Source organism: Actinoplanes sp. NPDC051851 (genome assembly GCF_040681165.1).
GTDB lineage: Bacteria > Actinomycetota > Actinomycetes > Mycobacteriales > Micromonosporaceae > Actinoplanes.
On record NZ_JBFAYF010000016.1, the window covers coordinates 57,672 to 156,719 of the forward strand.

General features: G+C 71.4%; 81 protein-coding genes and 4 pseudogenes (1 of these 85 cut by a window edge). 57 read left to right on the forward strand and 28 right to left on the reverse strand.

Annotated features, from left to right (window positions below):
* Nucleotides 1-59: the final stretch of an LD-carboxypeptidase gene (locus AB0M08_RS17745; protein WP_364493889.1), read on the forward strand. The gene continues 910 nt to the left of window position 1, outside the view; 59 of the gene's 969 nt are visible here — the last part of the coding sequence; its start codon lies beyond the left edge, outside the window; it ends in the stop codon at nt 57-59.
* A gap of 39 nt (nt 60-98) precedes the next feature.
* The gene (gene add, locus AB0M08_RS17750) at nt 99-1,076 is read left to right on the forward strand and encodes an adenosine deaminase (protein WP_364493892.1); all 978 of its coding nucleotides are present in this window, start codon (nt 99-101) and stop codon (nt 1,074-1,076) included.
* A gap of 9 nt (nt 1,077-1,085) precedes the next feature.
* Here add and AB0M08_RS17755 read toward each other — a convergent pair whose 3' ends face one another.
* From AB0M08_RS17755 to AB0M08_RS17770, 4 genes are read right to left on the reverse strand one after another with little or no spacing between them, the layout of a single operon-like run.
* Nucleotides 1,086-1,778, reverse strand: coding sequence for a GntR family transcriptional regulator (locus AB0M08_RS17755; protein WP_364493895.1), 693 nt, complete (start codon nt 1,776-1,778; stop codon nt 1,086-1,088).
* Complete coding sequence (locus AB0M08_RS17760; RefSeq protein WP_364493898.1) at nt 1,763-2,515, reverse strand: rhodanese-like domain-containing protein; 753 nt, start codon at nt 2,513-2,515, stop codon at nt 1,763-1,765. The genes AB0M08_RS17755 and AB0M08_RS17760 overlap by 16 nt, the downstream gene beginning before the upstream one ends.
* Nucleotides 2,512-3,837: an LLM class flavin-dependent oxidoreductase gene (locus AB0M08_RS17765; protein WP_364493900.1), complete on the reverse strand. Its 1,326-nt coding sequence runs from the start codon at nt 3,835-3,837 to the stop codon at nt 2,512-2,514. Before AB0M08_RS17765 ends, AB0M08_RS17760 begins: the two co-directional genes overlap by 4 nt.
* Nucleotides 3,834-4,607: a hydroxyethylthiazole kinase gene (locus tag AB0M08_RS17770; RefSeq protein WP_364493903.1), complete on the reverse strand. Its 774-nt coding sequence runs from the start codon at nt 4,605-4,607 to the stop codon at nt 3,834-3,836. Before AB0M08_RS17770 ends, AB0M08_RS17765 begins: the two co-directional genes overlap by 4 nt.
* Nucleotides 4,608-4,804: 197 nt before the next feature.
* Between AB0M08_RS17770 and AB0M08_RS17775 the strand changes: the two genes are divergently transcribed.
* Genes AB0M08_RS17775 through AB0M08_RS17785 form a run of 3 tightly spaced genes read left to right on the forward strand, consistent with a single transcriptional unit; the run spans nt 4,805 to nt 7,360 of the window.
* Entirely contained in the window at nt 4,805-5,719 is a 915-nt protein-coding gene (locus AB0M08_RS17775) for a MetQ/NlpA family ABC transporter substrate-binding protein (protein ID WP_364493906.1), read from the forward strand.
* Nucleotides 5,716-6,699: a methionine ABC transporter ATP-binding protein gene (locus tag AB0M08_RS17780; RefSeq protein WP_364493909.1), complete on the forward strand. Its 984-nt coding sequence runs from the start codon at nt 5,716-5,718 to the stop codon at nt 6,697-6,699. The genes AB0M08_RS17775 and AB0M08_RS17780 overlap by 4 nt, the downstream gene beginning before the upstream one ends.
* Nucleotide 6,700: 1 nt before the next feature.
* Nucleotides 6,701-7,360: an ABC transporter permease subunit gene (locus tag AB0M08_RS17785; RefSeq protein ID WP_364493912.1), complete on the forward strand. Its 660-nt coding sequence runs from the start codon at nt 6,701-6,703 to the stop codon at nt 7,358-7,360.
* A gap of 503 nt (nt 7,361-7,863) precedes the next feature.
* Here AB0M08_RS17785 and AB0M08_RS17790 read toward each other — a convergent pair.
* The 6 genes from AB0M08_RS17790 to AB0M08_RS17815 form a co-directional block, all read right to left on the reverse strand.
* On the reverse strand, nt 7,864-8,475 hold the full coding sequence (locus tag AB0M08_RS17790; protein ID WP_364493915.1) for a GNAT family protein: 612 nt from the start codon (nt 8,473-8,475) through the stop codon (nt 7,864-7,866).
* A gap of 159 nt (nt 8,476-8,634) precedes the next feature.
* Nucleotides 8,635-9,639, reverse strand: a complete 1,005-nt coding sequence (locus AB0M08_RS17795) for a hypothetical protein (protein WP_364493917.1) — start codon at nt 9,637-9,639, stop codon at nt 8,635-8,637.
* Between the two features lie 35 nt (nt 9,640-9,674).
* Complete coding sequence (locus AB0M08_RS17800) at nt 9,675-10,766, reverse strand: ATP-grasp domain-containing protein (protein WP_364493920.1); 1,092 nt, start codon at nt 10,764-10,766, stop codon at nt 9,675-9,677.
* A complete protein-coding gene (locus AB0M08_RS17805) occupies nt 10,693-12,045 on the reverse strand; it encodes an MFS transporter (RefSeq protein ID WP_364493923.1) in 1,353 nt (450 codons plus the stop codon). Before AB0M08_RS17805 ends, AB0M08_RS17800 begins: the two co-directional genes overlap by 74 nt.
* Nucleotides 12,042-13,223, reverse strand: a complete 1,182-nt coding sequence (locus AB0M08_RS17810; RefSeq protein ID WP_364493925.1) for a hypothetical protein — start codon at nt 13,221-13,223, stop codon at nt 12,042-12,044. Before AB0M08_RS17810 ends, AB0M08_RS17805 begins: the two co-directional genes overlap by 4 nt.
* A complete protein-coding gene (locus tag AB0M08_RS17815; RefSeq protein ID WP_364493927.1) occupies nt 13,220-14,335 on the reverse strand; it encodes a pyridoxal-phosphate dependent enzyme in 1,116 nt (371 codons plus the stop codon). The genes AB0M08_RS17810 and AB0M08_RS17815 overlap by 4 nt, the downstream gene beginning before the upstream one ends.
* A gap of 138 nt (nt 14,336-14,473) precedes the next feature.
* Here AB0M08_RS17815 and AB0M08_RS17820 point away from each other — a divergent pair, with 138 nt between their 5' ends.
* From AB0M08_RS17820 to AB0M08_RS17835, 4 genes are all read left to right on the forward strand, one after another.
* A complete protein-coding gene (locus AB0M08_RS17820) occupies nt 14,474-16,246 on the forward strand; it encodes a non-ribosomal peptide synthetase (RefSeq protein WP_364493929.1) in 1,773 nt (590 codons plus the stop codon).
* On the forward strand, nt 16,243-17,004 hold the full coding sequence (locus AB0M08_RS17825) for an alpha/beta fold hydrolase (RefSeq protein ID WP_364493932.1): 762 nt from the start codon (nt 16,243-16,245) through the stop codon (nt 17,002-17,004). The genes AB0M08_RS17820 and AB0M08_RS17825 overlap by 4 nt, the downstream gene beginning before the upstream one ends.
* Nucleotides 17,001-18,209: a cytochrome P450 gene (locus tag AB0M08_RS17830; protein WP_364493935.1), complete on the forward strand. Its 1,209-nt coding sequence runs from the start codon at nt 17,001-17,003 to the stop codon at nt 18,207-18,209. The genes AB0M08_RS17825 and AB0M08_RS17830 overlap by 4 nt, the downstream gene beginning before the upstream one ends.
* A 136-nt stretch (nt 18,210-18,345) precedes the next feature.
* Nucleotides 18,346-18,495 (forward strand): hypothetical protein, encoded by a 150-nt coding sequence (locus AB0M08_RS17835; RefSeq protein ID WP_364493938.1) that lies wholly within the window; start codon nt 18,346-18,348, stop codon nt 18,493-18,495.
* 57 nt (nt 18,496-18,552) lie between these two features.
* On the opposite strand, the gene AB0M08_RS17840 is transcribed toward AB0M08_RS17835, so the two are convergent.
* Entirely contained in the window at nt 18,553-21,546 is a 2,994-nt protein-coding gene (locus tag AB0M08_RS17840) for a BTAD domain-containing putative transcriptional regulator (protein WP_364493941.1), read from the reverse strand.
* A gap of 211 nt (nt 21,547-21,757) precedes the next feature.
* Between AB0M08_RS17840 and AB0M08_RS17845 the strand changes: the two genes are divergently transcribed.
* Entirely contained in the window at nt 21,758-22,564 is an 807-nt protein-coding gene (locus AB0M08_RS17845; RefSeq protein ID WP_364493944.1) for an SAM-dependent methyltransferase, read from the forward strand.
* 62 nt (nt 22,565-22,626) lie between these two features.
* Nucleotides 22,627-23,403 carry an SDR family NAD(P)-dependent oxidoreductase gene (locus AB0M08_RS17850; RefSeq protein WP_364493947.1) on the forward strand — a complete coding sequence of 259 codons (777 nt, stop codon included), beginning with the start codon at nt 22,627-22,629 and terminating at the stop codon, nt 23,401-23,403.
* Between the two features lie 16 nt (nt 23,404-23,419).
* Here AB0M08_RS17850 and AB0M08_RS17855 read toward each other — a convergent pair whose 3' ends face one another.
* Nucleotides 23,420-24,154 (reverse strand): hypothetical protein, encoded by a 735-nt coding sequence (locus AB0M08_RS17855; protein ID WP_364493949.1) that lies wholly within the window; start codon nt 24,152-24,154, stop codon nt 23,420-23,422.
* A 241-nt stretch (nt 24,155-24,395) separates the two neighbouring features.
* On the opposite strand from AB0M08_RS17855, the gene AB0M08_RS17860 reads away from it, so the two are divergent.
* The 14 genes from AB0M08_RS17860 to AB0M08_RS17925 all read left to right on the forward strand — a co-directional run bounded on the left by AB0M08_RS17860 (nt 24,396) and on the right by AB0M08_RS17925 (nt 57,256).
* Complete coding sequence (locus AB0M08_RS17860) at nt 24,396-25,340, forward strand: helix-turn-helix transcriptional regulator (RefSeq protein ID WP_364493952.1); 945 nt, start codon at nt 24,396-24,398, stop codon at nt 25,338-25,340.
* 76 nt (nt 25,341-25,416) lie between these two features.
* Nucleotides 25,417-26,187 carry an ATP-binding protein gene (locus AB0M08_RS17865; protein ID WP_364493954.1) on the forward strand — a complete coding sequence of 257 codons (771 nt, stop codon included), beginning with the start codon at nt 25,417-25,419 and terminating at the stop codon, nt 26,185-26,187.
* On the forward strand, nt 26,184-26,522 hold the full coding sequence (locus AB0M08_RS17870; protein WP_364493957.1) for an STAS domain-containing protein: 339 nt from the start codon (nt 26,184-26,186) through the stop codon (nt 26,520-26,522). Before AB0M08_RS17865 ends, AB0M08_RS17870 begins: the two co-directional genes overlap by 4 nt.
* A 52-nt stretch (nt 26,523-26,574) precedes the next feature.
* Nucleotides 26,575-27,099: a PadR family transcriptional regulator gene (locus tag AB0M08_RS17875; RefSeq protein WP_364493960.1), complete on the forward strand. Its 525-nt coding sequence runs from the start codon at nt 26,575-26,577 to the stop codon at nt 27,097-27,099.
* A gap of 38 nt (nt 27,100-27,137) precedes the next feature.
* Entirely contained in the window at nt 27,138-27,878 is a 741-nt protein-coding gene (locus tag AB0M08_RS17880) for an ABC transporter ATP-binding protein (protein WP_364494090.1), read from the forward strand.
* Entirely contained in the window at nt 27,875-30,103 is a 2,229-nt protein-coding gene (locus AB0M08_RS17885; protein ID WP_364493962.1) for an FtsX-like permease family protein, read from the forward strand. The genes AB0M08_RS17880 and AB0M08_RS17885 overlap by 4 nt, the downstream gene beginning before the upstream one ends.
* A 659-nt stretch (nt 30,104-30,762) precedes the next feature.
* A complete protein-coding gene (locus AB0M08_RS17890; protein ID WP_364493965.1) occupies nt 30,763-30,978 on the forward strand; it encodes an MbtH family protein in 216 nt (71 codons plus the stop codon).
* Nucleotides 30,975-38,729: an amino acid adenylation domain-containing protein gene (locus AB0M08_RS17895; protein ID WP_364493968.1), complete on the forward strand. Its 7,755-nt coding sequence runs from the start codon at nt 30,975-30,977 to the stop codon at nt 38,727-38,729. Before AB0M08_RS17890 ends, AB0M08_RS17895 begins: the two co-directional genes overlap by 4 nt.
* 34 nt (nt 38,730-38,763) lie before the next feature.
* Nucleotides 38,764-39,738, forward strand: a complete 975-nt coding sequence (locus AB0M08_RS17900; RefSeq protein ID WP_364493970.1) for a TauD/TfdA family dioxygenase — start codon at nt 38,764-38,766, stop codon at nt 39,736-39,738.
* On the forward strand, nt 39,735-40,289 hold the full coding sequence (locus AB0M08_RS17905; RefSeq protein WP_364493973.1) for a DUF6817 domain-containing protein: 555 nt from the start codon (nt 39,735-39,737) through the stop codon (nt 40,287-40,289). The genes AB0M08_RS17900 and AB0M08_RS17905 overlap by 4 nt, the downstream gene beginning before the upstream one ends.
* A 25-nt stretch (nt 40,290-40,314) precedes the next feature.
* Nucleotides 40,315-43,950 (forward strand): ATP-binding cassette domain-containing protein, encoded by a 3,636-nt coding sequence (locus tag AB0M08_RS17910; protein WP_364493976.1) that lies wholly within the window; start codon nt 40,315-40,317, stop codon nt 43,948-43,950.
* Complete coding sequence (locus AB0M08_RS17915) at nt 43,950-49,478, forward strand: amino acid adenylation domain-containing protein (protein WP_364493978.1); 5,529 nt, start codon at nt 43,950-43,952, stop codon at nt 49,476-49,478. The genes AB0M08_RS17910 and AB0M08_RS17915 overlap by 1 nt, the downstream gene beginning before the upstream one ends.
* Entirely contained in the window at nt 49,471-56,466 is a 6,996-nt protein-coding gene (locus AB0M08_RS17920) for an amino acid adenylation domain-containing protein (protein WP_364493981.1), read from the forward strand. The genes AB0M08_RS17915 and AB0M08_RS17920 overlap by 8 nt, the downstream gene beginning before the upstream one ends.
* 19 nt (nt 56,467-56,485) lie before the next feature.
* The gene (locus AB0M08_RS17925; protein ID WP_364493984.1) at nt 56,486-57,256 is read left to right on the forward strand and encodes an alpha/beta fold hydrolase; all 771 of its coding nucleotides are present in this window, start codon (nt 56,486-56,488) and stop codon (nt 57,254-57,256) included.
* Between the two features lie 12 nt (nt 57,257-57,268).
* Here the strand turns inward: AB0M08_RS17925 and AB0M08_RS17930 are convergent, their stop codons facing one another.
* A complete protein-coding gene (locus AB0M08_RS17930) occupies nt 57,269-58,048 on the reverse strand; it encodes a hypothetical protein (protein WP_364493987.1) in 780 nt (259 codons plus the stop codon).
* Nucleotides 58,049-58,563: 515 nt separating this feature from the next.
* On the opposite strand from AB0M08_RS17930, the gene AB0M08_RS17935 reads away from it, so the two are divergent.
* The 3 genes from AB0M08_RS17935 (at nt 58,564) to AB0M08_RS17945 (ending at nt 61,315) form a co-directional block, all read left to right on the forward strand.
* Nucleotides 58,564-59,058 carry a GAF domain-containing protein gene (locus AB0M08_RS17935; protein ID WP_364493990.1) on the forward strand — a complete coding sequence of 165 codons (495 nt, stop codon included), beginning with the start codon at nt 58,564-58,566 and terminating at the stop codon, nt 59,056-59,058.
* A gap of 232 nt (nt 59,059-59,290) precedes the next feature.
* Nucleotides 59,291-60,370, forward strand: coding sequence for a neprosin family prolyl endopeptidase (locus tag AB0M08_RS17940; RefSeq protein WP_364493993.1), 1,080 nt, complete (start codon nt 59,291-59,293; stop codon nt 60,368-60,370).
* A gap of 321 nt (nt 60,371-60,691) precedes the next feature.
* A complete protein-coding gene (locus tag AB0M08_RS17945; protein WP_364493995.1) occupies nt 60,692-61,315 on the forward strand; it encodes a hypothetical protein in 624 nt (207 codons plus the stop codon).
* Nucleotides 61,316-61,358: 43 nt separating this feature from the next.
* On the opposite strand, the gene AB0M08_RS17950 is transcribed toward AB0M08_RS17945, so the two are convergent.
* The 3 genes from AB0M08_RS17950 to AB0M08_RS17960 all read right to left on the reverse strand — a co-directional run bounded on the left by AB0M08_RS17950 (nt 61,359) and on the right by AB0M08_RS17960 (nt 63,278).
* Nucleotides 61,359-61,913, reverse strand: a complete 555-nt coding sequence (locus AB0M08_RS17950) for a hypothetical protein (RefSeq protein ID WP_364493998.1) — start codon at nt 61,911-61,913, stop codon at nt 61,359-61,361.
* Between the two features lie 288 nt (nt 61,914-62,201).
* Nucleotides 62,202-62,840 carry a DUF4360 domain-containing protein gene (locus AB0M08_RS17955; protein WP_364494000.1) on the reverse strand — a complete coding sequence of 213 codons (639 nt, stop codon included), beginning with the start codon at nt 62,838-62,840 and terminating at the stop codon, nt 62,202-62,204.
* 267 nt (nt 62,841-63,107) lie between these two features.
* Complete coding sequence (locus AB0M08_RS17960; RefSeq protein WP_364494002.1) at nt 63,108-63,278, reverse strand: hypothetical protein; 171 nt, start codon at nt 63,276-63,278, stop codon at nt 63,108-63,110.
* Here AB0M08_RS17960 and AB0M08_RS17965 point away from each other — a divergent pair.
* The 8 genes and pseudogenes from AB0M08_RS17965 to AB0M08_RS18000 form a co-directional block, all read left to right on the forward strand.
* Nucleotides 63,268-63,516 (forward strand): annotated as a pseudogene (locus AB0M08_RS17965) (nitrate- and nitrite sensing domain-containing protein); the annotation flags it as partial. The gene AB0M08_RS17960 and the pseudogene AB0M08_RS17965 overlap by 11 nt on opposite strands.
* 56 nt (nt 63,517-63,572) lie before the next feature.
* Nucleotides 63,573-63,644, forward strand: a pseudogene (locus tag AB0M08_RS17970) (dynein regulation protein LC7); the annotation flags it as partial.
* Between the two features lie 254 nt (nt 63,645-63,898).
* A pseudogene (locus AB0M08_RS17975) lies at nt 63,899-64,039 on the forward strand (hypothetical protein); the annotation flags it as partial.
* 11 nt (nt 64,040-64,050) lie between these two features.
* On the forward strand, nt 64,051-64,317 hold the full coding sequence (locus AB0M08_RS17980; protein ID WP_364494005.1) for a transposase family protein: 267 nt from the start codon (nt 64,051-64,053) through the stop codon (nt 64,315-64,317).
* 484 nt (nt 64,318-64,801) lie between these two features.
* Nucleotides 64,802-64,972, forward strand: a complete 171-nt coding sequence (locus tag AB0M08_RS17985) for a CopG family transcriptional regulator (protein WP_364494008.1) — start codon at nt 64,802-64,804, stop codon at nt 64,970-64,972.
* Nucleotides 64,973-64,985: 13 nt separating this feature from the next.
* The gene (locus AB0M08_RS17990; RefSeq protein ID WP_364494011.1) at nt 64,986-65,330 is read left to right on the forward strand and encodes a VOC family protein; all 345 of its coding nucleotides are present in this window, start codon (nt 64,986-64,988) and stop codon (nt 65,328-65,330) included.
* Nucleotides 65,331-65,636: 306 nt separating this feature from the next.
* On the forward strand, nt 65,637-67,010 hold the full coding sequence (locus AB0M08_RS17995; protein ID WP_364494014.1) for an MFS transporter: 1,374 nt from the start codon (nt 65,637-65,639) through the stop codon (nt 67,008-67,010).
* A 62-nt stretch (nt 67,011-67,072) separates the two neighbouring features.
* Nucleotides 67,073-67,225: a hypothetical protein gene (locus AB0M08_RS18000; RefSeq protein WP_364494016.1), complete on the forward strand. Its 153-nt coding sequence runs from the start codon at nt 67,073-67,075 to the stop codon at nt 67,223-67,225.
* 50 nt (nt 67,226-67,275) lie between these two features.
* Here the strand turns inward: AB0M08_RS18000 and AB0M08_RS18005 are convergent, their stop codons facing one another.
* Nucleotides 67,276-68,235, reverse strand: coding sequence for a tocopherol cyclase family protein (locus AB0M08_RS18005; protein ID WP_364494017.1), 960 nt, complete (start codon nt 68,233-68,235; stop codon nt 67,276-67,278).
* A gap of 23 nt (nt 68,236-68,258) precedes the next feature.
* Nucleotides 68,259-68,858, reverse strand: a complete 600-nt coding sequence (locus AB0M08_RS18010) for a class I SAM-dependent methyltransferase (protein WP_364494019.1) — start codon at nt 68,856-68,858, stop codon at nt 68,259-68,261.
* Between the two features lie 42 nt (nt 68,859-68,900).
* Here AB0M08_RS18010 and AB0M08_RS18015 point away from each other — a divergent pair, with 42 nt between their 5' ends.
* Entirely contained in the window at nt 68,901-69,200 is a 300-nt protein-coding gene (locus AB0M08_RS18015) for a hypothetical protein (RefSeq protein WP_364494022.1), read from the forward strand.
* 82 nt (nt 69,201-69,282) lie between these two features.
* On the forward strand, nt 69,283-70,668 hold the full coding sequence (locus AB0M08_RS18020) for a BTAD domain-containing putative transcriptional regulator (protein WP_364494024.1): 1,386 nt from the start codon (nt 69,283-69,285) through the stop codon (nt 70,666-70,668).
* Nucleotides 70,669-70,774: 106 nt separating this feature from the next.
* Here the strand turns inward: AB0M08_RS18020 and AB0M08_RS18025 are convergent, their stop codons facing one another.
* Both AB0M08_RS18025 and AB0M08_RS18030 read right to left on the reverse strand, forming a co-directional pair.
* The gene (locus tag AB0M08_RS18025; protein ID WP_364494027.1) at nt 70,775-71,440 is read right to left on the reverse strand and encodes a hypothetical protein; all 666 of its coding nucleotides are present in this window, start codon (nt 71,438-71,440) and stop codon (nt 70,775-70,777) included.
* A gap of 207 nt (nt 71,441-71,647) precedes the next feature.
* Nucleotides 71,648-72,400 carry an IclR family transcriptional regulator gene (locus AB0M08_RS18030; protein ID WP_364494029.1) on the reverse strand — a complete coding sequence of 251 codons (753 nt, stop codon included), beginning with the start codon at nt 72,398-72,400 and terminating at the stop codon, nt 71,648-71,650.
* An 85-nt stretch (nt 72,401-72,485) separates the two neighbouring features.
* On the opposite strand from AB0M08_RS18030, the gene AB0M08_RS18035 reads away from it, so the two are divergent.
* Both AB0M08_RS18035 and AB0M08_RS18040 read left to right on the forward strand, forming a co-directional pair.
* Nucleotides 72,486-73,238: a CoA transferase subunit A gene (locus AB0M08_RS18035; RefSeq protein WP_364494032.1), complete on the forward strand. Its 753-nt coding sequence runs from the start codon at nt 72,486-72,488 to the stop codon at nt 73,236-73,238.
* A complete protein-coding gene (locus AB0M08_RS18040) occupies nt 73,238-73,864 on the forward strand; it encodes a CoA transferase subunit B (RefSeq protein WP_364494035.1) in 627 nt (208 codons plus the stop codon). Before AB0M08_RS18035 ends, AB0M08_RS18040 begins: the two co-directional genes overlap by 1 nt.
* 18 nt (nt 73,865-73,882) lie before the next feature.
* On the opposite strand, the gene AB0M08_RS18045 is transcribed toward AB0M08_RS18040, so the two are convergent.
* On the reverse strand, nt 73,883-74,041 hold the full coding sequence (locus tag AB0M08_RS18045) for a hypothetical protein (protein ID WP_364494038.1): 159 nt from the start codon (nt 74,039-74,041) through the stop codon (nt 73,883-73,885).
* A 125-nt stretch (nt 74,042-74,166) separates the two neighbouring features.
* On the opposite strand from AB0M08_RS18045, the gene AB0M08_RS18050 reads away from it, so the two are divergent.
* Genes AB0M08_RS18050 through AB0M08_RS18065 form a run of 4 tightly spaced genes read left to right on the forward strand, consistent with a single transcriptional unit; the run spans nt 74,167 to nt 78,444 of the window.
* Nucleotides 74,167-75,405, forward strand: a complete 1,239-nt coding sequence (locus AB0M08_RS18050; protein WP_364494040.1) for a site-2 protease family protein — start codon at nt 74,167-74,169, stop codon at nt 75,403-75,405.
* A 39-nt stretch (nt 75,406-75,444) separates the two neighbouring features.
* Nucleotides 75,445-76,980, forward strand: a complete 1,536-nt coding sequence (locus AB0M08_RS18055; RefSeq protein WP_364494043.1) for a diguanylate cyclase — start codon at nt 75,445-75,447, stop codon at nt 76,978-76,980.
* Nucleotides 76,981-77,039: 59 nt separating this feature from the next.
* Nucleotides 77,040-77,639, forward strand: coding sequence for a helix-turn-helix domain-containing protein (locus tag AB0M08_RS18060; RefSeq protein WP_364494045.1), 600 nt, complete (start codon nt 77,040-77,042; stop codon nt 77,637-77,639).
* A gap of 28 nt (nt 77,640-77,667) precedes the next feature.
* Nucleotides 77,668-78,444: a glucose 1-dehydrogenase gene (locus AB0M08_RS18065; RefSeq protein WP_364494047.1), complete on the forward strand. Its 777-nt coding sequence runs from the start codon at nt 77,668-77,670 to the stop codon at nt 78,442-78,444.
* A gap of 78 nt (nt 78,445-78,522) precedes the next feature.
* Here the strand turns inward: AB0M08_RS18065 and AB0M08_RS18070 are convergent, their stop codons facing one another.
* The 5 genes from AB0M08_RS18070 to AB0M08_RS18090 are packed head-to-tail and all read right to left on the reverse strand — an operon-like array spanning nt 78,523 to nt 81,400.
* Complete coding sequence (locus AB0M08_RS18070) at nt 78,523-79,449, reverse strand: hypothetical protein (RefSeq protein ID WP_364494050.1); 927 nt, start codon at nt 79,447-79,449, stop codon at nt 78,523-78,525.
* Nucleotides 79,446-80,075, reverse strand: coding sequence for a hypothetical protein (locus AB0M08_RS18075; protein ID WP_364494052.1), 630 nt, complete (start codon nt 80,073-80,075; stop codon nt 79,446-79,448). The genes AB0M08_RS18070 and AB0M08_RS18075 overlap by 4 nt, the downstream gene beginning before the upstream one ends.
* Before the next feature lies 1 nt (nt 80,076).
* On the reverse strand, nt 80,077-80,268 hold the full coding sequence (locus AB0M08_RS18080) for a hypothetical protein (RefSeq protein WP_364494055.1): 192 nt from the start codon (nt 80,266-80,268) through the stop codon (nt 80,077-80,079).
* The gene (locus AB0M08_RS18085; protein WP_364494056.1) at nt 80,265-80,639 is read right to left on the reverse strand and encodes a hypothetical protein; all 375 of its coding nucleotides are present in this window, start codon (nt 80,637-80,639) and stop codon (nt 80,265-80,267) included. Before AB0M08_RS18085 ends, AB0M08_RS18080 begins: the two co-directional genes overlap by 4 nt.
* Nucleotides 80,636-81,400, reverse strand: coding sequence for a YbaB/EbfC family nucleoid-associated protein (locus AB0M08_RS18090; RefSeq protein ID WP_364494057.1), 765 nt, complete (start codon nt 81,398-81,400; stop codon nt 80,636-80,638). The genes AB0M08_RS18085 and AB0M08_RS18090 overlap by 4 nt, the downstream gene beginning before the upstream one ends.
* 180 nt (nt 81,401-81,580) lie before the next feature.
* On the opposite strand from AB0M08_RS18090, the gene AB0M08_RS18095 reads away from it, so the two are divergent.
* Entirely contained in the window at nt 81,581-82,735 is a 1,155-nt protein-coding gene (locus AB0M08_RS18095; RefSeq protein WP_364494059.1) for a ring-hydroxylating oxygenase subunit alpha, read from the forward strand.
* 68 nt (nt 82,736-82,803) lie between these two features.
* Here AB0M08_RS18095 and AB0M08_RS18100 read toward each other — a convergent pair.
* Nucleotides 82,804-84,696: pseudogene (locus tag AB0M08_RS18100) on the reverse strand (glycoside hydrolase family 48 protein); the annotation flags it as partial.
* Between the two features lie 413 nt (nt 84,697-85,109).
* Here AB0M08_RS18100 and AB0M08_RS18105 point away from each other — a divergent pair.
* The 3 genes from AB0M08_RS18105 to sbnB all read left to right on the forward strand — a co-directional run bounded on the left by AB0M08_RS18105 (nt 85,110) and on the right by sbnB (nt 89,454).
* On the forward strand, nt 85,110-85,937 hold the full coding sequence (locus AB0M08_RS18105) for a hypothetical protein (protein WP_364494060.1): 828 nt from the start codon (nt 85,110-85,112) through the stop codon (nt 85,935-85,937).
* Between the two features lie 279 nt (nt 85,938-86,216).
* Nucleotides 86,217-86,981 (forward strand): rod shape-determining protein, encoded by a 765-nt coding sequence (locus AB0M08_RS18110; RefSeq protein WP_364494062.1) that lies wholly within the window; start codon nt 86,217-86,219, stop codon nt 86,979-86,981.
* A gap of 1,480 nt (nt 86,982-88,461) precedes the next feature.
* Nucleotides 88,462-89,454 carry a 2,3-diaminopropionate biosynthesis protein SbnB gene (sbnB, locus tag AB0M08_RS18115; protein ID WP_364494064.1) on the forward strand — a complete coding sequence of 331 codons (993 nt, stop codon included), beginning with the start codon at nt 88,462-88,464 and terminating at the stop codon, nt 89,452-89,454.
* A gap of 3 nt (nt 89,455-89,457) precedes the next feature.
* Here the strand turns inward: sbnB and AB0M08_RS18120 are convergent, their stop codons facing one another.
* Complete coding sequence (locus tag AB0M08_RS18120) at nt 89,458-90,123, reverse strand: LysE family translocator (RefSeq protein ID WP_364494066.1); 666 nt, start codon at nt 90,121-90,123, stop codon at nt 89,458-89,460.
* 120 nt (nt 90,124-90,243) lie between these two features.
* Here AB0M08_RS18120 and AB0M08_RS18125 point away from each other — a divergent pair, with 120 nt between their 5' ends.
* The 9 genes from AB0M08_RS18125 to AB0M08_RS18165 form a co-directional block, all read left to right on the forward strand.
* Entirely contained in the window at nt 90,244-91,602 is a 1,359-nt protein-coding gene (locus AB0M08_RS18125; protein WP_364494068.1) for a M20/M25/M40 family metallo-hydrolase, read from the forward strand.
* A complete protein-coding gene (locus AB0M08_RS18130; protein WP_364494070.1) occupies nt 91,599-92,627 on the forward strand; it encodes a class I SAM-dependent methyltransferase in 1,029 nt (342 codons plus the stop codon). Before AB0M08_RS18125 ends, AB0M08_RS18130 begins: the two co-directional genes overlap by 4 nt.
* Entirely contained in the window at nt 92,608-93,423 is an 816-nt protein-coding gene (locus AB0M08_RS18135; protein WP_364494072.1) for a hypothetical protein, read from the forward strand. The genes AB0M08_RS18130 and AB0M08_RS18135 overlap by 20 nt, the downstream gene beginning before the upstream one ends.
* Nucleotides 93,416-93,943, forward strand: a complete 528-nt coding sequence (locus AB0M08_RS18140; RefSeq protein WP_364494074.1) for an N-acetyltransferase family protein — start codon at nt 93,416-93,418, stop codon at nt 93,941-93,943. Before AB0M08_RS18135 ends, AB0M08_RS18140 begins: the two co-directional genes overlap by 8 nt.
* Nucleotides 93,944-93,946: 3 nt before the next feature.
* Nucleotides 93,947-94,966, forward strand: coding sequence for a pyridoxal-phosphate dependent enzyme (locus AB0M08_RS18145; RefSeq protein WP_364494076.1), 1,020 nt, complete (start codon nt 93,947-93,949; stop codon nt 94,964-94,966).
* Nucleotides 94,967-94,975: 9 nt separating this feature from the next.
* Entirely contained in the window at nt 94,976-96,166 is a 1,191-nt protein-coding gene (gene metK / locus AB0M08_RS18150) for a methionine adenosyltransferase (protein ID WP_364494078.1), read from the forward strand.
* Between the two features lie 16 nt (nt 96,167-96,182).
* A complete protein-coding gene (gene ahcY, locus AB0M08_RS18155) occupies nt 96,183-97,658 on the forward strand; it encodes an adenosylhomocysteinase (protein WP_364494080.1) in 1,476 nt (491 codons plus the stop codon).
* A gap of 14 nt (nt 97,659-97,672) precedes the next feature.
* Complete coding sequence (locus AB0M08_RS18160) at nt 97,673-98,608, forward strand: carbohydrate kinase family protein (protein ID WP_364494082.1); 936 nt, start codon at nt 97,673-97,675, stop codon at nt 98,606-98,608.
* A 51-nt stretch (nt 98,609-98,659) separates the two neighbouring features.
* Nucleotides 98,660-99,048 (forward strand): homocysteine S-methyltransferase family protein (locus AB0M08_RS18165; protein ID WP_364494093.1); only part of this gene is annotated, 389 nt, incomplete at its 3' end.

Below are 99,048 nucleotides of genomic sequence, written 5' to 3' on the forward strand. Positions count from 1 at the left end.
GGGCGGCGATCGACACGGTGGCCGGGACTCTCACCGTCGCGGCGGGTGTCGCCGGTTAGACTCCTGGATCCTTCACTGACCAGGAGAAACACGGAACCATGCGTGACCTCGCGACGCTGCCCAAGGCGCACCTGCACATCCACCTCGAGGGCGCGATGCGTCCGGCCACCCTCGCCGAGCTCGCCGCCGAGGCCGGTGAGCTCGCCCCGCCGACGCGGGGGTTCGCCAGCTTCCCGGAGTTCGTCGCGATGTACGACGGTGCGGTGGCGTTCGTCCGGACCCGGGAGCACCTGGCCCGGGTGATCCGCGAGGTGGTGCAGGATGCCGCCGCGTCCGGGGCGGTGTGGATCGAGGCGCAGGTCAACCCGATGTTCTACGTGCCGCAGTTCGGCACGCCGGCCGAGGTGACCACGTTCATGCTGGAGACCGGCCGGGCCGAGGCGGCGCGGCTCGGGATCGGGTTCGGGCTGCTGTTCTGCGCGATCCGGAACCTGCCGCCGGCGGACGCGGAGGCGCTCGCGCTGCTGGGCGCGGAGTTCGCCGGTCGCGGGGTGGTCTCGTTCGGGCTCGCCGCCGACGAGGCGCTCTTCCCGCCGGCGCCGTTCGAGAAGGCGTTCCTGATCGCCCGGGAGGCGGGCCTGAAGGCGGCCCCGCACGCCGGTGAGCTGCGCGGCCCGGAGAGCGTCATCGACGCCCTGGACCGGCTCGGCGCGCAGCGCATCCAGCACGGCGTCCGGGCCGTCGAGGACCCCGAGCTGATCCGCCGGCTCGCCGCCGAGGGCATCGTGCTGGACGTCTGCCCGACGTCGAACGTGGCGCTCTGGGTGGTCCCGGAGATCGGCGCGCACCCGCTGCCGGCGCTGCTGGAGGCGGGCGTCCGCTGCTCGCTCAACGGCGACGACCCGCTGCTGTTCGGCGCGGGCCTCCTCGAGGAGTACGAGATCGCCCGCACCTCCCTCGGGCTCAGCGACGGTGACCTGGCCGGGATCGCGAAGGCCTCCCTGGAGGGCTCCGCCGCCCCGGCCGAGTTCGTGGCCGCGCAGGTGGCGAAGATCGACGCCTGGCTGGCTTCTTAACAAAAGCGGCTAAAAGGGCCCGGCGGCCGTGGAGTCGGGGGCTGTCAGGTCCTCGGCCATTCGGATGATCAGCTGACTCACCCGGGTGTCCCGGTCGTGGGCGCTGTGCGTCAGGCTCGCGGTCCGCGCGCCTGGCGCGTCGCCGCCCCGGATCGCCGTCAGGATCGCGGCGTGCTCGGCGATGCTCGGGCCGAACTCGCGGGGCCCGCCGGGCGTGGTCCACGGCGCGGCCACCTTCACCTGGGCCTCGATGGTGCGCAGCAGGCCGGTGATGGTCCGGTTGTGCGCCGCGTTGCGCAGCGCGTCGTGGAAGTGGTTGAACAGGCGCCGGACCTCGGCCGGGTCGTCGGTGGCCTGCGAGCGGTCGTGCAGGTCCTGGAGCCGGGCCAGGTCGATCGGCGTGGCCCGGGTGGCGGCGGCGTAGACGGCCGACGACTCCAGGACCGCCCGCGCCTCGAAGATCTCCAGGATCTCCTCGTCGCTCCGGTGCCGGATCTCGAAGCCGCGTCGGCCGGAGACCAGCAGGCCGTCCTGTTCGAGCAGGGCCAGGGCCTCGCGGACCGGCGTCCGGGAGACCGCGAACTCCTCGCTCAGCGTCTGCGGGATCAGCGGCGTCCCGGCCGGGTAGAAGCCGTGCGTCAGCCGCTCCAGCAGCGTGCGGTAGATGGTGTCCCGCGCGTTCCCGGTCACCGGGCGCGCCATGCGTTGAGCGAGCCGTCGAAGAGCCGCGGCGCGGGCAGCCCGGCCGCGACCAGGGCGAGGATGAGCCCGGCCGCGTTGATCCCGCCGCCGCAGTAGACGATCGACGAGGCCTCCACCGCGGAGGAGCGGGCCCGGTCGAGGTCGATGGTGCCGTCGTCCCGGAGCAGCGCGAGGTAGGGGACGTTCACGCTGCCCGGGATGTGCTCGGCCGCGAACTGCTCCGCACGCAGCGCGCAGACCAGCGTCCCGGGCTCGGCCCGTGCCACCTCGTCGAGGTCCGCGGTGGCCTGCTCGGAAGGCGAATGCAGGGTCAGCTCGCCGACCTCGGAAAGAGGCGCGGGAATGCCGGTCTCGACGGGCCCGGTCCATGCCCGGAAACCGCCGTCGAGCACGCTCACCGAGGCGAATCCGTGGACCCGGAGCAGCCACCAGATGCGAGCCGCCCAGGCGCCTCCGTTGCGGTCATAGACGATCACCCTCTTCCTATTGCGTACGCCGGAAAGAAGCGCAACCGAACGCAGCCGCTCGACCGACGGCAGGGTGAAGGGGAACGGCGCATCCGGGTCGGAGAAGTCCGTGACGAGGTCCGCGAAGCGGGCCGAGGGAATGTGCCCGGCCGCGAACGCCTCGCGACCGGGCGCGAATCCCGTCGCGGTGCGGTGAATGGAGGCGTCCAGCACGGTCACCTCGCCGAGATGATCGGCCAGCCATGCCGCGGAGACGAGCGGCCCGGTCACTTCCGGCGCGCCTTCCACTCACCGCGCTCCGGCCGGGCGAGCCCGAGGTTCTCCCGCAGTGTGGCGCCCTCGTACTCGGTGCGGAATCGTCCCCGGCGCTGCAGTTCCGGAACGACCTCGCCGACGAACCCGTCGAACGCGCCGGGCACGTGGGTGGCCTGGATGACGAATCCGTCGGCGGCCCCGGAATCGACCCAGCGCTCGATGATGTCGGCGACCTCGGTCCCGGTGCCGACCATGCTGCCCTCGGTGCGCGCGCCGTACCAGCGCCCGATCTGCCCGACGGTCAGATCGTTCTTCTCGGCGTATTCGACGACCTCGCGGTAATGGCCCTCGACGCCGACCTCTTCGAGAGTCGGCAACGGGCCGTCCAGGTCGTATCGCGTCAGGTCCACGTTCACGTGATAGGCGAGCCGGGAGAGCCCCGCCTCGATCGAGACCAGGTCGGCGAAGGCCTCGTGCCTGGCCTTCGCGTCCACCCCGACCACCGGCGTCGCGGCGGGCAGGATCTTCACCTGGTCCGGGTCGCGGCCGTGCGCGGCGGCCCGCGCTTTCACGTCGGCGTAGAACGCGATCGCGGATTCCAGCGACGCGTGGCTGCAGAAGATGACATCGGCCCAGCGGGCGGCGAAATCGCGACCGGAATCGCTGGCGCCGGCCTGAATGACGACCGGATAGCCCTGCGGCGGGCGCGGCACGCTCAACGGCCCCTGCACCCGGAAATGCTCGCCGTCGTGGTCGATCGCCTCGACTCGCTCCGGGTGCCCGAAGACGCCGGATTCCCGGTCGGCGACGATCGCGTCGTCGTCCCAGCTGTCCCAGAGCCGGGTGACGACTTCGAGGAACTCCTCGGCACGCGCATAGCGTTTCCCTCGCGGCGGCAGCGTGGCCTGCCCGAAGTTCTGCGCCTCGGCGTCCTGGAAACTGGTCACCACGTTCCAGCCGGACCGGCCGCCGGTGAGATGGTCGATGGTCGCGAATTCCCGGGCCACGTTGTAGGGCTCGTGATAGCCGGTGGAAACGGTCGCCGCCACGCCGAGATGCGTGGTCGCTCCGGCCATCAGCGTGACCACCGGAACCGGATCCAGGCGCGGCGTTCCGGAGCCCCACTTCACGGCCGGATCGAACGAGCCGCCGAGGCTGCGCGGCACGCTGAGCGCGTCCGGAACGAACGCGAAATCGAATCGCCCCGCCTCCAGGGTCTGCGCGATCCGGACGTAGTGCGCGGCGGTGAGAAAGGCGGGCGACGCGTCCGGGTGCCGCCATCCCGCGGTCCCCTGAACACCCGCGTTGAGAAAGGCGCCGAGGTGGATCTGCTTCACTCGGTGACCTCATTCAAAAGCGACAGCTCGTCGACCAGGGCAACGGCGAAAGAGCCGGTTCCCTTGGTACGCGCTCCGGCCCGCTCAGCGGCGAGCGCGTAGGCGGAATGCGCCACGACCGCGCCCTGGAGCGCGTCCCCGGTCGCGAAGATCGCCGCGGCGGTGAGGGCGCCGAGCGCGCACCCGGCGCCGGTGACCCGGGTCAGCCGGACGTCGCCGCCGGGCACCTCGACGATCCGCGAACCGTCCGAGAGGTAGTCGACCGGCCCGCTGACCGCGACGACCGTGCCGATCCGGGCGGCGAACTCGCCGACGGCGGTGATCGCGGCCGACGAGTCGACGGTGGTCTCCACGCCCTTGCCGGTCGCGGCGCCCCCGGCGAGCGCGATCAGTTCGCTGGCGTTGCCGCGGATCGCGGTGGGCCGGAACTCCAGCAGCGAGCGGACGAAGTCGTCGTACTTGGCGGCGCCCGCGCCGACCGCGACCGGGTCGAGCACCCACGGCGTGCCGGCCTGGTGCGCCGTCCGGGCGACCGTGCGCAGCGAGTCCTCGTCGCTGCTCATCAGCGCGGCCGTGTTGATCCAGACCGCGTTCGCGCCCGCCGGGAACGTGGTGGTCCAGTCCGACGCGGCGCCGATGGCGGGCCCGGCGCCGGCGGCGAGCAGCACGTTGGCGCTCAGGTTGGCCGCGATGTAGTTGGTCAGGCCGTAGACGAACGGGCCGCGCTCGGCGATCCGCGCGTAGCCCTGCTTCCAGTCGTACGTGGTCATGATCCTCGCTCCGTCTTTTGTATATCGCTGCATACAGTGCGGTCGAGTCTAGGGCTGGCCAGCGCTTTCGTACCGGTGATGCGGGTCTCAATCTCGTCATCGCCTGCATGTGAGGTGGGATATAGAGACCACCCCTATAACCCATAGAACTAGTAGGTTACTGTGAAGATCCTTCCGATTACCCCTGGAGCATCGCCATGTCTGAACCGCAGCTGCCCGCCCGCCGTCGTAGCCGCTGGCCCTGGATCGCGGCCGCCGTCGCCGTCGTCGTCGCGGCAGGCGCCACGGCCACGGTTCTCTTACGCGGGGAAGAGGACTCCACGACCGTCCGGATCGGTGTTGCCGACGCGTCCGAGCCGTACTGGAAAACCTATTCTGATCTGGCCAAGCAGAGGCTGAACGTGACCGTGAAGCTGGTCAACTTCAGTGACTACAGCCAGCCGAACCCGGCGCTGAAGGAGAAGCAGCTGGAGCTCAACCAGTTCCAGCACATCCAGTACCTGGCGAACTACAACGTCACGTCCGGCGACGACCTGCAGCCGATCGGATCCACCGCGGTCTACCCGCTGCCGCTCTACTCGCTGAAGTACAGGGCCGCCACCGACCTGCCGTCCGGCGCCAAGGTGGCCATCCCGAACGACGCGATCAACCAGGCCCGTGGGCTGCTCGTCCTCCAGTCCGCCGGGCTTCTCACGCTCAAGAACGGCGGAAGTGCCTTCTCCAGTACGGCCGACGTGGAGACCACGAAGGTCGAGGTCGTCACGCTGGACGCCTCGCAGACCGCCGGTGCGCTGCAGAGCGGATCGGTGGCCGGGGCGATCGTCAACATCAACTATGCGACCAGCGCCAAGCTGCCGCACACCGCGGCCGTCTTCGAGGACGACCCGGCCAGCAGCAGCGCCGCGCCGTACGTGAACATCTTCGTGGCCCGCGCCGAGGACAAGGACGACCCGACCTACCTCAAGCTGGCCGAGCTCTACCACGACCTGTCCGTGGAGAAGGGCCTCCAGGAGGCCAACGGCGGCGTCGCCGTGCTGCGGACCGTCTCCGCCGCCGACCTGCAGACGCTGCTCACGACGGTGCAGGACCAGGCCGTCGCGGCGGGCAAGTGACGGCGCACGTCCGGCTGGAGGGGGTCACCAAGTCCTTCGCGGACCTGGTGGCCCTCGACGGCGTCAGCCTGGAGATCGCCGAGGGCGAGGTCTTCGGCGTGATCGGCCAGTCCGGCGCGGGCAAGAGCACGCTGATCCGCCTGATCAACGGCCTCGAGACGCCGACCAGCGGCCGGGTCTTCGTCGGGGAGCGGGAGATCACCGGGCTGCCCGAGCGCGATCTGCGGGCCGTCCGGCGCGACATCGGCATGATCTTTCAAAGCTTCAACCTCTTCCGATCCCGTACGGTGGCCGGAAACGTGGCGTACCCGCTGAAGGTCGCCGGCGTGGCCCGCGAGGAACGGGACCGGCGGGTGGCCCGGCTCCTCGACTTCGTCGGACTGCTCGACCGCGCCCACGACCACCCCGAGAAGCTCTCCGGCGGGCAGAAGCAGCGCGTCGGCATCGCCCGGGCGCTCGCCACCGAGCCGTCGCTGCTGCTCGCCGACGAGGCGACCAGCGCGCTCGATCCGCGTACCACGGCCGAGGTCCTGGCCCTGCTCCGCCGGGTCAACCGGGAGCTCGGTGTCACCATCGTGCTGATCACCCACGAGCTGGACGTGATCCGTACGGTCGCCGACCGGGTCGCCGTGATGGAGGCCGGCCGGGTGATCGAAACCGGTCCGGTCTACGACATCTTCGCCGACCCGCAGACCGATTTCGTCCGCGGCGCCCTGCACGGCCGGCCGAGTTCCGAAACCCTCGCGCGGCTGCGGCTGACGCATCCCGGCCGCATCGTCAGCATCGCCGTTCGCGATCACGCGAGTTTCGCCGGGACCTTCGCCGCGCACGGGGTGACCGCCGAGCTCATCTTCGGCGGCATCGGCGAGCTGCAGGGCCGCTCGCTCGGCAGCGTGACGTTCTCGCTGACCGGCGGCGACATCGACGCCGCGCTGGCCGCCCTGCGCGACTCCGGCGCCGCCGTGACCGAGGAGGGCTGACGTGGACGAGTTCCTGACCAACCTGCCGGTGTTCCGCGAGGCGATCGGCCAGACGTTCTACATCGTCATCATCTCGGTCGTCGTCGGCGGGCTGCTGGGCCTCGCGCTGGGCCTTGTCCTGTACGCCACCCGCCCCGGCAACCTGCTCGCCAACCGCCCGGTCTTCTACGCCGTCAACATCCTGGTCAACATCATCCGCCCGATCCCGTTCGTGATCTTCCTGACCGCCATCCAGCCGCTCATGCTGGTCACGATCGGCACCACCATCGGCACCGACGCGGTCACGTTCGCGCTCTCGCTGGCGGCGGCGTTCGCGGTCAGCCGCATCATCGAACAGAACCTCCTCGCCGTCGAGCCGGGCGTGATCGAGGCGGCGCGTGCGGCGGGCGCCCGTCCGCTGAGCATCCTGCTCACGGTGGTCGTCCCGGAGGCGCTCGGCCCGGTCATCCTGGGCTACACGTTCATCTTCGTCGGCGTCGTCGACATGTCCGCCCAGGCGGGCCTCTTCGGCGGCGGCGGCCTCGGCGACTTCGCGGTGACCTACGGTTCCCAGCGCTACAACTGGCCCGTCGTCTACATCACGGTCGCCACGATCATCATCATCGTCCAGGCCGCTCAGTTCCTCGGCAACGCCCTGGCCCGCCGGGCACTCCGCCGATGAAGACCTTCCTCCGGTACGCCGTGACCACGGCCTCAGCCGCCCCGCTCGACGATCCGGCTGGTGCTGACGGGTGCCTCGCGGCCCTCGACACACCCTTCAGCGCCAGCTGTGTGCTTCTGGCTGTGCTGACAGGTGACCCTGCTGGTCACATCTGGACCACCTGGTTGGGACGCCGGACCCCGTGACCGGGGTGCCCGCCCGAACGCTCGCCGTCCGCGGATCGTCGGCTCCGCCTGCCCGGGTTCGTTCGTGGACCCGGTCGGGCGGTACCCCGCGGGCGGTGAGCCGGCAGTCCAGGGCGCCTCGACCGGTCGGCTGGCGATCCGGGGTGCGTCAGGCCGGTCCGGCTGGCGATCCGGGGTGTCTCAGGCCCTCCGAGAGACCCCTGACCACCAGCCGCGCCGGGAAAGCTGGCACCCAGAGGTCACTCAAGCCCGCCGGTGACGATCCCGCCGGAATCGACCAGCAAAGTCACAGGTGTCTCGCGGTGACCGACACACCCGTCAGCGCTGGCCGGGAGAGGCCGGCTGGTGGTCGGAGGGGTGTCCTGGGGGTTGGCGGCGGAGTGCGTGCCACTCGTGGGACAGGACGGCGAAGACCAGCTGGTCGGTCCACTCGCCGCGGAATCGGTAGGCGGCGACGTGGTGGGCCTCCCGGCGCATACCGAGGCGGGTCATCAGGCGGGCGGACGGCTCGTTGCGGGCGTGGCACCGGGCGTAGACCCGGTGCAGTCCGAACTCGCCGAATCCCCAGTCCAGCAGGGCCGCGGCGGCCTCGGTGGCCAGACCACGGCCGCCGTGGCCGGGATGGAAGACGTACCCCAGCTCGGCCGTCTGGTCGGACTCGCTGCGCCAGACCAACTCCACGGTGCCGATGACCGTCCCTGCGCTGACCGCGGCCAGGGTCAGGCAGTCGCCCTCGGCGTGGAGCGCGTCCTCGCCGGCCATCGCGGTCACCGAGGCCTCGGTGAGCGAGCGGGCGCGCGGCTCGCCGCCGAGCGCCCAACGGGCCACCTCGGGATGGCTTTGGAACGCGTGCACGTCGTCGAGGTCGGCCGGCGTGACCGGGCGCAGGGCGAGCCGGGCGGTGTGGATCGGGTAGGTGGGCCGGGACATCAGTCCGCCTTCCAGACCTGGCGGGGAGCGCACCCCTCGCGGCGGAGCCGGTGTTCGGTATAGACGATGGTGACGTCCAGGAGGCGGAAGCGTACCCGCGCCGCGGGTGTGCCCCGAGCGCCGGGGGTGGCTCGCCAGCAGCCCCCGGCGCTCGGGTGGTCAGAGCTTGCCGGCGGTGCGCAGCGCGGCGAGGACGGTGTTGACCGCGGTGGACGAGAGGTCCTCGCCGGTGGCCCGCTTGTGGTAGCTCAGACCGGCCGGGTTCACCATGTTGATCTCGATGACGTAGGGGAACGCGAGGTCGACGCCGGAGTAGAAGATGCCCAGGTCCATCAGCTTCTTGCCCAGTGCGCCGGCGAAGTCGGCCTCCTCCGTCGTCAGGTCGAGCGCGGAGAAGCGGGCGCCGAGGGTGGCGTTGGAGCGGTGGTCGTGCTCCGGGTGGTGGCGGTTGTAGCCGGTGACCGGTGTGCTGCCGGCGATGACGACGCGCTTCTCGTTCTCCCGGACGTTGGGGATGTACTCCTGCACCGCGGCGTGCCGCTTGGTCATGCCGATGACGGTGCGGCCGTAGCGGCCCTCCCGGGAGAGGACGTTGCCGGTGGCCGACCCGAGGATGGCGGTGCGGTTGCCGTCGGTGCGGTTCACCACGTACACGTCGGCGCCGCACCCGTCGTCGGTCGGCTTGACCACCCAGGACCGGGAACCGCCGGACTCCACCAGGTCGTTCAGGAAGTCGAAGTCGTTGGAGACGTACGAGGCCGGCAGGTTCTCCGGCGGGACGATCGCGCCCAGGTTGATCTTGTTGTTCAGGAAGTAGAGCGCCGCGGCGTCGTTGACGAACGGAACCCGCTGGTTGAGCAGCCACAGCAGGCGGAACGAGTCGTCGCCGGACTCCGGGTGGGTGCCGGCGAGGACCCAGACCAGGTCGAACTCCTCCGCCGAGGCGTACGGCCGGCGCAGGGTCGGGAAGTCACCGCCGACGGCGAACTCCTCGGAGACCCTGATCTGGTCGCAGACCACGACGGACCGGTGCAGGTTGAGGGTGTCGATGTCGCCGATGTGCACCTCGTGGCCCTCCCGGAGGAGGGCGCTGGGGATGATCGAGTGGTTGTTCAGCTCGGTGGTGGACGTGGTGGGTACCAGAATCAGGATCTTGTACGACATGCTCTTCTCCCCGGAGGACGGTCGGATCGGTCGGGTCACGCCCGGGCGGTCATCGTGCGGATGGCCGTGTCGAGCCGGGCTTCCAGTTCATCGCGGGTGTCACCCACGGCCAGTACGAAGGCGTGCCGGTCGGCGGACTTCGCGACGGGTGCGGGGACCTGGCCCGCGGGGACGCTGATGTGCACCTCGGCCACGCCCGGCAGCGAGACGACCAGCGCCGTGCTGATCTCCGGCATCGGGGTGGTGTGGTCGAAGGTGACGTAGCGGATGCCGGCCACCCGGGGCCGCGCGGCGGCCGGTGGCGGCAGCTCGAAGACCGCCGCCATGGCGTGACCGAAGACGTCCTCGCCGAGGGCGAGGGCGAGCATGTCGCTGATCCGGTCCCCGCCGGGACGGCCGTGCGACTCGATGAGCCGTGGTCCGGTCGCGGTCAGCATGACCTCGGTGTGCGAGGGGCCGTTGCGGTAGCCGGCCGCGTCCAGCGTCGCGGCCACCAGCGCCGTGATGGCCGCGGCGTGCTGCTCGGGAAGGTGTACCGGCAGCGTGTGGCCGGTCTCGACGAAGGACGGCGCGCCGGTGGTGAGCTTCTCGGTGATCGCCAGGACACGATGTCGGCCGGCGCTGCTGGTCGCCTCCACGCTGTACTCGGTGCCGGTGAGGTACTCCTCGACCAGGTACGGGGTGCCGGCGGTGAGCTCTCGTGCGGCGAGTTCGGCCTCCGCCGGGTTCGTCAGCAGCCGTACCCCGGCACTGCCGCTGCCGTCCACCGGCTTGGCCACGACCGGATACCCGATCCGCGCGGCGGCGGCCGGCAGGTCCGCCGGGCTCCGGCAGACGGTGTACGCGACCGGGGCGCCGGCCCGGTCGCCGACCAGGGAACGCAGCGCCGCCTTGTCCTTGAACGCCAGCTGCGTCGCGGGCGGGGTGCCGGGCCAGCCGAGTTCCTGGTTCACGGCCGCCGCGGTCACCGCACTCAGCTCGCCGAAGCCGAAGCAGCTCACCGGAGCGGGCAGATTCAGTTCCCGCAGCCGGCGCACCATGTCGTCCCGGGACTCAGTCCAGTTCGTCTGGATCACCGGCCAGTCGCCGGCCGGTGGCTCCGGCGCGGGCTGATCCGTGACGATCACCAGATTCAGGCCGAGTTTCCGGGCCGCGTCGATGACGGTCTCCCGGGGACGGATCAGCACGGCGGTGGGGACGCTGGGCGGTCGCATGCTGGACGGGCCCTTTCGGTAGAAGGTGGGAGGCGGCGGCCGCTACGACGGCGACGCCGCTGATGGTGATCCAGAGGGCCGGCCCCCCGTGCAGCACCTGCAGGAGATAGCCGCCGCCGCTGGAACCGAGCAGGCTGCCCACCGCGGCGGCGGCACCCATCGCACCGAGCGTGAGCCCGGTGCGGCGCGACGAGCCGGCGCGGACCGCCTGGTCGTCGAGGCTCGGCGAGATCAGCATCTCGGCCAGCGTCACCGGCAGCACGAAGAGCAGCAGGGCCGGCCAGCCGGTGAGCGGGAGGAAGACGGCGTACGCCAGGGCGAAGGCGAGGAAACCGATGCGGAGCAGGGTGCGGCTGGTGGCGTGGTGGAAGACCCGCCGGATGAGCACGTACTGGAACAGCACGCACAGGACGCCGTTGACGGTGAAGACGACCGAGATCGCCGCGGTGCTCCCGGTCAGTCGCTGAGCGGTCAGCGGCATGACCACGTTCAGCTGGCTGTAGACCGTCCAGTACGCCGTCCCGAGCAGGAAGAGCAGGACCCAGTGCCGGCGCGCCCACGGCTTCCCGGGCTCGGCCGGTCCGGCGGCACCCGGTCCGGCGGCGGCCGGTGTCCCCGGGGCGGCGGGCCGCGGGGTGCGGGCGGTGAGCAGGAGGCCGAGGATCAGGTGCGAGCAGACACAGGCGGCGAGGATGTACGGGAAACCGAAGGGGTAGGCCAGCGCGCCCAGCGCCGGGCCCGCCACCACGCCCACGTTCACGAAGGTCGAGCGGAGCGCGAGCATCCCACGGGGATCGTCGCCGCTCTCCTGGACCAGGCGGGTCTTGATGGAGAGGCCGAGCAGTGATCCGCCGATGCCGATGCCGAGGATTCCGGGCACCAGCAGCCCGAGGCCGGGACGTCCGGTGATGCCGAGGCCGAGCAGGACGTAGCCGGCGATGCGCAGGCCGAAACCGGCGGCCAGGACCGTACGGGCCGGGAAGCGGTCCACGATGAGGCCGCTGATCAGCGAGAAGGTCTGCCCGCTGAAGGAGAGCAGCCCGACCAGGAGCCCGACCCGGCCGGCCGGCATCCCCACCGCGCTGAGCTGGATCGCCAGCAGGGGGAGGAACATGAACGTGGTCAGGCCGGTGAGCAGGACCGTCAGGAGCAGGGTGCGCCCGTTGGCCGACGTGTGGCGCCAGGCGTTCAACGGGCGGTGTCCTCCGTGAGGTTCGCCATCAGCCAGGTCTCGGTCTCCCGGACCCGCTGTTCCACCTCGGTGAGATCCGCGCCGCGGACGATGGCGAAGCAGAGGTGCGAGGCGCTGTGCTGGACGACCGCACCGGGCTGGAGCGCCGGGTTCACCTCGTACTGGTCGATCCAGTCGAAGGGCGGACGGCCGGGCGGTGTCACCGGGCGGCCCTGCGGGAGGATCGAGATCGAACCGCGGACCTCCGCCGGGGCCCCGGCGGGTGGCGGGGCGACCGGTAGCCCGACGGACCGGCGCAGCCACACGCCGTGCAGATCGACGCCGTAGGTGGCCTTGGTCAGCGCCGGGATCCGGTTGCCGCCGACACGGGAGGCGATCTCGCAGAACACCAGCTCGTCGTCGGGGGTGTGGAACACCTCCAGGTGATAGGCGCCGACCTCGGGCAGCGCGAAGGCGCCGAGCACCCGGTCGAGGAAGTCGTCGAGCCGGGCGGCGAGCTTGTCGTCCGGGTGGAGCTGGAGGGAGCCGTTGTTCTCCCCGGAGAAGACGCCGAGGCAGCTGCGCAGGTACCGCGAGGCGGCGGCGAAGCGGTAGCCGGGGGCGACGACCGCGTCGACGTGGTACATCGGACCCTCGACGAACTCCTCGGCCATCAGGTCGTCGCGCCAGTGCCGGCGGCTGAACGCCATCAGGTCGTCCTCGTCGCGCAGCACCGCGATGTCCCGCGAGCCACCCTGCTTGACGGGTTTGACCACCACCGGGTAGCCGTTGGTCTCGATGAACGCGGTCAGGTCGGTGATCGCGTGCAGCCGGGTGAACCGCGCCGTGCGGACGGCCCGGCCCGCGACCTCCTTCATCACCGCCTTGTCCCGGAAGGAGAGTGCGCTGGCCGCGGACTGTCCGGGGATGCCGAGGTCCTCGCGGATCCGGGCGACCCGCTCCAGGTCGTACTCGTTGTCGGTGATCAGATGGGTGAACGGCTCCTCCCGGTGGAGCTGCCGGATCCGCAGTTCGGGGTAGGGCACGAACTCGCAGTCCTCGACGTGCTCGTAGGAGCCGAGCCCCTCGGTGGCGGTGAGCGCGTTGTGGCTGTAGACGTGCACGTTCCCGGCCACCTCCGCGAGCATGGCGGGGTAGTCGCGCCCGGGGCCGTAATTGATCACGGCGACCTTGGTCATCGAGCTCTCTCCTCAGTGGATTGACGAACGGTCAGCTTATCCGCGACGTTCGGCTCGTCCGGGATGCCGGAACGGGTGGCCGGCCGGTAGGGCGGGAGATCGTCCACCACGGCGTACGGGCGCCGCGCCCAGTGCATCGTGCTCCACGGGCCGGTCAGGTCGGCGAGATCGGTGATGACGTCCGGGGTGTACTCCGGGTCCCGCTCCGCGGGGCCGTCCGGCGGGAAGACGCGCTCGACGTAGCGATGTCCCGGATCGGCGGAGAGGAAGACGATCGGACCGCCCTGCGGGAGGAGCGAGCGGACGTACCGGGAGACCTGCCAGCCCGCTCCGGAGGAGAGGCCGGCGAAGACGCCGGTGGTGGAGAGCAGGCCCCGGCACCCGGCCGCGGAGACGTCGAAGTTGATCCAGTGGATGTCGTCGTACGCGGAGTAGTCGATGTTGTCGAACCGGATGCCGCTGCCGATCCCGGCGACGATGAACCCGTCCAGCGGGATGGCCTCGGAGCCGAAGGAGCGGCTGCCGAACGGCTGGATGCCGACGATGCGTACGTCATCGGTGGCGTCTCGCAGGTAGCGGCTCATGGCGCTGGTCGACGCGCCGGTGCCGACCCCACCGACCACGGTGACGTCCGAGGAGCCCAGCTCCTTGAGGATCGTCTCGGCGACGCTCTGGTAGCCGACGTAGTGCACGTCGTCGTGGTACTGCTGCATCCAGTACGCGTCCGGGTGTTCCCGCATGTAGTCGTGCACCAGGCGGACCCGGGTCTCCTGGTCGTGCTGCAGGCCGTCGTCCCCGGAGGAGGGGACCTGGGTGTAGGTGGCGCCGAGGTACTTGAGCTGCGTCCGGATCGCCGCGTCCACGGCGATCGAGGCGAAGATGTGGCACTTGAGGCCGAAGGTGCGGCAGACGAGCGCGAGGGCGTGCCCGTAGATGCCACTGGAGCTGTCCACCAGGGTCTGGCCCGGGTGGATCACCCCCCGTTTGAGGAGGTCCTCGACGGCCGCGTAGACCGAGGTCACCTTCATGACCTCGAACCGGAGGACGAACACCCCGTCGCCCAGGTCGATCAGATCAGGTTCGGACAGCTTCTCCGCGAATGACTTGTACACCGCATGCCTTTCCTCGGGCTCGAACGTCCTGCCACCGGCACGAGGAGTTCTATGCGCCGCGGATCCCGCCCGGATCCCGCCGGGTTCCCGGAGCGCGATGGGAGCCCTCGGGGAAGCCGGTACCGACGATGTATCCGTATGAAGACCATCCAGTCCACTGTGATCGCCGTCGGAGCGGAGCTTCCGGAACCGGCGGATCGGGTCTGCGACGTGGTGATGCGCCAGGCCCGGCGTGATCCCGACCATCCCGCGGTCGTCTGCGGGGACGTGCGTCATACGTACGGCGAGCTCGCCGCGGCCGCGGTGGAGGTCGCCCGCCGGATCGAGGCCGACGGGTACGGTGCCCGCTCGAAACGGATCGCGGTGCCGGCCGTCCGTGCCGTCACCACGGTCGCCCACCTGCTCGGGATCTCGTACAGCGGCCGCTCCTTCGTCCCGGTCGACCCCCAGGCGCCGTCCGGCACCGCCGACCACGTCCGCGCCGCGGCGGGCCTGTTCGTCTCGCTCGACCCGGAGACCGGCGGCGTGCTCCGGCACGGCGAGCCCGGCGACGCGGCGCACGCCGCCGACTCCTCCCTGTCGGGGGAGGCCTACGTCCTGTTCACCTCGGGAAGCACCGGGCTCCCCAAGGGCGTCGCGGTGTCCCAGTACAACCTCGCGACCTCGACCGAGGCCCGGCTGGCCGTGTACCGGCCCTCCCCGGCCTCGGTCTTCCTGCTGCTCTCCCCGTTCCACTTCGACTCGGCGATGGCCGGCCTCTGGGGCACCCTGTCCGCGGGCGGCACCCTCGTGGTGGCCCGGGAGAGCGAGCGGCGCGACCCGGACGCGCTCCTGCGGCTGATCGCCGAGCACGGGGTGACCGACCTGCTCACCGTGCCGAGCTTCTACCGGGAGATGCTCGCGGTCTGGGGCCGGGACGCCGCGGGGTCCGCCGCGCTCGCCTCGCTGCGGACCGTGATCTGCGCCGGGGAGGCCCTCGGGCAGCACGTCATCGACCGGCACTTCGCGATGCTGCCGGAGGTGCGGCTGGCCAACGAGTACGGCCCGACCGAGTGCACCGTCTGGTCGACCTACCGGATCTACGACAGGCCGGGCCGGCCGACGATCGGGCATCCCATACCCGGCAGCACGCTGCATCTGCTGGACGACCGGCGGCGTCCCGTCCCGCCCGGTGCGGCCGGGCAGATCGCCGTCTCGGGTCCCGGGGTGGCCGCCGGATACGTCGCGGACCGGCAGCGGACCGAGGCCCGCTTCGTGGTCCTGGCGGAGGGTCCCACCGGGGCGACCCGGTGTTACCTCACCGGCGACGTCGGCCGCTGGTCGCCCGAGGAGGGGCTGGAGTTCGCCGGGCGGCTCGACAACGAGATCAAGATCCGTGGGGTACGGATCGCCGCCGAGGCCGTCGAGGAGGCGCTGGCCGCGCACCCCGGTGTCCAGGCGGTCGCGGTCGCGTACGACGCCGAGGCCGCGACCTCCTACGCGTTCGTGGTCGCCGCGCCGGACCGGACTCCGGACCCCGCCGCGATCCGGAGTACCGGCCGCGCGGCGCTCGGTGCCGCCGCCGTACCGGATCGGGTGATCCTCGTCGAGGCGTTCCCGCGTACCGCCCACGACAAGATCGACCGGGCGGCACTGCTGGCCGCGGCGCGCCGCCCGGCGGCCGCGACGGCCGATCGGGACCGTGGCCTCGCGGAGCGGGTGGCACAGGCGTGGGCGGAGACCCTCGGCGTCGAGGTCCGCGACGACACCGCCGAGACGTTCTTCGAGCTCGGTGGCAACTCGCTCACCGTCCTGCGGCTCACCCGCGCGCTGGGGGCGATCGCCGGGCGGCGCATCGGTGTCAAGGACGTCTACCACGCCGGAACCATCGCGCTGCAGACGGAGCTGCTCACGGCGGGCGGCGGCAGGTGAGCGGGATCGGTCTGCGGACCCCGGTGACCGGATCCCTCCGGGAGATCGCCCCGGGCCCGGCGGGCGGGCCGGCCGTCCTCTGTTTCCCGCACGCCGGCGGCTGCGCGTCCTTCTTCCACCCGTGGCGATCCGCGCTGGCCGGGGTCCGGGTGGACGCCGTGCAGTATCCCGGCCGTGAGGAGCGGATCGCGCACCCGCCCGCGCCCAGCCTGGTGGCCCTCGCTGCGTCCATCGCCGGGGAGATCCGGGCGGGCGCCCGGCGGTACGCGGTCCTCTTCGGTCACAGCATGGGCGCCTACCTCGCCTTTGAGGTCGCGCACCTGCTGGAACAGGCCGGTGCGCCGGTCCCCACGGTGGTCGTCTCGTCGGCCGCGGCGCCCGCACACCGGCCGCCGGTGCCGTTCCGGCGCAACGACGAGGTCCTCGCCTACCTGGAGAGCTACGAGCCGGTCGACGCCGAGGTCCGGCAGGACGAGGAACTGCTCGACCTCATCCTCGGCTACCTCAAGGACGATCTGCGGCTCGTCGCCCGGTACACCCAGCACACCGGCAAACGGATCAGCGGCCGCATGGTGGCCGTCGCCGGCGCCGCGGACGTGCCCGGCATCCGCGGCGGTGTCGCGCGGTGGCGTGACCACGCGGCGGGCGGGTTCACCGTCCGGACGGTCCCGGGCGGCCACTTCTACCTTCGTGACGACCCGCCGCTGGCGCTGCTGGCCGACGAGCTCGCGGGTGCGATCGGCGGGTGTGCGGCATGACACACCCGGCGGACGACATCCTCGACGGCGCGGTCTACCGGACCGGGGTTCCGTACGAGACCTTCCGGCGGATGCGCGAGCAGCAGCCGGTGCGGTGGCACGAGCCCGGCGTCTTCCCCGGGTTCTGGTCGTTGACCGGGTACGACGAGATCAGGGAGGTGCTCCGGGACGCCGGGACGTTCAGCTCCACCGCGGGCATCCTGTTGCGGCCGCTCGCGCAGGGCGACGACCCGGGTGGTGACCGGACGCTGGCCCTCTCCGCACCGGCCCGGCACGCGGCGCTCCGTGGCGCGATCGCCGACTGGTTCGTGCCGCGCAACCTCCGCCGGCTCGGCCGCTTCCTGGACGACGCGGCGCGGTCGGCCGTCGGCGCGGCGGTGGCGGCCGGGCGCGTCGACTTCGTCACCGACATCGCTGCCAGGCTGCCGGTGGACGTGGTCTGCGCGTTCCTCGCCATCCCCGACGCGGATCGCCCGGAGATCGTCGACTGGACGACCGACGCGTTCTGCGCCGGCACCGCGGAGGAGCGGAGCCTCGCCCACCTGCAGATCCTGGAGTACTTCGGCGCCCTGGTGGAGGAGCGCCGGGCCAGGCCGGGCGACGATCTGGTCAGCGTGCTGGCGCGCGTCCGGTACGAGGGCGCCCTGCTCCCGCCGGAGGACGTCGTCCTGAACTGCGACAACCTGCTGGTCGGCGGTACGGAGAACGTCCGCCTGGCGATGTCGGGCGGGATGCTGACGATGCTGGAGCATCCGGACCAGTGGTCGATGCTGCGCGACGACGTCGACGGCGGAGAATCCGACGGCACCCTGGGTACGGCCGTCGACGAGATCCTCCGCTGGACCTCCAGCGCGACACATCTCATGCGCCGGGCCGTGCACGACGTCACCCTCGGCGGTCAGCGGATCCGGGCCGGGGACCGGGTGGTCTGCTGGCTCGTCGCTGCCAACCGGGATCCGGCGCACTTCGCCGATCCCGACCGGTTCGACCTGCGCCGGACCCCGAACCGCCACCTGGCCCTGGGCGCGGGCTCGCACTACTGCGTCGGGAGCCGGCTGGCGAGGCTGGAGATCAGCACGGTGCTGCGGGAGTTCATCGCGCAGGTCGGGGAGGCCGTACCGGACGGATCTCCGGAGTTCCTCGACTCCATCGTCGTCAACGGGCTGCGCCGCCTGCCGCTGAAACTCACGCCGAGGGCGGTCTGACGTGCCGGTGCGACGTCGTATCCGCCGGTCCAGGCGCTGGTATCGAGCGGGGAAGCGAACGGGAACGAGATCCGTGAACATGAGTACACGTTGGACATCGGATGACGAACGACGGAGCGGGGACAGGACCATGGACATGAAGGCTTCGACATTCACCGGATTGGTGGCGGCGCTGGCCGTGGCGATCGGGTTCTGGGCCGCGCCGGTGCCGGGCAGCCGGACGCTCGCCTCGGACGCCGGCCCGGCCGTCATCGTGGAGACGCCCGGCGGTACGGCCGCTCCCTGACGCCGGGCCCGTTCCCGGTCCCGATGCCCACCGGGACCGGGAGCGGGCGCCGCGCGGTCAGGCGGCCGCCTTCCGGGCGGACGGTTCGGCCATCGTGGCGTACAGGCTGTCGGCGCGGTCACGCTTCGCCTGCGCCGCCTGGTGCTGACCGAGCGCCGCCTGGACGTCGGCCATCCCGGTCAGTGCCCTGGCGACCTCGATCCGGTAGCCGATGGTGTCCGCGTGCGCGTAGGCGCTCTCGTACAGCTGCAGCGCCTGCCGGAGGTCTCCCGCCTGGAACCGGACCGACCCGACGATGTTCTCCACGGTCGCCCGGCGGATCGTGGTGCCCATCGCGGCGAGGAGTTCGAGGGAGCGCACCGCATAGGCGTCGGCGCGATCCGCCCGCCGCAGCCGCTGATACACCTTCGACGCCACGGCGAAGGTCAGGGCGAGATTCTCCGGTACGTATCGCTCGTCACCCAGGGTCAACGCCTGGTCGATGGTGAGCCGGGCCGACTCGAGGTCGTCGCCCGCGAGCTGGGCTATCGCGAGATCGGTGAGCGCGGTGATCTCCTCGCCGTAGGGGCCGAACCCGCGGCTGAGCAGGATCGCCCGCTCGGCGGCCGCGCAGGCCTCCCGGTACCGGCCCCGCCAGGAGTACACCGTGCTCAGGTTGGAGCAGGCGTAGCCCTCCTGCCGTCCGGCGGTCAGCTCGCCGTACAACGTCACCGCCTGCTGCAGACGCCACTCCGCCTCGTCGAGGAATCCCAGACAGCTGAGCATCAGGCCGAGCATGTTCAGGCAGCTGGCCTCGCCGTCCCGGTCGTCCAGCGTCAGGGCGATGTCGAGTGCCTCGGAGGTCGTGACGATGCCCTCCGCGAACCGGCCGAGTTTCCACTGCACCACGGAGAGGTTCGACAGGCTCAGGCGCAGGGTACGTGGTTCGTCGAGCCGCCGGGCCGCCGCCACCGCGAGCGACGCGACGTGCTGGTACTCCGGGAATCTGCTCCGGGTGTTGAGGAAGAAGAGCAGATTGCGTGCCAGGTGTACGGCCTGCCGGTACAGGCCCTGTTCCAGCGCCCTCTCCACCGCGGCGAGCAGGGTGCCGTGCTCCCGTTCGAAGAACGCCTCCGCCTGTTCGGGGTCGGCGAAGACGGGCAGTTCCACCTCGGGGCTCTGCCAGCCGTCGGTCGCCTCGCGGCCCGGGTAGCGGATGCGGCACGCCCACTCCGACACGGCCAGGTAGTAGTCGAGCAGTTGCCGGAACGCCGCCGGTTCGGCGGTCCGCGCCGGGAGCCGCCGGATGAACCGGCGCACCAGGTCGTGGAAGGTGTAGCGGCCGATCTCCCGGGTCTCGATCAGGTGCACGTCGACCAGGTGCTCGAGGACGTCCTCCGCCTCGTGTACGCCGATCCCCAGGAGCGCCGCGGTCGCGGCCGTGTCGAACTCGTCGCCGGGGTGCAGCCCGAGCAGGCGGATCGCGTCCCGATGACTCTCGTCCATCGCCAGGTAGGACAGCTGGAGCGTGGCCTCGATGCCCCGTTCGCCGGAGCGCAGCTCGTCCAGCCGTCGGGCCTCGTTGCGTAACCGGTCGACCAGGTAGCGGGTGCTCCAATGCGGCCGGCTCCGCAGCCGGCCGACGGCGATGCGCAGCGCCAGCGGCAGATGGCCGCAGAGGGCGACCAGTTCGCGGATCTCCTGGGACTCGTTCGCGCTGCGCTGCCGGCCGAGGGCGGCGGTCGTCAGCGCGATGCTCTCCGCGCTGGACAGCAGTCCGAGGGCCATCGACTGCGAGCCGTCCAGGCCGGTCATCCGGTGCCGGCTGGTGATCAGCACCGAACAGCCCGCGGCTCCGGGCAGCAGCGGCCGGACCTGTGCGGCGTGTGCCGCGTTGTCCAGCAGGAGCAGCATGCGCTGTCCGGCGAGGGTGGACCGCCACAGCGCGGCCACGGCCTCCAGGTCCTCGGGGATCTGCTCACCGCGCAGGCCGAGGGTGCGCAGGAGCGTGGCCAGCACCGTCACCGGCTGGCGTGGCTGCTCGCCGGGGGTGAATCCGCGCAGGTCGACGTAGAGCTGCCCGTCCGGGAAGAGCGGTGCCAGCCGGTGTGCCGCGCGTATCGCGAGGGCGGTCTTCCCGCTGCCGCCCATGCCCTCGATCGAGATGATCCTGACGATGTCGTCACCGGGTGGGTGCGCGGCCATCATCAGGCCGGTCAACTCGGACTCCCGCCCGGCGAAATCCTGCAGATCGTGCGGGAGCGTGCAGGGGGCCGGGCCGGTGAGCGCGGCCGGCGCCGGTGCCCCGATCGGCTCGGTGGGCTCCGGCGGGGCGGCCTCCGGACTGCCGCGGAGGATCATCTCGTGCACCCTGTTCAACTGCTGGCCCGGCCCGACGCCGAGCTCCTCGACCAGCAGCCGGCGGGTGCCGGCGTACTCGGCCAGCGCCTCGGCGCGGCGCCCGGACCGGTGCAGGGCCAGCATCAGGTAGCCGCGGAAGGTCTCCCGGAGGGGATGGTCGACGATCAACTGCCGGAGCTCCTCCACCAGCTCGCTCGACTCGCCCAGGGCGAGTCTGATCTCGATCAGTTGCCCCACGGCCGCCAGCCGTCGCTCCTCGAGTACGGCCGAGGCCGCCGAGATGAGCGGACCGCCGCTCTCGGACATCACCGCACCGCGCCACAGGGCCAGCGCCTCGCGGAGTGACCGGGCCGCGTCCGGGAGCGCACCGGCGTCGGACGACTCGCGGGCCTGCTGCAGCCGGTCGGTGAAGAGCGTCAGGTCCAGCTGGTCGACTGTGACGTCGGCCCGGTAGCCCGGCCCGTCGGTGGCTATCAGCGAGTGTCCCTGCGGGATCCGCTGGCGCAGATCCGCGATCGCCTTCCGGACCTGGTGGGTCGCGGTGGGCGGGGGATCCTCGTCCCAGGCGGCCTCGACGAGCCGGGCGACCGGCACCACTTTCCCCGAGGAGAGCAGCAGCGTGGTCAGGATCCGCGCGGAGATGAGCCCGCTCAGTTGCAGCCTGACTCCGGCGATCTCCACTAGTAGGGGGCCGAGGATGGCGAAATGCACCTGTTCAGAAGTTTGACGCTTCATCCAACCTCGCCCGTGTTACAAATGTTGCCCCGCAAAGTATCTCTGTGTTACATCGAAACTAGTTGAGATGTTACCCATAAGATCCGCCCCGCGGCAGTGAACGGGCGCCGTCGCGATCATCGGACGACTTGCCCGGGGCGCTACAGTGCCCACACCGGCATCGGCAGTCGACTATGGAGTGTGGGCCGTGAGTGATCGTGCGGTGGACCTCGACCCGACGGTGGCGCACCCGGCACGGCGGTACGACTACTGGCTCGGCGGGAAGGACAACTTCGCCGCGGACCGGGCGTCCGGCGACGCGATCGAGGCGCGGTTTCCGGACGTACGCAAGGCGGTCCTGGCCAATCGCGCGGTGCTCGGGCGGATGACGCGGTTCCTGGCGGGCGAGGCGGGGATCCGGCAGTTCCTGGACATCGGGACCGGGCTGCCCACCGCGGACAACACGCACGAGGTTGCCCAGCGGGTCGCCCCGGAGAGCCGGGTGCTCTACATCGACAACGATCCGCTGGTGATGACGCATGCCCGGGCCCTGCTGACCGGCAGCGCCGCGGGGCGGACCGACTACATCGAGGCCGACCTGCGTGACCCGGGGAGCATCCTGGCCGACCCGCGCCTGCGGAACACCCTCGACCTGGGACGGCCGGTCGCGCTGATGCTGATCGCGGTGCTGCACTTCCTGCCGGACCGGGAGCGGGAACGCGCGATCGTCCGGGAGCTGGTCGCCGCGCTTCCGGCGGGTAGCTACCTGGCCGTCACCCACGCGACGATGGACTACCTGGACGAGGCGGGCCGGGCGGCCGCGACGCGGATGCTGGAGTCCGGGGTGGCGGACACCTGGCCGAGCACGCGCGACGAGTTCCGCGAGCTCTTCGACGGGCTGGAGCTGGTCGAACCCGGCGTGGTGCTGCTGCCCGAGTGGCGCCCGGACGGCGCGGTGGCCCCCTACGACCCGGCGGCGATCAACATGTGGGCTGGTCTTGCCCGGAAGCCGTGACAGCGCCGCGGATTCGGGTGTACTAAAGATCGCGTAGCCCGATCCACCCGAGGAGAGCAGCGATGAGCGGCGGACGTCTGGCCGGGAAGGTCGCGTTGATCTCCGGCACCGCGCAGGGGCAGGGGCGGGCCGCCGCGCTGCGGTTCTCCGCCGAGGGTGCGCTCGTGGTCGGCGGCGACGTCAACGTCGAGGCCGCGGCGGAGACCTGCGAGCTGGTCCGGGGGGTCGGCGGGACGATGATCAGTCCCGGTCGGCTGGACGTCACCGATGAGGCGTCGGTGAACGCCTGGGCCGAGCACGCGGTGGAGGCCTTCGGGCGCATCGACATCGCGTACGCCAACGCCGGAGCGGTCCGGTTCGGCCCGGTCGACGAACAGTCGTACGCGGACTGGAGCTTCACGGTGAAGGCCGAGCTGGACTCGGTCTTCCTGACCGTCCGCGCCGCCTGGCCGCACCTGATCGCCTCCCAGGGCTGCATCATCACGGTCGGCTCCACCGCCGGGCTGACCGGCTCGGTGACCAACCAGCGCACCGCGCACGCGGCCACCAAGGGCGGGGTGATCGCGCTGACCCGGCAGCTCGCGGCGGAGGGCGCCCGGTACGGCATCCGCGCCAACTGCGTCAGCCCCGGCATGATCGAGACCGAGGGGACCCGGAGGAACCTGCTCGCGCCGGACCACCCGATGCGCACGATCGCGAACGCCATCCCGCTGGGCCGGCTCGGTACCCCGGCCGACGTCATCCCGGCGGCGGTCTTCCTCGCCAGCGACGAGGCCGCGTACATCACCGGCACCAACCTGGTGATCGACGGCGGCTGGTCGATGGTCCTGCCCGGCTGACGAGGGTGGCCGCGGGTCAGCGGTCCGCGTGCAGCAGCGACCAGACGATCTTGCCGCCCGGGATCAGGGTCGTGCCCCAGTGGCTGCTGGCGGCGGCGACCGCGCGCAGCCCCAGCCCACCGGCCCGCAGCGGGGACGAGCCGTTCGCGGCGGCGGCCCGCGGGTGGGGGATCAGCGGGCTGCCGTCCTGGGCGGCGATGCGCAGGAAACGGCCGGTGTACGCGGCGGTGACGTCGAACTCGGTGCCGGCGTGCGTGATCGCGTTGGCGGCCAGCTCGGTGGCGATCAGCCGGGCCCGCTCGTACAGGTGGGCCAGGCCCCACCCGCGGCACGCGTCACCGAGCAGGACCCGGGCGGCCCGGGCGCTGCCGGCCGCGGGGGCGAGACGGCGGCGTACCCAGTGCGGGACGTCGGCGTACACCGCGGTCCGGGCCAGCTCGTGGTCGTCGTAGAGCGCCACCAGCGGGCGGATCTCGGCGAACGCGGCCCTGAGCTCCGCCGTGGGCGCGCAGAGCAGGACCGGTACGCCCCACACGTGCCGCGCCTGGTGGGTGACCGCGCCGAAGACGCTCATGTGGTCCGGGGCCGCCGGTGCCATCGCGGTGAGGTCGACGACCACGGCCGTCGGGCACTCCGCGGCGGCCTTGCCCACCACGGCACGGACCGTGGCGATCGTCTCCCCGGTCAGGTCGCCGATGAGCCTGACCGTGGTTATCCCGGTCTCCAGACATCGGCCCGTCGTCGTTCTCATCAGTCCGGGATCCTTCGCGGTCAGGTGCCGTGCGCGGCCGGCGTATGTAACGGTCGCCGGTGGCTGGACGGTCGACTACGTGGAAAGCGAAGGTCCACCGCCGGTGCTGTCGCGGGAGCGAAACCTGGTCACCCGTTCAGGGATTGCCCTATCGTGGGCGGGAGGCGGACCCTGGCGTAGGTGGCCCGTATGCCGGAGGTGGCCTTCTGAGGATCTCGCGAGCCCGCACGCTGACGGCGCCGTGACCGAGGTGTTCGAGACCGATGACCTCGGCGAGGCGCACGCCCTGCTGGAGCGGACGTACACCCGGATGCGGCTGAACGTGACCGGCGACCGGCACCACCTGCGGATCGCCCGGACCGAGGTGGGCCCGGTCTCGCTGCACCACGTCACGCTCAGCATGGACTTCGTCGCGGAGCTCCAGCCGATCCACCTGATCCCGATCAGCAGGGTCCGCGCCGGTCAGGCCCGGCACGACCTCGGAGCGGGCATCGTCGAGAGCGGCCCCGGCGACGTCTTCGTCCCGGCGCTGCCCGGCCGCGAGTTCCGGGTCCAGGTCAAGGACTACGACGTCGAGCACGCCTGGTTCCCGCCCGCGATCTTCGCGCAGGTCGCCGCCGGTGAACCGGGCCGGGCACCACGGCCGATCCGGTTCACCGGGCACCGGCCGCACTCCTCGCGGGCCGCCACGACCTGGGAGAACTGCTTCGACTACGTACGCACCACGGTCGCCGGGATCCCCGCCGACGAGGAGCCGCTGCTGGTCGGGTCCACGGCGCGGATGCTCGCCGCGGTCGCCCTGTCGACGTTCCCCAACACCGCGCTCGTCGAACCGACCGTCGCCGACCAGCACGACGCCCACCCGGCGACCCTGCGGCGGGCCATCGCGTTCATCGACGAGAACGCGCACGGTGACATCACCCCGGCCGAGATCGCCCTCGCCGCCCGGGTCACCATCCGGTCGCTGCAACTGGCCTTCCGGCGCCATCTCGGTACGACACCGACGGCGTACCTGCGCGATGTGCGGCTGCAGCGGGCCCACCGGCACCTGCTGGAGGCGGACCCGGCCACCACCACGGTCTCCGCCGTCGCCATGCGCTGGGGTTTCGCCAGCCACAGCAGCTTCACCGCCGCCTATCACGCCGCCTTCGGGGTGCTCCCGTCCGAGACGCTGCGCCGTCGATGACCCCGCCGGGGCGTGCGCATCGTGCACCAACGGAGGAACGCCCGCTCCGTATCGCCTCCCGGATGGTTGAGTGGTTGTGGAACCCCCGTATCTGTTCGAGCCGTACGACCCGGCCCAGGGCGACGGCGTCGACGTCGGTCTGGACGTGGAGACCAGTGTGCTCACCCTCGCCGTGCACGGCCGATGGGGACGGCGGCTCGGCCGGGCGACCGGCTCCGCGATCCGCCAGTGCCTGAGCGAGCACCCGGCCACCCTGCTCATCGACCTGAACCCGCTGACCGACCCGCGGGCGGGCAGCGTGCCGACGTGGACCGCGGCCGGCCGGCTGGGTGCTCCGATGTGGCCGCCGGTGTCGGTGCTGGTCTGCGTGTCACCCGGCACCGCGCTCGCCGAACGGCTGTCCCGTCCCGGCGCCGTGCCGTCGTACCCCAGCGTGCCGCGGGCCCGGGCGGCCGCCGCCGAGCAGTCGCCGCTGACCGGCCGGTTCGAGCTGGACCTGCCTCCGGAGAGCGGGGCCGCCGCGGCGGTCCGGGGTGCGGTCGCCAACGCGTGCGGGGCGTGGGGGATGGCGGGCCTGCGGGACCGGGCCCGGCTGGTCGCCTCGGAGCTGGTGCTCAACGCCGTGGAACACGCGGCGACCCCGATCACGGTGATGCTGTCCCGGCGGGGGAGCGGGCTGCACGTCGCGGTGCGTGACGAGGATCCGCGGGTGCCGCGCCTGGCCGGAGGGTCCGGCTCCGGCCTGCACGTGGTGCACGCGGCGGCGACGTCGTGGGGCGCGATGCCGTGCGGTACGGGCAAGGTCGTCTGGGCGACGATCCACCCCCGGTCCGGTGGTGCGCGGTGAGCGGCGCTGCGGGTGGTGACCGGGTCGGTCCGATCGCGGCGATCACGGCGGGGACCGGTGCCCTGGTCATCCGGCTGGCGGGGGAGTTGGACGGGGCGACCACACCGGTGCTGCACGACCGTCTCCGGGCTGTGATCACTACCGGGCACTCCCACGAGATCATGGTCGATCTGACGGACGTGGACTTCTGCGATGCGGCGACGGTTCGCCTCTTCGTGGTACTGGCTACCGAGGCCGCGGATCAGGGGCATTCGCTGCGGTTGTGGAAGGCGCGCCCGCACATCGTCTGGCTCTTTCGCCAGTTGGGCGCGGAGTTCCTCTTCACCGACGGGTGAGGCGCGGCCGCATTGATCGAGTGACTATATATCTATGTGTATAGTGCCGCGCATGACGATCGCTACGGCGTTTCTGGTGTTGCTGGAGGGGCAGCCGAGACACGGCTATGACCTCAAGCGCGCCTACGACCAGCACTTCGGTGCCGACCGGCCGCTGCACTACGCGCAGGTCTACACGACACTGGCGAAGCTGCTCAAGAACGGGATGGTGACCGCGGACGCCGAGGGCGGCGACGGCGGGCCGGACCGGAAGCGGTACACGATCACCGAGTCGGGCGTGACCGATGTGGCGCGCTGGCTCGGCGAGCCGGAGAAGCCCGAGCAGTACCTGCAGAGCAACCTCTACGCCAAGGTGATCGGCGCGCTGCTCACCGGGCGCTCGGCCGCCGCGGTGCTGGACGTGCAGCGCGAGGAGCACCTCACCGCGATGCGCGAACTGACCCGGCGCAAGCGTGGCGGCGACCTCGCGGACCGGCTGATCTGCGACCACGCGCTCTTCCACCTCGAGGCGGACCTGCGCTGGCTGGAGCACACCGCGACGAAGCTGGACGAGCTGGCGAAGCAGGTGCGCGGATGAACGGCGCGGGCGTGACGACCGGCGAGCAGGGTGCGGCGATGAACGGTGACGGCGTGCTGCTGGTGGCCGAGGGGCTGCGCAAGAGCTACGGGCCGACCACGGCGCTCGACGGTGCCGATCTCATGGTCGCCGCCGGGGAGGTCGTCTCGGTGATGGGGCCGTCCGGCTCGGGCAAGTCCACCCTGCTGCACTGCGCGGCCGGCCTGACCGTCCCCGACGAGGGCCGGGTCGCGTACGCCGGGCGCGAACTCTCCGAACTCGGCGACGCCGAGCGCAGCCGGATCCGGCGACGGGATTTCGGCTTCGTGTTCCAATTCGGTCAGCTGGTCCCGGAGTTGACCGCCCGGCAGAACGTCGCGCTGCCGCTGCGCCTGGACGGCGTCTCCCGGCGGCAGGCCGAGCGCCGCGCCGCCGACCTGATGGACCGGCTCGGCCTGGCCGAGAAGGCGGACGCCCGCCCCGGCGAGCTCTCCGGCGGTCAGCAGCAGCGCGTCGCGGTGGCCCGCGCGCTGATCACCGGACCGAAAGTGATCTTCGCCGACGAGCCGACCGGCGCGCTCGACTCGGTCGCGGGCGAGCAGGTGATGGAGATGCTCACCGACGCGGCCCGGGAGGCGGGCGCGGCGGTCGTGCTGGTCACCCACGACGCGCGGGTGGCGGCGTACGCCGACCGCGGCATCGTGGTGCGCGACGGCCGCAGCACCGATCGACTGGGCAGTACCGATCGACTGGGCAGCACTGAGCGACTGGGCAGTACCGAGCGACTGGGCGTCCGATGAGGCGGGTGCTGGCCGAGCTCGGGCTCGGTGTCCGGCTGGCGCTCTCCGGTGGCCGCCGTGGCTGGGGCCGGACCGCGATGGCCGCGACCGGTGTGGCGATCGGCGCGGCCGCCCTGCTGCTCGGCGCGTCCGTGCCGGTCATGCTCGACGCCCGGCAGGCACGGACGGCGGCCCGGCTGGACGACTACACCGAGGACGCCCCCGCCGGGCGTACGGTGGTCACCGCCTGGGTGGAGTCGCAGTGGGGCGAGAACGCCGTCCGCGGCCGGCTGATCTGGCCCGACACGGCGGACTCCCCGCTGCCCCCGGGGCTCCCGGCCTTCCCGGGCGAGCACCAGATGTACGCGTCGCCCGCCCTGCAGGCCGCGCTCGCCGGGCCGGACGGCGCCGATCTGCGACGTCAGATGCCGTACGACATCGTCGGGACGATCGCGCCGGCCGGGCTCTCCGGGCCGCACGAGTTCGCGTACTACGCCGGCTATCACCGGGTGGTGGACCTGATCGACCACGGTTCCTGGCGGGTGGCCCGCTACGGCGTGGTGAGCGAGGACGATCCCAGTCCCCGGACGTACGTGATAGTGGTTTCGATCCTGGCGACCGTGCTCCTGCCGGTGGCGATCTTCATCGGGGCGGCCCTGCGTTTCGGCGCGGAGGCCCGTGACCGGCGGCTCGCCGCGATCCGGCTGATCGGCGCGGACCGGCGTGCCGTGCTGCGTGTCGCGGTGGGCGAGAGTCTGGTCCCGGCGGGCGTGGGGATGTCGGCCGGGGTGCTGCTCTACCTGATCGCCCGCGTGCTGGCCGACCGTTTCTGGCTCTTCGACGTCAGCGTCTACCCGTCGGACGTCCGGCCGGTCCCCGCCCTGGCCGCGCTCGTGGTGCTGGCCGTCTTCGGGCTCGCGGTGGTGATGAACCTGCTCGGATTCCGCGGCGTCACCGTCGAGCCGCTCGGCGTCCTGCGCAGCGCGGCGACCTGGCACGGACGCCTCTGGTGGCGGCTGATCCCCCTGGCCATGGCTCTCCTCCTCCTCTTTCCGGCCTTCTCCGGTACGCCCGACCTGAACGAGGACCGCACCGGCCTCGGCGTGGTGCTGCTGGTCGTGGCGGTCGTCCCGCTGCTGCCGTACCTGGTGCCGCTCGTCGCCCGGCTCTTCCCGGGCGCCGCGGTCTCCTGGCAGCTCGCCGCCGAGCAGCTGCGCCGGAATCCGGCCGGCTCCACGCGCGCCGTCACCGGCATCGTGGTGGCGGTCGCCGGCGTGATCGCGTTGCAGAGCTTCTTCGCCGCGGACGCCGCACGCCGGGAGGCCCCGGACGACGCCGCGGACCCGGCGTTCATCCTGCAGGCGCCGGGGAAGCAGACCGCGGACCAGATGCGGCGGCGCACCGCGATGTTCGAGCAGGTCGACGGGATCACCGCGGGCACCGTCGCGATGTACCCGCTCACCGAGGTCGGTGGGATCTTCGGCTACGTGGCGGTCGGCGACTGCGTGGCGCTGCGGCAGATCGCCCGGGTGGACTCGTGCGCGGACGGCGACGCGTTCACGTCCGGCGACCCGGGCCCGTCCGTCGAGGTGGAGGGCTGGGAGGTGGCCGTACCGGAGAACGCCCGGACCGCCCGCCCGGTCGGCAGTGACGCGCAGAACGTGAACACCGCCCTGCTGCTGACCCCCGCCGCGGCACCGGACGGGCTGGCCGACGTCGAGCCGTGGTTCGTCGAGACCCGGATGTTCACCACGGAGACGCCCGCGAGCGTGGTCGGCACGGTGCGCGGCGTCGCGGCCGAGATCGACCCGCTCGCGCTGTTCACCTCGCTCGCCCCGGAGGGGGATAAGTACAGCGGCTTGCGTACGGCGCTGAACGTCGGATCCGTGCTGGTCCTCGCGATGATGGCGCTCGGGCTGCTGCTGGACGTGGGCGCTCGGCTGCACGAGCGCAGACGGCTGCTCGGGGTGCTGAGCGCGGTCGGTGCCCGCCGCACGACGGTGGTCTGGTCGGTGCTCTGGCAGGCGATCGTGCCGGTGGCGAGCGGGCTGGCCCTCGCCGTCGCGGTGGGCACCGGGCTCGGCGTGCTGCTGATGCGGACGGAGCGGGTGCCGGTGGCGTTCCGCGCCGCGACCATCCTGGAACCCGCCCTGGTCGGTGGCCTCCTCGTGCTGGGTACGACCGTGGCGGTGCTGCTGCCCGCGGTCCGTCGGGTGACGCGTACCGGGGAACTGCGTCACGAGTGAGCGGAGCGACGTTGTGATCTGTTTCACCGGCGGGGGAACGGGTCGCGGCGGGTGTCTCGTGTTCGGAGGGTGACCCCTGGCGGGCGGGACGTGGTGGGGCGTGGCGGGACGTGCCGGATCGGGTGGCGGTCCACTGGGGATCGGCCGGCGCGTCAGCCACGTGCAAAAATCGATATGAAACTATGAATGTGAACGGGCGCGTTGACGTTTGTAAACGGGTGTTTGATGGGATGGCAATCGTCTGAATATCACTCTGGGTGCTGGGGAAGTGCTGGCTTCGATCGGCCGGTGTCGACTTCTTGCGTGCCTGATGGGCCGCTGCTAGTGTCCAGCCGTGATGTTCAACGGGGGCTTTATCGGAGCGCGGGGAAGACCTTGCGCATTTGTTTCTCTCAAGGGTGCACTGCACGGTCCTCCCGGTCGCTGAGGCTGGACCTGCCGTCGCCCGGCCGGGTGTACTGACCCTGCTGCCGGGATGTGCTCCGAACATTAAAAAGTAGCTGCTCAGAGGCGCTTCATGCGGCCGTGACGACTGTCGTCGGCACTGTTTCGCGCCGGGCTGAGGGCTGCCCTTGCCGTGCGCGGCGAAATCTCATGCCGCCCGCAATCGGCGACGAGAACGAACGCATAATCAAGCACCAAAATGGGGGCACGGGGCGATGAATAATCCGTTTGACGATCCAGACGGCCAGTTCTTTGTGATTGTCAACAATGAGGGTCAGCATTCGCTGTGGCCAGATTTCGCCGTGGTTCCCGCGGGATGGACCGTGGTCCACGGCGCGGACACGCGTTCCGCCTGTCTGGATTACGTGAATGTTAACTGGACGGACATGCGACCGGCCAGCCTCGTGGCGCAGCTCGGGGACGCCCGATGAGCGCGGAGACCGGTACCCCGCGACAGTCGCCGAGCGCGGCCCGGCTCGACGCGATGTCAGGGGCCAAGCGGGCGCTGCTGGAGAAGCGGCTGGCCGGCCGGCAGACCGCGCCGAGCGACGCGATCACCCCCGTCCCGCGCGACGGCGACCTGCCGCTCTCCGCGGCCCAGCGCCGACTGTGGTTCATGGATCAGCTCGACCCGGACGGCTTCGTCTTCAACGTGCCCACCGCGTTGCGGCTGACCGGCCCGCTGCGCACCGAGGCGCTGGCCGCCGCCGTCAACCGTCTGGTGGCCCGGCACGAAGCGCTGCGCACGCTCTTCGTCCCGCGCGACGGCGATCCGGTCCTGCACATCCTGCCGCGGGTCACCATCGATCTCCCCCTGGCCGAGGTGCCCGAGGACGGGCTGGACGCCGCGCTCGCCACGGAGTCGCGGCGGCCCTTCGCCCTGGCGCACGGGCCCCTGGTGCGGGCCGCGCTGTTCCGGACCGGTGTGGACGACCACGTCCTGCTGCTGACCGTCCACCACAGCGTCAGTGACGGCTGGTCGACGAGCCTGCTCATCGACGACCTGCTGGCGCTGTACCGGGCCGCGGTGACCGGCGGCCCCGAGCCCGCGGCACCGGCCCTGCAGTACGTGGACTACGCGGCCTGGGAGGGCCGCCCCGAGCGCGCCGCCGAGCTGGCCGCCGACGTCGCGTACTGGCAGAACCGGCTGGCCGGCGCGAACCCGGCGCTGGAGATCCCGGCCGACCGGACCCGGCCCGCGGTGCAGACCTTCCGCGGGCAGCGGTACCGCTTCGTCCTGCCCGCCGGGATCTGGCCGGCGGTGCGCGACCTCGCGTCGCGGGAGCGGGCGACGCCGTTCATGGTGCTGCTCGCCGGGTTCACCGCGCTGCTCTCCCGGTACTCGGGCCAGGACGACATCTCGGTGATCACACCGGTGGCCAACCGCCCGCGGGCCGAGCTGGAGTCGATCGTTGGCTTCTTCGTCAACTCGGTGGTGCTCCGGCTGGACACGTCCGGCACGCCGAGCTTCCGGGAGTTGATCGGTCGGGTCCGCGACGTGGCCCAGGAGGGCATGACGCACGGCGGGGCACCGTTCGACCGGGTGGTGGAGGTCGTCGACCCGGAGCGCAGCCTCAGCCGTACGCCACTGGCCCAGGTGATGTTCGCGCTGGTGGAGGACCCCACACTGGCCGTCGACGTGGACGGGCTGCGCGTCTCCTCGGTCGAGCACCACCTGCCGATCTCCAAGTACGACCTGACCCTCGACCTGTGGCCGGGCGCGGACGGCTCGCTGCACGGCAGCATCGAGTACTCCACCGACCTGTTCGACGTGGCGACCGTCGAGCGCCTGGCGACCCACCTGGGCCGGTTGTTGAGCGAGCTGACCGCCGCGCCGCTGGTAACGGTCGGGAACGCCGCCCTGCTCTCCGCCGACGAGGTGCACCGCGACGTCGTCGACGGGAACCGGACCACCGATGTGGAACTGGCCGACCTCTGCGCGATCGAGCTGTTCGAGCGGCAGGCCGTACGCACCCCACACCGCCCGGCGCTGCTCGCCGGTCCGGCGGTGGTGACCTTCGCCGAGCTCGACGCGCTCGCCGACCGGCTCGCCGTCCGGCTGCGGTCGGCCGGCGTCGGCACCGAGTCCCGGGTGGGCCTGCTGCTGGAACGCGGCGTCGACCTGGTGGTCGCCGTGCTGGCCACGCTGAAGGCCGGCGGCGCGTACGTCCCGCTGGACGTGCGCGACCCGGCCGACCGGGTCGGCTTCATGGTCACCGACGCGGGCGCCGGGGTGGTACTCACCAGCGCCCGGTACGCGGATCGGGCGGCGGCGACCGGAGCCCGGGTGCTGCGCGCAGACCAGGACACCGCCGGCGACCCGGCCGAACCGCTCACCCGGTCCCGGCCGCATCCGGACAGCGCCTGCTATCTGATCTACACGTCCGGCTCCACCGGGCGCCCCAAGGGCGTCACGGTCACCCACCGCGGGCTGGGCAACTACCTGGGCTGGGCGGTGCGGGCGTACCGGGTGGCCGACGGCGGCGGTGCGCCGCTGGTCTCGTCGCTGCGCTTCGACCTGTCGGTGACCACCCTGTTCGCGCCGCTGCTGGCCGGCCGCCCGGTGCTGCTGGTCGCCGAGGGCGAGGAGTTGCCGGCGCTCGCCGAGACGCTGTGCCAGAAGCTCGATCACGGTCTGGTCAAGCTGACCCCGGCGCACCTGGAGACGCTGGACAAGGCGATGCCGTCGGCCACCGTCGAGGCCGACGGCTATCTGGTGGTCGGTGGCGAGTCACTGCACGGCGGCACCGTGGCGGCCTGGCGCCGGAGGATCCCCGGCCTGCGGGTGGTCAACGAATACGGCCCGACCGAGACCGTCGTCGGGTGCTGCGTGTACGAGGTGGACGAGCAGACCGATCTGAGCGGGACCGTGCCGATCGGCCGGCCCATCGCGAACACCCGGCTGTACGTCCTGGACCGCTACCTGCAGCCGGTGCCGCGCGGCACGATCGGCGAGCTGTACGTGGCCGGCACCGGCGTCGCCCGCGGCTACTGGAACCGCCCCGGGCTGACCGCCGAACGGTTCGTCGCGGACCCGTTCGCGACCACGCCGGGGGAGCGGATGTACCGCACCGGCGACCTGGCCCGGAGGCGTCCCGACGGCGAGCTGGACTGCCTGGGCCGGGTCGACACCCAGGTCAAGGTCCGCGGGTACCGGGTGGAGCTGGCGGAGATCGAGGCGGCGCTGACCCGGCTGCCGCGGGTCCGCGAGGCGATCGTGCTCCTGCGCGAGGACCGGCCCGGCGAGACCGCGCTGGTCGGCTACGTGGCCGGGGCCGGCGTGGCCGGTACCGAGGTCCGCGAGGCGCTGCGCCGGGAACTGCCGGAGTACATGGTCCCCGACGTCGTGGTCGTGCTCGACGAGCTGCCGCTGGCCGGCAGCGGCAAGGTGGACCGGGCGGCGCTGCCCGCGCCGCTGCCCGAGGCGGCCGTCGAGGCGAGCACCGATCTGCCGGCCACCCCGCTGGAGAAGGTCGTCGCCCGGGTCTGGGCCGACGTGCTGAAGGTGCCGGTGGAGACGATCGGCCGCGACGCCGGGTTCCTGGAGCTGGGCGGGCACTCGCTGCTGGCCGTGCAGGCGATGGCCCGGCTCCGCAAGATCCTCGAGATGGACCTGCCGCTGGCGACGTTCCTCGAGGCCACCACGCTGGCCGAGCTGGCGGTACGGATCGACGGGCTGGGCGGCCGGGCACCGCGCCCCGGACTCGTGGTGGTGCCGCGCTCCGGCGGGGCCCCGCTGTCGTACGCGCAGGGCCGTCTCTACTTCCTGAACCGTCTCGCCGAGGAGAGCTCCTTCTACAACGTGCCGGTCGCGTTGCGGTTCACCGGAGCCCTCGACACCGCGGCGATGCGTGCCGCGGTCGCCGGGCTGTGGGCCCGCCACGAGGGGCTGCGCGCGTACTTCCCGGCCCCGGACGGCGAACCCGAGCAGCGCGTCCTCCCGGCCGGCGACGTGCCGTTCACCGAGGTGGACCTGAGCGGTGCCGGCGACCCGCGGCAGCGACTGGCGGCGCTCGCCGGTCATGAGGCGGTGCGCCCGTTCGACCTGGCCTCCGGGCCGCTGCTGCGGGCGGTGCTGGTCCGGTCCGGGCCCGCCGAGCACGTGCTGCTGCTGACCCTGCACCACGTGGTCTCCGACGGCTGGTCGCTCTCGATCGTCCTGGACGACCTGATGGCGTTGTACCGGGCCGCCGCGACCGGGCAGCCGGCCGGACTGCCCGAGCTGGAGTTCGGCTACCTGGACTACACGTACTGGCAGCGCTCCTGGCTCACCGGCGCGGAGCTCGACGGCCAGCTGGACTACTGGAAGCGGCACCTGGCCGGCCTGCCCACCCTGGACCTGCCGACCGACCGGCCGCGGCCGGTCGCGCAGACCTATCGGGGCGCGCGCCACGAGGTGCAGTGGTCACCCGAGCTGTCCGAGGCGGTCGCCGGCCTGGCCCGCCGTCGCGGTGTCTCGCTGTTCATGCTGCTGCTGGCCGGCTTCGACGTACTCATGGCGCAGCTCAGCGGGGAGCGTGACGTGGTGGTCGGCACGCCGATCGCCAACCGGACGGTAACCGAGCTGGAGAACCTGGTCGGCTTCTTCGCCAACACCCTCGCGCTGCGGGTGGATCTCTCCGGTGACCCGACCTTCACCGAACTGCTCGGCCGGGTCCGCGAGGTCGCGCACAGTGCGTACGCGAACCAGGACGTGCCCTTCGAGATGGTCGTCGACGCGGTCGCCCCGGTGCGTGACCTGAGCTACGCGCCGCTGTTCCAGGTGCGGTTCGCGTTGCAGAACATGGCGCGGGCGCTGCCGGAGCCCGGTCCCGGCCTGGTCCTGGAGGAGATCGACGCGGAGCAGGTGACGGCCCGCTTCGACCTGGTCGTCGACCTGTGGGAGACCGAGAACGGCCTGGCCGGGCACGCCGAGTACAGCACCGACCTGTTCGACGCCGCCACCGTGGCACGCCTGATGGACCGCTTCGAGCGGCTGCTCGGGCGGCTGGTCGCGGAGCCGGACGCGCCGGTCTTCGGGGCCGGCGTCCTGCTGCCCGGAGAACGGGAGAGCATCGAAGCGCTGGGCCGCGGCGAGCCGCTGCCGCGGGACGCGACCGAGCACACCTTCCCGCAGCGCTTCGCCGAGCAGGCCGCGCGGCGCCCGGACGCGGTGGCGGTGGTCTGCGGGCAGACCTCGGTGACCTACGGCGAGCTGCGACGCCGCTCGGTGGAGCTCGCCCGGGTGCTGGCCGCCCGCGGGGTGCGCCCCGGTGTCCTGGTCGGGATCTACCTGGAACGGGGCGCCGACCTGGTCACGGCGGTACTGGCGGTGCTGGAGGCGGGCGGCGCCTACGTGCCGTTCGACCCGGCGTACCCGGCGCAGCGGCTGGCGGCGACGGCGGCGCAGACCGCGTCCCCGCTGGTGATCACCTCGGCGGCGCTGGCCGGCACGCTTCCGGCCGGATCCGGCGAGCCGCTCGTGCTGGACCGGCTGGGGGAGGAGGCGGTAGCCGATCCGGTGCCGGCCGGGCCGGACGATCCCGCGTACGTCGTGTTCACCTCCGGCAGCCAGGGAGTGCCCAAGGGTGTGGTGGTCGGGCATCGTGGCCTGGCCGGGTACCTGTCCGGTCTGCCGGCCGCGCTGGACCTGCCGGCCGCACCGGTCTACCTGCACACCGCGTCGTTCGCGTTCTCGTCCTCGGTCCGGCAGCTGACCGTCCCGCTCGCCCTCGGCGGCCGGGTCGTGATCGCCACCGCCGACCAGCTGGCCGCGCCGGGCGACCTGCTCGCCGAGGCGCGCCGGCACGGCGTCCAGGTGCTCGACCTGGTGCCGTCCTACCTGCGGGTGGTGCTGCCGGCACTGGCCGCGGTCGCCGACTACTGGCGGCCACAGGTCATCCTGACCGCCAGCGAGCCGCTGCTCTACGACCTGCCCGAGACGGTCCGCGCGCTCGGTGCCGCGGCGCCGCGCCTGATCAACATGTACGGCCAGACCGAGACGACCGGCATCGTGGCGGTCGCCGAGGTACCCACCGAGCGGCGCGGCCGCGGCGCGGTGGCACCGCTGGGCCGCCCGATCCCGGGTGCCCGCCTGGCCGTGGTGGACGACCGGCTCCGCCCGGTGCCGCTGGGCCAGCCGGGCGAGATCGTGGTGGCCGGGGCCGGCCTGGCCCGTGAGTACCTCGGCGATCCGGTACTGACCGCCGAGCGCTTCGTCACCGGCCCGGACGGCGGGCGCTGGTACCGCACCGGCGACCGCGGCCGGTTCCTGGCCGATGGCGAGCTGGAGTTCCTCGGCCGCGCCGGCGACCAGGTGAAGATCCGCGGGCACCGGGTCGAGCTCGGCGAGGTGGCCGCGGCGCTGGCCGCCGTCGGCGAGGTGGCCGACAGCGTCGTCGACATCGCCGAGGACGGGCCCGACCAGCGGCGCCTGATCGGCTACGCGGTGGTGCGCCCCGGGGTGGCCGCCGACCCGGCCCGGCTGCGGGCCGCGCTCAAGCAGCGCCTGCCCGACTACATGGTTCCCACGCTGGTCCTGGTCGACGTGGTGCCGTACCTGCCCAACGGCAAGGTGGACCGGGCCGCGCTGGCGGCTGCCGCCCGGCCCGCCGCGAGCGGTGCCGCGCCGGTGACCGGCGGGGACACGGTGGCGCAGCGGCTGGCGGGGATCTGGCGTGCGGTCCTGCGGGTGGACGAGGTCGGCCCGGACGACGACTTCTTCGCGCTGGGTGGTGACTCGCTGCACGTGATCCGGGTGGTGGACCGGGCGCGTAAGGCGGGTATCACGATCACGCCGGCGCAGTTCATCGCGAACCCGACCGTCGCCGCACTCGCCGCGCTCGCCGCCACCGAGGCCCCCGGCGCCGGGCCGGCCGAGACCGCCGGGCCGATCCCGCTGGTCCCCTCGCACCGGGCCTTCCAGGAGCGCGACTTCGCCGACAAGGTGAACTACACGCACATCTTCATGTTCGACACGCTGCGGTCGCTGGACCCGAAGCTGATCGAGCAGGCGCTGGCCGTCGTCCTGGAGCACCACGAGTCGCTGCGGATCAGCTTCCCGGACGAGGGCGGCCGCTACCGGGTCGAGGTCGCCGGGCGATTCGACCGCCCGGCGTTCACCAGCGTCGACCTGTCGGCCCTCGCCGCACCGGCGCAGGAGGTGGCGTTCCGCAGGCTGGACCGGACCCTGCACGGCAAGCTCGACTTCGCCCACGGCCCGCTGATCCACCTGGCCCTGGTCCACTTCGGGGGCGACCGCCCGGACCGGCTGATCGCCATCGTGCACCACCAGCTGATGGACAACAGCTCGTGGGACGTACTGATGGACGACCTGCAGACCGCCTACCTGGACCTGGAGGCCGGCCGCCGGCCGCGACCGGCGGCGACCACCGGCTCGTTCGCGCAGTGGGCGCGCAATCTGGACGAGCTGGCCCGCTCCCCGCAGTTGGCCGAGGACGCCGCCTACTGGACCGGCCTCGCCCGGCGACCGCTGCCGGTGTGGCCGCTCGACCACCCGAACGGCGAGGACTGGATGTCCTCGGAGGAGACGGTGACCGTCGCCCTCGACGCGGACCAGACCACCCGGCTGCGGCGACTGCTGCCCGGCGAGTACGGCCTGACCGTCAACGAGGGCATCCTCGCCGCCGTGCTGCAGGGCTTCACCGAGTGGAGCGGTCAGGACTCGGTCCTGCTCGACCTGGTGGTGCGGGGCCGGGAGATGGGCGGCGACGAACTGGACCTGTCGCGGGCGATCGGCCGGTTCTCGATGACCTCGCCGCGGCTGCTGCGGCGCCCGGCCGCACCGGGACCGGATGCACTGCTGCGTTCGATCGCCGAGCAGATGCGTGCGGTGCCCCGCCGGGGCCTGGCCTACGGTCTGCTGCGCTACCTCGGCGCGCAGCCGGAGGTGGCGCGGGACCTGGCACCCCTGGGCAGACCGCCGATCCTGGTCAACAACTGGGGCGAGTTCGAGTACGAGCCGGAGAAGTCGCCGCTGCTCGGGCCCTCGATCGAGGACCCGTGGCCGATGCCGAGGCTGACCCGGATGCACCAGATGCAGGTCAACGGCCGGTTCGCCGACGGCTGCCTGCTGCTGATGCTCAAGTTCAGCACCAACCTCAACGACCGCGAGAACATCGAGCGTCTCGCGGACCTCATCCGGCGGGCCCTGAGCTCCTTCGTGCCCGCCGGAGACTCCTGAAGTGGTCGACGAGACGAAACGGACGGTCCACACCATGGATGACGTCAAGCAATCCTGCCTCTTCCCGGCTACGGACCGGGTCGCGCTCTTCGAGGCCACCGCGTCCGGGATGGACCCGGTGGCCTGGGCCGAGCACCACACCGAACTCCTGACCCGGGCGACGATCGACTTCGGGGCCACCGTGCTGCGCGGCTTCGACGTACCGGACGACACGGTGTTCGCCCGGTTCGTGCGGGTGTTCGGCGAGGAGATGGCCGAGTACACGTACCGGTCCACCCCGCGGAGCAAGGTCGGTGACGTGTACACGTCCACCGAGTACCCGGCCACCGAGGTCATCCCGCAGCACAACGAGATGGCGTATACCAGCGTCTGGCCGCGCACGCTGTACTTCTATTCGCAGATCGCGGCGCGCAGCGGCGGTGAGACACCGCTGGCCGACAGCCACGCCGTCTACCAGCGCATCCCGGCCGGCGTACGGGAGCGCTTCGAGCGGCACGGCGTGCGGTACGTCCGCAACTACCGGCCCGGTCTGGGCGTGTCCTGGCAGGAGACGTTCACCGGGATGGACAAGCCGGCGGTCGAGGCGTTCTGCGCCGAACGGGGCATCGTCTTCGAATGGCTGCCCGATGGGGCGCTGCGCACCAGCGAGACCTGCCAGGCGACCACCGTGCACCCGGTGACCGGCCGGGTCGGCTGGATGAACCAGGCGCACCTGTTCCACGTCTCCAGTCTCAACGAGGCGACCAGGGAGGCGTTGATGGAGCTGATGGCCGAGGAGGACCTGCCGCGCAACGCGTACCTGGGCGACGGCAGCCGCATCGACGACGCGGACCTGGCCGCGGTCCGCGCCGCCTACGACGCCGAGCTGCTGAAGTTCCCGTGGCAGCCCGGTGACCTGATGATGGTCGACAACCTGGCGATGTCGCACGGCCGGTCGAGCTTCGAGGGGCCGCGCAAGGTCCTGGTCGCGATGACCGGTTCGCTCGGCAGCCATCCGGAGGCGTCGTGACCGCGGGGCACGCCGAGAAGATCGCCTTTCTGGAACGGCACGGGGTGGGCGAGCTGGCGCACTCCGACGCGGCATTGCTGGATCACCTGCGTGGCGTGCACGATCTGCTGCGGCGGTGGGGATGCCGGCCGGCGCTGTGCGACGCCGGGCTGTTCCACTCGGCGTACGGCACCGAGATCTTCCCGACCGGTGCGGTGCCCCGGGAACTGCGCCCGGCGGTGCGTGAGCTGATCGGCGACGAGGCCGAGACACTGGCGTACCTGTTCGGTGCGGTGACCCGCACCAGCCTGTTCGACGCGGCGTTCGAGGGCGCCCCGTTCCTGCTGGAGACGCGCGAGGGCGAGTTCATCGGGGTCACCGACGAGCAGTACACCGACCTCGCGGCGCTGACCGTGGCGAACTGGCTGGAGCAGCGGCCCCGGTTCCCGGCCGGGAACCGGTTCAGCCGGGCCCGCGAGTTCGACGCGATGCGCCCCTATCTGCCGGTCACCGTCCGCGGTGCCCTGGAACAGGCGTACGGCTACACCCCGTTCACCGCCCCGGTGAGCTGAAGAACCGAAACGAGACGACGACGTGGTGAGCACCCAGATTCCCAGCCGGCCCAGTGCCGAGGAGCGCGCGAACGTGTTCTCGCGCGTCTTCATCCAGTGGCCGTCGACGCTCGTGACGGTCGCCCGGACGCGGCCGCTCGAGCTCTCCGACAACCTGGTCCCGCCCCGATACGACCATCTGGACCGGGTCGGGCCGGTGTTCGACGAGGCCTGGGCCCGCCACCAGGGCGAGCCGGACGGCCTGCGGCGCGCCCTCTACGAGACGTACCGCCGGCGCTTCTGGCTCGCCGCGCTGATCTTCCTGGCGTACGAGGTGTGCGCGGTGGCCGGCCCGCTGTTCATCCGCCAGATGGTCGGCTGGTTCGAAGGGGCGGCGCGCGGGACGGTCGGGCAGGGCCTGCTGATCGCGGCCGCGCTGGGGTTGTTCCACGCCGTCGACTCGCTCGCGCACAAGCACCAGTGGTCGGAGACGTGGAAGAGCACCCACTCGATCACCGCGCTGCTGCGCACCCGGGTGCTGGGCCGGTACCTGCGGATGGACCGCGGCGCCCGGCTCGACCACCCGACCGGTGAGGTGATCACCCTCGCCTCCTCGGATGCCACCCGGGTCGGCAAGGTGTCGTTCATCCACATGGCGTGGGCGGTGCCGCTGGGCATCGCCGGCTCCTGCGCCGTGCTGCTGTTCCTGCTCGGCTGGTCCGGGCTGGTCGGCGTCGCGCTGATGATCGGCGGGATGTGGCTCTCCCACCGGACCAACGACCGGGTGTACGACCTGGTCCCGCAGATCCGCGAGGCGAACGGCCGCCGGATCGGACTGATCAGCGAGTTCGTCGCGGCGATCCGTACCCTGCGCGCCCACGGCTGGGAGCGGATGGCCGAGGCGGCGGTCGGCCGGGAGCGGGCCGTGCTCAACGAGCTGCTGGTGCGCCGCCAGCGCAGGCTCGCCATGCTCTACCTGGTCAACGCCGCGGCCCCGGTGCTGATGATCACGGTCACCCTGGTCACGTACGCGGCGCTGGGCAACCGGCTGCGCGCCGCGGACGTGTTCGCCGCGATCGCGGTGCTCACCGTGCTGCGCTCGCAGCTGCCCGAGCTGGTGCGTTACCTCGACATGCGCAACGAGTGGCGGGTCGCCTTCGGCAAGATGACCGCGTTCCTGACCGCGCCGGTCGCGGTGCCGGCGGAGGACCCGGCCGGCGGCGCACCGGCGGGTGCCGTCACGCTCACCGGCGCGTCGATCGCCTGGCCGGGTGCCGACACGCCGGTGCTCACCGGCGTGGACCTGGCGGTGGCGCCCGGTGAGCTGGTCTGCGTGCTGGGCCGCGTCGGCAGTGGCAAGTCGGCGCTGCTCGGTGCCCTGGCGGGCCGGATGCGCGGCACCGCCGGCGCGATGCGGGTCGGCGGCGGCGTGGTCTACCTGCCGCAGCAGGCCTGGATCATGCAGGGCACCGTCGCCGAGAACATCCGCTGCTTCTCCCCCGAGGACGAGCAGCGGTACGCCGAGGTGCTGCGCGCCACCGCGCTCGATGCCGACCTGGACGCGATGCCGGACGGGGACCGGACCCCGATCGGCGAGCGCGGCACCACCCTCTCCGGCGGTCAGCGCCAGCGGGTCGCGCTGGCCCGGGCCGGCTACGAGGACGCCGACGTGTACCTGGCCGACGACCCGACCAGCGCGGTCGACGACGCGGTCGCGGCGACCATCATGGATGACCTGTTCGGTACGGTGCTGGCCGGGCGTACCCGGATCGTGGCCACCCACCGGCTGGACTTCGCCCGCCGTGCCGACCGGGTGATCGTTCTCGATGGTGGCCGGATCGTCGCGGACGGCCCGTTCGAGCAGGCCGTCCCGTCCCTCCCGGAGCTGCTGCCGGAGAGCACCGCCACGCCGGTGTCCGCCCGCACGCCCGGCGACGCCGCCCCGGTGGGCGAGGCCGCTGGCGACGAGCCGGAGGACGACGAACCGGAGCCGCCGGTCCGCACCGGCCGGGTGCTGCTGACCACGTACCGGGACTACCTGCGGGTGCTGACCCCCGGCGCCCTCGCCCTGGTGCTGGTCGGGCTGGCGGTGCTCGGGCAGGGCGCGGTCGGCGCCTCCTCCTTCTGGCTGGGCCGGTGGACCGAGCGGCCCGGTGAGGACACCGTCTTCTACGCCGCCGTCTTCGCCCTGATCGGCCTGACCGGGCTGGCCCTGGACCGTGGCCTGTTCACCTTCGCCTTCTCCCGCGGCGTACGGGCGGGCGGCCGGCTGCACGACGGGATGCTGCGCAGCGTCCTGCGCGCGCCGCTCTCCTTCTTCGACCGCACCCCGTCCGGCCGGGTGATCACCCGCTTCTCCGCGGACATGGAGACCGTCGACCTGGAGTTGCCGGAGAGCACCGTCGACACGCTGACCATCTACGTCGGCCTGGTCGTGCCCTGGGCGCTGCTGGCGCTGACCAACCCGTTCGCGCTGCTGCTGACCCTGCCGGTGCTGGTGCTCTACGGCCGGTGGCAGGGCCGGACCCGGTCCAGCACGGTGGCGGTGTCCCGGCTGGCCCGGCAGGCCACCGAGCCGGTGCTGGCCCTGCTCGGCGAGGTGGTCGAGGGGGTCGGCTCGATCGAGGGCCGGCCGGCCCGGATGCGCGGCTTCGAGCGGGAGTTCGCCGCCCGGGCCCGTACGGCGCACGAGGCGAACTACACGGTGAACTCGCTGTCCCGGCACTTCAACCTGCGCCTGGACATGCTCGGCGCGGGTGTGCTGTTCGGCTACGCCACGCTGCTGGTGATCGCGAACGACGTCGGCGCCGGATTCGCCGGAGCGGGACTGAGCTTCGCGTACATGCTGATCGAGACGCTGGCGATGAGCCTGATGACGGTGCAGATGATGGACCTGTCGCTGGCCGGTTTCGAACGGGTGCACGACTACACGAAGCTGCCGGCCGAGCCGGCCGGCGGGGACGCCGCACCGGCCGGGTGGCCGTCCACCGGCGACATCCGGTTCGAGGACGTCACCCTGCGCTATGCCGGTAGTGGTACCCCCGCACTCGACCGGATCAGCCTGCACGTGCCGGGCGGCCGCACGATCGGCATCGCCGGGCGTACCGGCAGTGGCAAGTCGAGTCTCTTCGCCGGCCTGCTGCGCTTCGTCGAGGTGGACGGCGGCCGGATCGTCGTCGACGGCGTCGACGTCTCCACCCTGCGGCTGGCGGACCTGCGGGCGGCCATCGAGGTGATCCCGCAGGACCCGGTGCTGCTCCCCGGTACGGTCCGGGAGAACCTCGACCCGTTCGGCGCGCACACCCCCGAACAGGCCCGTCAGGCGCTGGCCGAGGTCGGCCTGGCCGAACGGCTGGCCTCGCTCCCCGAGGGCCTGGACCATCCGCTGGCCACCGGCGACGCCCGGTTCAGCGCTGGCGAGCGGCAGCTGTTCTGCCTGGCCCGCGCGCTGCTCAACGGCTCCCGGATCGTGCTGATCGACGAGGCCACGGCGAGCCTCGACGCGGAGACCGACGCGCACATCCGGCAGGTGCTGCGTACCCGGCTGGCCGGCGCCACCGTCCTGGTGATCGCGCATCGCCGGCAGACGCTGGCGGACGCCGATCTGGTCGTCACCCTGGACGCGGGGCGGGTCGTCCGGGACGACGACGCCGCGCTGATCGAGACGGGACGGCCGGCGTAGTGGAGACCGCGGCCCTCGAACTGGTCACCGACCGGCCCCGGGTGCCGAGCCCGGCGCAGGCCGGTGCCGCGGTCCCGCTCCGTCTGCCCCCGGCGACCGTGCGGCGCCTGGCGCAGGCCGGGGAGCGGCTCGGGACCGGCCCGCGGCGGCTGCTGCTGGTCGCCTATCAGCTGATGCTGGGCCGGCAGGCGGGCGTCACCGACGTCGGCGTGCACGCCGACGGGCCGGCCCGGCTGTGCTGGACCGGCCGGGAGAACCTGGCCGGGCTGCTGCGCGCCGCGGACCCCGACCCGCGGGTCGCGCCACAGGACCCGCGCATGATCTTCGCCGCCGAGGCGCCCGAGCCGGTCGAGGCGCCCATCGCCGACCTCACCCTCCGCTGGCGGCCGGGCCCGGCCGCGGACGGTTCGTGGCCCGGCCGGCTGGAGTACGACCCGCGGCTGTTCGACCCGGCCACCGTGCGCTGGCTGGCCACCCACCTGATCACCCTGCTCGACGCCCTGCTCGCCGAGCCGCACCGCCCGGTCGGGGAGCTGGCGCACACCACCGCCGGGGAGCTGGCGCAGCTGGCCCGCTGGGGCACCGCCGGCGGGCCGGACCGGGCGGAGAGCATCGTGACGATGTTCCGCCGCCAGGTCGCGGACCGCCCGCAGGAGGTGGCGCTGGAGTTCGCCGACGCCACCCTGACCTACGCGCAGCTGTGGGACCGGGCGCAGCGGGTGGCGGCCACCCTGCTGGCGCGCGGTGTCACCACGGAGACCGTGGTGGGACTGGCGATGGCCCCCTCGGCGCGCCTGGTGATCGCCGTGCTCGGTGTGCTCGCCGCCGGCGGCACGTACCTGCCGCTGGATCCCGGGCATCCGGCGCCGCGGCTGGACCACATGGTCCGCGACAGCGGTGCCGCGCTGCTCATCACCGACCGGGACCCGGGATTCGCGGCCGGCCCGCCGGTCCTGCGATGGGCCGACGCCGAGCAGCCCGTCCCGTCGTCGGCCGTCCTGCCGCAGCCGCACCCCGGCCGGCGGGCCTGCGTCTTCTACACCTCCGGGTCGACGGGGCAACCCAAGGGCACCGAGATCATCCACCGGGCGGTGGTGGGGCTCGTGCACGACAGCGCCTGGGCCGGTTTCACCGCCACCGACCGGGTGGCCCAGGTCGCCAACGTGTCGTTCGACGCGGCGACCATCGAGATCTGGGGTGCCCTGCTCAACGGGGGCCGGCTGGTCGGCATCGGCCGGGACGAGTCGCTGGACCCGGTGGCGCTCGGACGGCGCGTCGCGCGGCACGGCATCACCGCGATGTTCCTGACCACCGCCCTGTTCAACCGGTGCGTGGACACCGACCCGGCGATGTTCGCCCCACTGCGGGTGATCCTCTTCGGCGGCGAGGCCGCCGACCCGCGACGGGCCGCGGCGCTGCGGCGGGCGGTGCCCGGGTTGCGCGTCGCGAACGTGTACGGGCCGACCGAGGTCACCTCGATCGCCACCTGCTACGACGTACCCGGCGACTGGCCGGTCGAGGTGCGGGTGCCGATCGGGCGGCCGATCGCGGAGACGACCGCCGCGGTGCTCGACCCGTGGGGGCGCCCTACCGGGATCGGCGTGCCCGGCGAGCTGCACCTGGGCGGCCCGCGCCTGGCCCGAGGCTATCTGGGCCGTCCCGGCCTGACCGCGCAGCGGTTCGTCGCCGGTGTGGCGGGCTCGGGTGCGCGGCTCTACCGCACCGGCGACGTCGCCCGGTGGCGGCCGGACGGCCAGATCGAGTTCCTGGGCCGGACCGACGACCAGGTGAAGATCCGCGGCGTGCGCATCGAGCCGGACGAGATCGCGGCGGTGCTGACCACGGCCCCCGGCATCGGTGCCGCCGCGGTCACCGTGGGCGGCGAGGGCGACGGCCGGCATCTGGTCGCCCACGTGGTGGCCGGGTCCGGCATCGACCGGCACGAGCTGCGCTCCTGGCTGGCCGCCCGGCTGCCCGAGGCGATGGTCCCGGCCTTCTACGTGGTGCTGCCCGAGTTGCCGGTCACCCCGAATGGCAAGCTCGACCGCCGGGCCCTGCCGGCGCCGGGCCCGGACGACGGCGTGCGGGCCGCGGTCTTCGTGCCGCCGGCCGGCCCGGTTCAGCAGCTGATCGCCGGCATCTGGGCGGAGCTGCTCGGCGTGCCGCGGATCTCGGCGACCGACGACTTCTTCGCCCTGGGCGGTCACTCGCTGCTGGCCGCCCAGGTCGTCTCCCGGATCGCCGCACGGCTCGGCGTCGAGCTCGGGGTCCGCGCCGCGTTCGCCGCGCCGACCGTCGAGGCCCTGGCCGGGCAGGTCGCCACCGCGGCCTGCGGGGACGTCCCGGCCCCGGTGGCCGGCGACGGCGACGGCCCGCTGCCGGTGTCGCCCGCCCAGCACCGGCTCTGGTTCCTCGACCGGCTGACGCCGGGCCGGGCGCTGTACAACGTGCCGCTGCTGCTGACCATCGACGGGCCGCTGGACGTCGCGGCCCTGACCGGTGCGCTGAGCGCACTGGTCCGCCGGCATGCGGCGCTGCGTACCAGGATCGTCGCCGGCGACGGCGAGCCGCGGCAGGTGATCGACGCGCCCGCCGACCTCGAGCTGCCCGTCACCGACCTACGGCCGCTGCCCGGCCCCGGCCGTGACGAGGCGGCGGCCGCCCTCGTGCACCGGCTGGCCGCCGCGCCGTTCGACCTGGCCGCCGGCCCGCTGCTGCGCGCCGCGCTGGTCCGGGTGACCGACGAACGGCACCTGCTGACCGTCGCCGTGCACCACATCGTCTCGGACGGCTGGTCGATCGGCGTACTCCTGCGCGAGCTGGGCGTCCTGTACACCGGCGGATCCCTGCCACCGCCCGCGTTCCGGTACGCCGACTACGTGACCTGGCAACACGGGCTGCTCGACGGGCCGTTGCGGGAGCGGCAGCTGGCCCACTGGCGGCAGGCGCTGCACGGTGCCCCGCCGCTGCTGGACCTGCCGGTCGACCGGCCACGTCCGGAGCAGCCGCGCAACGTGGGCGAGCGGTTCGAGATCCGGCTGGCACCCGAGCTGGCGGCCCGGCTGCGTGAGACCGGGCGGGCGTACGGCGTCACCCCGTTCATGATCCTGCTGACGGCGTTCCAGCTGACCCTCGGCCGGTACGCGGGCGTCACCGACGTCAGCGTCGGCATCCCGGTCTCCGGGCGTACCCACCCCGCGTTCGAGCAGCTGATCGGCTTCTTCGTGAACACGGTCGTGGTCCGGGCGAGGTGGACGCCGCGGTTGAGCTTCGCCGGCCTGCTGCACCGGGTGCGCGAGGCGACCCTCGGCGCGTACGAACACCAGGACGTGCCGTTCGAGCAGGTGGTGGCGGCGGTACGGCCACCTCGCGAGCCGGGCCGTACCCCGCTGTTCCAGGTGATGATGTCGATGCAGAACGTGCCGGAGACCACCGGTGCCCTGCCCGGACTGCGGGTCGGGGTCAGCGAACCGGACGTCGGTATCGCCAAGTTCGACCTGACCGTCGGCTGGGACGAGGCGCCGCTGGACTCCGGCGCGTGGCGCGGCCACGTCGAGTACGACCTCGACCTGTTCGACCGGGCCACCGCGGAGCGGCTGGCCGGGCACTACCTGGCGCAGCTGGACGCCGCCCTGCGCAGCCCGGAGTCGCCGCTGGGCCGGCTGCCGATGCTCGCCGCCCCGAACCCGGACGGCACCACGGCGCCCGCCGCGGCGACCGTGCCGCAGCTGTTCGCCGCGGCGGTGGCCGCGGGACCGCGGGCGGTCGCGGTACGCCAGGACGGCGACGAACTGACCTACGCCGACCTGGCCGGGGCGGCCGAGCGGGTCGCGGCCGCCCTGCACGCGCGGGGGATCGGGCCGGGTGACACCGTCGCGGTGGCCACCGGCCGCAGTCTGCTGTGGCCGGTCGCGCTGCTGGGTGTGCTGCGCGCCGGGGCGGCGTACGTGCCGATCGACCCGCTCGCCCCACGGCAGCGCCGCGACCACCTGGTGGGTGACTCGGGCGCCCGGCTCGTCCTGGACGCGCCCGGGGTACGGGAGCTGGCCGGCACGCCGGCGCGGGACCTGCCGCCGATGCCGGATCCGGGCTGGCCGGCGTACGTGCTCTACACCTCCGGCAGCACCGGCGCCCCCAAGGGGGTGGTGGTCGGCCACGGCAACCTGGCGCACACCGTGCAGGCGGTCGCCGGCCGGTACGACCTGCGCCCGGCCGATCGCGCGCTGCAGTTCGCCGCGCTGACCTTCGACGTGGCCGCCGAGGAACTGTTCACCACCCTGATCCGGGGCGCCACCGTGGTGCTGCTGCCGGACGGGCCGGTGCCCGGCATCCCGGAGATGACCGCGCTGGCCGCCCGGGAACGGCTCACCGTGCTGAACCTGCCCGCCTCGTACTGGCACGAGTGGGTGCCGCAGCTCGGGCAGTGCCCGGTCACCGCGGATCTGCGGCTGGTGGTGGTGGGCAGCGAACGGGTCGACGGCACCCGCCTGGAGCAGTGGCGCGCGGCGGTGCCGGACCGGGTGCGGTGGCTCAACGCGTACGGCCCGACCGAGGCGACGATCACCGCGACGGTGTACGAACCCGGAGCTCGGCACGTCACCGCCGGCACCGTGCCGATCGGGCAGCCGCTGCCGGGAGTGCGGGCGTACGTCCTGGACGGGTCCCTGCACCCGGTGCCGCCGGGCGTGCCCGGCGAGCTGTACCTGGCCGGCCCGGGCGTCGCCCAGGGATACACGGGCGATCCGGCGAAGACCGGGGCCGCGTTCCTGGCCGACCCGTGGGGCCCGCCCGGCTCCCGGATGTACGCCACCCGGGACCGGGCGCGGCGCACCGTCACCGGCGTGCTGGAGTTCCTCGGCCGCACCGACGACCAGGTCAAGCTGCGCGGCTTCCGGATCGAGCCGGGCGAGATCGAGGCGGCGCTGACCAGCCACCCCCGGGTGCGCGAAGCCGCCGTGCTGTTGCGCGAGGACCGGCCGGGACATCCGGCGCTGACCGGGTACGTGGTCGCCGACGGCCCGCTGTCGGCGGCCGACCTGCGCGCCCACCTCGACCAGCGGCTGCCCGGCTACCTGGTGCCCGCCGCCTTTCTGTTGCTGGACCGGCTGCCGCGCGGCGAGCGCGGCAAGATCGATCGGGCGTCGCTGCCGGCACCCGAGGGCCCCGCCACGGCCCCGGCGGCCGAGCAGCCCACCGGGGCGCTGGAGCGCACGGTCGCCGGCGTCTGGTGCGAGGTCCTGTCGGTCGACCGGGTCGGCATGGACGACAACTTCTTCGACCTGGGCGGCCATTCGCTGCTGCTGGTCCGGGTTCAGGGCCGGCTGGTGGAGCGGCTGGGCCGCCCGGTCGCGGTGGTCGATCTGCTGCGCCACCCCACGGTGCGCTCGCTGGCCCGGCGGCTGGCCACCGGCGACGAGCAGCCCGGCGGCGCCGCGGGCCGGCGTCGCGCCGAGACACGAGTGAGTCAGAGCGGACGAGCGGCGCGGCTGCGCGCGCGGTCCGGAAACGGGGACGGAAGAGATGACTGACGCGGACACCGAAGGCATCGCGATCGTCGGGATGGCCCTGCGCGTACCGGGGGCGGACACCCCGGCGGCGTTCTGGGGCAATCTGCGCGACGGGGTGGAGTCGATCTCCACGCTGACCGACGAGCAACTGCTGGCAGACGGGGCCGACCCGGGGGAGATCGCCGATCCCGGGTACGTCCGGGCCGTCGGCCTGCTCGACGACGTGGCCGGTTTCGATCACCGGTTCTTCGGCTTCTCCGCCCGCGAGGCGCAACTGCTCGATCCGCAGCACCGGATCATGCTGGAGTGCGCGTGGGAGGCGCTGGAGCACGCCGGGCACCCCGCCGACCGCGGTGACACGGTCACCGGCGTCTACGCCGGGGTGGGGGAGAGCTCGTATCTGATGCACAACCTGCTGCCGAACCGGGAACTGGTCCAGCGCGTCGGCGCGTTCCAGACGGCGCTCGGCAACGACAAGGACTTCGTGCCGACCCGAGTGTCGTACAAGCTCGACCTGCACGGGCCCAGCGTCAGCGTGCAGACCGGCTGCTCGACGTCGCTGGTCGCGGTGCACATGGCCGCGCAGGCACTGCTCGCCGGCGAGTGCGACATCGCGCTGGCCGGTGGGGCGACGGTGATCGCCGCGCGGCGCGGATACCGGCACGAGGCCGGCGGGATCCTGTCGGCCGACGGGCACTGCCGCGCCTTCGACAGCGAGGCGACCGGCGCGGTCCCGTCCTCCGGTGCCGGCGTGGTCGTGCTGCGGCGGCTGGCCGACGCGATCGCCGACGGCGACGTGATCCACGCGGTGATCCGCGGCTCGGCGATCAACAACGACGGCTCGCGCAAGGTCGGCTTCACCGCGCCCAGCGTGGACGGTCAGGCCGACGTGATCGCCGAGGCGCTCGGGGTGTCCGGCGTCGCACCGGAGACGATCTCGTACGTGGAGGCGCACGGCACCGGCACCCCGCTCGGCGACCCGATCGAGGTGGCCGCCCTGCGGGCCGTGTTCGGTACGGCCGGCGCCGGGCGGATCGCGCTGGGCTCGGTGAAGTCGAACGTCGGGCACCTGGACACCGCGGCCGGTGTGGTCGGCCTGATCAAGACGGTGCTGGCGATGACCGCCCGGCAGCTGCCGCCGTCGCTGCACGTGCGTACCCCGAACCCCCGGCTGGAGCTGGACGGCAGCCCGCTGCGGGTCAACACCGCGCTGACCGATTGGACCGGGGACGTGCTGCGGGCCGGGGTCAGCTCGTTCGGCATCGGCGGCACCAACGCGCACGTGGTGCTGGAATCGGCGCCGCCGAGCCCGGCCACCGCCGGCCCGGACCGGCCCCAGCTGCTGCCGCTGTCGGCGGCCACCCCGGCCGCGCTGGAGGCCACCGCCGCCCGGCTCGCCGCCCATCTGCGGTCCGGCGGGTCACCGGCGCTGGCCGACGTCGCGTTCACCCTGCAGCAGGGCCGGTGGCGGCTGCCGTACCGGCGGTTCGTGGTCGCCATCGACCTCGCCGGTGCCGTGGACGCGCTGGGCACCGCGACGCCCGAGCACCGGCCGGCGCAGGACGACGCCGGTGACCGCCGGGTGGTGTTCGGCTTCCCCGGCCAGGGCACCCAGCGCGTCGGCATGGGCCACGCCCTGTACCGGGGCGAGCCGGTCTTCCGGGCCGCGCTCGACGAGATCGCCGGCGCGCTGGCCCCGGAGTTCGGCGAGGATCTGCGTGACCTGCTCTACCCGGCCGACGGGCAGAGCGACGCCGCGCGGGAGCGGATCACCCTGACTCGGTACGCCCAGCCGGCCCTGTTCGCGGTGCAGTACGCCCTGGCCACCCTCTGGCAGTCGTGGGGCGTACGCCCGTCGGCGATGCTCGGGCACAGCGTCGGCGAGCTCGTCGCGGCCTGTGTCGCCGGGGTGCTCTCCCCGGCCGACGCGTCGCGCCTGGTCGCGGCCCGTGGCCGACTCATGCAGGCCGCCGAGCCGGGCGCGATGGTGGCCGTCCCGCTCGCCGAGGACGAGGTGCTGCCGATGCTGGGCGAGCACCTGGCGGTCGCCGCGGTGAACGGGCCGCGCCAGTGCGTGGTCTCCGGCCCGCACGCGGCCGTCGAGGCCCTCGAGGCGGCGCTCGCCGACCGGGCGGTGACGTTCACCCGGCTGCGTACCTCGCACGCCTTCCACTCGCCGAGCATGGACGCCGCCGCGGCCGCGTTCACCGCCGAGGCGGCCCGGCTGCCGCTGGCCGCGCCGCGGATCCCGTTCGTGTCGAACGTGACCGGCACCTGGATCACCGACGCGCAGGCGACCGACCCGGCCTACTGGGGACGGCAGCTGCGCGCCCCGGTGCGCTTCGCCGACGGGCTGGCGGCCTGCGCCGACCCGGACGCGCTCTGGCTGGAGGCCGGCGTCGGCGGCGCGCTCACCGGGCTGGCCGCGAGCTCCGGCGCCTTCCGCGCGACCGTCGCCGGGCTGGACCCGGAGAGCGACGCCCACCGGGAGGCCCTCACCGCCGCCGGGCGGTTGTGGTGCCACGGCGCCGCGGTGGACTTCCCGGCGATGCACGGCGCGCACCGGCCGCGGCGGGTCCCGCTGCCGACCTATCCGTTCCAGCGGGAACGGCACTGGGTACGGCCGCCCGCCACCCGGCCGGCCGAGGCGACGAGCCTGCTGTCGGCACACACCTTCCGCCGGACCGCGCCGCTGCCGCTGCCGCTGGCGTCGCCCGCCGCCTGGCAGGTGGTGGGTGAGCCGGCCGAACTGCTCGCCGGGGTGAACGTCACCGGCGGGCGGCCGGGCGCGGGCGTGCTCCACACCGCGCTGCTCGACCCGGAGGCACCGCTGAGCATTCCGGCGGACCCGCCCGAGGGCCGCACGGTGCTGCTGACCACCGGGGTCCTCGACGTGACCGGTGAGGAAGACCTGATCCCGCAGCGATCCGTGCTGCTGGACTGGGCCCGTTCCGGCCGGCCCGGCAGCCGCACCCTGATCGACGTGCCGGCCGGTGCGCCGCCGGTGACGCGCCGCCAGGTGGCCGCGGAGCTGACCGCGGCCCGGCCCGAGCCGGTCGTGGCGATGCGCGGTACCCACCGCTTCGTGCCGTCGCTCGAACCGTTGCCGGTGACCGGCGGAGGCCTCGCCGGCCGGCAGGTCCGGGTGGTGGGCGACGAGCCGGCCGCGACCCGGTTCGCCCGGGCGCTGGCCCGCGCCGGTGCCGGTGTCACCGGGGCGGGCACGCCCGAGCACGTGCTGGTGGTGCTCACCGGCGTGCCGCGGGGCGACACCGCCGAGATGCTGACCGCCGCGATCGGCGCGGCGCACGTGGTCGAGGCGCACGTCGTCGGCGACCCGGCCGCGGCCGACGCGGTGCGGGCGCGGTTCGCGCGAAGCGCCGACGCGACGGGGGCGTCGTTCACCACGTACGCCTGGCCCGGTCTCGACCTGGACCGTCTGGAGGCGCTGGTGCCGCGGATCGCCGGCACCGCACCCGGTTCGTGCCTGGTCACCGTCGATCCGGGCGTCGATCCGGGCACCCCGCCGAGTGGCGAGACGGACGCGGCCGAGCCGGACGACGGGGACCCGGTCCAGCAACGGATCGCGGCGGTCTTCGCCGACCTGCTGGGCGTGCCGGCCATCGCGCCGGACACCGACTTCTTCGCCCTCGGCGGGCATTCGCTGCTGGCCGCCCAGGTGACGGTCCGGGTCCGGCAGGACTGCGGGGTCGAGGTGCCGCTGCGGGTGTTCGTCGAGGATCCCACGGTCCGCGGCCTGGCCGCCGCGGTGCGTGCCGCCGATGCCACCGCCGGCGAGCCGGAACCGCTGATCGTGGCGGTACCGGACCCGGCCGCGGCCGGCGAGCCGTTCCCGCTTACCGACGTGCAGCAGGCCTACTGGATCGGCCGCAGCGGCGTCTTCGAGCTCGGCGCCGGCATGCACGGTTACGAGGAGTTCGACGTCGAGGACCTGGACGTCGCCCGGCTGCAGGCGGCGTTGCGGCGCACCATCGCCCGGCACGGCATGCTGCGTGCGATCGTGCTGCCCCACGGCGAGCAGCAGATCCTCGCCGACGTGCCGGACTACGTGATCGTGACCGAGGACGTCCGCGGGCGCGGCGCGGATGCCGAGACCGCCGCCCTGCGGGCCACCCGCGCGGCGATGTCGCACCAGATCTTCGCCCCGGAACGGTGGCCGCTGTTCGAGATGCGGGCCACCCTGATGGACGGCGGCCGCGGCCGGGTGCACTTCAGCATCGACGGCCTGATCACCGACGCGTGGGCGTCGGTGATCTGGATGCGGGAGCTGACCCGGCTCTACCACGAGCCGGACGCCGGCCTGCCCGAGCTGGAGCTGTCGTTCCGCGACTACGTGCTGGCCACCCGGCAGATCGAGCGGACCGCGCGGTACGACCGGGCGGCCCGGTACTGGCTCGACCGGGTGCCGGATCTGCCCCCGGCGCCGGATCTGCCGTTGGCCGCCGATCCGCAGACCATGACCGAGGTACGGTTCAGCAGGCTCACCGGCCGGCTGGGCGCGGCGCCGTGGGCACGGCTGCGGGCACAGGCCGCCCGGCGTGGCATCACGCCGACCGCGGTGCTGCTGACCGCGTACGGTGAAGTGCTCGGAAGTTGGTCGAAGAGCCGCCGCTTCACGCTGAACCTGCCGATGGCCAACCGGCTGCCGCTGCACCCGCAGGTCGACGCGATCGTCGGCGATTTCACCTCGGTGACCCTGCTGGAGATGGACGCGAGCGGCACCGGCACCTTCCGGGCGCGGGCCGAGGCGGTCCGGGCCCGGCTCGCCGCCGACCTGGATCACCGGCTGTTCGGCGGGGTCCGGGTGCTGCGCGAGGTCAAACGCCGGCGCGGGGACGCCGCGGCGGCCATGCCGGTCGTGTTCACCAGCCTCTTCCAGGCCATCGGCGAGCACCCGCAGATCGGCGAGGTCACGTACAGCATCTCGCAGACGCCGCAGATCTGGATCGACACCCAGGTCTACGAGCTCGACGGTGAGCTGGTGCTGGACATCGACGCGGTCGACGGGCTGTTCCCGGACGGCATGGTGGCCGACATCCGCACCGCCACCCTGGGACTGCTCGACTGGCTCGCCCGGGACGAGGACCGCTGGGACGAGCCGATGCCGTCGCTGCTGCCGGCCGGTCAGGTCGAGGCGCGGCAGGCGTACAACCGGACCGCGGGGCCGGTGCCGGACGGTCTGCTGCACGAGCCGTTCTTCGCCGTCGCGGCCCGTGATCCACGGCGCACCGCGGTCGTCACCGCCGGCCGCACCCTCAGCTACGGCGAACTGGCGGGCCGGGCGTACACGATCGCCGGCCGGCTGCGCCCGCTGCGGGTCCGCCCCAGCGAGCTGATCGCGGTGATCATGGAGAAGGGCTGGGAGCAGTGCGCCGCGGTGCTGGGCGTCCTGGCCGCCGGCGGCGCGTATCTGCCGATCGACCCGGACCTGCCGCCGGAGCGGGTGCGCCTGCTCCTGGAGCACAGCCGGGCACGTGCGGTGCTGACCCAGAGCCGGATCGGCGCCGCCCGTTTCGCCGGCATCGGTGCGGTCGAGGCGGCGTACGAGGTGGACACGCTGCCGGCCGACGGCGTGCCGTCCGGCGACACCGGCGAGGTGACCCCGGGCGACCTGGCCTACGTCATCTTCACCTCCGGCTCCACCGGCCTGCCCAAGGGCGTGATGATCGACCACCGGGGTGCGCTGAACACGGTCGCCGACGTCAACGACCGGTTCGCGATCGGGGCCGACGACCGGGTGCTGGCCGTCTCGTCGCTCAGTTTCGACCTGTCGGTCTACGACATCTTCGGTCCGCTCGCCGTCGGCGGCGCGATCGTCGTACCGGAGGCCGACGCGCAGCGTGACCCGGCCGCCTGGCTGGCCCTGCTCACCGGCGCCGGGGTGACCGTGTGGAACTCGGTGCCCGCCCTGATGGAGCTGCTGGTCGAGCACCTGACGGTGAGCGGCGCGGCGGCGCGGCTGCGACTGGTCATGCTCAGCGGCGACTGGATCCCGGTGACCCTGCCGGAACGGATCCGCCGGGCGCTCGGCGGCCCCGAGGTGATCAGCCTCGGCGGGGCGACCGAGGCGTCGATCTGGTCGATCCTCTACCCGGTCGGGGCCGTGCCGATGACCTGGACCAGCATCCCGTACGGGCATCCGATGCGGAACCAGAGTTTCCACGTGCTCGACGACGACCTGCGCCCGTGCCCGGACTGGGTGCCCGGTCAGCTGTACATCGGCGGGGTCGGGCTGGCACAGGGTTACCTGCTCGACGAGGCGAAGACCGCGGCGGCGTTCATCGTGCACCCCGGCACCGGCGAGCGGCTCTACCGCACCGGAGATCTGGGCCGCTTCCTGCCGGGCGGGGAGATCGAGTTCCTCGGCCGGGAGGACTTCCAGGTCAAGGTGCAGGGCTACCGCATCGAGCTGGGCGAGATCGAGGCGGCGCTGACCCAGCATCCGGGTGTGCGGGCCGCGGTGGCCGTGGCGCACGGCGACCCGCGCGGCGCGAAACGGCTGGTCGCGTTCGTGGTCGCGCAGGCCGGTGAGCCGCTCCCCGGCGACCTGCTCGACTTCCTCGCCACCACGCTGCCCGGCTACATGATCCCCGGGGTCCTGTACGAGCTGGACGAACTGCCGCTGACCGCCAACGGCAAGGTCGACCGCAGGGCCCTGGTGGTGCCGGACGAGGTCGACGAGGCGGACCTGGTCCCGTACGAGGCGCCGGGCACCGCTGTGGAGCAGGCCGTCGCCGAGGTGTGGGCGTCGATGCTCGGGGTGGCGCGGGTCGGCGTTCACGACGACTTCTTCGCCCTGGGCGGCGACTCGCTGATGGCCATGCGCGTCGTGGTGCACCTGCGCCAGCAGCTGGAGCTCGATGTGCCGATCCGGGTGCTGTTCGACAGTCCCACGCTGGCGGAGACCGCTCTGGTGATCGAGGAACTGCTCCTCACCGAGCTGGAGAGCCTGTCCGACGACGAAGCCCAGTCCCTGCTGGCGAACTGACGACGACGGAGACTGTCACGTGAATTCGATCACGAACGCCCGGGCGGTACGCGCGAACGGCTGGGTGGTGGACCGGCCGCGGCGCACCCCACCGGCCCACCGCCTGTTCTGCCTGCCGTGGGCCGGCGGGAACTCCACCGCGTACACGTCCTGGCAGGACGCGTTCGGCGGCACCGTCGAGGTGTGCCCGATCGAGCTGCCCGGTCGCCGGCGACGCTGGGCGCAGGACCCGTTCGATCGGCTCGACCCGCTGGTGAACGCCCTGGCCACGGCCGTGTCCGGGGAGTTGGGCGGCCGGTGGTCGCTGTTCGGGCACAGTATGGGCGCGCTGGTCGCGTTCGAGCTGGCACGCACCCTGCGCCGCCGCGGCGAGGGCCGGCCGGAGACCCTGTTCGTCTCGGCCGGCCCGGCCCCGCAGCTGCCCCGTCCCCAGCCGTGGGTGCACGACCAGCCGGACTCGGTGGTCGTGGCGCGGCTGCGGGCGCTGGGCGGTCTCCCGGCCGAGCTGGATACGGCACCGGAGCTGATGGAGCTGTTGCTACCGGCGATCCGGGCCGACTTCGCGGTGTGCGAGACGTACGCGCACCGGCCCGAGTCGCCGCTGGACTGCCCGATCGTGGCGTTCTCCGGGGCGGGGGACGCCGAGGTGCCGCCCGAGCGGGTGGAGCAGTGGCGGTCGCAGACTACGGCGGGCTTCGACCACCACGTGCTGCCGGGCGGCCATTTCATGATCAACACCGAGCGGGACGGAGTGCTCGCCGTGGTCCGGGAGCGCCTGGCCGCCGGGTAGTCCCCGGCCGGGTCAGGGCACCGGGAAGCTGACGGTGGCGTACGGTGCGTCGTCCCCGAGCTGTTCGGGGACGACGGTCACCGTCGACTCGGCGAGGGCCGGGGTGGCGGCGGCCCGGGCCTCGTACGCCCCGGGGAACGCGACGAGCCGGGCGACCCCGGTGTCGAGCAGGCCCAGGCCGACGGCGTCGATGGAGACCTGCCGTCCGGCGGCCCCCTCGATGGAGAGGTTCACGAAGGGGTCGAGGAGGCGGAAATCGTGGTCGCCGGTCCGCCTCACCTCGATGGTCTGCGCGACGGTCCGCCCGTCGGCCCGGTAGGTCACCGAGACCAGGGTGCTCCCGTTGCGGCTCGGGGTGATCCGCTCGATGGTGAGGTCGTGTGGCCGTAACCGATCGTCGGCGAGGGCCGCGTCGGAGAGCAGGGGCTGTGCCTGCGACCAGGAGTGCCAGGCCTTCTTGATCCGGCCGTCGTCGTCGACCAGGGCCAGCGCGGCGGTGGCGTCGCCGTCGGCCAGGGCGCCGAAGTAGTCCGTCACCGTGGAGCGGGGTGTGGCGGGGAGGATTTTGATCGCGGCGATACCGAGGGTGACGGCCCCGGCGACGGTGGCGCGGGCGATCCAGGCGCGTCGCGAGGTCCGTCCGCGAAGGCCCGAGCGTCGCGGGATCGCGGTCGGCGTCGTCTCCCTTCCGGTACGCGACGTCGTGCCCCGCGGGTAGCACTCGGCGCCGGGGTGAGTGGCTTCACCACAGGTCCGGCACGGTTCGGCGGGTGTATACTCATTCGGTGTCATCGATGGGTGCTCCTCCCTGACGTCGTGCGGGGGAGGTCATCGGGATGCGAGTGATCCACAGCGTCGCGCCGCGGATCGTTTGTGGGACACCCCGTTGACCCACGGCTCTGAGCACTGCTCAATATACTTTATCTTCAATGGACTGTCACTCATAGTCGCGCCGAGAACTCCCTGAGCGTCCGGCACCGTCCTCGCGGGCGCGTTCGTGCCGACCTACCTGGCGTGGCCGGCCGACGTCCGGCCCTGGCTGCTGCTCCTGGTGGTGTCACTGAGCCCGCAGCCGGCCGCGATGTGGCAGGCGACGAAGCCGCAAGACGATCGGTGTCGTGAGCCTGGCCGCCGCCTGAGCGGGGGCGCCGCCTGAGCGGGGGCGCCGCCGTGCGGCGGTAGACGTGCTGCCCCATGCCTTCGGATGAACCCGGAAGAGCGATGCGTGAAAGACCCGAACTGCAATACGGTTCTTTCACGCGGTCGTCGTGCCGAGCGTGCGGCACCGGCCCGCGGGGATGGGGGAAGTGGCTTTGCGACCCGAGAAGGCGCTGCTCAGCGAGGCGGTCCAGGCACTGGCCGGAGTGCGTGCCCTCGAGTTGGTACAGCGGATAGTACGACGCTGCGCCCGGTCGTTGACCGGGTCGCACGGTGCCACCCTGGTACTGCGGGAGGGCGATCAGTGCTTCTACGCCGACGAGGACGCGATCAGTCCGCTGTGGAAGGGGCAGCGGTTCCCGATCGCCGAGTGCATCAGCGGCTGGGCGATGCTGAACTGCTCCGCCGCGGTCGTTCCGGACGTGCGGATCGACGACCGGATCCCGCAGCAGGCGTACCGGCCCAGGTTCGTGCGCAGCATGGCGATGGTGCCGATCCGGGAGTCCGCCCCGATCGGCGCGATCGGCGTGTACTGGGCGGTGCGTCAGCGGGCGACCAACGAGCAGATGCAGTCGCTGCACTCGCTGGCGGAGGCCGCCGGAACCGCACTGGAGCGCCTTCTCGTCGCTCCGCTGCCGTGGTGACCCAAGAACATTCGCATTCTTTTCCGTACGCCCGGGGCGGGATCGAATAGGCGCGGAAAATCATCATCCGGATCGGCTAATCAGATCGGGTGTTACCGGATATCCGCTCTCCCGAGCCGTTTCTGATCTGCTCCACAGGCGATACCGTGGCCGACGTCACTGAGGCCGGGAACCGGTTGAATCAATGTCACCGATAGCCCGGCCACGATTCCGATAATCGAGGGGTCTACCTTTGTCTCCGCAACGTCGCAGAGCAATTCTCGCGGGTCTCACCGTCGTCGCGATCGGTACTGCCGGCCTGTTCTCCAGCCGCCTGGGCGCGCATGCCGAGATCGTTCCGGCGCCCGGCGACGTCGCCGCTTCGGTCGCGGCGGTCCTGCCCCCGTCCATGGTGCCCGACCAGCCGGACGCGGAGTTGAGCCCGCCGCCGCACCTTCCCTGGGGGCAGCCCCCGCAGGAGATCGAGACCGGGCCGGAGGGCGCCAGCAGCGGTGCGCTCAAGGCCGGCGGCCTCGACGCCGCCGTTCCGGACGAGGATCAGGCGGGCAACGACTACGCGCCGAAGGGCCGCTCCTCGCGGGGCGGTGTGCTGCCCTCGGCGGTGACCGCGATCGTGCCGCCGAAGCCGCCCACCGTCGTGGACCGGGCCGCGTCCGCGTCGAACGTGTACTTCTCCTACAACGTCGGTACCCAGATCGCGGCCACGGACGGCGCGTACGGCAACTTCACCATCGCCAAGCCGGTGCTGGACAGCGGCGATTACCACACCCTCGCCGAACTGGCCGTGCAGTCCTCGGACAGCCGCCAGATCGTCGAGGTCGGCTGGAACGTGGACCGGGTGGTCAACGGCGACGACGACCCGCACCTGTTCGTGTACCACTGGGTCAACGGCGTGTCCACCTGCTACAACGGCTGCGGCTTCGTCCAGTACAGCAGCAACATCCACCCCGGGGACACCCTGCCCCGGGACACCGCCAAGCGCATCGGCATCCAGTACGACGGCAGCGCCTGGTGGATCGCGTACGACACCGAGTGGGTCGGCTACTACCCGGCCAGCCGCTGGAACGGCACCTTCACCAGGACCGGCGTCGTGCAGACCTTCGGTGAGGTCGCCGCCTCCAGCACCGATCCCTGCACCGAGATGGGCAACGGGCGGCACGGCGAGAGCGACACCGCGGCCGCCAAGGTCGGCAGTATCACCTACCTCAACGGCCCGACCGTCGACATGACCGTCCGTACCACGAGCGACTACTACGACGTCGCCAAGCTCTCCGGGCGAACATTCCGGTACGGAGGCGCCGGGGCCTGCTGAACCGCTGAACCGCTGAACCGCCGCGAGCGGGCCGCCGGGACGTACTCGTCCCGGCGGCCCGCTCGTCGTGGTGCTCGCGCCGCCGGGGAGGCCGGTGCCCGACGGTGTGGGGTGTGCCTATGGAGGACCCCGGAAGGGCGATTTCAGAAAGAACCAAAACCACATACGGTTCTTTCATAGGGGGTCACACGGCGTTGACCGCGGATCGGTTCGAGGGGCAAGATCATTATTACTTTCGCTGACTGTCGTCCACCGCTGAGGAAAGCGGTAGCCGTGACCCGCACCCGGGGGTTCCGATACCTGCGATCGCACGGGAGGGGATTGGCCGGGCGGTTCGCGACCGTCGCCCTGCTCATCGGAACCGTGCTGGGATTCGGGGTGGCCGAGTACGTATTCCCGGCGTACCTCAGTCCGCATCGGCGCAGTGGGGTGGCCGGCTCCCTCGGCGTCGTCGAAGGCGTGACGGTGCTGCTGATCGTCTGGCGAGCCGGCCGGGCACGCCCCTGCCGGCGGCGGCGAGACCACGACGCGCCGGTCGCTCCCGGGGCCTGCGTGTCCCGGTCTTCCGAGGCTTCCGTGCCCCGGCTTTCCGAGACCTGGCTCTCCGAGGTTTCCGCGCCCCTGCCGCTACCGGACGTGCCGGCCGCACCGCGGCCGTCCGTGGCAGCCGTCGCCGAGGCCCGGGCCGTCCCCTTCGTGCCAGGCCTCGCCGGGACGTCGGCCGGACCGGGTGCGCCGGTCCCGCCGCGAGCTCCGGCTCTCGCGCCGCCACCGCGGGGCCGTGCGGTGGTGCCCGGTCCGGACGGCGAGCACCGGCCACGCCCGGTCTCGCCGCATCCGGCGCGGAGAGCCGCGTTCCGGGCCAACGTGTCGCGACGTCACGACGCGCCGAAGCCGCCGAGCGCCGTTCCGCAGAGGATCGCCGGTGGTCCGGACCGGGCCTGAGATCTCGCGGGTCCCGCCCGGAACGGCGAGTGCTCCCCGGGGATCACGGCCAGTTGTGGTGCCTGCCGAAACGGGCGGGATCCGGGCCGGCATCCACACGCCAGCCGCGGTCCCGCTGCCATCGGTGCGGTCCGCCCGCGGGGAACTGGCCCAGATCCTGATAGTCGCTCAACGGCTCGGACGACGGCGCCAGGTCGTCGTCCGGCACGACGTCGTCGAAGGGTGGAGTCGCCGGATCCGGCTGCCCGGCCTGTGTCGGCGTCGGCACCGGCGGAACGTTCAGGGCGGGCTGCCGCGTCCGCGCCGTCCGCGCCGTCGGGGCCGGTGACGAGGGAACCCGGTGGGCGGCGGTGGTCGCCACGATGAGACCGGCCGACTCCCGCGGAGGATGTTCGCCGGCGGCCTGCCGGCTCGGTTGCACGGACGGGCTGTCGTCGAGCGGGGCCGGCGCTCCGCCGAGCCTCGCACCCGCGTCCACACCGGGGGTCACCACGACCGTCGCGGTGCGCGGACCCGGCGCACCCAGCGCCCAGCCGGCGAGGACCGCCGACGGCAGGCCGGCCCCTAGAACCGCTATGAAAATCGTCTTCGGAGACATCCGCACGTTGGTAACATCGTTTGCGCGCTCGAAAAGTTACGCATCTTCCGATTGGCCCGGGGAAGCGGATCCAGCGGATCCTCGTGGCCGGCAGGAGACATTAATTATGTTTTAAACGACGTTCCTCCATAGCGCGGAATTGAATCCCGCGGAGGAGTGCCGGAACGGGCCGCCGACGGCGTCGGGCGCGGGCTGAGGAAGGCACCCGAGGCCTTCCTCAGCCCGCGCTTCATCTGCCCGGCGGAGCCGTCGGCCGGCCGGGCGGTTCGTCACGGGGTGCGACCGTGATCAGCACTTCTTCCAGGCGACGTGGTAGACCGTGTCGAGCTTGCCGTCGGTGGAGTCCATGGTGATGAAGCTGGTCTTCCGCTTGTCGGACCGGCCCACGCCGGCGCGCAGCTCGGTGTTGACGTTGAGGTACCGCTGTTCGCCGCAGGGCAGGAAGGACAGGGAACCGACGCCGACGACGTCGGTCCGCTGCCAGTTGCCGTCGATCGGGCCGGCGAAGGTGTGCCGGCTCCTGGTGGTCGTGGACTCGCCCTGGAAGTAGTAGAACGAGGTCTGGGTCGCCGTGGCGCCGCGTTCCAGGTGGGCGAAGCCGCGGTAGTCGGTGCTGGTGATCGCGTACGTGTAGCCGTGCGGCACGTGGACGTTGAGGCCGAGCTGGCAGTTCTTGCGGAAGCTGGTCGGTTTCGCGCCCGCGCCGACCTGGGCGGTGAACTCGCTGTAGGTGACCGTGAAGGCCTTGCTGTCCGGTGACACGGTGACCGCGGTGGTGCCCAATGGGCATCCGGACCCGTTGGCCGAGACCACATCGATCACCATGCCGGTGGCTCGCGGCGGGGGCGCCGGCGCCGCGACGGCGGGTGCGGCGGCCCCGGTGAGAGCGGCGAACATCGTCATTCCGGCGGCGAGAGACGTACGCATAGGAATCCCTTTCCGGTTCTTGCGAGAAGCATTTCCTGGGGTCGACTGACCACAGAGAACGTACGGTGATCCCGTCGCCTGCATCAACCGTGAAATGGTCGCCTTTAATCCCTGCGAGTGCTTTACCCGGGCATCACAGCCCATAGGTTCGGCAAGTGTCGGCCGATCGGTCAGGTGCCGGCGTAGGAAATAGCCGTAATTGACAAGCCTATTTCATAATGGGCTGATGGAGGCGAGCCCGCGACGCACGACGAGCCGACCGCGCCCTTACCGAACCGCCGCACCGGCGGCACGATCCGGGGCCGGATCGCACGGACCCTCGCGCTGCCGGTCGCCGTCATCCTCGCGCTGGCCGGCGTCATCGCGGCCGGCGAGATCGACAATCGGACTCGACAGCGAACTGCGCCGCAACTGCGCCACCCTCAGCATGTTCAGCATCGCCAAGGAATCCGCCGCACAGGAACGCGCCCTGCTCTACCGCGTCTTCCGGGCCGGGAGATTCGAGCCCGGCCGGTTCGTCCCATTCGTCTCCGCGAAATCGGCCCGCGACTCCGCGATCCTCGCCTTCAACCAGTACGGCAACCCGCAGGCCGTACAGGCGCAGAACCTGGTCCTGAGCACCCCGGCCGGCCTGCAGGTCGTCGCCATGGAGAACGCCGCCCTCGCCGCCGCGCCTGCTCCGGCGGCCTCGACCGCGCCGACGCCGACCGCCTCGCCGCGATCGTCTCCAGCCTGGCCAGCCTCGCCGTCAGCGCCGGCCACCGCTACGACTTCGACGGACTCAAACGCATCATGATCGAGATGCGGCGCGGCTACCTGATCATCTCGCAGATCTCCGGTGGCAGCATCCTCGGCGTCGTCGCCGGAAGCGTTTGCGCGCTCAGCACCATCGGCTTCGAGATCACCACCCTCGCCGACCGTTTCGGCACCCTGCTCACCCCGGCGCTGATCGCCGAATCCCGGCAGCACCTACCACGACGACCGAGGACGGGTGGCCGCACGCGGGCCACCGGCAGCCACCACCACGGTACGACCGGGACCCCCTCGTCCGCCCGTTCATGCTCACCGGCGGCCGTACCCAGCCGGAACACGACGGCCTGCGCCTGGAGACCCCACTCCGGGCCGTCCCCACGGCACTCGCCGCACCGTTGCGGTTCGAATCCCGCCGCATCGTCGAGCTCTGCCGGCGACCGCACTCTGCACACCGGCCTTGCGCAGGGTCGCCGCCGAGGGCTGGTCCCACGTCATCCTCGACGGGAAACTGTTCGATTGCGACCGGCTGACCGAGACCACGCTCAGCGTCAAAGGCGAAACGATCGATGCCTGGTGCTCGGGAAAGCACCGCGATTTCGGCGCGAACATTCAAGCGGTCATGCGCCCGGACGGTCTGCCGATCCGGACTTCCGAGACGGTGCCCGGGCATCTGCACGACACCCGCTGCGCCCGCGATCTGGGTGTCACCGCCGCACTCAACTGATCCGCCAGCGAGCTCGCCATCGCCGACCCCGCCGAACGCGAACGGCGCGACGCCGCCCTGCACACCGACAACATCGAGACCGGCTTCTTCAACGACAACGGCCGGCCCGCACCCTGGCCCGACGACATCGACCAATGGCGACCCGAAACCGGTGAGCCCGTCACCGTCCAACCTGGCGAACAGTCCTTCTAACCAGCACAACTCGAAAGATCAGCCGTTACACCACTTCCGGGGACTTGACCAGTCGTGTGGGAACGCCTCATCGCGCAACACCCGCGCTACTTCGCGCACTGGGCCTGGGTCCGTAACCCTCTGATGATGGCCAGGGTGGTACGAGCGGAGTGACGGAAGACTGTCACGCTCCGTTCCGTGGGAGCCCGGAGGTGAGATCCCTCCGGGCGACCCGACTCTGGCGTGGACACCGATGGCGGGCGCCGGGCCCGGGCGGGTTGGCAGCCGGATGCGAGCTTGCTAGCATGCTAGCATGACTGCTGAGGAGGTCAGGCAGTTCAATGTTTACCTTCCGGTGACTCTGATCCGAGAGGTCAAGCATTACGCCATCGACCGTGAACTGTCACTCTCGGCGCTGGTCGCCGAGGCGCTGCGGGCGCATCTCGCGCAGCAACGGGGTCACAACCAAGACGGAATCGGGTGAGAGGAGTCCAGACATGACGACCCGAGGTGTGGAAGGCGTTTACGTCGAGACGCACAGCTGGGGCAAGACGGCCAAGTTCCTGGAGTCGATGGGATTCAAGGTCGACTTCGTCACCGAGCACGGCTCCGGGATGCTCAAGCACGAGGAGGGGCCGTACTTCGTCGTCGGTGAGGTGCCGGAGGACAAGGCGCCGCAGACGCAGTTCGTGGTCCGGGTGCCGGACGCGGCGGCCTTCCGGCCCGACCCGATCGTCGAGGTGGTCTCCCCGTTCGAGGAGACCCACTGGGGCACCCAGCGGATGGTGGTGCGCGACCCGGACGGCCGGGAGTGGAGCATCGAGGCGCCGCTCGAGAGCTGAGCGGTCCCCGGAGAGCCGGGACGCGCCGGCGCGTCCCGGGTCCTGCGGGCTCGGGGTCGCCGCGTCTTTCGGTGCGTACCCGATGGCCGGCGGTGGACGTTCGCGGTGCCGGCACCGCTGTCCATCGTGTACTCCCTCGCGGTGATCGTCGTACGTGGCCTTCTGCTCGCAAGGATGCTAGCAAAATAGATTGATAGTCACGGCTGAGACGAGGTATCGATGACGCGCGACGATTTCTCTATCAAGGAGGCGGAGGCCCCGACGCCGCCCACATCACCGCGACGTGGGCTCGGCATGCTCGTCGTGATGATCGGTGTGCTCATCTCCGCGGTCGACGGAACGATCGTGGTGCTCGCCCTGCCGGTGATCGAGGAGGATCTCCACATCACGCTCTCCGCCGTCACGTGGGTGGTCGTCGGCTATCTCCTCGCCGTCACCGTGCTCTCCACCCAGCTGGGCCGGTTCGGCGACATGTTCGGCCGGGTACGGATGTACAAGACCGGCTTCCTGGTGTTCATCATCGGCTCGATCCTCTGTGCGCTGGCGTGGAACGCACCGAGCATCATCGGCTTCCGCCTCGTCCAGGGTGCCGGCGCGGCCCTGATCGCGGCCAACAGCAGCGCGATCATCTCGGAGCTCTATCCGCCGAAGGAGCGCGGCCGGGCCTTCGGCTACAACGCCCTCGGCTTCTCGTTCGGCTCGGTCATCGGTGTTCTGCTCGGCGGGCTCATGGTGACCTACGTACCCTGGCAATGGATCTTCTGGATCAACGTGCCGATCGGTGCCGTCGCGTTGCTGCTGGCCCAGCGGGTCCTGCGTGATCAGGGCGAACGGCAGCGCCGCAGGTTCGACTTCCTCGGCATGATCACGCTCGGTCTCGGTCTCTTCGGGATCCTCTGGGCGATGACCGGGCTGGCGTCGCGTCCGCTCGACGGCGTCCTGGCCGGCTATCTCGCCGGCGGTATCGTGCTGCTCGTGGTGTTCGGCTTCATCGAGGTGAGGCACCCGGACCCCACACTCGACCTGTCGCTGTTCCGGATCCCGACGATGACGCCCTCGCTGCTGGCCTCGCTGCTCCAGGGTGTCGGCAGCTTCGCCGTGCTCTTCCTGGTCATCATGTACCTGCAGGGCACGCGTGGCATGGACCCGATCGACGCCTCGATGCTGCTGGTCCCGGGCTACCTGCTCGGCGCGGTGGTCGGTCCCTACGCCGGACGGCTCACCGACCGGGTCGGCCCGGTCATCCCCGCGACCCTCGGACTCGGCGTCTCGGTCGCCGCGATGGCGATCTTCGCCCAGATGACCGCGACGAGTGATCTGTGGCTGGCGGCCGTCGGGAACCTGGTCATCATGATCGGGGGCAGCCTGTTCTTCCCGGCGAACACCGCCGCCGTGATGGGCGCGGCACCACCCGAGCGGCTGGGCATCGCCTCCGGTGTGCTGCGTACCTTCTCCAGCATCGGCATGGTCTTCTCGTTCACCACGGCCATACTCGTGGCGTCGCACGCGATTCCCCGGAATCTGGCGTTCGCCATCTTCGTCGGCACCAGCAGGCTCGACGGCCGGCTCGCCGTCGTCTTCGCCGAGAGTCTGCGAGCGGCGTTCTACGCTTTGATGGGGATCATGATCCTCGCGGCGGTGTTCTCCGCGATCCGTGGCACCCGCCGCAACAAGGGCTGACGGGTACCGGCGGGGGATTCTCGTCAGATCCTTCGTATTCGATATCCCCGCACTCCTGGCAGATGAATTCCACTATCGGCCGGGGCAGTTCCTCACCGTGGACATACCCACCGGCCGCTCTCACCGGGCGGATCGGCGGCACCTACGGCCACGACGCGGCCGCGGACATCGAGAGATTCCTCTGCGCGTTGCGCTGGCGGGACGCTGTCGGGTGAGGGCTCTGCCGGCACTGCCCGGTGACCTGGAACGAGAGTTGACGACGGCCTCAGCGGGCTGCGAGCAGGCGGGGGAGGTCGCCGAAGAGCTCCAGGCCCGCGTGGGAGCCGGTGTCGTCGAGCAGGACGCGGTCGTGGCGGTCGGTGAGGCGTACGTGCGCGGTGGCGTCGAGGGACTCCTCGACCTGGCGGCGCATCTGGCCGGCGGCCGGGGCCTGGAGGATGCCGCCGCGGCGGCGTTCGGCGTGGATGGTCAGAGTGTGGCCGCGCCGGGAGCGCAGGGTCCAGTCCACGTGCCGTTCGTCGACCTCCAGGGACGTGGTGCGGGCGCCGGTGTGGGTCGCGAAGCGGTACAGGTGGCCGTCGTGGCGTACGGCGACGATGAAGCCGCGGAACTCGGCGCGTAGCCACGGGATCATCGCGATCGAGGCGGAGAGGCAGGTGGCCGGGGTGGTGAAGTGGTTGGTCTGCATCCAGACGTAGGCGCTGGGGAAGGCGCGGCCCCAGTCCTTCTCCAGGTATCCGCGCCCGCCGTCGAAGTCGAGTGTGCCGCCGTCGTGTTCCAGGGTGCCGGAGAGGCCGTGGCCGAAGGAGAGGATGCCGTGGTAGCACTCGAGGAAGGGGACCCAGGCGTACCAGCCCATGGCGCCGGGTGCCCAGAGGCGTACCGGCCAGGGGTCGAGGGGGCCGGTGTAGCGGATCTCTCCGCGCAGGCCCGCTTCGGGTACGTCGAGGACCATGCCGGACGCGGTGAACCGGTTCGGGCCGACGGTGACGTCGTAGCGGTCCGCGCGGGCCCGGAACTCCGACCGGTCGTACCGTTGGTACCAGGCCTTGCCGGTGGTGCCGTCGAGGAGCTGCACGAACGCCTCGTCGTCGCCGAGCGCGATCCCCGGGATGACCGCCCAGCGGTGCGCGCCGTCGGCGCTGACCACCTTGTTGTACCAACCCTCGAAGAAGCCGGCGCGTGCCCGGTCGCCGTGGTAACCCTCGGGGTGCAGCGTCGACATGTCATCGACGCTACCCGATCTTTTTACTCCCGGGTGGTGCGCAGGAGGAAGCCGGGCATGGTGATCTTGTCATAGCCGTCCTCGGCGATGACCTGGACGTCCTTGACGATGGTGCTGACCCAGTGCGGGGCGGTGAAGGTGGCTTCGAGGTAGTCGCGGGTGACGGTCCAGCCCTCGCCGGCCTCGGCGGAGACGGCGAGGACGTAGAGGAAGCCGTCGGGAGCGACGAGGGTGGGCAGGACGTCGAGGTACGCGCCGACGGGGCCGCCCTGCCGGTGCAGGTTGTGCAGCAGGCCGCAGTCGAAGACCGTGTTGTAGACGGTGTGCGAATGGCTGTCGGTGTCCGGCTCGGTGATGTCGCGTACCTGGAGACGGACGTGCCGCACGTGCACGTCGGCGGCCTTCTTCTTCGCCGCGGCGATGGCGACCGGGGAGATGTCGACGCCGGTGACGTGGAAGCCGCGTCGCGCCAGGGCGATGACGAGGTCACCGGTGCCGCAGCCGACGTCGAGGATCCGCGGGCCGCGCACGGCGTTCTCCAGCACCGCCATGATCGCCGGTTGCGGGCGGCCGATGTCCCACGGCGCCGTGTCGGTGCGGTAGGCGTCGTCCCAGTCGATCATGGTGCTCCCCGTGAATCGGTGTCGGCCACACAGGATACGTGGGTGCTGCTGGTCGACTACCTGACCATTCTCGGTCCGGACACGGTGGCGGGGCCCGGTGTCCCGTTCGCGCCGGCCGAGAAGGCCCCCGGGGCCTTCCCCGACGACATCAGAGCTTTCCGGGTACGCGTGAACGGCGCCGCCCGCCGGGACCGCCGGGCGGCGCCGCTGTCACCAGGTGTCCAGAAACAGACCTCCCCCGAGTCGCGGTCGACGGGGCCGACGTGGAGTGTGGCCCCGGCGGCCGGCACAGATCTGAAACCCGGTCACTTCGTCGCGTTCTTGATTGACCCCGTGCCGTGACATCGATGAGAGTTGCAGGTGGCTCTCACGCGGATCTCCGGTGAATGTCAAATCCCCTGGTCGCAGCCGTCATGGGAGAGAAGTGGACTTTCAGGTGTTCGGAGGCGTCGACGTCTTCCGTCGTGGCGAGAGGATCGATACGGGCCCGCAGCGACAGCGGTGCGTGCTCGCCGTGCTGATGGTCGAGGCCGGGCGCGCCGTCTCCCCCGCGGAGCTGATCGACCGGGTCTGGGGCGACGACCCGCCCCAGCGGGCCCGCGGCGCCCTGCACAACTACATCTCCCGGCTGCGCCGGGTGCTCGCCCCGGACGCCCGCGTCGCGCGCCGCCCGGACGGCTACTGCCTCGAGATCGACCCGGACGACGTGGACATGCACCGGTTCCGGAGCCTGATCGCCGCCGAGAAGCTCGACGAGGCGCTGGCGATCTGGCGGGAGCGCCCGTTCGGTGCGCTCGACACGCCATGGCTCGACGGCGTACGGGAGAACCTGCAGCGTGAGCGGCACGCGGCCGAACTGGACCGCAACGACCGGGCCCTGGCCGCGGGCCGGCACGCCGAACTGCTGCACGGCCTGGCCGGGGCGGTGGAGGCGTACCCGTACGACGAGCGGCTGGCCGGGCAGTACATGCTGGCCCTGTCCCGGGGTGGGCGGCCGTCCGACGCGCTGCGGTATTACGAGACGCTCCGGCGGCGGCTCGCCGACGAGCTGGGCATGGACCCGAACCCCGCGCTGCGCGGCATCCACCTGGAGATCCTCACCGCCGGCGCGCACCCGCCGGTGGAGATCCCCGACGTCCGGACGCCACCCGCGCCGACCACGCCACCCGCGCCCGTCCCGCCGGCCCGTATCGAGCGGCCGGAGCCGCCCCGCCCGCGACGGTGGTGGCTGCTCGCCGGGGCGGTGGCGGTCCTCGCCGGTGCGGGCCTCGCCGGGGCACTGGCGGCGGGACTGCCGGACCGGAGGGCCGAGACGCCGCCCTCGGCGTCCCCGTCGTATCCGGACCGGCTCGCCCCGCTGACCGGGGAGATCCCGGATCGCGCCGTGGTGGCGATCGTCAACCGGCGGTCGGCGACCTCGGTGGCCGAGTCGTTCGTGGTCGACGTGGAGAACTGGGCGGTCGAGGCGGGCGCGCGCACCCACCTGTGGCACTGGCGCGACGACGGCGACTACCGCAACCAGCTCTGGCGGGTCCGCCACCTGCCCGGCGGCACCCGCCACCTGGTGAACATGCTCAGCGGCAAATGCCTGTCGGGCGTGCTGGGCGCCGCCGACGTACGGCAGGAGGTGTGCGCGGCGGACGATCCGGCGCAGCGCTGGACCTTCCGCCCGGACGGCCGCCTGGCCGACGACGACGGCGCCGACTGCCTCTCGGTCCGCGAGGGCCTGCTGCTCCAGGACACCGGCCTGCAGGTGCTGCCCTGCGGCCCGGACTGGAGCCAGGAGTGGCTCCTCGTCGCCCGCCCGTGACCACCGCCGGCGGAGGGGCCGGTGTGCGGGCACACCCCTGCACCTCAGATCGTGGCGGGTCGCCGTGTAGTCGGCGGACGTCGGCAGTGCCCTCGTGCGGCGGGTCCTATCCGGTCAGCTTGTCCCATTCGGCCTTGGTGACCTTCCGGCACTTGTCGATGGAATCCGACTCGTCGGTGTACGCCTGGATGTAGACGTCCGTGGCGTCGGACGCGAAGGGGATCTTCATTTGCGAAGAAACGGTCTGCTCGGTGTAGGTCGCCGTGGAGATCGGGTGCTGCGCGAACATCAGATACAGCGTCTGCTGCAGCTCGAACAGGCCGCCGTTGCCCGGCTGCAGTGCGGTAGTGGGCAGGGTGTTGGTCTCCACCACCTTCTTGCCGGTGACGTACCAGGTGATGCTCAGTGGGGTCGGCGGGGTGTTCGCGAGGCTGAAGAGCCCGACCTGGTCGGCCGAGCACTCCAGCTGCGCCGGCGTCGCCACCGCGGAGGTGATCGCCGGGCTCTGGCCGTCGGGGTTCGTGATGATCCGCGGCATGCCGAGCATCAGTTCGGTCGGAGTGGAGAAGTCGCTGCCGCCCACCTCCGCGATGCTGGCCGAGTAGGTCGTCTCGAGCGTCTTCGACTGGAATGAATGGGGGCTCGGGTTGACGACGTTCCACGCGCTGTAGGTGAAGTCCTCCTGCGGCTCGACCGGCTGCAGAAACATGAGGATGCTGTTCGAGTTGGCCCGGGTGATGGAGTTGAACACCCAGAATGCGGTGGTGGTCATGATGGTGGTCCTCTCGGTGAATCAGGTTCCGTCGGAGCAGGAATGCTTGCCGATCGGATTCCAGAATGCGCCGGGAGCTTTCTTTCAACATCATTCCCGTGCCTGATTAAATGCGTACGGCAGATGATGTAGGCCGCAATGGTGTGTACATCGGGAGTCTGATGGATCGGCGTCCCGGCAGCACGATGACGGCGAGCCGGCCGAGGTTCAGCGGGCGGTGATGGTCAGACGGTGGGCCTCGTCGAGCAGGAGGCGGCCGAGTTTGGGCTGGCGGTCCGGGGTGAAGCGGGACTCGATGCCGGTCAGGGTCAGGGCGCCGACCGGGCGGGAACGGTTGTCGAAGACGGCGGCGGCCATGCCCCAGCTGCCCTCGACGATCAGGCCCGGGTTGAGGGCGTAGCCGTCGCGGCGGGTGTCGGCGATGCGGGCGCGGAGCCGGTCCGGGGCGTGTGACACCCCGTAGGCGACGGTGAGATCGTTGGCGGACAGGTAGCGGTCGACCTCGGTGGCGGGCAGGTATGCCAGGATCGCCAGGCCCGCGGACGCCACGCCGAGGGGGAAGCGGATGCCCTCGTGGAGCACGTGGGAGCGGATCGGGAAGCTGCCGTCCTCGCGGAGCAGGCAGACGGTCTCGTCGCCGCGGCGTACGGAGAAGAACGCACTCTCTCCGGTGGCGACCGCCAATCGACGGACACTGGGCTGGGCCAGCGACGTCACGTCGTAGCGGGCGGCCGCCGCGGTGCCGAGCAGGTAGAGCTCCGGGCCGAGCAGCCAGCGGCCGTCGGGGTCGCGGTCGACGAAGCCCTGGGTCATCAGGGCGGTCAGCAGGCGGTGCGCGGTGGGGCGGGCGATGCCGGTGGCGCGGGCCAGTTCGGCCGTGGTGGCGCTGCCGCGTTCGCGGGCCGAGATGGCGCGCAGCAGGATGGCGGCGCGGCCGAGCACGTCCGGTGGTGCGTTCACTCAGTGAACACTAGTGCGGGTTCGGGGTACGCGGAGCGAGCAGTTCTTTGACGGCGTACCCGGAAAGCTTGGTTTGATCCTAGGCATGCAGAAAGTCGTCGGTTCGGCCGCGGAAGCGGTGGCGGACATCCCGGACGGGGCCACGCTCTCGGTGGGTGGTTTCGGACTCTGCGGCATTCCGGCCGCGCTGATCGCGGCGCTGCTGGACGCCGGCACGCGGGATCTGGAGATCGTGTCGAACAACGCGGGCGTCGACGACTGGGGTCTCGGGCTGCTGCTCGGTGAGCACCGGATCCGGCGGATCATCGCGTCCTACGTCGGGGAGAACAAGGAGTTCGCCCGGCAGTACCTCGCCGGTGAGCTGGAGGTCGAGCTGACCCCGCAGGGCACCCTCGCCGAGCGGATGCGGGCGGGCGGCTCGGGGATTCCGGCGTTCTTCACCGCGACCGGCGCGGGTACGCAGGTGGCCGAGGGCGGTCTGCCCTGGCGGTACGACGACGCGGGCAACGTCGCGGTGGCCTCGCCGCCGAAGGAGACGCGGGTCTTCGGCGGTCGCGAGCACATCCTGGAAGAGGCGATCGTGGCCGATTTCGGACTGGTCCGGGCGTGGAAGGGTGACCGGCACGGGAACCTGGTGTTCCGGCAGGCGGCGCGGAACTTCAACCCGCTCGCGGCGATGTGCGCGACGGTCACCATCGCCGAGGTCGAGGAGCTGGTCGAGCCGGGCGAGCTGAACCCGGACGAGATCCACACGCCGGGGATCTACGTCCACCGAGTGGTCGCACTGACCCCCGAGCAGGCGGCGACGAAGCGTATCGAGAAGCGGACGGTGCGGTAATGGCCTGGACCAGGGACGAGATGGCGGCGCGGGCGGCGGCGGAGCTGACCGACGGGTCGTACGTGAATCTCGGGATCGGCCTGCCGACGCTGGTGCCCAACCACGTGCCGGACGACGTCGAGCTGGTGCTGCACAGCGAGAACGGGATCCTCGGGGTGGGCGCCTACCCGCTCGACGGTGACGAGGACGCCGACCTGATCAATGCCGGTAAAGAGACCGTCACGGTACGCCGTGGCGCGTCCTTCTTCGACTCGGCGACGTCGTTCGGCATGATCCGTGGCGGCAAGATCGACGCGGCGATCCTCGGTGCCATGCAGGTGTCGGCGGCGGGTGACATCGCGAACTGGATGATCCCCGGCAAGATGGTCAAGGGCATGGGCGGCGCGATGGACCTGGTCCACGGCGCGCGGAAGGTCATCGTGCTGATGGAGCACGTGGCGCGGGACGGGTCGTACAAGATCGTCAAGGAGTGCTCGCTGCCGTACACCGGCCGCGATGTCGTCCAGCGGATCATCACGGACCTGGCGGTGCTGGACGTGACCCCGGACGGGTTGCGCCTGGTCGAGCTGGCCCCGGGCGTCACCGAGGCCGAGGTCCGCGAGAAGACCGAACCCAGCCTGGTCTGACGCGCCGCCGGGCCGTTCTCACTGCCGGACGAGGCCACCCACCGGCACCGGTGCGACGCGCCCGTCGCCCGGTCCGGTGCGGTACCTGGCCAGTCCGACGTCAACGGTGACCGCCCGGTCCTGCCCGGGCACGTCCGCCAGCGGCACCCAGGCGGCCAGCTTGACGTGCTGCTCCATCCGGTGAGCAGGACAGCATCGCCGCTGCCGTGATCCGGGTGGCGCTGAACGGTGCGGTCGCGACGGAATCCGCCGGGTGAACCGGGTCGATGCGGCACGGGAGTCCGATATCCTCCGGTGCTGTGATGACGAGGGTGTTGTTCACGGCGGCCTTCGCGCTGGCGATCCTGGTGTCGGTGAGCCTGCACGAGGCGGGGCACATGCTGAGCGCGAAGCGTTTCGGCATGCGGGTCACCCACTACTTCGTGGGCTACGGGCCGACGATCTTCTCGTGGCGCCGGGGCGAGACCGAATACGGTCTCAAGGCCGTTCCGCTCGGCGGATTCTGCCGGATCGCCGGGATGACCGCGTACGACGACGACACCGCCCCCGCCGACCGGCACCGGGCCATGTGGCGTTTCCCGGTGTGGAAGCGGACCGTGGTCATGCTCTCCGGGGTGGCGGTCCAGTTCGCCCTGGCGGTCGTCGCGCTCTGGTTCGCGGCCGCGTACGTCGGCGTGCCGAACCTGAACTACCCGCAGACCGCCGCCGACCTGGCCGCCCAGCCCGCCGCGATCACGGTCGGCGACTGCGTCACGCCGGACACCGCCCGATCCTGCACACCCGGCGACCCGGTGAGCCCGGCCAGGGCGGCCGGGCTGCGTACCGGCGACGTGATCACCGCGGTCGGCGGCGTACCCGTCACCGACTACGCCGGCATGGTCCGGGTCGTCCGGCAGGCCGAACCCGGCCCGGCCCAGGTGGCCTATCTCCGGGACGGGCGGCCCGCCACGGTGCGGGTCGAGCTGAGCGCGGTCCAGCGCCCGCCACTCGACGACCCGGCCGGCCCGGTCACCACGGTGGCCGCGATCGGTGTCGGTCAGGACGTCACCGTTCCCCGCGAGGTGACGTTCGGGCCGGTGGGCGCGATCGGGGCGACGGTGACCTACACCGGCTGGATGGCCGGGCAGACCGTCGAGTCGGTCACGCGCATCCCGTCGAAGGTCCCGGCGCTCTGGCACTCGCTGACCGGCGCGGAGCGGGATCCGGACACCCCGGTCAGCGTGGTCGGGATCAGCCTGCTCGGCGGGGAGGCGGCCTCGCTCGGCCTCTGGTCGACGGTGCTGATGATCTTCATCGGACTGAACGTCTTCATGGTCGCCTTCAACCTGCTGCCGCTGCTGCCCCTCGACGGCGGGCACGTCGCCATCGCCTGGTTCGAGCGGCTGCGGTCCTGGGTCGCCGCCCGGCGGGGCTGCCCCGATCCGGGCCGGGTCGACTACCTGAAGATGATGCCGCTGACGTACGTGGTCCTCCTGGTGGGCGGTGCCTTCACGCTGCTCACGGTCGCCGCGGACCTGGTCAACCCGATCACCCTCCAGTAGGCGCTCAGCAGGGTCCCCGCATCGTCCGATGAGAGAGTCGTGAGGGCGTGGATCAGCGGGCTCATACCGGACGTCCATCTGCCGGACGAGGCGTTCGCGGCGCGGCACCGTGCCCTGCGGACCGTGCTGACGCTGGCGGTGCCGGTGCTCGTCGCGATGGCCGCCTTCCGGGACCGGATCGTGGCGATGCTCGACGGCCCGCAGGCGGCGCACACGCACGGTGTGTCGATCATGTGGGCCATGGTGGTGTCGACCGCGGTCTGCGCCGCCGTGGCGAACTTCGTCGACGCGCGCCGCGCCGGTTCCCTGGTGGTGTCGCTGGGGCTGCTGCTGGGTTCCGCGGCGCTGGTGCACGCCGGCGGCGGTCTGACCGACCTGCACTTCGGGTTCTTCATCGTGCTCGGGCTGATCGGTCTCTACCAGGAGTGGCTCACCCTGGTCCTGTCGGTGGCGCTGGTCGCGGTCCATCACGTGATCGTCGGCATCGTCGTACCCGAGCTGGTCTTCTCCGACGCCCGGGCCTGGCAGCACCCGGTCTTCTTCGCCGTGCTGCACGCGACGCTGGTGCTCGCGATGTGCGCGGTGCAGCTCGCCTACTGGCGGTTCATCAGCCAGGCCCAGGCGGAGACACGCCGGGTCGAGCAGACCGCGGCCGAGCAGCTGCGCCGCCGGGAGGAACGGTACCGGGCCCTGGTGCAGGACTCCTGCGACGTGATCAACGTGGTGGACCGGGACGGCACGATCGACTCGGTCAGCCCGGCCGCGCAGGCGGTGCTGGGATACCGGCCGGAGGACCTGGTCGGTTCCGACTACTTCCAGTTGATCCATCCGGACGACGTGAACGCGATCCGGGCGTGCTGGGAGGGCGGTACCGCGGAGCAGCGTACCGAGGTCCGTACCCGGCACGCGGACGGCAGCTGGCACTGGCACGACGTGACCCTGCGTGATCTGACCGGTCAACCGGCCGTCGGCGGTTTCGTGGTCAGCCACCGGGACGTGACCGAGCGCCGCGAGTTCCAGGACCTGCTGCAGCACGAGGCCGCGCACGACGTGCTGACCGGCCTGCTCAACCGGGGTGCCCTGGTCCGGGCGCTGGAGCAGGCGCTGACCGGCCTGACCGACGGCGACCGCCTGGCGGTGCTCTTCATCGACCTCAACGACTTCAAACCGATCAACGACACCCTCGGTCACCAGGCGGGCGACACGCTGCTGGTCTCGGTGGCGCACGCCCTGCAACGGTCGGTGCTGGGTTCGGACACCATCGGCCGGCTGGGCGGCGACGAGTTCGCCGTGGTGCTGCGCCACATCAACGCGCTGGACAACGCGATCGCGGTGGCCACCCGCATCCTCGCCGCGATGGCCGAGCCGGTCGACGTCGCCGGGACGACGATCCGCTGCCGGGGCAGCATCGGCATCGCGGCCAGCGAACCGGGCGGCGGCACCGACACCGACGAGCTGCTGCACCGCGCCGACGCCGCGATGTACCAGGCCAAACGCGCCCGCGACACCGGCTGGGCGGTCTACGGCGAGGAGGTTCAAGCCCTCAAACCCCGACCCCTTTCCGGTACGCCGTAACGCCCGGCCAGCGGCACCCTCGGCCCTGATATCCGGATCGTGCGTTCTAGAATCGTGTCATGTCCCGGGTGAAAGAGTTCGACCCCGACCAGGCGCTGGGCGCGGCGATGCGGCTGTTCTGGCAGCGGGGGTACGAGGCGACGTCGATGGCCGATCTGGTGGAGGCGACCGGGGTGGCGCGCGCCGGCCTGTACGCCACCTTCGGCAGCAAGCACGACCTCTACGTCCGCGCGCTCGACCGCTACGTCGGCGAGCGCGACCCGCTGCTGGTCGAGCGCCTGGCCGGGCCCGGTCCCGCGCTGCCCGCGATCAAGGCGGTGCTGGACGACTTCGTCGCGGAGGCGGATCGCGCCGGTGACCTGGGCTGTTTCGTGGTCAACGCGGCCGTGGAGCGGATGCCGGCGGACACCGTGGTCGCGCTCAGCGTGGAGACCAGCTGGGAGACCCTGGAGGTGGCGCTGACCTCCGCGCTGGTCCGGGCCCGCGGCTCCGGCGAGCTGGTCGAGGCGGCCGACCCGCGGCGCCTGGCCCGGTTCCTGCTGGTGATCCTGGAGGGTCTGCGGGTGGTCGGCAAGGGGCGTACCGGTGCGCTCCGGGCTCGCGACGCCGCCGACGAAGCCTTCGCGGCGCTGACCCAATGGCGACCCTTACTAGACTGAGCGTTCTTGAATGGCTAGCCTCGTGGTCGTGACGAATGCAGACATGACACGGCAGCGCTTCACGGGCAGGGTCGCTCTGGTCACCGGCGGCGGATCCGGCATCGGCCGCGCGGTCGCACGAGCGCTCGCGGCCGAGGGCGCCTCCGTCGCCGTCGCTGGCCGCGACGCCGCCACGCTGGCCGCGACGGTCACGCTGATCGAGGCGGACGGCGGTACCGCGGCGGCGATCCCGGCCGACGTGACCGTCGCCGAACAGGTCTCGCGGCTCGTCGACACGACCGTCGACCGATTCGGGGCACTCGACGTCGCGGTCAACAACGCCGGAGTGCTCGGCCGCCCGGGCCCGCTCGCCGACGTCGCCGAGCCCGACTGGCACACGGTGATCGACACCAACCTGACCGGCGTCTACCTGTGCATGAAGCACGAGATCGCCCGGATGCGCGGCCGCGGCGGCGCCATCGTGAACATCTCCTCCAACATCGGCGCGCACGGCCGCATCCCCGGCCTCGGCGTCTACGGCGCGGCGAAGGCGGCGGTCAGCGCCCTCACCCGCAGCACCGCCCTGGAGTACATCGGCGAGAACATCCGGATCAACGCGGTCAGCCCCGGCCCGTCCGACACCACGATGTCCCTGCGCCCCGGCGAGACCCCGGCCGACCGCACGGCCCGCCTCGCCGCGGCTCTGCCGATCGGCCGCGTCGGCACCCTGCCCGAGATCACCGCCGCGGTCCTCTGGCTGGCCGCCGACGAGTCCGGCTTCACCGTCGGCCACGACCTGGTCGTCGACGGCGGCGCCACCGCCTGAGCTCTCGGCTGGTGCTGACGGGTCTGTCGAGGGCCCGGACACACCCCTCGGCGCCAGCCAGGACCGGGACCGGTGGCCTCAGCCCGGTGCCAGCGTTGCGGTGGAGACGCCCTGGTGGATGACGGTCGCCTGGCAGCGGAGGGTGCTGATCCCGCCCGCGGTGACCTCGACCCGGGTCTTCGCGGTTGCCGGCTCGGTCAGCTCGACGTCGTGCAGTCCGGGGGAGAGCGGATACCAGCAGCGCCCCCACCCGGCCACGACGGTGCGCCCGTCGATCCGCACCGTCGGCGCCGCCACCCACCCGTCGTAGTCGAAGTCCTCGACACCGTCGGCGTCAACCGCGGAGGCGTGGAAGCGTAGCTCCAGCAGAACCGCTCCTCGGCCGGCGGGCGGCGTGGGGACGGCCGCGTCATCGCCGAGCCGAAGCGGACTGTGGGCGGGCCCGCTCCGACTGCTCCGGTTCTGATTCCAGGTAGGGGAGAACATGGCGTCATAGGCCTGGCCGGTTCGGAACATGAACCAGACCAACCCGGCGGTACCCGGAACTGCGGCAAGAGCGACGACCAATCCGTCCGGAAGCCCGGTTAGATGCAGAAGGAAGACGAGTCCCAGCAACAGGGCGGTCAGTGCCAGGACCCCACCGACGATGAGTGGAGCCATGCGCACCATCGGCGGAACCCTACGCGCAGGCGGCGTGCCCTCGACCCGGAAACGTCCGCGCTCACAGACGATCCGGGCCACCTCACCGGCCCGGATGGTCAGCGCGAAGGTGCCATCCTGACCGCGCAGCTTCTGTGCCTCGACCACGTGCCGCCCTGGCGTGACCGGGATCAGCGCCCGTCCGAACCCGTAGAGCACCGGTTCGCCGTCGACACCGACCTGCGGGGCGAAGTCCTTCCCGTCGAGGTCCGGTACATCGATGTGGATTCCGGCCATACCGTTCGGTGGCGCTTCCCGGTCGCCGAGTACCGTCATGGCGGCCTGCGGGTGTGCGATCTCGATCATCGGTCCGGGTCCAGATTCCGCCGGGTCTGGTCCTCGTCTCCCTCGCCACCGCGAGCGTCGTACATCCGTTTTCCCTCCTGGATCGCGGTCGTGACGCCCTTGACGGCGGCGCCGGCGTAGGGCCGCCAGTCTTCCAGAGACTTGCTCAGCGCCGTACCGGGAGTGATGAAGCCACCGGAGAAGTGGCCGCCGGGACCACGTACCTGGAAGGCAGCCTGCAATCGCAGTCTGAGGTTCGGATGCAGTTTGTAGAGCACGTCACGCAGTCGGCGGAGCAGTGCGATGACGCGGGTCAAGAACGCCATGGCGCGGGTGGTGAGCACCCCGCCCTCCACACCGGTTGCTGCGCCCGCTGCGGCGGTGGATCCGCCGAAGGTCGGCCCGGCGGCGGCCAGCGCGGCCGTCCAGACCAGGACCAGCCACTCGATGAACGTGGCGATCAGTCCGATCACGAAGCCCTGAGCGACCTCCATCAGCGTCTTCGCGATCGACATGACCATCTGGATCTGTTTGACGTCGTCGCCCAGGCTGCGCATGCCCTCGGCGAACTCCGCCAGGCGAGCCTTCGCCTGCTCCGCGCTCTTGCCCTGCCAGCCGATCAGGCCCTCGTTGGCGGCCTGGAGCATCTCATCGGCGAGCGGGGAGGTCCTTGGCCGCGTCGAAGCGCAGGATGTCGACGCCGCCGATGTCGACGGAGCCACTGGCGCCGTAGTTGCCGGCACTGCCGGTGACACCCACCACGCCGCCCGCTGAAGCGTGGCCCTCGGCCAGGTCGTTGCGGACGTCGCTGTCGCTCGCCGGATCGGTGCCGCCGCTCACCCGGGCATCCCCTTCGTGTCGAGTTCGCGCTGGATCTTCGCCAGCGCCTCGGCCATCGCGTCGTCGGCGCCCTCGTACGCCTCGCCGGTCCACCCGAGCGCCTTGACGTTGCTGTCCAGCGCCTCGCCCATGTTGTGCATGTTCTCGAAGAGATCACCGGCGTACTGCCAGTACCAGACCGCGAACGGGGCGCCGACCAGGCCCCACACGCCCCAGTCCGGATCGGCGTCGGCGGCCAGGTCGAGCAGTGCCACGGTGCGCTCGTGCAGTCGCCGGAGCGTGGCCTGCGCCTTCTTGATTTCCTCCAGGTCGACCTGGTAGCTGCCCTCGCCGCCGTCGCTGCCCCCGTTGGGCGTCTGTGCCTCGCTCATCGCTCCTCCCGTGTGGCGAACTCCTCCGGAAGGTGCTCCCGGACCATCGCCGCGAGGTCCAGCCGGGGACCGGCCGCGGTCTGCGCGACCCCGGCGGAGGCGGCCGCCATGTCGGCGTCGGCCTGATGCACCGCGGTCAGCACGAGCCGGCCGAGCTGGGTCATGCCGTGCCGTAGCGCCGCCGGGTCGATGGTCACCGTGGACAGGCCCTGCTGGGTGACGGTGGCTCGGACCGCCCCGCCCGCCGACGAGCCGGTCCCGGTCAGCCGGGTGAACTCCTCGCGGGTCCGCTCGTACGCCGCCCAGCGCTCCTGCGCGTCGATGGTCAGCTTCCCCATCGCCTGCTCCAGGCCCTCGAAGGAGGGGAACCCCGGATCCAGCGCGAAGGTCGGCGCCGTCGTGTCGCCCTCGTCGAGCGGCGGTAACTCCAGCGGCGGGATCTCCGGCAGCTCGCCGTGCAGGGCGGCACCGACACCGTTGTTGCGTACGCCCAGCTCCGTCAGACCGGTGTCCAGGCGTTCGCGTGCCTGCTCGGCGGCCTGCCGTGCGGTTGCGGCGATCAGCGGGCCGAGCGTCTCGGCGCTCAGGCGCGCGGCCCGCGAGGTTAGTTCTATGTCGAGTACCGCGCCCCGGGGCCCGGCGGTCACGGTCACCGCGTGGTCCGGGGAGGTGGCGCGCTCGGCGGTGGAGGAGACCAGCGTGCGCAGCTCCTCCATCCGACGGGTCTGCTCCGCCTCTGGGGTCGGCGTGTCGGCTGCCATCACGTCCCTTCCCGAGTAGGTCACGAGACTACCGGTGCCCGGCGACCGATCGGTACCGGTCACTCGGTGAAGGCGATTGCGAAGGACGTCGATGTCGGCGGCCTGGCGCGGCTGGCCGCTTTTGTACGATCGTACAGTCAAGTCTTGAACGGTCGTACAAATGGATCTAGCGTGCCTGGCATGACGGTGGTGAACGGGCAGGACGTGGCGGAGATCGGTGCGGGGTACCACCCGGACCCGGGGCGGTCGAGTTCGCTTCGCGCCGAGGCGTACACGGAAGGGAAGTGGCTGGAAGCGGATCTGAAGGGGATCTTCGAGCGGACCTGGCAGTGGGTCTGTCACGTGGAGAGGCTGCGAGCGCCGGGCAGCTACGTCGCGGTGACCATCGCCGGGCGGCCGATCGCCCTGGTCCGCGACAGGAGCGGCGAACTGCGGGCGTTCTACAACGTCTGCAAGCACCGGGCCCATGAGCTATTGAGCGGGGCGGGGACGACCGGCACGATCGTCTGCCCCTACCACGCCTGGGTGTACGACCTGGACGGGAAGCTCCGCAATGCCCGGCACACCGGTGCGATGACCGACTTCGACAAGTCGGAGATCTGCCTCGACCGGGTGCTCGCCGAGGAGTTCGGCGGGTTCGTCTACGTCAACCTCGACCCGGGCGCGCGACCCCTCGCCGAGCAGGCGCCGGACCTGGCCGCCGAGATCGAGCGCTGGGCGCCGGACGTGGCGGATCTGACCTTCGCGAAGCGGCTCACCTACGACATCCGGTCGAACTGGAAGAACGTCGTCGACAACTTCCTGGAGTGCTACCACTGCCACATCGCGCACCGGGAGTTCGTCGCGCTCGTCGAGATGGACACCTATGAGGTCCGTACGCACGGCATCTGGTCCAGCCACTTCGCCGAGGCGGGGAAGGCCGAGCCGGGGAAGGAAGAGTACGCCGCGTACGACGTCACCGGCGCGTCGGTCACCCAGCACGCGGTCTGGTGGTTGTGGCCGAACACCTGCCTGCTGCGCTACCCGGGTCGCGGCAACGTCATGGTGCTGCAGATCCTCCCGGACGGGCCGGACCGGACGCGGGAGATCTGGGACTTCTACTTCGAGACCGATCGGCTGGAGGAGGCCGAGGTGGGGGCGGTCCGCTACATCGACGAGGTGTTGCAGCAGCAGGACATCGCGATCGTGGAGAGCGTCCAGCGGGGGATGGCGACGCCCGCTTTCGATCAGGGCCGCATCGTGTACGACCCGGACGGCTCCGGCCTCTCCGAGCACGGCGTCCACCACTTCCACGGGCTGGTGCTGGCGGCGTACGAGAGGCTGGCGGCCGGGTGACCGGGCGGAGCCGGACCCGCAACCGGGTCCGGCTCCGCTGTCTCGGTGGGGCGGTCTCGGTGGGACGGCTATGTCGCGGAGGCGAAGAGCTCGGAGTAGACGGCGAAGGCCATGGCGATGTCGGCCTGCGCCCAGAAGCGGTGGTAGGTGAAGGACGGGGCGGCGCCGCCGTTCAGGTACGCCTGGACCTTCGGGAAGTCCGGGTCGGACTCGTAGAAGGAGCGGATCGACAGGAAGGTGGAGCCGGAGTCGATCGGGTCGCCGTTGGGCATGGTGCCGGTCCAGCCGGACGGGATGTAGACCGGGTCGTCGAAGCGGGAGTAGTCGGTGCGGGTCTCGGCGACCGCGATGCCCCGGTCGGTGGTGTGCGTGGAGAGGGCGTCGAGGAGGTTCTTGGCCAGCGTCTGGGTGGCCGTGGAGCCGGACTTGGCGGCGTAGTAGAGCAGGGTCTTGACCAGGGCCGCGGTCACGCCGACGTCCTGGCCGTACTCGGTCACCGAAGCCCGCAGGCTCGCGTTGGCGCCGGGGCTGGACGGGTTCCACGTGTCGGGCTGGCCGGACCAGGAGAGCGTGGACGGGATGCTGAAGTCGCCGGTGGACGGGTCGGCGGTGATCTTCGTGGAGACCCAGGCGACCCACTTGTCGAGGACCGTCTTCACCGTGGCGTTCCCGGTCAGGTAGTAGTACTCGGCCCAGCGTTCCATCGCCCAGGCCTGCATGCCGAACCAGTTGTTGCTCGGCGGGTCGTGGTAGACGGGCTGCCAGTCGTACGCCATGCCGTAGAAGGTCGGGGTGCCCGCCGGGGGTGTGGCGTACGCGCCGTCCCAGCTGTTGGTGGCGCCGCCGGCGATCGCGCCGTCGGCCGACTGGAGCCAGCGGAGGAACTCGATCTGACGGGTGAGACTGGTCGACCAGTCGGTCTTGCCGGTGGCCGACTTCGGGGCGAACGAACTCTGGGTGGAGAGCGCCCAGGCGGCCACCGGGTTCTGGTATCCGTGGTGTGCCGCGCCGTCGCCGATCCGCCACGCCCAGCCGCCGCCCGGCTCGGCGCCGCCCCACGCGAAGTACCAGCCGAGCAGGTAGTGCGCGGAGTTCTTGCCGGAGCCGGCGGCGCATCCGGTCGGGCTGGTGCAGTTCCCGATCTGCTTGAAGTACTTGTCGAAGAACGCGTAGCGCAGGTAGTCGCCCATCTTCGCGGCCTTCGCCACGGAGGCGGAGATCGCGCTCGCGTTGCCCTGGTCGGTCGCCCATTTCAGCGCCCAGTACGCGGCCTGGACCGCCCGTGCGTCGGCGTCCGGCGCATTGGTGTACTTCCACTGCTGTGCGTAGCCGCTATCGCCGGTGAACAGGTCGAGATAGCCGTTCGGACCGCCGTACCGGAAAAGGTCTGTGCTCGGTTGTGGCACCGTCTCCCAGACGGACTCCTGGGAGCCGCGCTGGTAGGAGTTGATGTAGCAGGGGCCGGGGGCGCTCGGGCCGTTCTCGCCGCCGGTGCCGGCGGTGGTGCCGTATCCGTAGACGTTGTCCACGTCGAGCAGCCAGTGCATCGCGTACATGTCGGCGGTGCCGTAGGCGGACTTGAGTTCGGTGGCGATCGGGTCCTGGCCGACCGCCACGCTCTTGTCGAGCGCGCTCGGGTAGTCGGAGACGTCGGGGTGCTCGGGGGCGTAGGTGGCCGGGGCGGCGGGGTTGTACGACGCGTTGGTGGGCTGGTCGGCAGCGGTGGGGATGATGTACTTCTCGGCGGCGGCCCAGGCGGCGTTGAACGGGGCCCAGTCGCCGGTCACCCGGCCGTACGTCGCCTCGAGGTACATCCAGTAGCTGAACGCCTCCGACGTGGTCTCGTGACCGTGGTCGGGGGCCTCCACCATCAGCGTCTCGACCGAGTGGTACGGCACGCCTTGCGGGCTGAAGTAGCCGCTCGCGGCGGCCTTGATCTTGGCGTACTGGTCGAGGAACCTCTGCGAGTACTCGTCCGCGGCGAGCGCCGGTCTGACCGAGAACGCCTGAGCGGCGCCGGTCGCGGCGGCGGCGATGGTGCCACCGACCGCGAGGACGAATCCTCTTCGGGACAGGGGAGCCATGCAGTCCTCCTCGCGGCGGGCCGGCCGCGCGTGTCGCGCGGTCAGGGATGTCGGCACGCCGCTGTCGGGCCTCCGGGGGAGAGGCGCGGGGCGGTGTCCAAGCAGCCCAAAGGCGCCGAAACACCGCCGAAACAGTGACGTCGATCGTGACATGGGAGCGCTCCCAGTGCAAGACGGGGTGTTTGGGCGATCGGCTCCTTGGATAAAGAACGCGGCGTTCCATGGCGCTTGGCTATCATTGCCCGCTTTGGAGGGAAAGAGTCGCCTAGTGCGTTATGAGGAGGTCGTCGATGGCCGACTGGATCCTGGTTCCGTGCCTGGTCACGCTCCGGACCGAGTTCAACCGGCTGGCGCCGGACCGCGATCATGCCAGCGACGGCTCGATCGGGGACGCGGCGCACGCCTCGTCCAGTTCGGATCACAATCCGGACGAGACCGGTGCGACGCCGTACGAGGACGCCGACGCGAAGAACGAGGTCCACGCCATCGATGTGGACTCCGACCTGCGCAGGTCCGGCTGGACGATGAAGCGCGCCGTCGACGTGATCGTCGGCCGGCACCGCGCGGGCAAGGACGACCGGCTGCAGAACGTGATCTACAACCGGAAGATCGCGAGCCGGTCCTGGGGCTGGACGTGGCGTGACTACGACGGGTCCAGCCCGCACACCGAACACGCCCATTTCTCCGCCCGGTACACCACGGCGCAGGAGAGCGACACCAGCCCGTGGGGGCTGCTGGAGGAGGACGACGACATGGATCAGGCCACGTTCACCAAGTACCTGGAGAACGCGCTCAAGGACGGCGACGTCCGCAGGCTGATGACCCAGGCGACGCTGGGCACGGACGGCGTGATCGCCTCGCCGAGCACCGCGAACAGCAAGAACGCGGACGGCACCCCGAACGCCGAGTGGGCGGGCGGCTCCTTCCTCCAGAACATCTACAACATGCTGTACACGACCCGGGCGTACGCGGCCACCGCTGCCGGCAAGGACTTCGACGAGCAGGAGGTCATCGCCGGCATCCTGGCCGGACTGGACCCGAACCTGATCGCCGCGGCCATCCCGCAGGACAGCGCCGAGAGGGTCGCCCAGGCCCTCGCGGAGCGCCTGTCGGCATGACCCTAATGATCACGGCCGGCCCCGGTCCGGCCGTGATCATTGCGCATTACCCGGGCGCGCCGATAAATCATCGGCGCGAACGCGAATTCCTGTGATACGGTGACCGTCTCGCAGTTTTGATTCGCCAGAGACGTTACGGCGCCTGCTGGGTTCTCCGAGCCCAGCAGGCGTTTCTCTTTACATGCGGGTTCCGCGCATGGCGGTATTCCGCGCCCCGAAACCATTCGTGTCACGACTCGTTTCCGACGTGGTACAAACCTATTCCCGAAAGGTAAATTTGTGATCGCATCCATTGACCGGACTACGGTCTCCCTGCCCGTTCCCGCCACCGCCGTCGCGGTGGACCTGGGCAGCAGCACCACCGGAGTCTGGGCCTCCCACCACGGCGTGGTCAGCAGCTTCACCAGCGACGACGCCACCCGCGGCCACGCCGTCATCCACCGCGGCCGGGTGGCCGACGTGGACGGCTGCATCAGCATGCTGACGCAGCTCGTCGAGCGGTACCCGCAGCCGCTGCGCGCCCCCGACGTCGTGGTGGCCTGCCGCCCGGTGCTCTCCACCGACGCGGACCACGCCCTGATGCGCCGGGTCCTCGACGCCGCGTTCACGCCCCGCCAGGTGCTCTTCATCGACACCGTCCGGGCCGCCGCGATCGGTGCCGGCGCGACCGCGGGCAGCCTGCTGATCGCCGACGTCGGCGCCGAGGTGACCGAGACCGCCCTGCTCGAGGACGGCCGGCTCGTCGCGGCCCGCCGCACCGACATCGGCACCCGTGACCTCGACCGCGGCGCCACTTTCGGTACGCTCGCCCAGACCGTCGTCGAGCACCTCGGCGAACTCCGGGCGACCGCTCCCGAGGCCGGCTTGGCTGAGGCCACCGCACGAGGCCTGCTGCTGGTCGGCGACGGCGCGTCCCACCCGGGCCTGCCGGTGTCGATGGCCGGCACTCTGGGGATACGGGTGCACCGCGCGGTCACCCCACGCGAGACCGCCCTCACCGGCGCTGGCCTCGCCGCCGCGTCCGCGTTGCGCCATCCGGCGTAGAACTGACGCGGTCGCGTTGCGTCATCCGGCGCTGAACTGACGTGTCTACGCCGCGTCACCCCGTGCTGGACTGACGCCGTTGCACCGCTGAGCCCGACCCTGACCGTGACGGATCCGGTCCGGGGCCGGGCTCGCCGGTTGAAGCGGGCGGTGTCGTCGTCTCGGCATCGCCTCGCGGGATCTCGCGGGGTGTGGCCCGCACGTGGCGTCCGATAGCGTCCGACAAGGGGTGCGTTTCGTCCGGAGTGAGCGGCGTTCCGTTCCGCGTGTGAACTTGGGTCGCGCTCCATGCCCGTAATCCCCACGCTGTCGTGGTGCACGCTCGTGTGTGAAGTTCGGTGCCGTAGCGAACCCGAAATCGGCACGCTCACGGGTTGCCGGGTTCGTCGGCCGCCGTCCGGCTCGCGTTGGCCCGGGTCACGCGCCTTACGGCGATGCAGTTCGGCAGCCCAGGGGGCGGCGGGTACATGGACCGTGCGGGAGGGGCGCGAGGCGTCCACGGACTGTGCGGGAGAGGCGCGAGGCGTCCACGATCAGCCCGAAGGCCGTGGCGGCGGACACCCCGGCGATGGCGACGACGGCCACGGCTCCGGCGGCGATGGTGAGGGCCCGGGTGGATCTGCGCATCTCAAACTCCAGCACTGTCAGCCGGTGCTCTGTCGCTGGGAGGGAGGCGTACGCCCGAAAGAGCTTGGCGGTCTTGATGTGGGGGCGGTGAAGGGGGAGGGGTGGTTCCTGCATCGGCATCTGCATCTGCATTGGCACCGGCATGACGTGGTCGTGCCTGCCGTGCGGAATGACAAAAGGGCGGCCTTGCATTTAGTGAAAACCGGTTCGGTGCACTCTTGCTGTCCGGCTGGTGCGGCATATGGCAAAAATCCGCGGGACTCGCGGCGAATATGCATTGATCAAGTGCGCCCGATAGGGCAGCTCCAGTGCCGATCTACGGCTAAACGTGATCTGCGCCACACCGCATGCGGCGTGTGATCAAATCTTCACCATGTTAGTCGAAGTTATCCAGAAAGATGTTCCGAGCTGTTGCAGACGTCAGAACAGGCGGTCCATGATGGAGCGGATCGACGATGCGGAGATCCGGTGATGTGGGCCGGTCCGGCCACGGATAACGCTTTGGATGTCAATCCGCTAGCACGCTGTGCTCATTTCCATTCCCGTCATTGCCGATCCATACCGGCGCAAAGGAGGACACGTGAACTTCTTCGGCCTGGACGACGTGGCACCTCCGTTGCCGCCGCATGTGCCGCCCAGTTGTGATGACAAGCGCGACGGCGTGCGGAAATCGGAGGGCAGCGAAATAATTCCCGCGCTCGGTGTCCTCCTGCGGCGATGGCGGCGATGGCAGCGATGGCGAAGACCCGGTCACCGAGGCTCCGGGCATCCCTAGTCAATCCGACATTTTCCGCTATGACTTCTGCCGCCCTGTTCGCCATAGCGGTCGACGAATCCCCATCGTGGAGAAGATATGCTTGTCATCTCGCACGGCGAAGTGATGTCCGTGCTGGCCGATCGTGACACTGACATAGTTGACACCGTGGCCGAGGCTTATCGATCACATTTCAGCGGTGCTTCCGCGCTTCCGTACTCCGTTTTCCTCCGCTTTCCGGGGAACGACAGAAACCGTATCATCGGGCTGCCCGGCTTCCTGGACGGCAAGTCGGAGACGGCCGGCATCAAGTGGATAGCGTCCTTTCCGGGGAACGTCGAGCGGGGCATCCCGAGAGCCAGTGCGCTGATCGTTCTCAACGACACCGAGACCGGCCGGCCGACCGCCGTCATCGAGGGGTCCGCCATCTCGGCCCGCCGCACCGGCGCCGGCGCCGCGCTGGCCGCACGCCTGCTGCCGCGGGCGGAGACCCCGGACACCTCGGTCGCCCTCATCGGGTGCGGCGTTATCAACGTCGAGGTCCTGCGGTTTCTGCGCCGCACGGTTCCGGGGCTCGCCGTGGTCACCCTGTTCGACACCGATCGGGGCAGGGCGGAGGAATGCGGCCGGCGGGTCGGGCGGGCATGGCCGGATCTTCGCGTTCAGGTGGCGGCGGACATTCGTGCCGCGATGGCGGGCGAGTCGCTGTTGTCGATCGCGACCACCGCGGTGGAGCCGCATCTGGATCTGCGGGACGTCGAGCCGGGCGCTCTCGTTCTGCACGTGTCTCTCCGCGACCTCACCGCCGACGCCATTCTGCGCGCGGACAACGTGGTCGACGACGTGGGCCACGTCTGCCGGGAGCAGACCTCCGTGCACCGCGCGCAGCAGCGGGTGGGGCACACCAACTTCATCCGTGACACGATCGGCGGCCTGCTGGAACGGCCCGATCCGGTGCCCCGGCTGGCGGACCGCGTCACGGTCTTCTCCCCGTTCGGCCTGGGTGTGCTGGATCTCGCCGTGGCCCGTTTCGTGCACGCCCGGGCCGTCGAGAACGGCCTCGGGCTGGCCGTCGACGGGTTCCTGCCGTGACGGTCACGCGCTGGAGGAGGTCATCAGGCGGACGCCGAACCCGATCAGCGCCACACCGGTCAGGCCCTCGATCGAGCGGCGCACGGCGGGTCGCTGCACCAGGGCGCTCAGTCGGTCCAGGACCAGAACCACGCAGAACAACCACATCAATGCCAGCAGCGCGTGCGTGAAGGCCAGCAGGCCCACCTGAAAGGCCACGGCTTTGTGCGTGTCGACGAATTGGGGAAGCAACGAGAAGTAGAAGGCCAGAACCTTCGGGTTGCTGATGTTGGACAGGAATCCCTGGCGAAACGCCTTCAGCAGGATCGTGCGTAATGGTGTGGAGGCGTCGCCGCCGTTCCGCACCTCTTCCGGACCGGCGTTACCGGAGCGCCGCCGGATCGCGGAAACAAGGGCCTGGATGCCGAGATATCCGAGATATGCGGCACCGACGTATTTGATGACGTTGAAGATGATCTCCGAACGGACCACCAATGCGGCAACTCCGGCCGCGGCGGCAATTCCTTGAACGATGAGGCTGGTCACCACGCCGAGGCTCGTCGCCAGTCCCGGTAACCGTCCGCGGCGCCCGTGGATCAGGCAATTCTTCGTCACCACCGCGAAGTCCGGCCCCGGTGCGAGAACCACCAGCACGGCAAACCCCAGATATGCCAGATAGTTGTTCGGCATCCTTCCCCTCCGGTCTGCAACGGGACGGCCGACGTCATTCGAGCACTGTCCGGTAAGCCTACCGGAACCGTAACCCGAACCCAATGATTCCGTCTCAAATGATCACGAAAAGGGGCGATCGTGTCACTCGACACCTACCTGCGAACCAACCGCGACTATTTTGTCAGACAACTGGAAGAGTTCATTCGCATCCCCGCCGTGGCCGCCGAGGGTGGCCCCGACCTGCGCCGGATGGCCGAGGCCGCGGCGGCCAAGTGCGAAGAGGCCGGGATGGCGGTGAGTATCGAGGAAACGTCCGGAAATCCCGTCGTGTTCGCCACCGCGGGGCCGGACGGCGCGCCGTTCACCCTGCTCATGTACGGGCACTACGACGTGTTTCCAGCGAAGGACCAGCCGGGATGGGACACCGATCCGTTCGAGCCCGTGCGCCGCGGCGATCGTATCTTCGCGCGGGGTTCCGGGGACAACAAGGCGCAGTTCCTCGCCCATCTCAACGCCATTCAGTGGTGGCAGCGCGAGGGCGGCGGACTGCCGATCAGGGTCAAGATGATCCTGGAGGGCGAGGAGGAGGTCGGCAGCCCTCACCTGCCCGAGTTCATCGAGCGCCGGCGCGACGACCTCGGCGCGGACCTCTGCGTCTACTCCGACGGCCCCATGCTCGCCGGCGACCGGCCCGCACTGCTGTTCGGCGTGCGCGGGGCGCTCTGCATGGAGTTCCACGCCACCGGCCCGCGGCAGCCGCTGCACTCGGGCAACTTCGGCGGGGTGGTGGAGAACCCGATCCTCCAGCTGTGCCGGGTGTTCACCGCGATGTTCGGCCCGGACGGGCATCTCGCCGTTCCCGGCACGGAGAAGGGTCTCCCGCCGGTCACCCCGGCGGAACGCGCCGCACTGTCCCGGCTCACCTTCGACGAGGAGGGCTTCCGCGGCCAGACCGGCATGGAACCGCTGTCGGCCCGTCACCAGGAGCCGTACTACGAGCGCCTGCTCTACAAGCCGAGCTTCAACATCTCCGGTATCGGCGGCGGCCACGTCGGCGCCGGGGTGAAGACGCTCATCCCCACCACCGCGATCGGCAAGGTCGACATGCGCCTGGTGGGCAACCAGGATCCCGACGAGGTGTTCGCGGCGATCCGGGACTTCGTGGCGGACAACGGTTTCGACGGCGTGAGCGTCACGAAACTCTTCTCCCAGCCGCCGTCCCGTACGCCCATCGACCTGCCGCTCGCCGATGTCGTCAGCGACGCCGTCGGCTACGGCTTCGGCAAGCGCCCGCTGCGCGTACCCAGCCTCGCCGGCACCACGCCGGACTACGTCTTCACCAAACTGCTCGGCGTCCCCAGCATCATGCTGCCGTTCGCGCCGACCGACGAGAACCACCACGCACCGAACGAGTCCACGAAGGTCTCCCTCTTCCTCGCCGGCACCCGCGCGTCCGCGCGGATCATCGGCGACCTCTCGGAAAGGACCCCGCTGTGACGACCACCGACAAGGACATCGCCGACCTCGAACCGCAGGAGATGGACCGCGCGTACCTGGAGTACCGCAAGGCCTGCTACGACATCGTCTACCGGACCGCACTCGACCACGGCATCCTCGACCACCTGGATAAGGAGACCAGCCTCGACGAGTTCGCCGAGCGCGCCGGCGTCGTACCCGACAAGGTGTGGGTCGCGGGCCTGTTGCTCGACGCGCTCACCAAGTACGGCGCCCTGACCCGCACCTCCGGGTCGCCCGCCCGGTACACGGTCGTCCCTGACGGGCCCGCCGACCGTGACCTGGACGAGCAGCTGATCTTCACGGCCACCGGCAAGAGGACGTTCGAGGAGCTGCAGCACAGCGAGAACTACTCGGGCATCCTCAATGCGCTCACCACAGAGGCGAACCCCGTCTCGGCGAGCTTCGACGCCGCGAACCTGGCGCTGTGGGAGGAGGTCCTGCAGGCCCCGTTCTACCGCTACTCGCGGGTCCGGGCCGTCCGCGAGGTGGTCGGCGCCGGAAGCAGACTGCTCGACCTCGCCTGCGGTCCCGGCTTCGGGCTGCGTGAGCTCGCGGAGTCGGCGCCGGACGGGGAGCGGGCGCAGGTCCTGGGCGTGGAGATCAGTCGCGACTTCGTCACCTCGGCGATCGAGCGCAACGCCGAGGACGACCGGATCCGCGTCGTGCAGGGCAACCTCGAGAAGCCCCTCGACTTCCTGCGCAGCGACCACTTCGACGGCGCCATGATCGTCGGGGCGTACCACTTCCTCCAGCACCCGCAGGAGTTGTGGCGCACCGCGGCGCGCGTGCTCCGCCCCGGCGGCACCTTCTGCGTGGCGTACGCGCTCTCCAAGGTCGGCAGCTACGACCAGGAGATCATGGAGTTGCGCTTCGCCCTGCGCAAGCCGGTCTCCTACCTGCCCACCCGGCAGGAGGTCCTCGACCAGGCCGAGGCCAACGGGATGCGTCTGAGCCACGAGTTCAAGCTCGGGTGCTGGTGCTGGTATGCGTTCGTCAAGGACTGAGTCAAGGACTGAGCAGCACGGCGCGTACGTCCACGGCGGCGATGACCCGATCCTGGTGATCCTCTCGCCGCCGCGGGCGGCGTCGACGGCGCTCGCCCGAGCGTTCTGGCAGCACCCTCGCTTCCGGTGGTATCTGCACGAACCGTTCGACCGCGCCTACCACCGGCAGGACGGCGACGTGGCGCCGATCGACTGGTCCGCGGGGCGGATCGACCTCGGCGAGCTGACCGGCACGGCGCGCGGGCCCGGCCTCGTCGTCAAGGAGATGACGTTCCAGGTCGGCGACCGCCTCGACGAGCTGGTGTCCCGCGCCACCCTGCCGGTCGTCGTGACGCTGCGCGAACCGCGCCTGAGCATCGCCTCCCGCATCCGCCGCCGCGTACTGGACGGTGAACCCGGGTGCTTCCCGGCCGCCGAGACCGGATGGCCGGACCTGCTGGCCGCGCTGCGGCACATGACCGACGCGAAGATCCCGTACGTCGTCGTCGACGTCGCGCGCCTGCGGTCCTGTCCCGCGGCGACGGTCGAGGCCCTGTGCGGGCACCTCGGACTCCGGTACGAGCCGACCATGCTGACCTGGCCGGACGCGTCACACCTGCGGCTGGGGCAGCTCGGCGACGAACAGCGCCGCTGGTACGCGGCGGCGCTCGGCAGCAGGGGATTCGTGGCTTCCGACGAGACGCCGCCCCCGGACGACTGGTTCCCGGTGGAGCTGCGCGAGGTCGTCCGCAACTGCTCCGACGCGTACCGGGAAATCCTGTCGACCATGGATGTCGTGGGGAACGGTGATGACTGAATTCACGGGAAAGATCCGCCCGGCCGCGGCCGACGACGTACCGATGATCACGCGGATCTACAACCAGGCGGTCGAGGAACACATCGCCACGTGTGATCTGTCGGATGTCCCCGAGGATCAGCGCCATGCCTGGCTGGCCCGGCACACGGATCCCTACGGGGTCTGGGTTGCTGAGGACGGGCACGGCATTCAGGGCTGGGTGTGCATCTCACCGTACGACGCCAAGCCGTGCTTCAGCCGGACGGCCACCTTCGCGACGTACGTCCACCGCGACGCCCGCGGCAGCGGGGTCGGTACCCAGCTGCGCACGCTGATGATCGAGGTGGCCCGGGAACGGGGTTTCCACAGCCTGATCAACCGGGTCTGGGCGAACAACGAGGCGAGCATCCGCCTGGCGCGGAAGTTCGGCTTCGAGCAGGTCGGCCACATGCGCGACCTGGTGTTCATGGAGGGCGAATACATCGACTGCCTGTTCTTCCAGCTGATGCTCACCGACAGCACCGACGACAGACGAAGGTGACTCATGAATGACCGGGAGCCTGTCGAGCACTCGCTGACCATCGGTGGCACCCCCCTGCACGAACTGTTCGTGAGGGTGGGGCGCCACCACCGCCGGGTCCTGCTCAAACGAGAGGAGTACAACCCCTTCGGATCGATCAAGGACAGAACCGCGTACAGCCTGCTGCACGTTCTCGAGGCGGCCCGTCCGGGGGAGCAGCTCACCATCGTGGAATCCACCTCCGGCAATCTCGGCGCGGCCATGGCGGCACTGTGTCACCTTCAGGGCCACGAGTTCATCGCCGTCGTCGATCCCAAGGTCTCGCCCGGCAATCTCGCCCTGATGCGCCGGTTCGGCGCCGCCATCGAGACGATCGACACCGCCGACGAGTACGGCAACTACCTCATGTCACGGATCCGCCGGGTCCGCGAGATCTGTGCGGAGAACCCGGACGCCGTGTGGTCGAACCAGTACGCCAACGCGGCCAACCCCCAGGTGCACTACCGGGAGACCGCACCGGAGATCCTGAAGGACGCCGACGACGCCATCGGCGCGGTCTTCGTCGCAGTCTCCACCGGCGGCACCCTGCGCGGGCTGTCCGACCGGTTCCGCGAGGAGAGCCCCGGCACCACGGTCGTGGCGGTGGACGTCGAAGGCTCGATCGCGCTCGGTGGGGCGCCGAACCTGCGCCGGCTCAACGGCATCGGCGCCAACCGGCCGTCACAGTTCCTCGACGACGCCCATTACGACGAGAAGATCCTGGTCCGGGACACGGCGGCGATCGCGACCTGTCGTTCGCTCCGGGACCAGACCGGCATCTTCCTCGGCGGTTCGGGCGGTGCCGCGCTGGCCGCCTGCCTGCGGCACCTGATGGCGCACCCCGAGACGGGACTGGCGGTCTGCGTCTGTCCCGACGGGGGCGGGGAGTACAGCGAGACGTTGTACAGCGACAGCTGGATCGCCGAGCAGGACATCCGGCTCGACGACGACTACCGCTGGATGGACGTCAACGAGATCCGATTCACGTCGCCAGTGTCCCAATGAGGAGGGTGGATGTCCCGCCTGTTCACGTCCGAGTCGGTGACCGAGGGTCACCCGGACAAGATCGCTGACCAGATCAGCGACGGCATTCTCGACGCCCTGCTCGCGCGGGACCCCCGCAGCCGGGTCGCGGTGGAAACGCTGATCATGACCGGTCAGGTGCACGTGGCCGGCGAGGTCACCACGCAGGCCTGGGCCGACATACCCGGCATCGTGCGCGACACCATCCTGCGCATCGGCTACGACTCGTCGACGAAGGGCTTCGACGGCGCCTCCTGCGGCGTCAGCGTGTCGATCGGTTCCCAGTCGCCGGACATCGCCCGGGGCGTGGACAGCGCGATGGAGCATCGCGCCGACGGCTCCGAGCACGTCCTCGACGCCCAGGGCGCCGGGGACCAGGGCATGATGTTCGGCTTCGCCTGCTCGGAGACGCCCGAGCTGATGCCGCTGCCGATCGCCCTGGCCCACCGGCTCGCCCGGCGGCTTGCCACGGTCCGCAGGGAGCTCGCCATCCCGTACCTGCGCCCGGACGGCAAGACCCAGGTGACCGTCGAGTACGACGGCCGGCGGCCGATCCGCCTGGACACGGTCGTGGTGTCGACGCAGCACGCCGCTGACGTGTCCCTGGAGACCATGCTCGCGCCCGACGTACGGAAATTCGTGCTGGACCCGGAGCTGGAGCGGCTCGACATCGCCCACGACGGCTGCCGCCTGCTGGTCAACCCCACCGGCCGCTTCGAGATCGGCGGTCCGATGGGCGATGCCGGCCTCACCGGCCGGAAGATCATCGTCGACACGTACGGCGGGTACGCCCGGCACGGCGGCGGCGCGTTCTCGGGCAAGGATCCGTCGAAGGTGGACCGCTCCGCGGCGTACGCGATGCGGTGGGTGTCCAAGAACGTCGTCGCCGCCGGCCTCGCCGAACGCTGTGAGACGCAGGTGGCCTACGCCATCGGCAAGGCGCACCCGGTGAGCCTGTTCGTCGAGACCTTCGGCACCGAGAACGTCCCGGTGGACCGCATCGAGAAGGCCATCGGCGAGGCGTTCGACCTGCGCCCGGCCGCCATCGTCCGGGACCTGGACCTGTTGCGCCCCATCTACCAGCGGACGGCGGCGTACGGGCACTTCGGCCGGGAGCTGCCCGAACTCACCTGGGAGCGCACCGACCGTGCGGCCGACCTGCGACTGCTGGCAAACGCCTGAATTCGAGGAGTTCCCCATGTCTGAGATTTCCGTCCGGCACCAGTCCCGCCCTCTCGCCGAGGGCGACTTCAGGGTGGCGGACCTGTCCTCGGCGGCGTTCGGCCGCAAGGAGATCGAGCTGGCCCAGCACGAGATGCCGGGTCTGATGTCGCTGCGTGCCGAGTACGGCCCTAGTCGGCCGCTGCAAGGCGCACGTATCACCGGGTCGCTGCACATGACCGTACAGACCGCGGTGCTGATCGAGACGCTGACCGCGCTGGGCGCGCGGGTGCGCTGGGCCTCCTGCAACATCTTCTCCACGCAGGACCACGCGGCCGCCGCCGTCGTCGTGGGCCTCGACGGCACCCCCGAGGACCCGCGCGGCGTGCCGGTGTACGCGTGGAAGGGCGAGTCCCTGGAGGAGTACTGGTGGTGCACGCAGCAGGCGCTGCTGTGGCCCGACGGCCAGGGCCCGAACATGGTCCTCGACGACGGCGGTGACGCCACCCTGCTCGTCCACCGGGGTGCCGAGTTCGAGAAGGCCGGAGCGGTGCCGCCGGTCGAGTCGGCCGGCACCCGGGAGTACGCGGTGATCCTCGAACTGCTGCACCGCAGCCTCGACGAGGACGGCCGGCGATGGACACGCGTGGCCGCGGGCATCAGAGGCGTCACCGAGGAGACGACCACCGGAGTGCACCGGCTGTACGAGATGCACCGGAACGGCGCGCTGCTGTTCCCGGCGATCAACGTGAACGACGCGGTGACGAAGTCGAAGTTCGACAACAGGTACGGATGCCGGCACTCCCTGATCGACGGCATCAACCGGGCCACCGACGTGCTGATCGGCGGCAAGGTGGCCGTCGTCTGCGGCTACGGCGACGTGGGCAAGGGATGCGCCGAGTCACTGCGCGGGCAGGGCGCCCGGGTGATCGTGGCCGAGGTCGATCCGATCTGCGCGCTGCAGGCCGCGATGGACGGATACCAGGTCACCACGATCGACGACGTCGTCGGGTACGCCGACATCTTCGTGACCGCGACCGGCTGCCTCGACGTGATCACCCACGAGCACATGGCACGGATGAAGCACCAGGCCATCGTGGGCAACATCGGTCACTTCGACAACGAGATCGACATGGCGGGCCTGGCGGCTCGCGGCGACGTCACCAGAATCGGCATCAAACCGCAGGTCGACGAATGGCGCTTCGCCGACGGCCACGCGATCATCGTGCTCTCCGAGGGCCGTCTGCTCAACCTCGGCAACGCCACCGGCCACCCGTCGTTCGTGATGAGCAACAGCTTCACCAACCAGACGATCGCCCAGATCGAGCTCTTCACCAAGACCGGAGAGTACCCGGTCGGCGTGCACGTCCTGCCCAAACACCTGGACGAGAAGGTGGCCCGGCTGCACCTGGACGCGCTCGGCGTCACGCTGACCACGCTCACCAAGGAGCAGGCCGCGTACCTCGGCGTGGCCGTCGAGGGCCCGTACAAGTCCGACCTCTACCGTTACTGAGGAGGCGTCCGACCATGAGCAGTCCCGTCATCGTGACCGGCTCCATCGCCACCGACCACCTCATGACGTTCGCGGGGAGCTTCGCCGACAGCCTGCTCGCCGACAAACTCGCCGCGGTCTCGCTGTCGTTCCTCGTCGAGGACCTGCAGGTCCGCCGCGGCGGTGTGGCGGCGAACATCTGCTACGGAATCGCGCGGCTGGGTGGGCGCCCGGTTCTGGTGGGAGCCGTCGGGCCGGACTTCACCACGGGATACCGCCCGTCGCTGGAGCGGCACGGCGTCGACTGCAGCCAGGTGTGGGTCAGCGAGACCGCGCAGACCGCCCGCTTCATCTGCACCACCGACGAGAAGCTCTGCCAGATCGCCTCCTTCTACCCCGGGGCGATGACCGAGGCCGGGCGGATCGATCTTGAACAGGTGGTCGCCGCGGTCGGTGACCCCGGCCTGGTCGTCATCGCACCGGACACCCCGGAGGCGATGCTGCGGCACGCGGACGCCTGCCGGCGCCGCGGATGGACCTTCGGCGCGGATCCGTCGCAACAGTTGGCCCGGATGACCGGATCTCAGGTACGGGCGTTCGTGGCCGGCGCCGCCTACCTCTTCAGCAATGAGTACGAGCATCAACTGCTGCTGTCCAAGACCGGCTGGACTTCCGCCGAGTTGCAACAGCAGGTGGGGGTCATCGTCACGACACTCGGCCCGGCGGGTGTCCGCGTCGTGCAGGACGGCGAGGCGGTTCACGTTCCGGCCGTACCCGTCGCGCACGTGGCGGACCCCACAGGCAGCGGTGACGCGTTCCGCGCGGGCTTCGTCAGCGCGACCGCCGCCGGTGCGAGTGCCACCCGTGCCGCCGAACGGGGGAGCGCGGTCGCGGCACTGGCCCTGGCGGCGCCGGGGTCCCAGGAGTACGACCCGTCCGCGTTCCGGGTCGCCACGGCGACGCGCATCTGAAGGGGGAAGCCGATGAATCCGGCCGGCCGGGTGGCGGATCTCGAGGCGATGCTGCGGCAGCGCGTCGCCGTGCTCGACGGCGCCTGGGGCACGATGCTGCAGGGCGCCGACCTCACGCCACAGGATTACCGGGGTGATCTGATTCCGCCGGGTCATCCGAAGGACGTCACCGGCGACCCGGACCTGCTGATCCTGACCCGGCCCGACGTGATCCTCGACGTCCACCGGCAGTACCTGGCGGCCGGTGCCGACATCACCACCACCAACACCTTCACCGCGACCAGCATCGCGCAGGCCGACTACGGCCTGGAGCACCTGGTCCGGGACATGAACGTGCAGGGTGTCCGGCTGGCCCGGCAGGCCGCCGACGAGGCCACCGAGCGGGACGGCCGTCCCCGGTTCGTGGCCGGCTCGATCGGCCCGCTGAACGTCACCCTCTC

Coding starts and splice junctions, on each gene's coding strand:
- add (WP_364493892.1), top strand. CDS start 99: ATGCGTGACCTCGCGACGCTGCCCAAGGCGCACCTGCACATCCACCTC.
- AB0M08_RS17755 (WP_364493895.1), bottom strand. CDS start 1,778: ATGGCGCGCCCGGTGACCGGGAACGCGCGGGACACCATCTACCGCACG.
- AB0M08_RS17770 (WP_364493903.1), bottom strand. CDS start 4,607: ATGACCACGTACGACTGGAAGCAGGGCTACGCGCGGATCGCCGAGCGC.
- AB0M08_RS17775 (WP_364493906.1), top strand. CDS start 4,805: ATGTCTGAACCGCAGCTGCCCGCCCGCCGTCGTAGCCGCTGGCCCTGG.
- AB0M08_RS17790 (WP_364493915.1), bottom strand. CDS start 8,475: ATGTCCCGGCCCACCTACCCGATCCACACCGCCCGGCTCGCCCTGCGC.
- AB0M08_RS17795 (WP_364493917.1), bottom strand. CDS start 9,639: ATGTCGTACAAGATCCTGATTCTGGTACCCACCACGTCCACCACCGAG.
- AB0M08_RS17810 (WP_364493925.1), bottom strand. CDS start 13,223: ATGACCAAGGTCGCCGTGATCAATTACGGCCCCGGGCGCGACTACCCC.
- AB0M08_RS17820 (WP_364493929.1), top strand. CDS start 14,474: ATGAAGACCATCCAGTCCACTGTGATCGCCGTCGGAGCGGAGCTTCCG.
- AB0M08_RS17830 (WP_364493935.1), top strand. CDS start 17,001: ATGACACACCCGGCGGACGACATCCTCGACGGCGCGGTCTACCGGACC.
- AB0M08_RS17835 (WP_364493938.1), top strand. CDS start 18,346: ATGAAGGCTTCGACATTCACCGGATTGGTGGCGGCGCTGGCCGTGGCG.
- AB0M08_RS17850 (WP_364493947.1), top strand. CDS start 22,627: ATGAGCGGCGGACGTCTGGCCGGGAAGGTCGCGTTGATCTCCGGCACC.
- AB0M08_RS17855 (WP_364493949.1), bottom strand. CDS start 24,154: ATGAGAACGACGACGGGCCGATGTCTGGAGACCGGGATAACCACGGTC.
- AB0M08_RS17875 (WP_364493960.1), top strand. CDS start 26,575: ATGACGATCGCTACGGCGTTTCTGGTGTTGCTGGAGGGGCAGCCGAGA.
- AB0M08_RS17880 (WP_364494090.1), top strand. CDS start 27,138: ATGAACGGTGACGGCGTGCTGCTGGTGGCCGAGGGGCTGCGCAAGAGC.
- AB0M08_RS17885 (WP_364493962.1), top strand. CDS start 27,875: ATGAGGCGGGTGCTGGCCGAGCTCGGGCTCGGTGTCCGGCTGGCGCTC.
- AB0M08_RS17890 (WP_364493965.1), top strand. CDS start 30,763: ATGAATAATCCGTTTGACGATCCAGACGGCCAGTTCTTTGTGATTGTC.
- AB0M08_RS17895 (WP_364493968.1), top strand. CDS start 30,975: ATGAGCGCGGAGACCGGTACCCCGCGACAGTCGCCGAGCGCGGCCCGG.
- AB0M08_RS17900 (WP_364493970.1), top strand. CDS start 38,764: ATGGATGACGTCAAGCAATCCTGCCTCTTCCCGGCTACGGACCGGGTC.
- AB0M08_RS17920 (WP_364493981.1), top strand. CDS start 49,471: ATGACTGACGCGGACACCGAAGGCATCGCGATCGTCGGGATGGCCCTG.
- AB0M08_RS17930 (WP_364493987.1), bottom strand. CDS start 58,048: ATGACACCGAATGAGTATACACCCGCCGAACCGTGCCGGACCTGTGGT.
- AB0M08_RS17950 (WP_364493998.1), bottom strand. CDS start 61,913: ATGTCTCCGAAGACGATTTTCATAGCGGTTCTAGGGGCCGGCCTGCCG.
- AB0M08_RS17955 (WP_364494000.1), bottom strand. CDS start 62,840: ATGCGTACGTCTCTCGCCGCCGGAATGACGATGTTCGCCGCTCTCACC.
- AB0M08_RS17960 (WP_364494002.1), bottom strand. CDS start 63,278: ATGCTGAACATGCTGAGGGTGGCGCAGTTGCGGCGCAGTTCGCTGTCG.
- AB0M08_RS17985 (WP_364494008.1), top strand. CDS start 64,802: ATGACTGCTGAGGAGGTCAGGCAGTTCAATGTTTACCTTCCGGTGACT.
- AB0M08_RS17990 (WP_364494011.1), top strand. CDS start 64,986: ATGACGACCCGAGGTGTGGAAGGCGTTTACGTCGAGACGCACAGCTGG.
- AB0M08_RS17995 (WP_364494014.1), top strand. CDS start 65,637: ATGATCGGTGTGCTCATCTCCGCGGTCGACGGAACGATCGTGGTGCTC.
- AB0M08_RS18000 (WP_364494016.1), top strand. CDS start 67,073: ATGAATTCCACTATCGGCCGGGGCAGTTCCTCACCGTGGACATACCCA.
- AB0M08_RS18005 (WP_364494017.1), bottom strand. CDS start 68,235: ATGTCGACGCTGCACCCCGAGGGTTACCACGGCGACCGGGCACGCGCC.
- AB0M08_RS18010 (WP_364494019.1), bottom strand. CDS start 68,858: ATGATCGACTGGGACGACGCCTACCGCACCGACACGGCGCCGTGGGAC.
- AB0M08_RS18025 (WP_364494027.1), bottom strand. CDS start 71,440: ATGACCACCACCGCATTCTGGGTGTTCAACTCCATCACCCGGGCCAAC.
- AB0M08_RS18035 (WP_364494032.1), top strand. CDS start 72,486: ATGCAGAAAGTCGTCGGTTCGGCCGCGGAAGCGGTGGCGGACATCCCG.
- AB0M08_RS18040 (WP_364494035.1), top strand. CDS start 73,238: ATGGCCTGGACCAGGGACGAGATGGCGGCGCGGGCGGCGGCGGAGCTG.
- AB0M08_RS18045 (WP_364494038.1), bottom strand. CDS start 74,041: ATGGAGCAGCACGTCAAGCTGGCCGCCTGGGTGCCGCTGGCGGACGTG.
- AB0M08_RS18050 (WP_364494040.1), top strand. CDS start 74,167: ATGACGAGGGTGTTGTTCACGGCGGCCTTCGCGCTGGCGATCCTGGTG.
- AB0M08_RS18060 (WP_364494045.1), top strand. CDS start 77,040: ATGTCCCGGGTGAAAGAGTTCGACCCCGACCAGGCGCTGGGCGCGGCG.
- AB0M08_RS18070 (WP_364494050.1), bottom strand. CDS start 79,449: ATGATCGAGATCGCACACCCGCAGGCCGCCATGACGGTACTCGGCGAC.
- AB0M08_RS18075 (WP_364494052.1), bottom strand. CDS start 80,075: ATGCTCCAGGCCGCCAACGAGGGCCTGATCGGCTGGCAGGGCAAGAGC.
- AB0M08_RS18085 (WP_364494056.1), bottom strand. CDS start 80,639: ATGAGCGAGGCACAGACGCCCAACGGGGGCAGCGACGGCGGCGAGGGC.
- AB0M08_RS18090 (WP_364494057.1), bottom strand. CDS start 81,400: ATGGCAGCCGACACGCCGACCCCAGAGGCGGAGCAGACCCGTCGGATG.
- AB0M08_RS18095 (WP_364494059.1), top strand. CDS start 81,581: ATGACGGTGGTGAACGGGCAGGACGTGGCGGAGATCGGTGCGGGGTAC.
- AB0M08_RS18105 (WP_364494060.1), top strand. CDS start 85,110: ATGGCCGACTGGATCCTGGTTCCGTGCCTGGTCACGCTCCGGACCGAG.
- sbnB (WP_364494064.1), top strand. CDS start 88,462: ATGCTTGTCATCTCGCACGGCGAAGTGATGTCCGTGCTGGCCGATCGT.
- AB0M08_RS18120 (WP_364494066.1), bottom strand. CDS start 90,123: ATGCCGAACAACTATCTGGCATATCTGGGGTTTGCCGTGCTGGTGGTT.
- AB0M08_RS18135 (WP_364494072.1), top strand. CDS start 92,608: ATGCGTTCGTCAAGGACTGAGTCAAGGACTGAGCAGCACGGCGCGTAC.
- AB0M08_RS18140 (WP_364494074.1), top strand. CDS start 93,416: ATGACTGAATTCACGGGAAAGATCCGCCCGGCCGCGGCCGACGACGTA.
- AB0M08_RS18145 (WP_364494076.1), top strand. CDS start 93,947: ATGAATGACCGGGAGCCTGTCGAGCACTCGCTGACCATCGGTGGCACC.
- metK (WP_364494078.1), top strand. CDS start 94,976: ATGTCCCGCCTGTTCACGTCCGAGTCGGTGACCGAGGGTCACCCGGAC.
- ahcY (WP_364494080.1), top strand. CDS start 96,183: ATGTCTGAGATTTCCGTCCGGCACCAGTCCCGCCCTCTCGCCGAGGGC.
- AB0M08_RS18160 (WP_364494082.1), top strand. CDS start 97,673: ATGAGCAGTCCCGTCATCGTGACCGGCTCCATCGCCACCGACCACCTC.